Origin of the sequence: Desulfurococcus amylolyticus Z-533 (assembly GCF_000513855.1) — an archaeon.
GTDB lineage: Archaea > Thermoproteota > Thermoprotei_A > Sulfolobales > Desulfurococcaceae > Desulfurococcus > Desulfurococcus amylolyticus.
This window is the reverse complement of the sequence record NZ_KI911318.1, coordinates 687,827-803,169: the sequence shown is the minus strand read 5'-3', so window position 1 is coordinate 803,169 and position 115,343 is coordinate 687,827. Positions and strand designations below refer to the sequence as shown.

The following is a 115,343-nucleotide window of genomic DNA, read 5'->3' as shown; positions in this document are numbered from 1 at the left end:
ACACAGATAAAAACCGTATATTGACTATACCCAGCTCCTTCGCTACTGGAGAATTCAGGAACTCCTTTGTAGTCTCACTTAGGATGGATTGTTCATGCCTTGTTATCACTATTAGCTCTACATTCCTCTCTGTGGTCATCTGCTTTAATTGATCCAGCCATGGATACTCAGGATATGAAGGCTTACTTGTCGTAGTCGTTGTGGTAGTGGTCGTAGTTGTTGTAGTTGTGGTAGTTATAGCTGGTGGAATCAGAGTTCGTGTACCAAGGAATACCCCTATTACTGCTATTATGATAACTACTGAAATAAATAGTGCTTGAAGCTTAGTGAGAGCATGAGTCATGGATACACTCCCCCTGTTAAAATAGAATATATACACTACATTATAATATAAATTTTTATATGAACAGTTCTAAAAAGTGGAATAAGCCGGCCAGGGCTTTCAAGACGCCTAGAAAAAGCCCCGCCGAGAATGTATTTTACCGGGAAGTAAGACTATTTAATGAAGGTATTTAAAAAAAGTGATCCCATTTATTTCCTCTTTAATAACATTCCAATGGCTAGACCCACTATTAGAGCTACCACTGCAGCTATTCCTGTAATAGTCATATCTGGCTGGGTAACAGTCTCGGATACGTATTGCGTACTCGTACTTGTATCGGTCTTTGTGGTTGTTATGGTTGTAGAAACAGTTGATGTCACCGTATCAGTTACCGTAGTAGTGACAGTCGTGGTAACAGTTACTGTTACAGGAGGATAGTATATTACACCACCCTTTATACCGTAAACCACAGCAAGCTTTCCAGCGCTCGCATCATAACTCTTCAACATATTATATTGATCCTGATCCGTTGGAGCTAGTAAGTCTACTACTTTCGGCTGCACGCCAGCAAGTATGGCTGTTGCATCACCGCCTCCCAGTGCCCACTCGCCCGGGTCACCGGCTTGTATACTCCGAATCTTTAATTCACCGTATCCATCGTAACTAGTTAGAAAGACGTACCATATCCAGCTCCCGATGTTGTCTACATCACTTAAGAGGCTCTTTGCTATTTTAACCTCGATTATATTGATGTCAGTATAAGCATAGACATCGAATAATGTGGTATTGTTATATTCATCTACTATAAGCTTATTATCAGCCCCATATAGGGCTGATATTTCTCCATCCGGATATGGTGTATTACCCCAACCAGGCACTGCTATTATCGCGTAGTTCCAGCCTGGCGCGAGATCTACATGTAGGCCAAATGTAGAAGTATTGACTGGTAGTGATTTATTTGTTGTCCCAATGTAGATCTGGACGTGTTGTAGGCTGAAGCCGTTTGGCCCATTCCATGGATTGCCCCCAAGATCCCCGACCTTTACCTGTAGATATATGAAGTCTTCGTCCTGTAATACCTTGAAGTTAACTAGGTCAAATACACCGGGTTTAAACACAGTGTTGGTAGGATATAGAATGGTTCCCTGGCCCTTGTCATCACCAGTTGGATCACTTACCTCAAGAACATTCTCAGCCATGTAGCTCGGCTGTATAACGACTTTTATCCACCACTTCAACAAGTTTTCAACGAATCCAGGCCCATCCAATGGTACACCATAATATAAGGAAGCCCATGCAGGTTCGTAGTCACCGTAGAGAGATTCCGACGCCACGGTTATAACAACGTTTTTATCACTCCAGTACTCAGCTGCATAACCGATGAAATCGAACCACCCTGCCCCCTGGCCATAGAATATAGGATTGTATACGTATGGTGCTGGTGGATTATTATCACCTATGTAGGCTTTATGGAACCAGGCTATCCTGATAAGTCCTGGGAATGTCTCTTTAACGGGATCATGATAGTTCCCTTGATCATCAACCCATATTACTGCGCCCGGTCCATGCATTAATATGGGTTTTGTAATGTTTTGATCCAGCATCCAGGTGTAGAGGCCGGGTATGTTATCTGGCTCAACGAATGCAAGCATTCTATAGTATGCCTGTGCACAAGTTGGATATGTTGTCCCCTTATAAGTATAGTTCATTGAGGGATCGGAGTATGCTGAAGCCTGTTCGAGCCTTAATTTGGCTCCCATGTATTCGAGGACCTTGTTAACATTATCTATAGTAGTGGGGCCGGGCCCATAATCGCTATCTCCAGCTATATATAATACCTTGTGACCGGTGTTAATCCAGTTGTATATAGCATCTAATTCACTCGGGGCAAACGCGACTGTTGGCTGACCTATTAGCAGTATGTCGACATCATTTAATATATCGTTTGTTATAGTTGTTCCTTTAGGTATAGTCTTCCAGTTGACGAACGTCAGATTCCCCATTATATAATTCAAATACTTATCACTCTCGCCATGGGCTAGGTCAACAGCCACTGTGATCGTCCTCAGGGGCTGCTGGGGTTCAGCCCGTGCCACCTGTAGGATAGTTGGAACTATTAGTAGTGAGAGTATTAATAATGGGATAACAAGTAGTCTACGCATTCACTCCACCTCATAAATTATATTATAGTGAATAGTTAAAAAATGTTTAGTATTGGCCAGCTTCAAATATAGGGGAGACTATTTTCCACCACTCTTCATCAATGACACTAATAATATAATGACCACTACAACAACCACAGCTATTCCCAGCATGATAAGGTGAGATGCTTCTCCAGAAGGTATAGCAGTAGTTGTTGTAGCCGCAGTAGTAGTAGTCGTTGTGGTAGTGGTTGTTGTAGTTGTGGTAGTTGCCGCTGTAGTTGAAGTGGTCGTAGTTGTTGTAGCCGCAGTAGTTGTTGTAGTTGTGGTAGTGGTGGTTGTTGTAGTCGTAGGAGGTGTTGTGGTAGTGGTCGTAGTTGTTGTAGCCGCAGTAGTTGTTGTAGTTGTGGTAGTCAACATGGGACCCACGAATGTAATGTTGAATGATGCATTGGCTGGGTTTCCAGCATTATCCGCTACCTGGATTAACAGTGGCTGTGTCACCGTCGTATTAGAGGAGACATATACTGTTATAACAAGGGTTACAATGTTGAATTTCTCCGTGTAGGTGCTTGGACTCATTGTATAGGTATTTCTTTGAGGCATACTACTATAATTAATTACGTTGTTCCCCAGTCTAACCACTATACTACCCGGATCTATCCCCAACCCCTCATCAGATAACTCAATATATATTGTCACATCCCTATTAACGGAGGGTGTTTGCGGCACTGTTCTTCTCAGGGATATCATAGGCGGCTTGGAGTCAGGATTTGTGTACAGCCTTAATGTTAACCCGCCCTGGAAAGGCAGGTTTAACTCGAATAATAGGAAGAGCCTGCCCCCAATGATCTTGTAATCAATGATCTTTATGGATGCATTATTCAAGACGTTAACCACTTGATAGTTTACATTGTTACCAGCCCATGGCAGGCTCCATAGCATGGTGCCAGAGAAGTTAATCCATGATATATTATTATTCTCGAATCTAAACGTGTAACCTGCATCGGAGTAAACAGCATTCATATATGTAAACGTTAAATTACTCCATCCAAGGCTATTTTGAACCGGATATATTCCTATTGGTATACTGTTTAAAGCCAGGGCCCTCGTAGAGTTCTGGAAACCAATAAATGTAGGCGGCTTTAACGGGAAGTCTAATCGACCAGTATTCAAGTCGAACTCCATGAGGCTTAATCCATCATAAGATGCTGAGCCCTGCGACAACGTTGTAAATGTGAGGAATAGGGTTGTCGTATTAGTCCTAGTACTCACATACTTCGTGAAGAAGTCCCTGTGCGTGTGACCGGATAAAACCATTGTTACATTATAGTCCTCCACGAGTTTCAAGAAGTATCTGAACGCTGTCATGTTACTTGACCAATAACTACTCAACGGTGTGGAGGGACCGCCTTGAACATATGGTTTCAACACGTTTTCATCATCATACCTAGTGTATAGTTCGCCCTGATAATAGAATGGCGGATGATGGACTAATATCATCTTATAGGGTATACTACTATAATTCTGGAGCACCTGTTGGGCAAATACTAGGTCTTCCCATGATGGGTATCCTTGCTCGGGTGACCATATACCTATTATAAGTAGCTTACCAGCTATTACTCTAAACCACTTCGTGGGTCCAAGATAATTCATATAATAAGTACCCCCGGAGGCGTAATCGTGGTTCCCGGGTATGCCTAACACAGGTATGTTATATAGATAGGCATACCTGTACGCGAGAGTCATCACATATTCTGATGAAGCAGCAGTGTCAGCTTCATCGCCGAGCCATAGAATGAAGAAGGGTGATAACATGTTATCTATAGTAAATCCAGCTATACGATTAATATCACCTGTAAATGGATTTGGTTGGCCTGCTATGAAGTGTATATCAGTGTTCTCTACGAATCTGATCACTGAAGGCCAGGACTTCACCACCCATACTGATCTAGGCACATTGTATACTGTTGAGCCTGCTAGAAGAGATAAGTCATATAATCCATCCTCAACTTCTGATGATATAGTAGCCTGGTATATGCCTGGACCTACACTGCTTATACTTAAAGTGTAATTGTAGACTACAAGCCGGTTGCTAACTGGTTTAACAGTCCATATGTACGCTGAGGAGATACTGAGAGAAGAATACTCCGGCCTAAGCTCTATGATGAACGATTCCCCGGGTGACATTATAACTGGTACAACTGGTCCCATGTTAGCGGTGATTATCTCGGTTATATTACTTGTTATAGAGGGTATAGCCGGGGTTGTCTCAGCAGCCGCAATATACGTATTCAAGTATACTATTGAACCAAGTATTATGAGAAATAATAGTAGATAATGCAGGTAATATCGTGTCTTCAATACATATCACCCTCTGTTGAAATACTATTTTTAACTATCTCAGATAATAAATTTTAATCAGCTTGAGGGGGCTACATGAGTAATAGGTCTAGGGGTTTTTCTCATGAGAGGGATTTAGTTAGGAGGCTGTGGGATCATGGTTTCGCAGTTATTAGGGCTCCTGCAAGTGGTAGTAGAGCTAGGCACGTCAAATACCCTGATATAGTAGCTATCTACCATGGTAAAATAGTGGCCATGGAGGTTAAGACTATTAAGGAGGAGAGAACAATCTATGTTAGAAGGGAGCAGGTGGAGAAGCTACAAGAGTTCTCAAGGAGGGCTGGCGCAACACCATTCATAGCTGTTAAATTCGTTGGAAGCGGGGAATGGTTCCTTATACCCATCGAGAAACTCGCCGGATCGGAGGGAGGCGCCTTCAAGATCCCGGTTGAAACCGTGAAAAACAGCCTCAGGCTCAAAGCATTAATCTCAATGATTAAGGGGGATAAGAGTATACTGGATTATACTATGCGGTGAGTTTACTCCTCCACCTTAACTCTCACAGGTATATTATACTTTTCCTCAAGCTTCCTAAGCCTCTTAATCCTTCTATTATACTTCTTTAAGTCCTGTCTTGATAGAGTGATCACTATATCACCGTTTTCCATTCTCACATCTACCTCAGGCATGATCTTACCGATCTCCTCAATAATCTTCTCGTGGATGCCCTGCTTACCACGTAGTTTTTTAACTGGTACCACTATCGTCTGCTCGCCGAAAGTGTATATTTCATATTCTAGCTCACCGGTGAGGAAATCCTTCACCTCTATCACTGGCCTTGATAACTCTGCCTCACGTAACCCAGTTGGTAGTTTCACAGTCATCTTGACCTCGTATACCTTGTCTATCTGTCCATTCTTAATGAAGATCACAGTGTCTATTATCGAGGGGATCATTCCGAGTTCAACCCTTCCAATGAATCTCTGGATGGCGTCTATAGGTGTCGTGGCATGTACAACCCCAATCATTCCTATTCCGGCTAGTCTTAGATCAGCGAATAGCTTGAAGTCTTCATCATTCCTCATCTCATCGAAGACCGTGTAATCAGGCCTCGATAACAATAAGATGTCGTGTAATTCCCCTGTGTCAGCATAGTGTTTGCTATACTGGGTTATATCTGGTGGAAGTATCATATCCCTAGGCGACTCAATGGTCTTCACAACCCTATTCATCCTCATGTAGTACTCCGCTAGGGCTTGAGCAAAGGTCGTCTTACCCATCCCTGGTGCACCAGCTATGAGTATACCCTCAGCCCTTTCATTGAGCCTTTTAACCAGCTCCGGCGGGAGATTATAGTCCTCTAGTCTCAGTTTCTTCAATGGCCTCACAGCCGTGATCTCCCATCCATCGCTTAAAGGGGGCCTCGTTATAACTATCCTGTAGGCTCCCAGCTGGACTATGGTGGAGCCGGCTCGATCTATCTCTATGAAGGCATCGCTTCTACTCCTAGTAGCCTCTATTATCTCATTAGCCATCTGCTCGATCTCCTGCCTGGTTAACGGGGCATCACTTAGCTTCACGAACTTCCATTCGCCTGGCCTACCAATCTTGGCTACTGGTACCACCCCCTCCTTTAAGTGCACGCTCATGGTGTTCTCGGAAAAGTATTTCTCGAACCCTAGTCTTCCACGCTCCTTATCCTTGACCAGCACAACCTGTATGCCCATGGATTTAGCCACTTGGTACTGTAGCTCATTACCCGTTATTAATACACCGTTAACAGAGTAAGCATATTCCCTTATAAGGGAGTTCACCTCGCCGACTAATTGCTCCTCGTCCTCAATGAACCCCCTAAGCCTTTCACCAGCGAACTCGAGCTTGATTATCCCTGTATCATTGTATTGTCGTAGCCTGCGAAGTTCCTCGAGACCTGCGTAACCTATAACCCTGCCTTTCGAGGCATTGTACTCTAACAGCTGGAGCATAGCTCTATGGATAACTATTCTACCGCTAACGCTTCCCTCATCAATCAACCTGGATACGGCTCCCTGTGTAAGAGCCGTTAGATCTGGTACATATATGGTTTCACCAGCAATTCTCAGAGCCACTTTTTACACCGGTGTTAAACCCGCTTATCCACTTCCATCATATTCCTAAGAATAGATTTAATTAACTTATATACCTGCTCCTCCATAGATGGTTATAACCCTGTTGAGGAGCGTGATATATTGAATAAATGGGCTATGTACATCCTGATAATCCTGGCATCACTGCTTGTCCCGCCAATTGCAACACCTCTTTTAAATGCTGATGCATCAACCGTGGTGCCATTATACGTGAAAACCCGTATCGTGATCCCGGATAATCTACCATGGTATCCTTTAATAGTGATCGGTGACAATAGGCCCCCGGATGTGAACGCTGTGGATCCACCAGAGGTATTCTACCAGGCTATAAACGAAGCGGAGAATGCTCTTCCGCTAGCCGTGATAGGGCTTGGAGATAACGTGGGATTAGGCACACCTGAACAGTATGATAGATTATATGGAATCCTTAATAGGACCCGTCTAGAAAACATTTGGATGATACCTGGAAACCATGACGTGACCTATAGTGGATTAAATGCCACGGGCATCGATCTATGGAGACAGTATATAGGGTCAGACAATATCACTATTGACGATATACCTGGGTGGAGAATAGCCCTGATTAATTCCGAGGCAGATATAACTACGTGGGGTAACCAGGTTAAGGCTGTATATAATTACACCGGGGGTAAACACCTAATACTTGGATTCCATAGGCCCCTCTACCCAAATGTAAACCATAACCTGAAAATAGGATATGATACCGTGTTATTGAATTACATGAATAACTATGGATGGCCGGCCCTAGTGCTACAGGCACACTTCCATGCATGGGTTAAATATAGTTACAATAATACAGAGTTCCTCATAGTAGGTAGTGCTGGTTCTCCATTGTATTCCTGTAGTGATGTAATAACACCTGGCGCTGAGTGCAGTAGTGTATACCACTACCTAGTGTTAATCCTTTATCCTAATGGAACATACACGTATACCCCAATAGCACTGGGTGATGATAGTGGGACATTAAAAGTGATACCATTGAATACAACAGCTTATTCGGTGGTTAACTCGAAGAAAAACATATATAGGGAGCCAGTTGAATACCCTGTGAGGCTACGCTTTACAGCAGGGAAGACAGTGATAAACATTGTAGCCAAGATACCAGCGTCAGCCAGCGTGGTATTCTCAATAGATCCCGTTACACATAGGCTATATATCTCTCAAAACCTCGATTACTATGTGTATATCATGCAGGGAACTAGTGACCAGCCAATAGTTATCAATGGTATACCTGAAGGACTAGACTTATCACAGTTTATACAAGGTGAAGAAATCTCTGTAGAGACACCTAGCCAAGTAGTGAAAACTGAAACAGTTACATCAACCACTGTCGCATACATCACTAGAACAGTGACTAAGCCGACAACAATAACTGAGACAACTACTGTGACTCAGCCCACTACAATATATACAACGGTATCTATTGTAGAGACGCAAAAGATAACGTGGACAACCACAGTGACCAATACCACAACAATAACCGAGACGTTTACGGAGAGAATTAGTAGTGGAGAAGACTACATCTACTTAGTGATAGTGTTGACTATAGCGTTCCTGACTGGACTAGTCTATGTTTTAACCAGGAAAAAGACGTAGTAGCTACAAGACTTTTTTCCTCGCCTTCTCCATAAACATGTCAACATACTCCTTTATCGTGGGCCCCTCAACAATCTTCAGTTTAAACTCTACTCTCACAACCGGTTTATCCAGTTTTATAAGCCTGGTTATGTCTGAGGGTGTTCCAAGCACAACAGCATCTACCGGAGCCCTCCTTATGGTTTCCTCAAGCTCCTTCAATTGTTCTGGCCTATACCCTGTGCTCGGGAGAACCGGGCCCATATGTGGGTACTCCTCATATATTTTCTGGAAGAAGCCGGTTGCGAATGGCCGTGGATCAACTGGTTGAGCCCCATGCTTCAATGCTGCTACATAGCCAGCCGCGTATGGTGCTCCGCCATGCGTTACAGTGGGTGAGTCCTCGATAACTAATACCCTTCTACCCTCGATTAGCTTGGGGTTATCTACTGTGACAACGCTTTCTCCCAGGCTTACATATGCATTGGGATTCCTGCTCTTTATATTCTCCTTTATTTTCTCAACAGCCCCTGGTCTGGCTTGATCAACCTTGTTTATTATTACTGCATCACACATCCTGAGGTTTACCTCACCTGGGAACGATGAAACCTCTATGCCAGGCCTCATAGCGTCTGCAACAGTTATCATGAAGTCTGGCTTATAGAATGGCCAGTCATTATTGCCTCCATCCCATAGTATTATATCGTTCTCGGATTCAAGTACTCTAAGTATCCTACCATAGTCAACCCCGGCGTAAACCGAGAACCCTAGCCTCAAGTAGTGCTCATATTCCTCCCTCTCCTCTATTGTTGCATTATACCTATCCAGGTCCTCAAAGCTGTGGAAACTCTGAACAACTGATTTCTCTAGATCCCCATATGGCATCGGATGTCTAACCACCCCAACCCTCAGCCCCCGTCTCTTCAATTCAAGGGCTACTTCTCTTGAAACCATGCTTTTACCGGCTCCTGTTTTAACACCTGTAACAGCTATGAGAGGCTTTATACTCTCAAGCATGGTATCCATGGGACCCAGGATCTTGAAGGTTAACCCTAGGGATGTAACACGGGAGAGGACTGAGCCTAATTCACTATAAGTTAAATCACTGTAGGCTAGTACAGCCTCTTCCACCCCATACGTCTTAACTATTTTCTCCAGGTAATCCATGCTTAGAACCGGGATACCATCGGGATATAATGATCCAGCCAGCGATGGTGGATAACGCCTGCCCGAGATACCCGGTATCTGGGTCTGGAGAAATGCTACGACCCTATAGTTAGGGTTATCCCTATAGAACATGTTGAAGTTGTGGAAATCTCTTCCACTAGCCCCCAGTATAACTACCTTCCTGGCCATGGTTCCACCAAGAAATAATAGAGATAGTATATACTATATAAACGTTTATGGAAAACATATTTAGATTAATATTACCAGTGCTGATCGCTGGCTGAACGGGTTAAAGGATTAAAAATGATTTTTAGGGAAAAATTACTCGAAGTCCTTCAGCTTCTCAATTATCTTATTCAGCCTCTCTAACATGATCTTTCTCTCAACGCTTGCCACTAGCCTCCTTGTTGATATCACTGCGTCTGGGTTGACACTTATGCTGTCTATTCCTAGCCTTACCAGGAACTCCACTATCTCTGGGTATACGCTTGGAGCTTGCCCACAAATGCTTACAGTAGCTCCCTTACTATGAGCCTTCTCAATTATCATTCTAATCGCTTCTAGTACAGCTGGATCTCTCTCATCAAAGTAGCCCATTTCAGCGAGTATATTGCTGTCTCTGTCTGCACCAAGCACCAACTGCGTGAGGTCGTTGCTACCTATACTGAATCCATCAACGTACTCAGCGAACTTATCAGCCAGTAGTGCTATGCTTGGTACCTCAGCCATTGCCCATACCTTGAAGTCCTTACTCCTCTTTAATCCCTCCTCCTCCATTATCTTAATGGCTTTATCAAGCTCCCACGTTGTCCTGACAAATGGGAACATTACCCATACGTTGCTTAATCCCATTTCTTCTCTTACTTTCCTAATGGCTCTAACCTCTAACCTGAAGCCTGGCTCATACTTCGGGTGAATGTACCTGCTGACTCCACGCCATCCTATCATCGGGTTCCTCTCCTCAGGCTCATATTTCTCGCCGCCTTTCAATCCACGGTACTCATTTGTCTTGAAGTCGCTGAATCTCACTACAACTGGCCTTGGATATATTGCCTGTGCAACCTTAGCTATACCCTCAGCCAGCTTGTTGACGACTATTTCCGGCTTACCTATCTCAATTAGATATAATGGGTGATACTGTACCCAGTCAGTGAATATGAACTCTATCCTCATTAGGCCTATGCCATCGAAGGGTAGATCCTTGTATTTCTCAATAGCGTCTGGCTCACCGAGGTTCATGTATATCCTTGTAGCTGTGACAGGGTATAATGGCAGTAGTTGCTCAGGGCTGATACCTACTGCTGCAACTACTCCCTCGGTCTTCGCCTCAGCTTTTGGCTTTACTAGTTCCTCAACTATACCCTCATATATTACTCCCCTGCCACCATCAACAGTTACCTCCACACCAGATTTAATGACCTGTGTGGCATTGCCTGTTCCAACGACTGCTGGAATACCCAGCTCACGGCTAACTATTGCAGCGTGACTTGTCATACCTCCCTCATCGGTTACTATTGCTCTAGCTTTCTTCATTAATGGTACCCAATCAGGATCAGTCATCTTTGTTACCAGTATGTCACCTTCCTTGAACTCCATGGCCTCCTTGCTCTTCGGGTCGAATATGACTTTAGCAACACCAGCACCAATACCTGGTGAAGCTGGCAGCCCCCTAATTAGTACTTTTGCTTCACCTAGCTTCACGGTTTTACCCTTTACCTCCTCTGGTTTCTTTTCGGCTTCCTTAGCCTTCCTGGTACTCCAAACCGTCTCTGGTCTTGCCTGCACAATAAATACGTTGGCTGGGAACTGTAGGTCAGAGTCGATTGCCCACTCAATATCCATGTGTTTACCATAGTGCCTCTGGATCAATAATGCCAGCTCAGCAAGCTTCCTAACCTCTTCCTCTGTCAATGCCTGCTTATCTGGATTGGCTACCTGAGCTAGGGGCGGGCTAATGTTTTCGCCTTCCTCAGCAACCCACCTACCTTTCTGATCATCCCATTTCAAGTGGACGTTTTTACCTAGAGCTGGATCGAATGTTATCATGAATATCTTTCTATTGATGTGCTTTTCCACTATGCTAAGTGTCTTCTTATCCACAACGAACTCGTCGGGAGTAACCTTACCGCCTACGACTGACTCACCTAGACCCCAGCTACCCTCTATCACTACGACATTCTCATCTCCTGTTACAGGGTGAAGTGTGAACATTACGCCTGCACTTCTGCTGTTAACCATCTTCTGAACCGTTACACTCATGAATGTTTTCTCGTGTGGAATGCCCTGGGCAACACGGTAGAATGTTGCTCTTGCGGTGAAGAGGCTTGCCCAGCATCTCTTAACATGGTATACTACGCTGTCGGCTCCATACACGTTTAGGTAGGTGTCCTGTTGTCCAGCGAAACTAGCCTCTGGCAGGTCCTCTGCTGTAGCACTACTTCTAACAGCTACTCTAAGCTTGTTTGGATCCATACCTAGCTTCTTTGCCAGCTCGATATAGTACTTCTTTATCTCCTCCTCTACTTCTGGAGGCATAGGCTGGTTCATTATCATTTCTCTTATTTTCGCGGTTGTCTCCTCAAGTTCCTTAGTATTGTTTACATCGAGCTTCCTCAGCATGCCATATATTTTCTCGCCAAGCCCCGTCTTCTCAAGGAAGTACTTGAATGCGTATGCTGTAACAGCAAATCCAGGTGGTACTGGGATCCCAGCATTAATCATTTCTCCGAGGTTTGCATTCTTACCTCCAACCAATGGGACATCTTCTTTTCTAACTTCCTCAAGCCATAGAACGAACTTGTTCTCCTTATTCATTTAACCACCTTTTCGCTCGTCTTCAAAGAATACTTATGAGGGATAAAAAGCTTTCCTATATACATCTATTAATAGTATATAGTCAATGATGCATAGGAAACTATTGATATCTAAGACGTGTTGAAAACACGTGCATCGGCGGAAGGCCTCTCCAACCTTATTTTCTCCTAATCCTCTCCCTTAGCCTGGCGTAGTAGAACCATGCTGTCCTCTTTGTTCTTGAAGCATTCTCCATTATCTTCTCAGTACTCAACTTGCCTTCTCCAAGTATTTTCCTTGCCTCCTTACTACCGTACTCGATCAGGGAGATAGATGCGATAGCGTGGAGCAGCATTCTTTCTCTGAGCTTAGAGATAATTTCATCCCTCTTCTCCACGAGGAATCTGGTGTTGTAGATCCCGTTTTCAACATCCTTCGAGTCAAGGATCTCCCTTAGCACTGGTATATTGGTGTGCACTCCATTGATATATATATCGTTTAAGGCACGCTTCAGCCTATTTAAAGCTATAAGCCTACTGCTCCCCCAGGCAAGCACCTTAACCAAGAGGGTGTACTCGTCTCTTACCTTAACTCCTGGAGCTATCCCAGTGTCACATGCTACTCCTAAGCCGTTGGGCTCGTTATAAGTCTTAATTAAGCCGCTTGAAGGCTCATCCCTGAATATGTTTTTATTAAATACCTTGGCCTGGAAAGCCCACCCATTCAATGAGACGTTTTCTTGCTTCAATCCTATTGTAGAATATAGGGCCGCCTCAACCTGCTTCTCAACTAGGTCAATCCTAGTGACAGCCTCTGTGACAGCGTGCTCAGGGGATAGACCCATGTTTACTTCATTAAGGAAGACACTGCGACTTCTTGCATCATATAGAAACTCTATTGTTGCAAGATTTCTCAGCCTCATAGCTTCCCCGATTGACAAGGCGTAATTGAGTATTTTTTCCCGTAAACCATTAACTTGGAGTGTGGAGGGAGCCTCCACAAGGATTTTCATGTAGTTATCCTGGATACTGCATTCCCTATCATATAAATGAATTACTTTCTCCCCGTCACCAATTAATTGTATCTCTATGTGTTTAACGTTTGTTATATATGGCTCGACATATATCCTTGAATCCCTGTATATTTTCTCGGCTTCCTTGATAAGGGTCTTCAATTGGTCTCGATCCTTCTCGCTCCACAGTATCCTAAGCCCCCTACCCCAGTTACCTTTTACGGGTTTAAGTATTAATGGATAGCCATACGTTCTTACGAATTCCTCGAGATCCTCCTCGTTTTTCACAAGGCTCCATGGAAGGGTCGGTATTTCAAGCTTCTCCGCCAGTGTTTTGACAGCTAGTTTATCACGAGCAAATTCTATTTGACCAGGCGGTGGGCCAACGAATATTAATCCCCTGCGTGCAACCTCCTGGGAAAACCCCGGTTCGCTCTCGAGTAAGCCGTACCCTGGGTGTATGGCTTCTGCACCGAGCTCTAATGCAGCCTCAATAATCTCCTCTGTGTTTGTGTAGCTCGATATCTTCGCCTCTTCAACCATGTATCTTCTATGGGGGCTCAACTCATCGTTGCTGACATATACTCCTAAGGGGTGGTATCCTTTTTCAATAAGGGTACGGGCTATCCTTACAGCCACCTCTCCCTTATTAGCAATAAGTATCCTCCTAGACATCACTGACCTCCTTATCTTAACCTACATTATTCTCACATACTTAATAAAACCAACCATTTCCAGTCCTAGGTTGTTGTATGTTTGCCTAGGACTGATTGTGCCCCGGCCCCGTGCTTCACTGTGGTCACTGACCACTCTATATGGGGGTCATGGGCGTCCTTCAAGCCCAACGGCACAGGGCTCACATCTAGGGTTACCCCGCTCGGACTGGCAGGCTGAGAAACACGGTGTCCCAGTAGTAACTATTGACCCTAGAGGAACGTCAACTAAGTGCCCTGGGTGCGGGGCTAAGCTAAGGGAGAACGGTTATAGAAGACTTAAATGCCCTAGATGTGGTTTCGAAGGGGATAGAGACCACATAGCGATTCTAAACATTGAGAGAAGAACACTAGCTAAGCTCCAGATGGGGGATCTCTGGCCCCATCGACTGCCCTCCAGATAAAAGATGTAGCCCCGAATAGATGCGGGGAACCCCCCGCTCTAAAGGGAACCCCAACCCTTTAGAGCTGGGAGGAGGTCGGCTCGAATCTACTCCCGCTACTCAATTCTAGGTATCAACCTGGATTTTCTCAAATCTCTTAGCAAAGTCGACATATATCTTGCTAACCCTTACTACATCGCTTATCCTAATGTATTCATTGGGTTTATGAGCTAGCCCCACCTCACCTGGTCCGTATGATACGGCTGGTATTCCTTTAATTGTATAGTATCTCAAATCCAGCCCACCAATACATATGGTTTTCCTAGGTTCTCTACCAGTATTCTCCCTTATGATCTCACCGAGTATTTGAGTATACTTGTTATCAGGCGGGGTGAACGCTGACGGCGAGGACTCTACAAGTGTGAATGATGAATCTATATTGAGCTCCCTGCTGACCTGACCAAGTAATTCCTGGATTTCTCCAATCACATCCTCAACCCTCTCCTCAACTATCAACCTCCTATCTATGCTGAAACCCGCTGTTCCAGGCACTATATTTATCGATCCAGGTGCGATCAAGAGTCCACCCGGTGTAATCGTGGGATAGGCTGCTCTTTCATCCTCGTATAGGTAGTTACTCTTCCTGGAGGAAACCCGCTCCCTATATCTCTTAAGGAATTCCTGCGCGAACACAAGCATCTTCTCGAACGCGTTGTCTCCAAGCCACGGTGCTGAGCCGTGAGCCTGCTTACCATGTACCCTTATGATACCCCATACATTTCCTCTATGACCGATATAGATGTTATCTAAGCCGGAGGGTTCAGCTATGATAACATAGTCAGGCCTACTACCAAGCTCGTTAACCAGGTAGCCTGTGCCAGTCCTACCCCCTATCTCTTCATCCGGTACAAGAGCGGCCTCGATAATTACACTTGGCTCTCTTCTCTCCTGTGCAAGAGATATGAGGGCTGTAAGTATAGACGCTATCCCACCCTTCATATCCGTTGTGCCACGCCCATATACTAGATCATCCCTGACAACGGGCTCGAAGGGCGGCGTCTCCCAGCCCTCTCCCGGTGATACTACATCATAATGTCCATTGAATTGAAGTACCTTTTCACCGCTACCTATTCTAGCCAGCAATATGAACCTGGGTTTCTCAGGGTTGAACTCCCTGGGAAGAGTCTTCCTAAGGAATTCATCGGGAACCCTGTGTATTGTCACATGGATACCATATTCCGATAACTGCTCCCGGTAATAGTCAACCATATCCTCATAGGTTTCTCCAAGCACAGTGGGGAACTTGATACTATCAACAAGTATCTTTTTAGCTATCTCATGTATTTGAGAAATAGTCAAGGAGCATCCCCTAAAGATGGGGTTGGATGGTTAGTTTTAAAAAAACTAGGCTTTTTCAACATGTATTATTTGAACAGGACATGCATTAGCTGCATCCTGCGCGCACTGAGCTAGGTCATCTGGGATCAAGCCCACTGCTATATTACCTTTCTCCCTGTATTTCTCGACTATTTGTGACTTATTGTCTTCAGGATTCATCTCGAAGACGTCGGGACATATTGAGACACATACCATGTCAGATATACAGTTTTCCCTTGGTTCAATTCTCACTCTATACATAGCCTAGCACCATCGATATAATAACTCGTCATAGGTTATAAAAATATCGAGTCGTATGGGGTAAGGATTTAGTGCTAGACAGGGCTGGGGGGAACGCTTTTGAACAAGGTAATCGCGATCCTTAGCGCTGGAACCATTGGAAGCATACTGAAAATACTTGGAGGCATACTCTACGGTAGTAATACATTGTTCGTTGATGCCTTAACAAGCATTGCAAACATGATAGCACTACTCGTGGTGATATGGTCAAGAAGGGTGGTCACTATACCGCCCGACTCTGATCATCACTTCGGGCACGAACGCTTCGAGTACATTGGTATACTCGTAATGATTGTGACCTATGGTTTTGTAGCAGGCATCAGCATCACCCGTTTATATTATGTGAGAGAATACAGTGTAGAACTTAATGCATTCTACTTAGCAGTTACAGCCATCCTAGCATACTCTATTGCCATATTCTTATCGAGGAGTGCCCCTCCATCTATTAGGGCATACGGCGCATTCACTATAAGTGAGGTTCTAGAAGGCGTAGTGGGCATTATAGCCAGCCTAGGCGGCGCGCTATACAGCTATCTAATAGATTATGGAGGCGCCGTATTACTCACCTCCTATATTTTCTACGAGATATATGAGGAGGGGCGTAACCTAACATCATTCATGGCTGATGAGGCACCACCGCCAAGCATCTACGAGAAAATAGTGGGAATAGCTGAGTCTGAGGGTTTCTCAATTAAATCCATAAGGCTTAGAACAATAGTGCCCGGTAAGTATCACGGGGACATAGTACTAAGTCCTGGGAGCACCAGGTATGAAAACCTGAAGAATTTAAAGAAAAAACTCGGTGAGAACGGTGTGGATGTATGTATAGAGGTGTCTAGCCCTTAAATAACTCAACGTAATAGCTATACAACCCCTGGACAATCATCTCAACTGCTACACCGGAGATAATCAACGCCATGAATCTACCTATAGCGCGCACAGTAGACATGCTTAAGAGCCTTGTCAATATGTCACTTAGAGCTAGTATAAGGAATGTAACGCTACAAGCTATAACTCCAGCAATTAAAACCACTACCATACCAGTTGTCTCCTGGAGAGACGATGTCAACAAGAGTATGGTTGTTATGGTACCCGGCCCGATGATAAGGGGCGTTGCTATTGGTACGACCGCTATATCGCCTGGATGCATACGCTTAGTTCTAACCTCATCACCGAGCATGTCTAGCGCTATAGTCATCAATATTATGCCTCCTCCAACCCTGAGGCTGGCTATTGAGATGTTGAATGCTTCAAGGATGTAGCGACCTACCAGGGTAAAAAGTATTACCAGTATTAATCCCGCGAAATACGCTTTCTTAACTATCTCAAGCCTCCTACGGCGTTCTAATCCCTCGGTAAGAGACATAAATGTAGGTATAGCCGAGAAAGGATTCATTATAGCTATTAACTGTGTGAAGTAACTTAGCAGTATAATCAAGTAATCCATAATACACTACCTCTTCCTCGGCTTTAACTCGCCAATATATGTTCCAAAGCCTTTTTTACCTATGAGCTCATATTTTTCTATGATTACTTCCCCATTTACTATTAGGTAATATGGATAGCCATACAATTCCATGCCCTCCCATGGGGTCCAATCAACTTTATGATGATGGGTTGAAGCGGTTATTCTCTTAGACTTTCCTGTCTCAAGAATCACTAGGTCAGCATGACTGCCAATCGATAACTCACCCTTTAAGGGGTAGATGCCAAGTATTTTAGCCGGATTCCTTGATGTAACATCTATGAATCTAGCTAGCGAGATACGTCTTTGGAGAATACCATATGTAAATAAGAATGGAATCATTATCTCCAGATTAGGGATACCGGCCCATGCCTCCCATACATTAGCCTCCTTCATGCTTCTAGGTGCTGGAGCGTTATCACTTACATATGCGTCTATAATGCCTTCATCGAGAGCCCTCCATAATGCCTTCATCGAGAGCCCTCCATAATGCATCCCTATCCTCCCTTGTTTTAATCGTGGGGGCTACTTTAAGGTATGCTCCAAACCTCGATGTCTCATCCCTTGTGAAGAATAAGTGGTGAGGCGTTACCTCACTAGTTAAACCAATCTTCTTCCTAAGGACTGCAACAGCCTCAATCCCCTCTCTGCTGGAGAGATGGGCGATATGCACCCTTGCACCTACATCTATGCTTATATAGCCGACTCTATATATTGCTGAAGCCTCGGTGGCGCCTGTCCTACTTAAGTGAAACGCCGCGATGCTGTTCTGCGATAACAGCTTCTTCTCCCAGTATCCTATCAATGACTCGTCTTCAGCATGCACTATTGCGACTCCATTAGCAACAGCCACTTGTTCGAAGGCATCGGGTAACGCTTCATCGCTTATTTTGAATGGTCTACATGTGAAGAACTTGAATGTTTTAACACCATATCGTGCTAACTCGGGTATAGAATTATAGTTCTTCTCATTAATGAAGCCGCCTGTCACACCATAGTTTATATATGAGTTCTTCCTAGCCTCACTCAGCTTCTCCTCAAGGATTTTCCTGTTATCAACAATTGTTCTGAGAGGCATATCAACTATTGTTGTTAAACCACCGAATGCGGCTGCTAGACTACCTGTCTCCCAGTCTTCATTGCTAGTGTAAGCCGGATCATATATATGGGCATGTATGTCTATGCCTCCAGGTATAGTTAATCTCTCTTCAGCGTTGATGACTCTGTCAGCCTGTATCTCTTTCCTACCAATATAAGTGATAACACCGTCCTCAATATATATGTTGCCAACCACTATATCCCCTGATGGTAAAGGGATGCCGGCATTCTTAACGAGTAGCGTCAACAGTTAAACACCACCTAGCTTTCTAATTGTTTTATCCTAATTGTAAAACTATTTAAATACTGAGACCAAGTAGTCAACCACCCAGCTATAAAACACGGGCTTAAGCATTTACATCCTACTTTACGGTCGAGGACCTCCTTAAAGAAAATAGAAGACTGATTGATCAGCGTTGATGGATTAATTCAACATATATTGAGGGCTTAAGGGGCAGCGCCTTCTCTGATTTAGGTATTCTTTTAGCCCTTGCATCATCCTCCCATAGTACCTCTACATCCACATTGAACTTCCTGGAGTAGTATTGCGCCATATACATGTAAGTATTGAATTCAGTGGAGCTCGATATAAGCTTCACCTTCTCATTTGGCTGTTTCTTGAAGTAGTTGTAGACCTCGGCTATCTCGACTTCCCTGCCCTTCAACCCGTATCTACTTCTCATGTAATCCATTATCTCTCTTAGCTGGATGCCATCCAGGGTTTTAACAGCTATCTCTCTCTTCCACTCTGGCGCAACTATAATATATATCTTCCCTGGCACCCCCTTGACTAACCCAAGTATCTCCCTTATATCTTCCTGAAGGGCTAACGCGTTATCGATGGCCGTAGTTATCTCAGGATACCTTGCTTCACGAGAGGTTGGCCACGAGCCTTTGGACAAGAAGCCCTTGCCACCCATTAATTCATTTATCTCCTCTGTTACATGAGGTATCACAGGGTTCACTACTGTGATCCAGTCCCTTAATACTTGTTTAATACTACAGAGATAGCGATCACCCACTATATCACGGTACTTATCGATCAGAGATAATACGTTGAAGAACGCATTCTGCACATATTCCCGTATCTCCATGTGTTCGATATTACTGCTTGCATCACTGATCAACTGATGGAATTTATCCATAAACCATCTTGAGGCAGCATCATCACCCGCGTTATCCCTGCACTCAGCTCCAACAGCGTTTTCAGCGAGCTCTACAAACCTCTTCAATGAATCTATTACAATGGCCACCTCCTTCTCTCTCCAATCCAGCACGCTATCCAATCCGGCTGCCCATGATATGTAAAGGCGGAATAAATCGGCTGAGTATAGTCTAGCGATATCCCTTAAGGGTATTACATTACCCTTGCTCTTCGACATTTTGGCTCCTTCACGTATCACTGTCTCGTTCAGGGTTATCATCCTGGGCCAGTGCTCACGCGGGAATATCACTACGTGGTGAAATATGTAGAAAGAGAGATGATTGCTTATATGCGGTATAGATGTATGCCTATGATCAACCGGGTACCAATACATGAATTCAGACCGCATCTCCTCAAGTACCTTCAACGGCACACTTGTTTTACTAGAGACATCCACAGGGTCCCCTATTCCAAGGAACACGTAGTCGAATAACTCCGGCGTCAGCGACTCTGGTTTAATACCGTATTCACGGATCTTATGCACTATAGTATAGAACGCCATGTATATTGTTGAATCGCTTAGGCTCTCAATAATCCAGTCAGGCGACCATGGTAAAGGTGTGCCAATACCTCTCTTCCTAGCACAGGGTCTTTTATCCAGCCAGTCCACCGTGTCCAGGAAAGCCTTCCTGTATTTCTCAGGGATCACTACTAACTCTTCTTCTATATACTTCTTCACCCTCTCCTTAAAGGCCTTCACACCATAGTTGAGGAACCACTGCCCCCTTATCTTGGCTACTATGATCTCACCGCCCGACCTACACTTTGCCTTTCTATTCAACTCATAGAATATGAATGCCTGGTTAGAGTCGATCAGCCTCTTCCTAATGACCTCCCTGGCTTCTTTAACTGTGAGACCCTTCACCAATGGGTCATCGACGATCATCACTCCATTATAATACTGCTCCCTATATACCTCCTTGCTAACCTCCTCCAGGCGCTCATCTATCTGGCTCTTAATACCTATTTTCTCAACTATTATTTTTGCATGGTGATCACTTAGCCCTGGTACATCAATTATCTTGATAGGTGTGATCGAGTCAATTATCTCAGGGTTTAAGCCATATTCTCTAAGCATGTTTTTATTGGCTTTTAACTCCTGGAGAGCCACGTAGTCGTATGGTGCATCACTTGGCTCACTATAGACTACCCCCGTGGCGTTATCTGGATCAACGAATTCAGCTGGTAGAACAATTACTTCCTTACCAAGCGGTGAGACCACTCTTCTACCAACTAATCCCTTACCTGGTATCTCTCTGAGAACCCTTATCTCCTTCTCAGGATGCTGGTGAACCAGTTTTACATATGCTTTTTCCGATACTATTAACACCTCGTCTCCAAAGGATATCTCAAGGTATTTTGTATTAGGGTTAACCCATAGATTCGTAACACCGTAAATCGTCTCGGGTCTCAGCGTCGCTGCTGCCAGGTACACCTTCCATTCCGGGTCAAGGAATTTCACGGCTGTGTACTCGAGTATCTCAACCGGGTTCACATCAGCGTCCTGTATATCGTCCTCTCCTTCTGGTTGTTTATGGAGGAGGCAGTATGTTACAATGTGATCACCTATCGTAATCAATCCCTTCTCATTGAGTTTATGGTATTGCCACGTGACGAACTTGTTGTATATGGGTTCGCCGGTATGGAATTTCCTCCTCCAGTCGATACTGTATCCAAGGGCATCGAAGTCTGATTGTATCCTCTCAGCGAAGAACACGGCTAGATTCAATGGGTTCTTGAATGATTCAAGTATCTCGTTAACCTTTCCCTCATCGCTGACATAGTATCTTATATACGACTTATACATGTTGACAACGCGTTCATCGCCACGTGCTATCATCTCTGAAACAGCTAGCACTGGTGTACCCGTTATATGAAAGGCCATGGGATAGAGGACATTATATCCCTTCAGCCTCTTATACCTTGCGATAATATCTCCAATAGTATATGTTCTCCCATGTCCTATGTGTAAAGGTGCGTTGCTGTAGGGGTATGGTACGGTTATAAAGTACTTAGGCTTCCCTGGTTCCGGGTTCGCCTCGAAAACCCTGTTCTCCTTCCACCTAGCTTGCCACTTAGCCTCTATACTCCTCAACCACTCTAGAAACTCCCTTTCATTCAATCCTGGACACCGTTCCAAGCCTATTCTAGACTAGAAATAAAGCATATAGTTTGTTTAAAACTCTATGTATCATGTTAACTCTTCCTATCTATATCCTGTAGAATACTATGAGGCTGGAGAACTCTGTGATAACTATGTATGCTGCGAGCAATATTGCGTTCTCCGCTATTAGAATACTCTGAATCACACCTCCAACAAGCATTGCTAACCCCTCTACTAAGCCGTAGAACCCATAAGCAAAAGCCCTTTTTTCAGCCGGTACCAGGTCTGAGACAGCCACCCTGATATTCGTCTCGAAAACTCCCATGGTAAGACCCCATGTAAACGCCATTATTAATGGGTTTCTATCAATAAACACCGTGAACGCTATGCCTGCAGCCATGGATGCCAGTGGGGCTAGGATAGTGCTTTTCATCCCTATTCTATCGTAAAGGAGCCCCGAGGGCACGGCTAGCAAACCGTCTACCAGCATAGCTATACTATAGAGCAGGGCTATGTAGTCCCCCCTTAATCCTATATTTTTAGCGTGGTAGCTGATTATATCCCACGATATAAAGCCTAGGCTGAAGAGGAAGAATCCAGCTGTATACATGTAGTAGCTACGCGTTAAACCCTTGAAGCCTAGCATACTTTTTCTCGTTGAAAGCGAACTGGGCTGTGGATACATAGACCAGGCAATAATAGCTAGCACTACAGCTATGACCCCGGGAACACCAAGCATTAGAAATACTCTGGGATAATCCTGATTACTCGCCACGAGGATCAGTGATGCCAGTAACGGCCCTAATACGGCCCCTGCTTGATCCATGGTTTCATGAACCCCGAATCCAAGCCCCTTACCTATTCCCTCGCTTACCTCAGCTAGTATAACGTCTCTTGCAGGGGCCCTTAGGCCTTTCCCAAACCGCTCTAACACAATAAGTATCAGCACCAGTTCCCACCTATTGGTAAGCGCTAGAAGCGGTACAACGATAACGTTGATCAAATACCCTGTTACAGTAAGCACCCAGAGTATGATTGGCTTTCTAAGGTAATCGCTTAAAACACCACTCAGAAACCTTGATCCATAGCTGACAAGCCAGCCTATATTAATTAAGCCTGCCACTATAATGGGGGCACCAATGATCTCCAGGTAGCTTCCACGTATAGATAACGCCCCCTCATAGGTCATGTCAGCGAAAAGTGATATGAGTCCTAGGAGTACGAATACCACGATCGTCTTTCTCATCACTACCGCCCAATAACATTTTATAATCGTTACAATACACTAATAGAGCTGAAAATACATTAATAAGCCTTTGACACCACTATCCATTTATGGCATGGTGCATTTGAGATGGTTAGACACTGGATCGACGAGCTGGCCGACAACATCTACAACGCATTGACAAAGAGAGGTAAAGAGGTATATGTATTCAATGGTGGGCTCTCAGTCTCAGGACTACAGCATGTTGGAAGACTGCGCGGTGAAATAATAATAGCTGAGACGTTGAGGAAAATACTCAGTGAACGAGGACTCAAGATAAAACAATACCTCACACTCTACACGCAAGATGCTTGGAAGGGAAAGGAGCAACAATTGAAGCAGTTCCCCAATCCAGGTGAGGCAGCAAGGTACAAGGGTAATCCATTAATTAGAGTACCTGATCCAAAGGGGTGCCATGGTAACTGGGTTGAACACTATTGGAGTGATTTTGGGCCATTCATCAACGAGTTCACAGACGGCAATATCGAGGTAATTACAACAACAGACATGTATAAGGACAAGATGAAGCAATTCATAAAGCTAACGCTTGAGAAGCGAGAAGAGGTCAGGAAAACAATCAACAAGTACAGGGGCAGAAAACCATACTCTGAGGGATGGATACCAATCGAGCCAGTATGCGAGAAATGCGGGAGAATAGATACAACAGAGGTTGTAAGGCTAATCGATGAAGACCACGTCGAATATGTCTGCGAGCACTGTGGTTACAAAGGGGTTACAGAGATAAGTAATGGGAAACTAATGTGGAGAATAGAATGGGTTGGCGTATGGTGGACGCTTGGAGTAGACTTCGAACCCTACGGCAAGGATCATGCGATGCCTGGTGGAAGCAGAGATAGCTGTGTAGACCTAGCGGTAAACGTCTATGGGATAAAACCACCGGAGGGGCTACCATACGAGTGGGTGGAGTGGAGGACACCCACAGGGCAAATAGCAGACATGGGAAGCAGTGATTTTCTGGGATTCACACCAAGGGACTGGGTGGAGGTAGCGCATCCACATATATATAGGTTTATCGTGTTGAAGACGCCGCCAATGAAGAAATATGCTGTTGGATTACACGAAGTCCCCCAGTATTATAGCCAGTACTACAAGGCTGAGAGAATATATTACGGGCTAGAGAAAGCAAAGGATGAAGAGGAGGAAGTCATATTAAAGAGGAGCTATGAGCTAAGCTATCCAAAGGGAGCCCCACCAAGGGAACCTCCCGAGCAAATACCCTATACACACCTCGCTGTTCTAGCCCAGATAATACCAAGGGATAAATGGGTTGATGAGGGCTTAAAGAGATTGAAGAACATTGGGTTACTCCCAGCTGAACCAAGTCGCTACGGGGTCCAAAGAGTCCTTGAAACTATTCCAAGGGCTTATATATGGGCAGTTAAATATGGTGGCGAGGCAAACGTATTCACATTGAATACTATTGAAGAGGCCGGCAAGAAGGCTCGGGAAATACCAGGAGAGTATATAGGGCTATTCATACGGTTATATGAGGGGCTCTCAACATTAAGCGAGTGGAGTGAGGAAGCAATTAAGAATACAATGGTTAATATAACGAGCTCACTGGAGAAAAACAAGGTTAACGACTTCTATAAATACTTTTACATGCTGTATATTGGAAAACCAAGTGGACCTAGAGCCGCCCCATTACTCGCTCTAATGGGTAGGGAGCAGGCACTCAGGTACCTCGAAGTATTTAAATACACTAAGTGAGAACCAGACTTAAACCTGGTTTTCAAAATTTAAGTGAATACTAAGAGGAAGGAAAAGAAGAAAAAGCTTTTTGATAAAAGCTATATGCTATACTGTCTTTTCCTCCTTATAGTATACCTTACCCAGGCTCGAAGGCGATGCAAATATTCTCCTCAGCTCGGTGGCACCATATATCACCATTACGCTGAGGGCCCCTATAAACGGTATTAGCTTTGCGACGTCGGCTGATACTTTCAGTATAACCATTATTTCTATACTGTATTCTAGGAGTCCGCCGAAGGCGAATGAGAGAGGTATTAGGTATATGGGGTTTCTTCCACCAGCCAAGGCTATTGTAAACGCGAACCACCCATATCCAAGGATATATGACTTTATATCCCAGTATCTCTGCCATGCCAGTGGATTTAATGCGGCTCCTACACCGATAATGTAGAATCCTAGGATACCTGCCAACAGTCTTGTCTTTAATACGTTGACCCCGAGTGCTGAGGCTGCATGGGGGTTTTCACCACAAGCCTTTATCGATGCACCTAATGGTGTTTTCTCCAAGAAGACGTGTACGAGAACCCCGGCTATAATGGATGCGATGAGCAGTGTGGTATAGGTTATTGCGTCGTATGGCAATGCATAGGGTTCAATGCTTCCGATACTCTGGCGTATAGGATAACCCATCATTATACCTAATCCATATCCAACAAACTGTAGTGAGAGTCCTAGGGCGCCGTGACTGATTGGTAGAGATGTTAGAACCCACGCCATGAACGCGCCAAGCACAGCTGTGAATACACCGGTTAAAAGTATTGCGAGTATCGTTGTAACTGGATAAGTTATACCGAGAAACGTTAATCCATTATATAGTGTTACAGCGAGATAGACGCTGACACCAGTTGAGAAGAAGAAGGCTCCATCGATAGCCAGGTTAAGTATACCGGATTTCTCAACTATACTGTGACCCACCGCAACTAGATACATTGTTGAAAAGGCTGCTATTAAAGGAGCTAAAGCCTCTATAGCCGATCCATCCATCTAGACCACCCTCACCTCATAGTCGCGGAGGAATCTAACTATGGTATACACGGCGAGAATCAGGCCTATAAGTAACAGGGTTTGCTCTAGTCCGCCTAATCCACCAACCTGGAGATTTATGCCGGCTGTCCTGAGTGAGGCGACAATGTATGCTGAGACGGGTATTAATTTATAATCAAGCATGGATAACCACGCAACCAGTATTGCTAAATAACCATATCCAGCTGTTTGTCCCTCTATAGGGTACGATAGCCTCAGTAGATCGCTCAGTGTATAGAATGCCGAGGTGAAGCCAACTATAGCGCCTGATATAGTTAAAGCTAAGACTAGTGTGAGACGTGTATTCACCCCCACGCTTCTTAAGTAGTCCGGGTTTGAGCCAAGTATCCTTATTCTAAGCCCTATTTGAGTCTTGTTTAATAGGTACCATACAGTAAACATTATAATTATCATTGCTACCAGCCATGGAAGATAATATATTACCTCATAAATGAATCCCAGGAATGTATCCACTGCAGGATTACCCGTGAGCCTTCTCTCTAAACCGGTAACATATAGCCTATATATGCTGGGTATTTCATCAGTCCTATTATAACCATATACACGTGTACCTTTAAGGGGGCCTATCACCAGGATATTTACTACGTAGTATGCTATATAGTTCAATATCAGGGTCACCGGTACCTCGTCTATTTCAAGGTATGCCCTAATGAAGCCGGCTATTGATGCCCAGGCAGCACCAGTGATCGTTGAAACAATGATTATAAGCAGTATTATTGTGACAGCGTGTAGCTGTGAGGGGGGATTAGGCATTACATGCAGGGTCAGTACTATTACCGGTATTGTTGATATGAAGAGCTGCCCCTCAGCTCCAATATTCCATAATGCACCCTTAAATGACACGAGTAATGCGTATCCAAGCATTGTTAGGATAATGAAGTCTTTCACAATAGATGGGGACACGAACGAGATCAGTAATGTACCTAATACTTCAACAGGACTCCTTCCCTGTATAGCTAAAATAGTTGTGAATAACGCCACACCTATCGTTAGCGAGAGCAATATTATTAGTATGGTTCCATATTTCAGAGGCGTCTTCCGCCTCACTATAAGTATCCGCATGCTACATCACCATTAAGTGTTCTATTTCGCTTCTTTTAACTGTTTCAGCATTAAATGGACCGTAGACTTTCCCAGAGTTCATCACGTATATGGTGTCACTTAACTGGAAGATCTCATCGAGGTCTTCACTAGCGAGCAACACCCCTATTCTTCCATTCACAGCCTTATCCTTAATGATTCTACGCACCATTACAGCTGTAACCTCGTCGAGGGCTCTTGTAGGATTATAAGCTATCAACGCAGTCTTACTGTATTCTAGTTCCCGCCCCACAATCACCTTCATTATATTACCTCCAGAGAGTACCTTGACAGGTGTTTCCTCATTCCTCGCTAGAACCTGGTATTTCTTCATTACTCTAACCGATATCTCCCTTGCCTCATCCCATCTAATTATAGCTCTATCTTTCTGAAATAATACGGCAATGTTTTCAAGGATAGTGTTATCTGAGGAGACGCCATGACGTAGGGGTATATCTGGTATGTATCCGACCCCAAGCTGTCTAACTAGGCCTACGCCCTTATTAGTTACATCATTGCCGATGATAGTTATTCTTCCTTTATTGACCCTGATTAATCCTATGACCGCCTGTAGTAGTTCTTTTTGACCACTACCTGCTACGCCGGCAATGCCTACCACCTCTCCTTTCCTAACAAGTATTCTTGCATTATCCACGATTCTCCTACCATACTCGTCTACTACCACGAGGTCCTCTATGCTTATACAGTTCTCATTAAGCGGTGCAACCGATGCCAGTCTTTCATACGTTATTTTCCCAGCGTCCTCCCTGAACATTAGCTCGCGGATTTTCTCTATACTCGCCTCTTCACGTCTCAGGATGCCTGAGAGCTTGCCACGCCTCAGCACTATTATTCTATCAGCTATCTCCATGGCCTCCGTGATCTTATGCGTTATAATTAAGCTGGAACCCCCATTCTTCTTAAACGTGTCTAGAACCGTGTAGAATCTCCGTCTCTCTTCTAGGGGCAAGTATGTTAAGGCTTCATCCAGGATTACCAGTTTAGCGTTTAAAAGGAAGGCCCTCAGTATTTCAATCATTTGCTTCTGCGTATACGTCAGTTTCCACACCATGGTATCTGGGTCTATTTTCATCCCAAGTTTCCCACTTATCTCTCCGATTACTTTATCCACCCTGGAAGTCCTAGCTAGTTTACCGAAGCCGAGAATGCTTAATCCTATTACAAGGTTCTCCCTTATACTTAACCTATCTATGAGCTGCGGTATCTGTGAAACCATTACAATACCTTGTTTTATAGCGTCTACTGGATTGTAGAATACAGTCTTTCTACCATCAATAAAGATCTCGCCTTCATCAGGGAAGTATATTCCATATAGTATCTTCACCATTGTCGATTTCCCCGCACCGTTCTCCCCTAACAATGCTACTATTTCACCCCTGTAGATATCGAAACTCACATTATCCAATGCTATTATCCCACCAGGGAAGGACTTTGATATGTTTCTCACAGATACTAGTGGTTTATTTTCGCCCACTTTATAGGACACCCTATTATTTACTCGTCTTATTGGTATAAATGATAAGGAGGAGAGGGATTAAAAAACGTGTTGTGTTTAAATAATATTAGATATTAACCCGATTAGTGTTTAATGACCCATGATACTAGGTAATCCATGTTCCATAAATCATCGTGTCCAGCAATATATCCCTGTGGGAATGATATTTGTGCACCCTGTGACATACCTTTACAATACGTAGATGTGGCCTTATCGGGTGTGTATAGACAGTATGCTGTGAATGGCCCTGTGAACGGGTCGAATACCGGTGCTATCGGGTATGGTTTAGTACCTATCCTACCACCCCAGTCAATGGTTATAGAGGATAGGTTTTCATATACATGTGTTAAGGCTGTTTCCTCCAATGGTACTATTGTGAAGGCACCTTTCATCTGCCAGTATCTCCTCATAACTAGATCGTATACGCTGAGATTTTCACCAGTTAACTTATCTTTCACCTGTATGCTCTTTAAGATATCGATGTACTTTGGATTTATCATTACTATACTGCCATCAGGAGCGATATCGGCGCCTAGATCCACCGCGCCAGAGCTCAACAGATACCAGTAGTCAACCTTATCCAAGTTATCCGGCCTATATATCCCAGCCTTTATCTTGGCTAGTATGTCAGCATATATTATTTCCCACCTAACGATCTGACCACTCACAACATAGTTGGGCCCGTACTTCAACATGGGGCCGTAGTGACTGAAGACGTATACACCATTTGCCTCACCATACTCTACAATAGCCGTAGAGTCCTCTGTGAATGCAAGTACATCCACATTGTACTGCGTCTTCAACGTGTCCGCAGCCTGCCTAGCCTTTGTAGGATCATACCATGCACCTATCTCTATCACATGCACTTTGATATCCTTACCCAGTGCATCACCTACTTCCTTGGCACCTATAGCAAACGCGTTTAGGTGTCTCACAACCTCAGGTATTAAATACGCCGCGACATAACCTACCTGGCCTGTTCTAGTAAGGGCGCCTGCCATTAATCCATTTAAGTAGTAGACCTGATATAGGTCTGCGAAGTAGGTACCTACATTGGGGGCCCTCTTATACCCGGAGCAGTGGAAGAACATTACATTCGGATACTTCTTAGCGGCTTCGATGGTCTTATCCATGAATTCGAAGGATGTCGTGAAGATCACCGTGTACCCGTTGGCAACTAATCTATCTATTGTTCCAAGCAACTGATCCTCTGAAACGGATTCAACATATGTTGTCTCAAGCCAACCACTGTATAATGTCTCTACGTATTTCCTGCCTATGTCATGCATGTAGGACCATCCAGCATCTCCAACCGGTCCAACATAGATCCATGCAGCCTTTATCCTATCTGGTGGTGTATATTGTTTTTGAACCTGTGCTGGAGCCGTGGATTGCCCTATGAAGAATCCTGCTGCACCAGCTATTATTATTAGGATTACGAAGACCGCGATCAGGATATTTGTCTTCATAGTATCCCCTTACCTTATACATATATTACTCGTAGATACTAGTATATAAAAATTTCTGTTATATAAAATTTATGTAATAAATTCTCCCACTTGGAAGGGTTATTTATGTGAAAGTTGGTAGATAAGCTAATAAATGTTCAATTAATTAATTAATCATACCATAGTACGTGAGGCATGCTTCAATGAATCCAACCATAGTATTCTGGACAATAATACTAGGCTTAGCCCCTGTGAGCGAGGTACGTGGCGCCATACCGTTTTTCTTGGTGGCCTCCAAGGGAGATATCTACTCGCTAGTATATGGTTTTCTAATAGCTACTCTATCAAACATGTGTATTCCATTCATAGCATTCCCATTGTTCGACCTACTTGATAACCTGGTTAAAAAACCGTGGATACCCTTACTTGTTAAGAGGGCATACGGGTACTTGAGGAAACTTGGGGAAAGGAAAGCCCTCAGCATTAAGAGGAGCTCCTATATTGCACTAATGGTTTTCGTTGCTATACCGCTTCCAGTAACAGGTGCTTGGACAGGTAGTTTAGTGGCATATATACTTGGGCTTGATAGAAGAAGATCCATTATAGCCATTAACACCGGTGTCCTAGTGGCCTCAGTAATAGTCTTTGCAGCCGCCTATCTAGGGATTGAATTATTAAGGCGGATCTTCATGCTTTAAATAACTATATAAATCATATACGTAAATAGGGAGAACAATATTATTAACTCCTTTAAATAATTGTAGTTAGATAAGGAGGTGAACAATGATGAGTTATAGTATAGCTGGGAAGGAGCTCAGACTTAAGAGATTGCTACCTAGTGGAAGAGGAGTAGTATTCGCATTCGACCACGGTGTTGAACACGGGCCCAGCGACTTTCCCCGTGAATACATCAATCCAAGGACAATAATAGGTAAAATCATTGAGGCAGGTGTGGATGCTGTAATGATGCTCCCGGCAACAGCGTTCATGACTAGGGATCTATGGATTGGGAAAACCAGTCTAATAGTCAAGATAACCAGTAAAACCAATCTAAGGCCGGAGAATGAGAGACTACTTCAAAGTATTTTTGGATACGTGGAAGACGCTGTGGCACTAGGAGCTGAAGCAGTTGCCGCCACAGTGTACTGGGGCAGTCAATACGAGGACGCCATGCTGAGGCAATGGTTCGAAGTAAAGAGGCTTGCCGAGAAATACGGCTACCCCAGTCTCCAGCTGTCTTATCCAAGGGGGCCAGCGATAAAGAACATGTATGATGTTGAAATAGTCAAATACGGTGTGAGAGCTGCTATCGAGAGCGGGGCAGACTTAATCAAGACGTACTACACGGGTAGCCTGGAGTCATTTAGAGAAGTAGTTGAGGCTGCATCAGGTATACCAGTATTAATGAGCGGTGGAGCTGTCAGGGAGAGATTCATAGACTTCCTCAGAGATGTTGAAAACGTTATAAGAGCCGGTGGTAGAGGAGTAGTAGTTGGAAGAAACGTTTTCAGGCATAAGAACCCAGGCGGTGCCATAAGAGCGATAATGAAGGTCGTACACGAGGAAATGCCGCCCGAAGAAGCTATCAAATACGCTGAGTAAGGGAGTATAGAAACATGGTGGTTCATGGTGAATAAAAGTATTGATGTAGTGACAGTAGGACACGCACTAGTCGACATACGGATAGTTGTGAACGAGTTCCCAACGATAGACTTGGAGAGCAAGGTGTTAAATCAGTCATGGGGTTCCGGAGGCTCGGCGGTAAATGTGGCTATAGGTGTGAGAAGGCTGGGCATGAAGTCCTCCCTGATAGCTAGGGTAGGCTTCGACAGCTTCGGTAGGATAATCGTCGATGAATTACTCAGGGAGGGAGTCGACATAAGTGGGCTTAGAATAGGTTTCACGCAGACAGGCTTTACTATAGTCGCTATAAATAATAGAGGGGAAATCATGATGTACGGGTATAAGGGGGCAGCGGAAGAACTAGTGCCAGACGACATCAGTGAATATGCTATATCAAGAGCTAGATGGATGCATATAGCTAGCCTTAGGCTAGATACCACCATAAGGGCTATTGAGCTAGCTAGGAAACATGGTCTAACAATTTCATGGGATCCTGGCAGGGTACTCGCTTCACAGGGACTTAGCAACTTAAAGGATGTAGTGGCTAATGTAGACTACATCATGCTTAACGAGAAGGAGGCGAGATTAATGACGGGAATAGACGACTATAGAGAAGCTGCTAAGGTGATAGCTAATGAAACCAGTGCAGTAATATTATTGAAGAGGGGGAGTAAAGGAGTATATGTCCTCTCAAAAGAATACACTGGTGAAATACCTGCTTATCTCGTGGAAAACGTTATAGACACCACCGGTGCAGGTGATGCTTTTGCTTCTGGCTTCATAACAGGAATACTACGTGGATACATGTTAAGAAAAGCCGTTCAATATGGTAACGCTGTCGCCGCATTGAAGATAAAGAAACTGGGATCGCACCAAGTCCCTCAGCATGATGAAGCAGTAGAGTTCATATGGGAGAGAGAGCAGGGTTAACACTACTATTGATTCTAAGATACTGGTACCATATTAGTTTTCCTATTAACGTGTTCATCAAGTAATGCTTAATATGGAGAACACTTCAATATCTTAGTTCAAGAACCCGGGGTGTAAAGATATTGTATGTAAGAGAATTGAAGTGTAGTAGGTGTGGTAGAAGACTACTTCTAAGCGAGAAACCATTGACATGCCCCAGCAAGGATCTGGGTAGGCTAGATATAGTGTATGACTATGAAGCGATAGCTGAGAGCATTAATAGAGATATTCTCTCACAAAGATCATTCAACATGTGGAGATACATGGAATTCCTCCCAGTGCCAAGCAGAGACTATATTGTCTCACTTGGTGAAGGGGGTACCCCCCTACTAAAGGCGAGGAGACTTGGAGAGAAGTTGGGCCTGAGAAACCTGTATCTTAAGGATGAAACAAGGAACCCAACTGGGAGCTTTAAGGATAGAGCAATGAGCGTGTCTGTGTCCATGGCCGTGTACTTCGGCTTCAAGAAGGCAGTGATCGCTAGCAGTGGTAATGCAGCCGCATCTCTAGCAGCCTATGGGGCTAAAGCCGGTATAGAAGTCTATGCATTTGTCCCTGATTTCGCTGGCTATGGTAAAATAGCCCAGTTACTCTATTATGGAGCCAAAGTATTTAAGGTTAGATGGAGTGAAGCAGAGGATCCCACGGTTAAAATGATGCGTATCCTCTATGAGGAACACGGCTTCTATCCGAGTCCAAGCTTCGGCGTCTTCAACCCATACCAGGTGGAGGGACCTAAGACCATCTCTATGGAAATAGTAGAGCAATTGAAATGGATGGTTCCGGATCAAGTTTTTGTACCAACCGGTGCAGCCAGCCTATTAACCGGGGTCTTCAACGGGTTCAGGGACTTCAATATGGTTGGATGGATAAACCGGTATCCTAAGCTAGTAGCTGTACAGCCCGAGGGAAATCACCCCTTTGTAAGGGCTTGGAGAGAAAGGGTTGATCCGATGAATATACGTCCCTGGGAGAAGCCGCCGGATACAATAGCTACCGGGCTAGAAGACACTTATCCATGGGATGGCGATGCCGGATTAAAGGCCTTATACACCACCAATGGTTACGGTGTAGTTGTAAGCGATAAGGAAATACTGGATTCAATGAAGATGCTGGCTAGTCTTGAAGGCGTATTCGCTGAGCCAAGTGGTGCAGCCGGTTTAGCCGGCCTAATAAAGGCTATTGAGGAGAAACAGGTGGATAGGGATGAAGTAATCGTGGTACTAGTCACAGGACACGGCCTAAAGGATCCTGATATAATTAGGAAAACAGCCGGGGAACCCCCATTAATAAACCCAAATGTTGAGGAATTCAGGAAGGCTGCCCGCAAATTCTATGGTGTTTTAGCCTAGTCTTAATCAAATAAGGTTTTTCACTCCCTATCCTAAATATTATTGCCTTGAGTGTGTCATCCATGATGATTATTCATACAGGAGACCTGCACTTAGGGTGCTCACTTTCCAGGGAGAGCCCCCTCGCCAGATTCTACATAGATGTTCTAAAGGAGCTAGTGGAGAAAGCTATTCGTGAAAAAGCTGTTGTGCTCATCTCGGGTGACTTCTTCGACCATTATGATGTAAGCTACTCTTTAATGATAGAGGTAGCCAGGTATCTCAGGCAATTACGTGATAATAATATAGAGGTGGTTGTTGTACCGGGAAACCACGATAATGCTAGAAGCGGTAGAGGTGTGCTCGACCTGTTTAATGAAGCTGGGTTAATCAAGTTAGCCAGGTACGAGGAAATAGGGGGGCACCTATTGCTTTATCCTTTGAGAATAAATGACTATGACTTCTATGGTGTACCGGGTTTCAGGAATCAGGCTGAGTCAAAGTATATTAAGGAAAACCGGGTGAAATTCGTTAAGAAGAATAATGAGAATAATGTAATCATCTTAGCACACGTAAGCGTGGAGTTTGCTGGTTTCAGGCCACGTGATTACAACAGGCAATATGGTATGATAGATGTCGTTGAGAATGAACTGTGGAGGATAATGCCTTCTGGGATAAAATATGTTGCACTAGGCCACATACATATCCCGATACCCCAGGAGAGAAAATTCAAATCCAACATAGCTTACCCCGGGGCACCAATAGGCATGAATATTGAGGACTTAAGGGAAACAGCACTACTTGAGAGGAAAGGAGTTAGGAGAAGATTCCTCATGGTAGATTTAGAAGGAGATCTTCCCTTGGTAGAAGCCGTAGAGCTGGAATCATCCCCGAAGATAATGTATGAGAAGGCCTCGTATATTAGTATTGATGAATTAAGGAAGCACATATCAAGTATTGTTAAAGACGGAGCAGATTACCATGGATTCATATTCGAGGCTAAGGTTGAAGGATTAAAGGATGAACAGGTAAACGAGCTACGTTCCTTTATTCAGGAGATCCAGCGGAGCTATAATAAGCTGGTATACTTAAGACTCCCTGAAGTCAGCGGCGTTGAAAACGTTTTCGCAGGCTACGACATCCATCAAGTAGATACAGGTAGTTTATCAATAGAGGAGATTGAAGAGAAAATCCTCAACGAGTACGCTGGAAAACTAGGCTTAAGGATCCCCATTGAGAAAATCAAGGAGATCCTGAGGCTACTCTACGAAGAAAAAGGTGAAAGGGGTAGATACTATTATAAGGAACTCTATGAGAAAATCAAGAGTATTCTCCAGGAATCCTATAAGGGGGGCTGAGAACACTTGAATGTCTTCTCAGAGATCCTGGAGAAATATGCTAAGCTGATGCACAGCGATTACCTAAGATCACGTGAGAACATAATTGTCAGAGAGAGAAACAGGTTATATGAGAAATTCTATAAGGCGGCATATATACCATTAGTATCCCAGGAAAAACCCGTGGTATTCGTTGACTCGGGGAGATTGGATTTAGAGACCGATGTCTCCTCGCTTACGATAGTTAACGTTGGTGCATTAATACGTAATAAAGAAGGAGAGCTAATTCTTCCAGGTGAGTACCTAGGTAATCCCGAGGCTCCATTAGCGGAGACAATCATTGTTTACTCGAGCATTGGTGCCGAGAAAAGGGAAGACATGGATTTATCATTCAAGATCATCATGGAACCCGTAGGGTATTCTCTGTTTTTAGATGGAAGAGATTCCTATAAAATATCTAGTGAACTCTCGGAGAAAATAAACAGGGATCTAGCAAGCTCAAGGATGAATATCGCTAGGAAAACCCGTATACTGAAACGTATCCACAGTTATATCACACAACTAATCGAGATAGGATACCTCGCAAGGATAATCAGTAGGAAACCTGGTTGTATAGGCGTCGTAGACGGTACATTGATCAGGTGGTTGAGTGTTAAAGGTGCACGGATAAGTGGATATAGAATATTCTCAACACTCTCCGGGTTAGATGAAGCTGTTCTTGAAACACACTTAGATTCCATTATTGGGATTTCTAAGACGTCGAAATTTACAACTCTTGCAAGAGCCTTTAACTTATTCAACAAGTATGAGAAACGAGAGAATGGTGTATACGGCTACGTTGATTCCGAGTCAGCTAGGGCAGCGGCTAATGTATTAATGGATATTATCGCCAAGCTCGATGTCGATGTAGCTGAAGAGGCCAGTAGAATTTTTAATAGGATAGTATTCCAGGATGGAGGCATATGGAGCTTTAGAATACCGGTATCAGGCGATTTCAAGCAGATATTTCACGCAGAATACTATACTAGGGAGCCCGTGTTAAATATAGTTCATGAAGGTAGCAAGCCCACTGTAAAAGTCAATGAAAAACTAGCAGAGCACTTAGCTGAGAAAATACACTATACTCTTCCACAAGTATTCGCCATAAGGAGTAATATCCTGGGATTACCGCCCTATGGATTCATGGAGGTTGATAGGGAGGTCAGAATAGATAAGCATAAAGCCAAGATCATATATCAATCATTCCTGGTAAAGCTTCATGACATCACCGGTAGGGAAGACCATCCCTTAATACAGGTTTTCGAGTCTACCTTGAAAATGAGGTATGGTTACAGGTGATCTACATGCCCATTAAGATAGGATTTATATATGAATTGGAGGGTAATACTATCAGGGTGGCCCTTACATCTCAAGATTATAATCCAGGACTAGGCGACCTATTATATGTTAAAGAAGGAGACAGGACAATCATACTTCAAACAGTAAGCTACGAGGGAAGGATACCTATAACCCCTGCAAGTATACGGGCTCCAAGTCAAAACGTTTTAACCGATATATCCAAGGAGATGGGGGTTCTCGCATCACTGTTCCTTGAGATATCCAGTATCAACAATAAGCCGACTCTACTAAAGCCGAGAAGGCCACCTAGATTAATGCAACCCGTATTTCTCCTGGATCCCAGTGACACCGAAGCCCTTGAGATACTGAAGACCCTCAGCGAGCTTACAAGCGAGAAAAAAGACGATACATCAACCATAGCATACCTAAGAGCTGGCACTACCTGGTATGGCGGATCAAAGTATGTTAGGGAGGCCGGGTTCAAGGTAAGCCTGAAGAATATGCTAAGAAAACACGTTATTATAATTGGTCAAACCGGTTCAGGTAAAACCTCCGGCCTGAAAGGATTACTCATTAGATACGCGTTGGAGTCCCAGGAGAAAGTAGGATGGCTTATAATAGATAGGCATGGAGAATATACTGAGGGATATAGTAGTGGAAAAGGCTTCATATGGTATATGAATACGGCTTTGCGCAACAATAAATGGCTTTCCAACGTGGAAATTAAGGCGATTCGATTAACAACCAGCATAGACGCCAATAAAGATAAAAGCTATCACCATGAAACATTCAGCCTTGTTGAGTCACCATTAAACGCCAGCAGTATAGAGCTTAAAGAATTCATGGCTCTGCTTGAGAGACGTATGGGGATAGAAATGACTGGGATGCTCGAGGAGTTCGCCGACATAATATCTAATATCTTCTATGAATTAGGGAAAAGCGGTGATGAAATAGCGAGGAAAATAAGTAGTGTATTCATAAGTACGGATAACGAGCCGAATGGAAACTTAATTGCTCTCATACCACTACTCTACGCTAACATGGTGGTATATGAGAGGGGAGCCCAGGGAAAAGATAGGAAGGGTCTCTTTAAAATGCTTATCGATAGAGGCATATATACCCATCACATCAGGATCATTAGAAGAAACATCCTGAATATAATGGGATGGAAGATCAGGCGAGAGAAGATCACTGATACAAGCACTATGAGTAAGAAGAGCATCTATATAGATGTGATAGATGATTCAAATAGTATTGTAAAAGTTAACCAGTTATTGAAAGATCCTGTATCGCTTGCAGTGGTACTTGTGAAATTCCTTGGAAAACTTAGTGAACTCGGTGAACCAGGAGACTTTAATTATCCCTGGAAAAGCATTGTATCCATACATGGTGTTAAATCTGATAGTGTTGGTGAACCCGGGGCAGTGTTTACTAGTGAACCAGGGATGAACATAGATGAAATCATTAACACCATCGAAAACGGGAACATAGTCATCCTGGATGTCTCGCAACTTAGTAATGAACAAGCAGACTTAATTGCTCTAACCATCTCAAGGAAGATCTTCGAGAACAGGTTGATGGCTGGTGTTGAAGAGTCGGCAAGAAAACCCGTTGTGGTCATAGTCTCTGAGGAAGCCCCCCTCTATTTAAGCCCTGATAAGGTTGAAAACCCATTCAACCCCTTTGCCAGGATAGCCAGGGAAGGCCGTAAGTTCAACGTTGGCCTTATAGCTATAACGCAACTTGCCAGTATGATCGAGAAGCAGATACTAGGCAACTTCAACACCCTAATAGTATTAAGGACCAAGAGTAGAAGCGATATTGAATTACTAAAGGATATAGGAGTACCATCTGAAACCCTCCCATTCCTCAATGATAGAGAGGGATATCTCTATACGCCGGATCTCCCCATTAAAGAACCATTACCAGTATATATACCAGCGTGGTTTGAGCATGAAGATGATATAAGGAGAATAGAGGAGAAACCCGGTGAACCGGATAAGGGTAAATCCAGCAAGGAGGATCTAAAAAGTATTCTCCTGTGATTAAGGGGGCTCCCTGATGAGAATTTATGGATTAATGCTTGAAAATATACGGAGCTTTAAGAACGAGTACATAGTGTTCCCTAAGAAAGGGGTAACCGTTATACATGGCGAGACAGGAAGTGGTAAAACAAGCATACTCATGTCTATAAGTGCGGCATTATTTGGGCTCCAAAAAGAGGGCAAGGATCCATTTAGGGCATTTGCATATCCAACAGGTAAAGACCTATTGAGGGCTGATGCATTAAGGGGTAGGATACGACTCTTATTCGAGCATGAAGGCAGGGTATACCTTGTTGAAAGAGAATTCAAGAGAAGTAGTAACAGCGTGGTTAATGTTGACCGGAATAGGCTTGAAGAATACATCATAAAGGAGGATAAGTTGATCAAAGTAAACAGCCTGATTCTCGGAACAGAAGAATTGAACAAGAGAATCCGGGAGATCCTCGGGATAAAAGAGAGGGCTAGGGAGAAACCACTCCTATTCACAAGCGTGCTCTATGCCCCCCAATTCAACATACATGAAATTCTCAGTCTAGATAGCGAGGAGAGAGGCGAGATCATAGAGAGATCCCTGGGACTATACAAGTACAAGGAGTATAAGAATAATAGCAATGCAGTAAGAGACATGATTAAGGATAAAATAGATGAATTAACCGATAAAATCGATGGGCTGAAGAAAAAGCTTAAAGACAAAAACAAGGAGAAACTACTCGAAGAGAAGCAGAGATTAGAAAAGCAGTTAAAAGAGCTTGAAAAAATACTCGTGGAGAAGCAAAAAGAGCGTGATGAGCTAGATAAAAGAATAAAGGAGCACCAGAATCGCCTTAGGGATATGGAGCGAAGAATAGGCGAGTTACAGAGCAGGATAGGGCAAGCTAGGAAACAAGAGGCTAGGCTGAAAGATGTGAGAAACGAACTAGCTAAAATAGCGCTTAATCTAGGCAAGAATGCTTCGACTGGTTATACAGAGTTACTAGAAGAATTAAGGAGAAGAGAAAGAGAAATAGAGGGGAAAGTAAGGGAGCTACAAGACATAGAATCTGAGCTAGTAGATAAGCGTAAGGAAATTGAGGAAGAATTAAACGAGGCTAAGAGAAAAAGGGAAGATATAATGATGAGGCTTGGGAGACTTGAAGCCGACGAGGAAAACCTTACAAGACAAGAACAAGAGTTAAATAAGCAACTCGAAAAATACAGGGATCTCTTAAACAAGGGGATATGCCCCCTATGCCTCCAGCCGATACCACATGAACACGGCATTAAACTAATTGATGAAGTCCAAGGAAGATTAGAGGAAGTAGGGAAAAAGATAAGGGAGCTGAAGGAAGAAGAAACTAGTCGCTATAAGGAATTAGAGGATATCAATAAGAGGATCAATGCTCTCGAGGAAAACCGGGAGGAAGTAGAGGAAAAACTGGACAAAGTGAGAAGAGATTCAACAAGACTTTTACAGGAATTACTAAGTCTTAAGCACACTGCTGAAAAGATAAATAGCCTGGTAGATGAGGCTTCAAGAATAGAAAAGGAGATCTCCGAGGCTAGAAGCCTGGAAGAAGAATTAGCCAGAATCAATAGTGAGAAAGAAAACACTATAAGCATCATACATGAACTCGAAGACAAGTACCGTGAAGCCAAGGAAAAACTGGAGGGATTAATTGCTGAAAAAGCTGGGACTGAGAAATCAATTAAGTACATTGAATTAGAGATACAAGACATTGAGAAAGAAGAGGATGAACTGAGACAACTCGAGGATGAGAAGAAATTCCATGAATGGATGGACACGACGATGAATATACTAGATAAATTAGTCGACGAGGTTGAAAAAAGAGTCTCACTAGAGATGGTCTCGGAATTCCGAAGGATCTTCTATATGATACTAGATACATTATTACAGGGGCAACCAGTGGAAGTGGGCATAAGAGACGACTTCATAATAGAGCCGAAAATAAGGATAGGTGGTAGAATCTACACTATATCATCACTCAGCGGTGGGCAAAACATAGCCATCAGCCTAGCATACAGGCTCGCCTTAAACGCTACAGTAAGAACATACTCGCCATTCCTGAGGAAAACCGTCCTGATACTAGATGAGCCAACAACAGGCTTCAGCCAGGAGCTTGTTAAAAGGCTTAGTGAGGTACTACGTAAAATAGGGGATCTAGAAGGACAAGTAATAGTCGTAACACATGATGAATTATTGAAAGAAATAGGAGATTGCAAGATAATGCTAGAACGTGATCCCATAAACCATGTCTCTAAGGTACGGGAACAGGAGTGTGATATAGAGGAGTTCAATAAATTCAAGAATCTGGTCGAAGGCCTCTTACGTGGCTCACTACAGGTAGATACCGTGAAAATGGAGAAGATAGAGGTGGAGCCAGCAGGCTTCAAGCCGGAAGTAAGGTTAGGAGCTGGAACTGTTCAGCAAGCCAAGAGAAAAAGCTTGTTTGACTTCCATGATAAACCTAAGTAGTAGTGAAAAATATGGAACAGGAGTGTGGTGAAAAAACCCGTGAAATAATAGAGGAGACAGCGGGTTTCTTCAGGAATATAGGGAGATACAGGAGTACTGGATGGAGGAATAAGTGGATACTGAAGGCTGTAAGAGGCAGAGTACTGGATCTCGGTGCTGGCCCTGGTTTTTACCTATGGGATCTCAAAGCCTATGGAAGAGTGGATAATGTGGTTTTACTGGACCTAATATACGATGCCGAGTGGTTTAAACCAGAGCTGGATGAAGAGACAATAATTGTTAAAGGAGACATGCTCTCACCTCCCTTCAAGGCTTCATCCTTTGACACTGTTCTAATGCTTGCATCACTACATCATATACCTTATAGAGAATGCAGGCTTCTAGTGCTTAGGAATGTTGCTAAGTTGCTGAGATCGGGCGGAATCCTCGTGCTAACGGTTTGGTCCCCCCTCGAGTTCAAGATGCCTCTTGAGAAGCGTGGCGACGGGTTTATGCTTTCATCAAGGGATGGAAAGCGTTTCTACTACTTCTACACCCTTGACGAGCTGTTAAAAGATGTAGGTGAAGCAGGCTTTACGATATTGGAGCGCAGGTATTTCATAGAGAACCCGGGTAAGCCTAGTTTAACAAGGAATATCCTCGTGGTGGCTGAAAAACAAGCTACTTTTCAAGGATGAATGGTTGCGGGAAGAGTTCTTCAAGGTTTTTCACAATTGTCTTCCCTGATTTAACGCTATGCATTATGATTAATGCCTTTGGATTAAACTCTGCTATAACCTGCCTACATGCTCCGCATGGCGGTATTGGGTTATCCATGTCTGTTACAACAGCTACAGCAACAGGTCTCCTTTCGCCAGCTGCAACCATTGCTGAGATGGCTGAACGCTCAGCACATATTGTTAAACCATAGCTTGCGTTCTCAACGTTTACCCCGGTATATATGTTGCCTTTGTCTGTTAAGACGGCTGCAGCAACGTGGATATTACTATAGGGTGCATAGCTATTACTGAGAAATGACTTTGCCTTATCGATTAAACCCTCTATATTTATATTAACACTCATACTACCTCAATCCCTATAATGTATTCTTCATCATTTATATCCCATGACTGAGTGAAGCCCCTCAATGAGTCTCTTCCATTATAGCCTGGCATGATCTTCAACTCTATGCTCCTAGTTTCATTCATAATATAACTACTCATTTTCTCAACGAGTTGCATTTTGTCGGGTGGGGTCATTATGGTTGTCTTGATTCTTGCATCAAGTTGTAGGTTAAGCATTTTCCTCATCACCTGTATCCTCCTGACGAGATCTCTGGCTATTCCCTCCGCTATCTCCCCCTCACTTAACACTGTGTCGATCGCAACACTGCCCCACTCGGCATCCTCTACACTATACCCCTCGATGTAGTAGGGCGTTATCACTACATCATCCTTTGTTAAAATTATTCTCAACCCGTTTACATCTGCCTCATGCTTACCATTGTTAAGTATGTCAAAGGCTATTCTCTCTTGGTTCTCCTCAATGTATCTCAATACTTGTTTAGTGAGGGACTTATACCTTGGACCAATACTCTTGTATACTGGCTCAACCTTATACCTAACTATTTCACCCATGAGCCTGAGGGGTTCGACCAACACTTCCTTAGAATTCGTGATGGCTTTTACAAGCTCCATATTTCTAGATACGGCTTCAACTATTTCCTTCCGGTCTGTATACACTATGAGCCTCTTAACTGGCTGACGGAACTTTATACCCTGCTTCATCCTGGCTGCTCCAGCTGTCTCATATATTTTCCTCAATATATCCATCTCCTTCTCTAACCCTTCATCTATTAAGCTTGAATCTGTCTCTGGGAATTCAAGAAGATGTACTGATTGCTTTCCGTAAACAGGCTTCATTAACGCCTGATAAATATACTCGGATATGAATGGGGTGAATGGCGCTAATAGCCTTACAACCCTATCTAACACATAGTATAACACCGCGTAAGCTGCCAGTTTATCACCGGTGTTTTCCTCGACCCATACACGCGGCCTAATCAACCTTATATACCAGTGGCTAAGATCTTCTATAAAGAACTCTCTGATCAGCCTTACGGCTATATATAGCTCATATGAATCCATCAGCTCCGTGACTTTCTTAATAAGCGTGTTTATCCTGCTAAGTATCCACTTATCCTCTATTCTCAAGTACCCGGCAACTTTCTCTAGGCTGTATTCTCCTGGGTTAAACCTGTCCAAGCTCATGTAGGTGTATGCAAATACTGCTACATTCCACAGTATTGAGAGATCCTTTAAGGCGTCCTCCAAGCTCTTCCACGAGAACCTTGCATCCTCCCATATCGTGTTACTAGCCAGCCATAGTCTAAGCGGATCCCTCCCAACCTTGGCGATTGCCTCATCCGTGCCAACATAATTCCCTAGGCTCTTATGCATCTCCCTACCTTTCTCATCCAACATGAAGCCATGGACCAGCACTATCTTATATGGAGACTTGTTAAAGCCTAGAACACCGGCCCTTAACAGGGAGAAAAACCATCCCCTGGTCTGATCGTGTCCCTCTACTATAAAGTCTAGTATTATATCTTCAAGACTCAAGTTTCCTGGATGTCCTTTAGCAGCGTAAAATGCTACACCACTATCAAGCCACACGTCGATAACGTCTGGGACGCGATGCATCTCTAAGCCACAGTAGGGACACTTTAAAACTACTTTATCAATCCATGGTCTATGGAGCTCCTCTGGCTTCTCACCACCATACTCTAGCAGCTCCCTGATGCTCCCGATAACTATTCTATGCTTGTTCGGACATTCCCATATAGGTAGCGGGGTACCCCAATACCTCTGCCTTGAAACCAACCAGTCCTGCAGGTTATCAATCATGGATTCTATCCTGCTCCGAGCCCACTCAGGGATCCATTTAACACCATTCACTTCCTCTCTCAACTTCTCCTTCAGCTTGGATACTTTAATCACCCATTGCCTCGTAGCCCTCATGACAACTGGTGTCTTACACCTCCAGCACACAGGATACTTGTGCACTATGGTTGACGCGTTTACAAGCGCGTTTCTAGCCCTTAGATCCTCTATTATCACGTTATTAGCTTCCCTAGCATGAAGACCCGCATATTTACCCGCCTCACTAGTAAACCTGCCCTCATCATCGATCGGACTTGCAACAAACTCGATATTATTCCTCCTAGCTACAATGAAGTCCTCGAAACCATGACCTGGCGCAGCATGCACTAACCCTGTACCCTCATACATTGTCACGAACTCCGGGGCCGGCAATACTACATGGTATTCCCTCAGCTTCTCCTGTAGAGGCACAATATCGGTGAGTGGGTGGCTATATCTTAACCCGACCAACTGATACCCCTTCGCCTCCTCTACGACCTGGTATTCCTTTACACCGGCTTCACGCATCACTGCTTCAAGTCTCTTCTTGGCTAGGATCCATGTTTCTCCGCCAACCACGGCTTTTACATAGTCTTCATCAGGGTGAATCATTACGAAGGTATTGGCTGGGAGAGTCCATGGCGTAGTCGTCCAAATCACCAAGTACTCGTTCTCCTTGCCCTCAACTTTGAACTTCACATATATGCTTGGATCCTCTAGTTCATGGTATTCTAACTCGTACTCCGCCAGGGTTGTCGAACACCTAGGGCACCAATGCACTACCCTATATTCTTCTTCAAGAAGTCCGGCTTCATGAGCTTTCTTTATGAGCCACCACTCTGCCTCGATATACTTGTCTCTCAGAGTCAGGTATGGATTATCCCAGTCCATGAAGACACCGAGTTCTTTAAACCATTTAGTCATAGCCTTAGCATTGGAGAGGGCAAGCCTCTTACACTCCTCTATGAAGCGTTCGACACCTATCTTTTCCTCGATCTCCTTCTTAACACTTACACCGAGTTTCTGCTCTACTTTTACCTCTATTGGTAATCCATGGCAATCGTACCCGGGTATGTCATATACTCTAAAACCCTTCATCCTCTTGTATCTTAATACGGCATCCTTAAGCGTCTTATTCCATGCTGTGCCAATATGCGGTATTTCACCTGAGGGATAGGGTGGGCCATCAATGAAATTGAATCTCTTAGTATGAGACTCATTCTCCTTTTTAACGAGCCTGTAAATATTCATGGATTCCCAGAATCCAAGTACTTTTTCCTCGACATCCCGGGGCTTATAACCCCCCTGTAAAAGCCACTCTGTGTTTCCACTCATTAACTACATCCTCGTTAATGCTTGGTTAACTCAGTATCTTGAAAGATACAATCTAACCAAAATAAAAACATAGCTATATAGCTAGCAGTGTTATTGAGAGAAGCAACACTATAGTCAAAGTCAATAACACGTAGCCTAGGAATACGCGTGGATTCAGCCTGTAGATTGTCTTAATATATGAGAGAATAACCTTAACCGTAAGCTTCGAAGACCCCCTTTCACGTTTTTTAAATACTATGGGCTCCTCGCATACTTTTACATCCTGGAGCTCTCCAAGAATCTCAACAAGGACCTTGTAACCGTAGGGCTCCAGAAGCCTCCACCTAGATAAAACACTCCTCTTAGCAGCGAAGAACCCGCTTACGGCATCTCTCACCTTTCTGGTTCCCGGGACTATTAGATGGGCAAGTAGAATTGAGCCCCTTGAAATAATTCTTCTAACGAGTGGAAAACCCTCACTTCTCCCTCCAGGTATATATCTCGAAGCCACGACGATATCGCACTCACCTATCCTCTTGACAAGCATGGGGATGTATCCCGGGGGGTGTTGTAGATCCGCGTCCATGACTACAATTACTTCACCACTGGAATATCTAACCCCGTCATGAATGGCTGAGGATAACCCAAGTCTACCAGGTCTCTTAAGGACTTTAACGTTGAACCTGGATGAAAGCTTTAAAGCTTCCTCGGCTGTGCCATCGGGGCTGTTGTCGTCTATGACAATGATCTCGTATTCGATCCCCTCACCTCTTAGAACACTATCTATTAAAGGAATGAGTATACCTATATTTTTTCTCTCATTGTATGTTGGTAACAATATTGATACCTTCATTAAATAACCCACCATCATTAAGCCGGCATTTTATTCTCTGAATATAAGTGGAACAAAATAAAACTTGTCAAGGGCACTAGCTTGTTTCAGGGGCTTCGTTGAATGTACCCTTTACTGCGTCCTCGATTATCCTGGCAGCTATCTCACTGATCTTCCTTAATTCCTCACCAGATAATTCATTGTACTTTAACCTGCTCACATACACCGTGATCAATGCCTCGGGTATTAACCCGGACTCTCTTGCAAATTCCTCGAGGGACTTAGAGTAGGCTTCTATTACCCTTCCGTCTTTAAGCTCAACCACTTCTATAGTCTTTAATACCTCGGCTCCAGCTGATGGATACACATCTATCTTGTCAAATATTATCTTCAAGTCGTCAGGCCCTATATTCTTATCTCGTAGCCAACTAGATATCTCACCATATATATCCTCCTCTATGCGTCTCTGCAGTGCATCCCCGAATCTGCCGTATAAATGGCCGGCTTTCCTGAGATCTATCGATATTCGTTTAACCATTTTCCACAAGGGTTTCCTCTTAATGAATAAGCTCTCCAGCGCGTTTCTAGCTAGCTCCTTATTCTCACACTCCAGTTTACCAGGGCTCTCCACCAGGAGTTTCTTGAAGAGTGAATACATGTAGTGATCGGTTAAAGCGAGGTAGGCTATCGCATCACCCTTCTCTATAATCCTTGAAAGGATCTCTATTATATCGCTTTTAACACATTGAAGAAGAAGCCCAACAGTCTCGATGAAAGCCTGGTTGACTGGGTGAAGGTATACATTTTTATACATTATCTTCCTCGCGTCAAACAGTCTTGCTATTTCATCAAGCGCTTTCGTAGATATTGCTGGTATTAATGTATTATCTTTCTCAACAATATAGGAGTTCCTTATTATCCATTCATCATTGATCTCCCCAACAGGTACACCAGTGAAATAACTGTCTCTTCGGAGGTAATCCATTATATCACTGGTATACACATAATCCCTTACAACAAGTCTTACAATATTATTCAATCCTTCAACTGTACGAGGATCATAGAAGTCGCTGTCCTTGAGAAGTCCATTGACGTAGAGATCCGTGAATTCCCTCATCCCCTTGGGAGGCTTCAAGCCTTCATCCAGTATGCGTATAAGTAGCTCTGGATCAACCTGTATTCTTTCACGCTCCCTCATCAATGTTTTCTCAATAATGTCTCTTAAGGCATCACGGTAGAGCAGATACCCCATTACCTCATGATTCCCTACCCTATACTCCAGGAAGTCCTTCGATTTATACACGTATCTATCGAAAGCATGACTGAATGGTCCATGACCTATGTCATGTAAGAGGCCGAGTAGCCGCGACGCATATATTAACTCCTTTTGATGCGCGGCCAACTCCTTCTTATAGCTACCTGAAATATTTGAGGCTATCGTAGATCTTATGAGGAATGACGTATACTTATAGGATGAATACATGACCCCAAGCGAATGGGAGAACCTTGAATGCGTTGCACCAGGGTAGATCATGTGGGCCACTTGGAGTTGATAGATATATCTAAGTCTCTGCAGGACCCATGAGTCTATGACCTCATCCTCGAATCCCTTCACGTAGTCTATATAGCCATATATAGGGTCACGCACCTGGGCATTGAATGGCATGAACAAGGAGAATAATGACTCGCTCTGATGCGCCTCATATGGTGTTGTCAAAGGCGTGTACACCTCTGTCATTTCATACTGATACCCGATCATGTGATCATTTATATGCCCATATTAATGATTACATATTAATAAATTTTTCCATAGTCCCTTGTTTTTTCAAGTAGCTTAGAATATGGTGATTCAAGATAGAAGCCCTCTCTACACCGGGGGCATACCACCATCAATGGTCTCTCCCGCTCTTCCCTATCCACGCCTTTTCCAGTGTAATATAATGTGGCTTCCTGTATATACAGAAACTCCCCTGGCTCACCCATGAAGCCGCACCAGGGGCATTTTATAGTCTTCATGTTTACACCTGGATTATATTTTTTAAATAAGGGTGTATTATCTCTCTATGAAGTATTAGATGTTAAATAATTGATTAAATAAAGATTATATATGGAAAAATTTATAAACCATTATAGTATATTTTATGAATTCGGTGGTGTAAATGCCTGGGCAAATCCCATTAATAGGCGAACCATTCCCTCAGATGGAAGTAGTGACCACGCATGGCAAGAAGAAGCTCCCCGATGACTATAAGGGTAAGTACCTCGTATTATTCAGTCACCCAGCCGACTTCACACCGGTCTGTACCACTGAGTTCGTGGCATTCGCAAAGAGATACGAGGATTTTAAGAAACTGAATGCTGAGCTACTTGGGCTAAGCGTTGACAGCGTCTTCTCCCATATCAAGTGGATTGAGTGGATCCAGGAGAAACTAGGCGTTGAAATACCCTTCCCAATAATAGCTGATCCTAATGGTGAAGTATCGAGGAGGCTCGGGTTCCTTCACGCTCAAAGTGCTACACATACCGTTAGGGCAGTAATCATCATTGATGGAAACGGCATCATAAGGGCTGTAATTTACTATCCACAGGAGACCGGGCGCAACATAGATGAAATACTGAGACTGGTAAAAGCGTTACAGTTGAACGATAAGTATAAGAGGGCTGTGCCAGCTGGATGGCCTAACAATGAATTAATCGGGGATGGATTAATCGTTCCACCAGCCTCAACGATACAGGAAGCAAAGGAGAGGGTTAAGCAGTATAAGTGCTTCGACTGGTGGCTATGCTACGAGGAAGGAAAGGTACCGCCCGAAGAAGTAAAGGAAGCGCGCTCCTGGCTTGAAAGAGCCGCGAAACCCTAAACCTAAAAGTAATTATTTTTTTATTCTAAAATCATTCTAAAATCTTCCTGAGAGACATTGATAACTAACCCTGCTTATGGATGATAACATGACGGAATATAATGTATCTAAGTTAACAAGCAACCTATACCTGTTACGCTTCAAAGATACAAGCACCAAGTATTTTGAAGGGTTATGGGAGATACCTGAGGGGATAATGTATAACTCCTATGTTTACACGAGTAATGAAGGTGCAATAGTATTTGACACCTGGAAGATGGGGCTGGGAAACGAGTTTCTCGAAGCCCTTAGAAACATAGTTGACTTAAGGGATGTTAGGTATATAGTTGTACACCACATGGAGCCGGATCACTCTGGGATACTTAAAACACTAGTTGAAAAGGCGGATCCAATAGTGCTCGGTCACCCATTGGTTAAGAATATGGCTGAATCATTCTACAGCGTCTCGATGAAGTTCAGGCCTGTTAAAGACGGGGAGGAAATAGTGTTCGATGATGAAAAAATAATATTCTATCACACGCCATGGCTCCATTGGCCTGAGACGATAATGTCCTACATAACCAGCTGGAAGATGCTGCTCACCTGTGATGCATTCGGCTCCTACGGTGTATTTAAGGAAGTGTGGGCAGATGAACTCAGCGGGGAAGACTATGAGAGATACCTATGGTACGCAAAGAAATACTTCGCCAACGTTATAGGGATCCACTATGAGTGGGTTGTGAAAAACCTTGAGAAACTAGTATCACGGGGCGTGACTCCAAGCCTGGTACTTCCATCCCATGGGCTCCTCCTCAGAGGAGACTCCTTAGACTACATGTACAAGAAATATAAGTCATGGGGGCATGGAGAGCCAGAGCAAGGTAAAACCCTGCTCATATATACATCAATGTACGGATTCGTTGAGAGAACAGTCAAAATAATTAGAGAATACTTCTCGGGCTTGAACCAGGATATAGATATGATTGGATTCACCGACTCCAATAGACCTAGCATCAGTGATGTGATTGGTGAAGCATTTGATGCTGAAAACATAATACTGGCATCAGCAACTTATGATGCAGACCTATATCCATTGATGAAGCATATAGCATCACTGATAACCAGGAAGACCCCGAGAGGAAAGAAGGTAGCAATTATAGCACAGTATGGGTGGGGAGGTAAAGCAGGTAAAATACTAGAGGAAATGATGAGTACTCAAGGCTTCAAAGTCGTAGGGGTAGTCGAGTTTAAGGCTGGCGAAGAGGAAAGGTATAGGGATAAAATAATTGGCTTAATAGAGTCGTTGAAAAAATAGTGGTTGCCTGCGTCCACTATTTTAGTTTCTGTCAAGCCTCGCGAGACTGGCCAAGCGGTACCCATCATGAAGCCCTCGACGACCCCGCGAGCGGTGAGCGGGTGCTGAGAGGGATGCTCGTGCACAGAGAAGCCAAAAAGCATTTTTAAATGTCTATCCTCCGGGCGTACCATGCCACGGGGATTCCTTCCAAACCATATCCCATAATTTCTGCTCTGTTAATGTTTCTAGTGAGGCCAGCTTATCCCTTATTGAAGCTAGTAAGGCGTGATGCTTTACCTCGTCATCTCTTATAGCGGCCAGTAATAGCTTTACGCGTGAGTCCTCTGCTTCATTGAGTAATTCATCAACAACCTTGAGCATTTTGGCCTCTGTCTCTATATGGTTTGATATTACTTTTCTAATATTCTCGAACTCTTTCTCAGTTATAAATGGCTGTGGATTAGATACGAGTTCTGAGAGGGCCTTGTATATCATTCCATGCTTCTCCGAGTCTCTGGCTATAGATAGAAATATTGTTCTTAAAACCGGGTGGTTAAGCGACTCACCCAGCTCTACTAGCTTTCTAGCATGTTCCTCCTCTATTTTAGAGTAGGCCAATAGCCTAGTAACCAGTTCCTGGCTCATTTCATACCTACCTCTCAAGTACTATTATGCCTTCACCATGTTTTATTCTTAAAGCTATCAGCTCCCATGCCCTGAATACATGCATATCTTTCTCTGGCCCAATATAATCCACCGAGATATCTCCACCGGTCACCACATCAATAACATATGGCTTAGCAGATAACACTATGGCCTTATCCTCCCCTATTACCGGTGAGACAACGATATGATCCACTACCTGCCTCACCCTGTCAAGCTCAGTGAGTCCTGTTCTACCAGTTGATTTAACCATGTTAACATAGTTAGCTGGGTTGATCACTAGTACAAATGGCCTGGTAGCCCCGGCGGAGTAAAGCTTGTTAACAGCGTTTACCACATCAATAACTGGTGCATCCTCAGTCCGCCAATCACTAAGCTTACTCCTTAAAACATCATTGGAATCTAAAATGGATCCTATTATCAGTGAATCCTCCATGGTGGCTAGTTTAAGCGCAGCCTGATACATGTCTGGTGCATCGATACTGGTCTTGGTTCTATATGAGTACTCAAGACTTCTTTGAGTGATTCTGAAGTATACTGATAGCTCTCTCAAAGGTACTACTATACGCTGTAGGGTCTCCCCGGTTTTCTCGAGGACCACGCTTTCAATACCTTTCCCCAAATCTACTACGGGTATGTACTTGCGTAGAGACCTGGTCTCATTCACTATGTTGAGGAATATCTTGCCCACTAATTCTATGCCCTGAGGGTCTTCACTGGTGTTTGATCCATCACTATTCTTTGTGCCCACACCAGCTCCTCGCCCCTGCGGGCTACTTATACCAGTTAGCTCCCTGACCTCCTCAGCCCCCCTCTTCAACTCCTCTACCTGCTGGGGATCCAGTGACTCCAATACAGCCAGGAACTCGCCTATATGCGTTTTTTCCTCGTTAGCTATGTCCTCAAATACTCTTCTCACCTTTTCATCGTCTATAGATCTAGCTAGTTGAAGGTATAGGTTCACCGCATCTAACTCGGCTATTATGGATAGTCTTAATGCCTCCATGATTTCATCGAGTGTAAGCTTCCTGTTCAATGGTAGGTCAAGAGGATGCTTGGACATCATAGTTATCTACCATGGGATAATTACTGGTTGAATCATATTTATACTTTATTGTTAAATTATTTAACTCTACGAGCTATACCTCTCAATAATATCCATGACCCTCTGGGGTATTAGATCAGGGGTAACAGCTATTACCTTCAACCCTCTCCCACGCGCCCTGGAGATGACTGCCATGTCTTCTCGAAGGTTCTCTATTAGTTTCACCCTATATATATTCGCAACCCACTCAGGGACATCGCTATCTGACTCATAGGCTGTTATAAGGGGGTGGACAATGTAGAGGATATGGCCTTTATCCTTGTATAGGTTATTCCACGCAGCTATTTCATCTATAATGGTATCCCTGAGATGTGTAAAGAGAAATATTATACTTCTATCTCTTGGGAGAATCCTGGTATACGTGTATGAGAGTACTCCTGATAACGCCCTACGCCTATGTGATTCATCCCCCTCCTCAAACCTTACCTTGGAGAGTACTCTTAGAGCCTCCATGTATCCGTGATATCCATGCATGGGTTTCCCACTGGTGTGCACTAGTGACTCATTGAAGACGGTTGCTGAGACAGGGTAGCCTCTTTTAACTAGGTAGTATATTATGGAAGATATGATCCTCGCTGAATGCTCTATCATGGATTGACTCATTGGGCCGCTCCACATCTCTCTTGTCCCATCAAGTATGAATAACACTGGTTGAAACACCTCCTTCTCAGGCTCCCAGATGGCAAGCATTCTTCTTGAAGCATAGATACGCCAGACTATCCTCTTCGCTTCATCGCCCGGTGAATAATCCCGTATATCATAGAATTCGACTCCCTCCCCAGGGATCCTTGATTTAACGAGCCCAGTACTTCTCGCATATATGAGTAGTTTCCTGACAATGACCTCCTCAACGGTGGGAGGTATATTGACCACCAGTGCTTTTCCAAGATATTCGTCACTCGATCTATAGAATCCAAAGAGATCCCTTAGAACTATTTTAAGCGGGCCAACAAAGTGTTCACCTAATCTGCCGTGAAAGGAGAACCTTAGCTTAACCTTTGCTCTAGGTGGTATTATTAATAAGCCCCTCTTTGATCCCTTGACTAGCTTTATCAGCTCGCTATACTGTATGCTGAACTCAACTGGCAGAATAGGTATTCTAGTAGGGTTTATAATAGTATACTCGACGAAGAATCTTCCACCGGTTTCCATGGCGACTGAGCCTGAGACCTTTATGCTCTTAAGGATTTTATAGTTTGACTCTATAGCTATGTATGAGAACACTGGGAGAGAAAGGAGTAGTAGGGCTGGAGGCAGGAAAGTTGGGTCAACTATTATGGCTCCAGCTAGAAGCAGGGCAGTAGATAACATGTAGAGCCTCAGCCTTGTTGTAGCATGAATAGCCATTTAGATCCCCGCTAGAAGCCTTCTATAATCCCCTATCTGAAGCCTTGATGTAATGAGTGAAAGCATTTTTTCGGTTTCACTATAGGCTTTAAGTGCTTCACTATGCCACCTCACTATAAGCGGTCTCCAAGACTCCCCTACTGCTCTCCTATATAGCTTATTCATGTAGCTCCAGTACGAGCTAGCTAGATCACTTCCCACGTATTGTGATGTTCTCTCAATGAAGGCTGGACTGGATAGTTCAACCCCTAGTATCATGGTTAACACCTGGTTCGCTAGCCAATAGATGTTTAGGAAGTCATCCCTGCCCAGCTTCTCCTTCTTCTCAATTATCTTCCTCCTCACTGATTCAAACACTGTAATATCTCTTTCAACCTGCTCCCTTAACACTTCATCCCCCCTGAAAACAATGCCCCTTGTTAAGTACTTGTCTACAACTATGGTGACTGCTAGTAATACGAGGATAGCTAGGAACATGTTGGCTAGAAGCGTGGAGAATAATTCATCGAGAAATTTGAATACCAGGGGCATCCAGAATGATGGATGTATAATTGTTGCAAGTATAAGGGAGAATACGTAGAGTATATCACTTAAACCAGTTCCAGCCCCTGTAATTAAGCCTGGATTCACTAGTAGGTTGAATGCATTGATCGTTTCATAGTGCATGTTGTCAAATACCATAATACACCCGCTCTCCCCTCCACATAAATACTGGAATAACTCTAACACGAACACCTTGTACTCGCTCTGATTCCCCGAGTTAATCACCTGGTTAAGAAATATCGAGCCATCCCCTATCACGTAGACCGGTATACGTGAGTCGTGATCCTCTAATGCTACAACAGGGTCATGGATTCCTGCCTCTACGGTCTCGTTAGCTCCAACCGCGATACTACTGCATTCAAAGCCTCCTGCACCAGGCAATGTAACAACACATCCCCCGGTAATATACCCCCGTATAATTCCCCTACCAATGAGATTGGATGCCTTATCTAGAACTAGGTTGAACGACCTGTTTCCAAGGATTAGCCGGGCACGTGGATACGGCGAGTACCCGCATGCCATATCACTACACTGGCTCACGTATATTCTGCTACCGGTAACTCGGATACTTGTATTCAACGCTTCCAAGAGCCCGTTTGAATAAGTTGATTCGTCTCCGATGAAGACTATTGCTTCCCTGCATCTCTCGCTGAGTGATTTCACTATGTACTCGGCTTCACTGGCTACAAAAGGCTTCTCCGGCGATATCACTACATAAATACATTTACCACCGGTTAATCTATTGAGATCCTCCATGGAGCTAGCTATTCTAACAGTGTAGTAATGCTCGAGATCCTTAACTAACCCCAGTGTACCAAAAGATAACGGGTTAAATGGGGATGCACCCACTGGGAACCCTGGGACAACTGGCCCTCTTTCAACTAGGGCTATTAAACCTATGAAGACAAGTGCTAGCACCATGGATGTTGCTACTAGACTACCTCTCCCCTGTCTCCTCTTTTTCTCCACTCTCCCCCCTCCTCTCTGTTGCGTATACATATGCCGCCAGCCTCAATATATATAGTGAAGCCGAGAGGAGGGAGAAACCTATCAATGCAGTTAATAATGAAGCGCCTACCATGGCTCCCTCCATATATCCTATCGATTGGATCATTAGGATAAGTGATACGAGTAAAACTGAAACACCGAGTGCTATAAGTATTTGGAAACCCATCCTACCAGCCCTTGTCTTCCCCTGTCCACTACTCATGTAACAACCCCCACTATTCTTAATACATCACTCAGTAGTGAAACAAAGAAGGAACTCGAATCAATGTAGTTAGAACTGATTAAGCCGGCGAACTCGCTGAAACTCGGGCTAAGTAATGAATCAATGATGGGATAGCCCCTCCGTAATGCTAGCATCACCGAGGTCAGATAAATGAATAGAGTGAATATTAAGGGTTTAATAATTAGGCCTCTCCCTCCATCGATCTCCACACCTCTAAGAGCACCTGGATCGATGAAGTCTCTAACTAGAGCTGTTGAGATAGTGAATGCGAGTAAGCCGATTGCGAACTGGAGAAACAATGTGATACCCTGCGGCATAGAGCCCAGTGTGTCTCCAAGAATTAATGGCAAGTAGACATCGTAGATTACGGTGTAGAAAAATGGATATATAAGGAAGACTATGGGGAGCTCTAAAAACCATGAAAACGGTGGGGAAAAGACGATGTCTATATCCGATTCCCTGGCAAGCTCTTTAACGGCTTGCCTACTAGTCGCGAAAAGAAATAAAGCAACTACCTCAACCCCTGCTTTAAGCACTCGGTAGAAGTAGATCACTAGTATGATTGTTAAAGCTGTAATGAACACCTTGGATAACACTATAGGTGAAACCAGTGGGTTAGTCACAGCTGCACCCAGGAATACATTCTCCATGCTCTCAACCAGCATCCATGAGACATGGGCTAGTAGCATTGATACCAGGAGCATTGGTATATATAGTAGAAGCAATGATGCAAGACTTCTGGCAATATCCATGGAACTGACGCCGGACCAGGATAACTCGCCACCCTTGTAAATACTCGAGACAGTATCGAGTAGTAGAAGTACTGGTAGACATGTGATCGAGGCAACTGGAAGAGAGTGCACCATTGCGGAGAATAATGTAACCAATGATACAGCTAAAATATATACCGTGAGACTTCCTATTAAAGCCATTGAAGCCGCTAGTAATATGGTGACTATTAAAACAATCATGCCCAAAACATTAGGGAGCATATGGCTTACCAGTATAGTTGATGCATCGTAAAGTATGGCCAGTACAACCAGCCTTCTGCCAGCCTCGATTACAAGCCTAGCCATGTTCAATTTTATTCACCAATTCGCGATATTTTTCGATCGCCTCCCTATCAGCTTCTCTCTTCCTCGTGGATTCTCCGAATCTACAAACCTCATATAACCTAGTGATCTCTTCAACCAGCCTAACTATTTCGGGTGGAACCCTATGTATAATTCTCTCAAGATACTCCCTATGTGTTTCAGAAGGCATCTTTAAGACCCTGTATCTACTTGCCAGCATGGCTACAGTGAACCAGTATGCTGAGATACAGTCCCCTGGTTCACCATAACTATACCTCCTTGTTCTCCCTAGTGTAATACCTGAGTAGATTTTACCTATTACTCCGATGATTTTACCTCCCTTAGTAGCCGTGATCAACACTATTGTAAAGACAGCAATGAATACTCCAAGTAATCCAGGCCATAAAGGACCTCGAACCAGTAGATTTAGACTCTGTAGACCCTGCTTCACGCCAGACACTGCTACACCCGGTAAATTCACGCGTGGTATGCTTAACGATGTATTTCCCATGGTCTCCTCTAATGATATATGGCTTAATCCAAGTATATTCATCAGAGTTGACATTATTCTACCAGGTACCTCTGTATCGCCCAACCGGTTTCTACTTGAGAGCTCGGAGAGAATTTTATAGGCTATCAACTCATCCTCAAGGCTTAGACTATTAGTGGCCTTCAAGGTATCCACGTATTTAAGTATAGTGGACAACTCATCATATGATATATTCTCCTTACTAACTAGCTTGCTGAGTAGTAAGCGTAGCTCGGGGTTACTTATATTGGCAACGAGTGATTCAGGGGGATCAAATAATATTCTACTAAGTTTGTTCCTATATGTCTCATTCAATAACCCACTTCGTGTGAGATTATCCAGTAGACTCGAAATACTTGCTTCATCTAGGCTGGATCCCAAGGTTATTATCGATGTATTATATAGTTCACGTATTAACTCATCCATGCTTATAGGGGAATCTAGCTGATTCGGGAACCCAGCTGTATGTCTGTCCTCAGCAATAGGTGCTAGAGGAGTTGACGCTGTAATAATTACCAAGGCTATAGATATTATGAATAGGCTCTTCATGGAGAGGGCACCTTAACACTTGATAAGACATCATCGATTACTCTTTCAACGCTCAATCCCTGCACCTCATACTCGGGCTTGAGGATCAATCTATGCAGTAGCACTGGTTTACATGCCTCCTTGACATCATCGGGTATAACATAGTTTCTCCCCTCAATGTACGCCAGTGACCTAGCCAGCTTGATTAATGCTATCCCAGCCCTAGGCGAGCCACCGAGCCTCACTGCTGGATGCCTACGAGTCTCCTCGATTATTGAGGCAACGTAGTCATAGATTGACTCATCCACCTTAATACTTGTAACCCTATTAATTTCCTCTAGTATCTCCTGGCGGGAGACAACTGGTTTAAGCTCGTTGATAGCTTTCTCGATCTCATCGGATCTCTTAAGTATTTTAACCAAGCCTACGTGAGAAGTATAACTGGTTTCCACTTTAACGAGGAATCTATCCAGCTGTGCCTCTGGAAGCGGGAACACACCCTCCATCTCCACGGGGTTCATTGTTGCTATAACTATGAAGGGCTCCGGGAGCCTATATGTCTCGCCTTCAATAGTCACCTGCCTCTCCTGCATAGCCTCAAGTAATGCTGACTGTGTTCTAGGGGAGGCTCTGTTGATCTCGTCGGCTAAAAGAATATTGGTGAAAACAGGTCCTTTCTTAACGATAAACCCCCCGGTTTTCTGGTCGAATACATAATAGCCTATTATATCCGATGGTAGTAGATCCGGGGTCATTTGAACCCGTTTAAACTCTAAGTCAAGGAGTTTTGAAACAGCTTTAGCAGTATAGGTTTTAGCAATACCCGGGACACCCTCCATTATCATGTGTCCCTTAGCGAGTATTGATGCAATAATAATCCTGAGCTCTTTCTCTTTCTCAATAAGCAATTCATCATCGACCAGGATTTTCTTAATACTGCTATAAAAACCCATTAAAACCCCCAGATGCATTTGGGGCTGTATTACTCTATGAGCAATACTCCTTAATTAATATTAATTGCTGACTTTCTTCCGTCCTAAAGGATGAGGCTTTCAGCTGTAATTTCATAAATATGGAGCAATGAGAGATATACTTAATCTTAATAGAAATTAACATGAAGAAGGCCATATAGCATCTCAGGAATTTTTAATTAAAAAAGATAATGAAAAGAATATACATAATCGGTTAACACAATTATATATGGTGAAATATTTTTGAAGGGAGGTTATGCCGGTAAAATACTATTCATTAATCTAACAGATAAAACCATACATGAAGAATACGTTAATCCAAGTATAGCTGAAAAATACATTGGTGGGAAAGGGTACGCCCTCTACGTTCTATACAAGAAATACTTGAAGGAATACATGAACAAAGGTCTTTCACCAAGAGATATAGACCCACTTGGATCAGAAAATGTGCTGGCATTTGCAACTGGTCCTATTACTGGTATACCTGGTGTTCCCTCGCCAGGTAGATACCATGTAATGGCTTTAAAGAGCCCGCTTACAGGCTCTGTGGCAAGTGCGAATAGCGGTGGCGAGTTTGGTCCATTCTTAAAGTTTGCTGGATATGACCTGGTGTTCATTGAGGGCGAAGCCGAGAAACCTGTTTACATAGAAATAGTTAATGGGCACGTCGATATTCGCGATGCTAGTGATCTATGGGGATTAAATACCTTTACAACAACAAGCATACTCAAGAAGAGGGTTAACCATAAGAATACCAGCGTAGCATGTATTGGTCCAGCCGGCGAGAATAAAGTGTTATTTGCAGCAATAATCAACGATGAGCATAGGGCAGCCGGTAGAACAGGTGTTGGAGCTATAATGGGCTCAAAGAAGCTCAAAGCAATTGTTGTAGCAGGCGATAATCAGCCTCAAATAGCTAACACAGAGGAGTATAGAAAGCTTGTTACTGAAATGACCGAGAGAATAAGGAAAAACCCTGTAACCGGAGGCGGTTTACCACAGTATGGTACAGCAGTATTGGTGAACATAATAAATCAGATCGGTGGATTACCCTATAAGAACTGGCAGTATGGCTACAATCCTGAGGCAGATAAGATAAGCGGCGAAACCCTTGCATCGAAATACCTTATAAAGCGCAGACCATGCTGGGGATGTCAGATAGCGTGTGGCAGGGTGACGCGTGTACAGTTTGGGCCATACCAGGTACTATACAGTGAGGGCCCAGAATACGAATCAATATGGGCGCTCGGCAATGATACTGGTGTAATGGATCTTGAGGCAATAATAAAGGCGAACCATCTCTGTAATGAGCTAGGATTAGACACTATAAGCATGGGTGCAACCATTGCTACGGCCATGGAGCTCTATGAGAAAGGATTAATACCAAGTGAGGATCTAGAGGGCATAGATCTGAGATTCGGTAATCCAGCCGCATTAGTCGACGCTGTATGGAGGACAGCTTATAGAGCTGGGTTTGGAGCAAGACTTGCCCTTGGAAGCAAGAGGCTTGCAGAGATGTATGGTGCACCAGAGCTGAGCATGAGTGTTAAGGGGTTAGAGATGCCGGCATACGATCCAAGAGCTATAAAAGGAATAGGGTTAAACTATGCAACCGCCAATAGAGGAGGTTGTCATGTATCAGGATACACTGTGGCATCAGAAGTACTTGGTTTACCCGAGAAAACAGATCCATTAAGCCCACAGGGGAAGGCTAAACTTGTTAAGATCTTCCAGGATCTAACATCAGTCGTAAACTCCGCTGTCAACTGCCTCTTCACTACATTCGAGATAGGTGCTAGAGACTATGCTAGACTATTCAATGCGGTAGCAGGATTCAGCCTTACCGAGCAGGAGATCATGACTATTGGTGAGAGAATATACAACCTAGAGAGATATATAATGTTCCTCTACGGGTTCTCAGCCAAAGACGATACATTACCACCTAGACTGTTAAGAGAGCCTATGCCTAAAGGACCTGCTGAGGGGCAGGTAGTTGAACTAGACATGATGTTGAAGGAGTACTATGAGTTAAGAGGATGGATAAATGGAGTCCCCACTATTGAGAAACTCCGGGAGCTTGGGATAGAACTCTAAGATTTTTTTATCTATAAGGCTTTTTAGACTTGCTTGAACTGGAAAGGTGTTCTCTCTTGGCCAAGGTTAAAATACGCTTATTTGCTTCCCTTAGAGAGAAATATGGTGTAAGCGAGATAGAGGTTGAAGTAGAGAGTGATGAGTTTAGGGAAGCTATTGAGAAAGCTGGTGAAATCCTCGGCAGAGACTTCATTGATGAAGTCTCTGCCGAGTAAGGGATATAGGAGTGATAGGATAATCCTCGTAAATGGTAGACACATACAGTTTATCGAGGAGTTAAAGCTTAGGGATGGAGATGTAATAGCTATATTCCCTCCAATAGCAGGTGGATAGTACTAATGAGTAAGATGCCACGTAGTCTACAGGTGGAGGTCACCAATAATTGTAACTTCACCTGTATAATGTGTGTAAGGAGAACCTGGAAGGATGAAAAATATGGTTTACTGAGCCCTAGGCTATTCAGTAAAATAGTTAATGAAATCGATGATGCATTAGAGAGATTAGCACTTTACGGGTTCGGTGAACCATTGCTACATCCAGAGCTTCCAGCTTTTATCAAGGAATATAGGGAGAAGCATGGTAGTTCAACTCATATACTGGTAGTGACAAATGGCTCCCTAGCTACACCAGAGCTTGTTGATAAATTATTTAGAAATGGACTTAACGAATTAGTGTTCAGCATTGATAGCAACGATCTTGTCAAGTTAAACAAGATACGAGTAGGTGTTTCACAATACTCTCTTACTCTCTTCCAGCATCTAGCTGAATCAGTGAAGATAGCTAGTAAATACGATGGCAAGATAAGTATAGCAACCGTGTTAATGCGTGAAAATCTAGCGGAGTTACCCAGCCTAGTCGATAAGGCTGTGGAGCTAGGGATCAGCGAGTTAACTATAAGTCACCTGGTGACATACACGAGTACCCTGGCAGATCAAATCCTTTATAGCTTGTCCAGCGAATACCCTGTTAGACTTATAGAGGATATTGGTCTAGAGAAATGGGAGAAAATATCTCACTTAGCCTTTAGAGAGACCGTTGAGAGCCAGTACTCAAGCCAGGAGTTGAAGTGGCATACAATATATAATGAAATATATAATAAAGCAGTGGAGAAGGGATACAGCTTAAACATATTCAATATCAGACAGGCATTAGAGAGGAAAAACATACTTGAGGAAACCATAAGAATCCTGGATGAGGCTAAGGCGAAAGGAAAGGAGAGGGGATTGATCATTAATGCACCAGGCGTCTACGCTGATGCACTTAAGCGTACATGTCCCTATATCGATAAGGATTATGCATATATAAGGTATGATGGACTAGTATCTCCATGTATGGATCTAGCATATGAGCACCCGTTATTCATAAACAACCACTATAAGATTATCCGTAGGGTCATCTTCGGCAACCTATGGAGGGAACATTTAAGAGATATATGGTTAAAGCCCGAATACGTTAAGTTCAGGAATACTAGAAAAGAATTCTCTAAGAACATACCCTGGTGCTCAGACTGCAATCTATCAACGTTTAACTGCTGGTACGTTGATGAAAACATCTTCGACTGCTATGGTAATGAAGTAGGCTGTAGTGAATGTATTTACGCTGCTGGGCTTGCTAAATGTATAATATAGGCTTAACAATTCTAGAAAATCAAAAAGGGCATCATAATAACATTAGTAACATTATAGAGGGATCTGATGTGAAGGGCTTTATAGGTGTTGCTGAGAGATTAGTTGATAAATGCGGAAGCATATATCAATGCATATGGGTTGAAACAGCTATTGTTAAACCATATAACTCCGACACCTTTTACTGCATTGACTGCTTCTTTCACAATTACTCCAAGAGCGACAAGCCTGAATCTAGGCTCCTACTCTCATATAATTCAAAAACGAGCCCGGGAGAAATAATGCCCGGCACAGGTAAGAGCTTTAGAACCGTAAACGCTGATAGGGATACCTGTAGTAAGAAAGGAGTTGAGGAATACCTCCTAAACCTATATGAGTCTACAAGGCATAGTATGAAGGAGTTAATCAGTGAGAGGGAAAAGAGCCAGAAAAAAATATCGTTTAGAGGCATGCTTCTAGGATTAATTCTGCCTCGTCAGCGGGACGAACTCCAGGAAGAGGGCTCTTATTGGGGGAGTTTAACAAGGTATAAGATCGTTATGGAGTTGCTAAAGCTGCTCGGATTTGAAAACGGTGTTTTAAGAGCTGAAGTGGACTCGATGTATATTCTATATGGTTTCGATAAAAAGGGGCGAGTATCTGCGTTGATAGGCAGTAATGTAATCGAGTTACCAAACTATAATAAGCTACTTGATACAGAGAAAGTATTGAGCATTCTCTTCCACTGATCAAGGTATATTTTTATTCTACATGTAAATATATATCTACACTGGTGAACACCTTGGAATGGAGGGGCCAGTACATAGAGTTAATTAAGAAGCTAACCAGCCTTCATGCTCCTAGTGGGAGAGAAGACCCAGTGAAAGACCTCGTTGCCGAGTTGATGAAGTCTCATGTAGATAAACTATGGATAGACGTATGGGGGAACGTAGTTGGATATAGGAAGGGCTCTAAGGGCTCTGGTAAAATCATGATCGCAGCCCACATGGATGAAATAGGGTTATTCATCTCTCACATCGAGGATGACGGGTTTCTAAGGGTTATACCCATAGGTGGAGTACTCGAGAGGACTCTTCTCTACCAAAGAGTAGTTGTTAGGACGAGGGATGGGAGACTATACAGGGGTGTGATAGGGTTAAAGCCTCCTCATGTAATTAAGCCGGAGGAAGCCCAGAAAGTACCGGAGCTACGGGAACTCTTCATAGATGTTGGTGCGTCATCAAAGGAGGAAGTGGAGAAGATGGGTATAAGAGTCGGCGATATAGCTGTATTTGATAGAGAGGTAGCTGAGTTAGGCTGGAACAGGATAACCGGTAAGGCGTTCGATGACAGGGTTGGCGTCGTGGTTATGTTAAAGGCTCTTGAAATGCTTGAGAAACACGATGTAGACGTTTATTTCGTTGCAACAGTCCAGGAGGAAGTAGGGTTAAAGGGGGCTAAGACGTCGGCTTACGGTATCTCACCGGATGTGGCATTAGCGATAGATGTAACCATAGCAAGCGATGTACCCGGAGTAGCTAAAAGCGAGTGGTTCACTCGGCTAGGATATGGTCCAGCTATAAAGATAGTTGATGGGAGAAATGCAAGTGGGTTGATAGCGCATCCAAAGGTGGTTGAGTTCCTGGTGAACATTGCCGAGAAAAAGAGGATACCTTATCAATTAGATGTGATCTCAGGTGGTACAACCGATGCCTCAACAATAGCTTTAAACAAGGAGGGTGTTGCTGCTGGAACGATCTCTATTCCCTCAAGGTATATACATAGCCCTGTTGAAGTAGTGGATTTAAGAGACCTTTACAATGCATCATTACTAGCTAAGGCCTTCATAGAGGAGGCAACGCCTGAGTGGATTCAAAGCATAAAGGGAGTAGTAATAAAATAAGCTATGAGAAGCCTGTTATGGGTTCTAAATTATTTTTAAATTCTTAATATTTTTGAACACGTTTTATTCTCTCGACGCCTCTACTAGTTTTCCTTGATGACTATTACCTTTTACTTTTCTCCCGTGGAGCTTGTAAGCAAAGGATTCACAGCCCAACATATTTTTAATGCCCTCATCCATGATACTTCTCCAAAATACTTAATTCATGGACTTGATTTACCTGTATATCTAGGAGCCTTGATCCTGAGGTAAGTGAATCTCAGTGAAATATATTTAGGAGCGATTTTAAACGATTTAATAATCTAAATCATATCTACGCAACAAGTGTATTTAGGGCTGGTGGTTACTTCATGGATCCAATAGTTTTAGCAGGGTTTGTAGGAGCGTTCATGCTTGCATGGATTGATGGGGCAAACAATGCTGCAAACAGCATTGGGACAATCATAGGTGTGCGTGCATTGCCTGTAAGAAGGGCCTTGTTGATCGCATCGATCTTCGAGTTGATCGGGGGCCTGGCTTACGGGAGATTCATTTCTTCAACTCTTTCCTCCAAGATAATCAGCGTGGCAGAGATATCGTCGAGGATAATTACCGCTGGCTTCGTCATCGCCTTATTTGTCTCATTTATAATAGTGTTCCTGGCGACTAGAAAGCATATGCCGTTTAGTATAAGCATAGTTACAGTGGGAGCTATTTCAGGAATAGGTTTAGCTATGGGTGTGGAATATGTTAATACAGGCCTACTTCTCGAGTTATTTGTTCTATGGCTTTTAATACCTTTCATAGGCTTACTGGTCGGCTATATATATTATAGGCTATATAGCTACCTGCGCTCGAGAAGAAACATCTATGTAAAGATATTCCTCCCCCTCTTGCTCCTATACACCTCCTTCACTGTTTCAGCCGTATATATGGCTATACCGGAGCAGTTACTGGAGAACATATATATTCTCGCAGCCATGTCATCGATCATCGTTGTCCTTACAGCATCAATAATGATATACCTCTACATGAATATATGGGGAAGTAGACATGAAGTGATAGATGTAGATACTGTTGTAAATAGGTTCAATAATAGAATGCTCATCGCTTCATCAGCGATCCTTGCCTTTACACATGGAGGACATGATGTCGCAAACGCTGCCGCACCATTAATGCTTATACTGGGTTCAAGGGAGTTGAATCATGATATTGAATCACTACTGATACTCACCTATTCTTCACTAGGATTGAGCACAGGAATCCTCACATGGGGTGTTAGCGTAGCGAAAACTATTGGGGAAGAGATCACTGTATTAAATCCCGAGTCAGCTCTCATTGCTAACATAGCTGGCGCGCAGACAACACTCATTGTAACCAGGCTTGGGTTACCGAGCAGTATGGTCGGAATAATCATTGGTTCCATAATGGGGGTTGGACTGGGAAGAGGTATCTCAAGTGTTAATACCAGGTTATTTTCAAGGATGCTATCATACTGGTATATTGGTTTCCTAGTAGCCACTGTAGTTACATATATTGCTACTAGAATACTATTATATGTCAGTATATAGTCGGGGAAGCCAGTATATTAACTGGGAGAGAGTGATGGAGGTATATGTAGGCACTAGCGGCTGGCTCTATGACTGGAATGAGGAGGCTTCACTGGACTGGTATATTAGGGAAAGCGGGTTAAACGCTGTTGAATTAAACGCCAGCTTCTACAGGTTCCCCTACAGGAATCAAGTGGTGTCATGGGCTAGGAAGGGTAGGGGTATAAGATGGAGTATTAAGGTGCACAAGTCTATAACCCATTACAGGAAGCTTGGGAGAGACGCCTTAGAGATATGGAGGAGGTTCCATAACTTATTCACCCCGATGAATGATGTCATTGACTTCTATCTTTTCCAGATGCCTCCTCAATTCACATGCAGTAAGGAGAATCTGGAGAAGATTGAGAGATTCCATGAGGCATCCAACCTAGCCTCCAGGATGGCTGTTGAGTTCAGGCATGTATCATGCTTTAATGATAGTGTTGCCTCATGGGGGATTGATAAAGCTATAGTGATAGTGTCAATAGATGCGCCCATTGCTTCATGGATTACCAATATTATGGGGATAGTTTACTTAAGGATGCATGGAAGATCTTCATGGTACGGACATGAGTACACAATGGATGAGCTACGTGAGGTGGCGGGAAGAATAGTAAGGATGAAGCCCGAGAAAGTATATGTGTTCTTCAATAACGATCACTGGATGCTTGAAAATGCCCGCTCACTAATGGGGATGCTTAGGGGTTAAGAGGGGTCCTCTGCTTGAGGCTCTATGAGATATATCGCGACATATACTTGGAGCCATCTAAACAGGCAGTCGAGTTGGCATTAAGATACGGGTATCTCCCATACATGGTTCAAAGATACCTTGAGATGCTTGGCCCAGATGAAGCCCTGGAACTTCTTGAAGCATTCGAAAAACCTGTTAAACCAGTTGTCAGAGTTAACACGTTACTTATAAGGCCCGGTGAATTAATGGAGAGACTAGAATCCCTGGGATTCCAGTTAGAGGAAATACCATGGGCTCCCGCTTCATTCTGGGTAGTTAAAACCCCTAGAAGCCCCACTATAGGCTCGACACATGAATACTTAAAGGGCTACTACTATATCCACAGAGATGCCTCTAGCCTGATACCAGTGTTACTCCTACTACATAACTATGAAGGAGACGTCCTCGACGCCTGTGCCGCCCCAGGCGGTAAGGCAACGTTTATGGCTCAAATCCTTAAGGAGCGGGGAAAAGGTATTGTATACGCTAACGACTATGTCTTATACAGGTTAAAGACCCTGGTGGGGCATCTATTAAGGATGAAACTAGATAACGTAGTAGTAGCATGGAGTAATGCGTTAAACCTTCCGGGGAAACTAGGTAGAAGATTTAAGAGGATCCTCCTGGACGCACCATGTAGTGGGGAGGGAAGGATATCTGTGGATCCAGGGCGGAAAACACGAACAAGTATCTTAGACCTGGCCATGCTTGCCAAGAGAGAGATATTGTTGCTGGATAGATTAATAGATCTACTGGATGAAAATGGGGTACTAGCGTACTCAACGTGCAGTATTGCACCGGAGGAAAACGAGTACGTTCTTAGTAGGATACTGAATTCAAGGAGCGATATCGAGATAATTGAGCCGGAATTAAAACTGTTCAATTATAGCCCCTGGCTCACCCATTATAGGTCAATGGAGTTCCCCAGGGACCTTGAGAAATGCATCAGGGTATGGCCTCATAGACACGGCTTATTCGGGTTTACCACATGCCTGATCAGGAGGATTAAGTCATGAAGGGGAAGATAAAGTTTAAGACGGGAAGAATTGGGAAAACCCTGTACAACAGGCTCTATAATCTATTTAAGAACACATTCAACGTTAACCCTGAAGAATACATTGGTAAAGTTAATAGAGATGAATTAGAATACCTTTGTATTAATGATTTATGCATAATACATAGTATCATCGCCGGGGCCGGAGAATTCAGCACAAATACCATTTACCAGGGTCAATGGGTGGCAACCATAGTTAAAGGAGAAATAACACCCTCAATACCCCTGGTTAAAAAAATATACTCATCGAAAGGATTCAGGGCAGCAGTACTAGTAGGGGAAAAAGGCGTAAAGGCCTTCCTCTACGGAAACGACATATTATTGGAAAGCATTATAGAGAAGTATGAGCCCGTGGATGGATTAGTCAGTATAGTCGACTCCAGAGATAATGAAATAATAGGATTTGCCAAGTGGAATCCAAGAAAGAAAGTGTTCGAGAATATATATGATCTAGGCATATACCTGAGGTTACTTGGTTAGTGTATATACTTAGATGAATTACAATGAGCGCCTCCCCAAGAAGAGGAGCATATAGGTTCTTAATAGCTATATTGCTAGCGTTCTGTATAGGTACAGTGTTTGGTTACATTACAAGCATTACCGTTCCAAAAGACACAGCGTCCACTGTTGCATCATGGCTAAAGGCATTAGGAGACATATTCGTTAGGTTAATCAGGATAATTATCCCACCCCTTATATTATTCACTATTGCAGCCGCAACATCCTCTATAGCAAGTGCCAGACGGCTGGGCAGGATATTAGCGGTAATACTGTTCCTCTATATTATCACCTCAATCCTTACCGCCTTCTGGGGCGTCCTTGGTGGAGTATTATTCCAACCCGGTATCGGGGTGGGTCTCCAACCACCTAAGGGCTACCAGCCTCCAACCCCTCCAAGCGGGCCGGATCTACTGCTTTCATTCTTCATGCCCGACTTTGTAAACCTCTTAACTGTCTCCGGTTCTATGACAATGATAATTTTCGCTATAATACTGGGTGTCGCAGTAGTATTTATGGGGGAGCCAGGCAGGAAGATAGCTTCAATGCTCTCACTCTTATCAACCCTCATGGTTAAATTCGTATCAGTTATAATGTACTATGCACCGATAGCTGTGTTCAGCTATGCTGGCTGGCTGATGATATCCTACGGACCAGCCATGCTGGGTGCTTACGCGAAATTCCTTGGTGTACAATACGGGTTCACACTATTCCATTTCATTGTAATATATTCTATAATAGTCATGCTAGGAGGGCTCAACCCTATAGTATACTTTAAGGCTCAGCTAACACCTTTCCTAATAGCTTTCACAACCCGTTCATCAGCTGTAACACTCCCATTCAACATGGAGGCCGCTAGGAAAATGGGTGTGTCCGATGAAGTATTCAATATAACGCTCCCCATAGGCGCTACCGTTAACATGGATGTGACAGCCTTATACCAGGCGCTCAGTGCCTTATTCATCTCGCAGTTATTCGGCATAAATCTAACATCAACCCAGCTAGGCATGGTCGTAATGGCGGCCCTTATTGGATCAGTGGCCACAGCTGCTATACCTGGTGGCGGGACAATAATGCTTGCATATGTGTTATCCGTGATTGGCCTACCCTTAGAAGGTGTTGGTATAATGATGGTTATCGATCCATTAGCTGATACTATAAGGACGGCTGTAAACGTGTCGGATGATAATGCGTGCACCATACTGATAACGAAGTTAACCGGGTATAGGCTGAATCCAAAGACCGGCTCTTGACAGCACAGCAGCGATACAGTGTAGACAGCGTTTACCGGGTGACCCCAATTAATTAATGTTCCCAATTATTATTTTTAAAGTGAAACGTTGGTGGGTTAGAAATATTTATTCTATAATTCAGTTAATATTTTTATACTTAATACTATAAAAATGAGTATTATGTTAGGTGGGTCCAGTGAGTAGGGAAAGAGAAACATGGGCAACCAGGTTCGGATTGATATTATCAATGGCTGGGAATGCTATTGGACTAGGTAATTTCTGGCGATTCCCCAGGCTACTCGCTGCAAACGGTGGCGGCGCATTCATGATACCATACTTCATAGCATTGCTGTTACTGGGTATACCATTGATGTGGGTTGAATGGAGTACAGGGAGATATGGCGGTAAATACGGGCATGGAACGCTCGGTCCAATGTTCTACCTGATGGCCAGGGAGTCGGTTAAGCCTAGGACAGCATTAATATTCGGCATTATAGGGGGCATGTTAGCCTTTGCTGTGACCACACTGCTAAACTCTTATTACATCCATGTGATAGGTTGGACAGCAGCATACGTTATATATAGTGCAGCAGGGTCATACTATGGAGCAAACACTGTAGAATTCTTCAATAACCATATAGCTAACACTAGCATGGTGCTTGCCACATGGAGTATACCCATGATACTACTCTTTATAGCTGCCTATAGGGGGGTGGCCAAAGGCATTGAGTTATTTAACAAGGTCATGATGCCGTTGCTCTATGTCTTTGCCATTATTCTAGCAATAAGATCGATAACAACTGGAGCACCGGTGAGGCCTGACTGGAGCTCCTGGGCCGGGCTCCGGTACAGCTGGAATCCGGACTTTGAAACATTGAGAAGCAACTTCTGGGTTATCTCGCTAGCTGCGGCGGGCCAGATATTCTTTACATTAAGCCTTGGAATGGGTATAATACATAACTATGCGTCATACGTTAAGAAGGATGATGATATAGCACTAGCAGGCTTAACAACAGCATCCCTCAACGAGGTGGCAGAGGTAATACTAGGCGGTACAATAGCGGTACCATTAGCATACGCATATCTAGGTCCAGACGTGGTTAAACAAGGCTCGCTGGGATTAGCTTTCATGGCACTACCAAATATCTTCACGGCCCTAGGTGATGTAGGCAGGGTCTTCGGCATGTTATGGTTCCTCCTACTGTTCTTCGCAGGGTGGACATCCGCTATAGCAATGTATAATTATCTAGTGGCATTACTAGAGGAGGACTTAGGCATCAATAGGAGGCTTGGGTCACTTATAGTATTTATACTGTACTTCTTGCTGGGATTACCGGTGGCGCTAGACTCTTCTCTTACATACTTCGGTGAACTAGATAACTGGGTTGGCTCATACCTGCTGGTAGTTCTTGGGTTATTCGATGTAATAGTGGGAGTCTACCTGTTTAAACCAGATAACTTATGGAAGGAGCTCCATACTGGTGCATTGATACGTGTACCATCATTATTCAAGTATATATTAATGACGCTGACCCCGATATACATATTAATACTATTGGTTGGAACAACAATAGATTATTATAACCAAGGGGTCTTCGCGCAAGCAGATCCCTTGATAGTGGGCGCCAGGATAGCTATAATACTTGTATTGATCATCGGAGCGATTGAAACATACTATGGAATCAAGAAGAAATATGGTAAGGAATTGGCTGAAAACAGGAAGATCATAGTGGTCGAGTAGAGGTGGAAGACATGGAGCAGTTGTGGATAGTCTTCATGCTGGGATCATGGCTATTCATACTGGGCTTGTCGGCCTGGTGTATCTGGAAGAATCTTAAGGCGCAGAAGAAGTAAATACTTAAACCATTCTTTTTTATTCCACCTTAATCATAATCATCCTCACAAGGGGGTCACTATATATTGGAGTCCGTCAAGCTACTAAGAGATGCGTTGAACACGTTGGAGACATTGTTAAGTCTAAAACAGTTGAGCGATCCACGATTGAAGAGAAAAATCGAGGAAGCTATCGAGTCCCTTGAATTAACCCTTAGGGAGATCAGTGTCAACAACATAGAGTTAGCTAGGTTTATCAGTGATAAAACCAGGGAAACAGCATCTAAGATATCCGTCAGCAAGGAGTTAACCAGGGAAATCATTGAAGACTTGGAGAAACTAGTAAAATGGTGCAAAACAATTCCATATGATTTCACAGATAGAATAAAGTATGTGAGAAAGGGGTACAGGTATTATTTATACGGGATGATGCTATTCTTCGTACTGGCTGGAACCTATACGCAAATATATGCTGTTTCAGCATTACTTATAGCCCTCCCCTCATTAATGGCCATGTACTTCATGAGGAGGCGGCGTTCAATGGGCCTGATGCTGGCTTACGCGTCGACACCGCTGCCCCTAGCCATATTTTCATGGATGATCGGGTACGTTGCAAGGGCATTACTTGACCCAGGTGAAATAAATTATCTAGCTGGGGTATATGGTTTACCGGTTGAAACAGTATACATGATACTATTATTGTACCTAGTGGGAAGCCTTACTGGATTACTATTCTTATCCATCGCGATATATATTCTTTACAAAAACAGGGGTGCCTTTATTTAGAACACCTGTATTTAGAACACCTGGTTAAATTGACCTGAATTTAATGCGTTTCAGAGATACGAATCTTTAAACCAATATGCCTCTTTAAAAAATATGTGATATCCAATAATATTGAACCTTTATTAATTCATGTATGAATAAACTTATCATGTTAGAATAAATGGTGACCAGTAAATGATGATTGAGATCAGGTGGCATGGAAGAGGCGGCCAGGGAGCCTGGACCGCTAGTAATATTGTCGCCATGGCAGCCGCTCTGGAGGGACGTCATGCTCAAAGTTTTCCAGCATTTGGTCCTGAGAGATCAGGTGCACCAATGCTTTCCTTCACTAGGATCAGCGATGAACCTATAGAAATACACAGTATGATATATGAGCCGGATATAGCTGTAGTATTAGACTACACCCTTCTCTCTCCAGGCTTAGTGAGCGGCTTAAAGGGGAGTGGTACTATTATAACCAATTATGCTGGAAGTATTGACCAGGTTATTGGGAAACTAGGCATTAAAAAAGGTGATTACAGGCTGATACTTGTACCGGCATCCAAGCTAGCGCTTGAAATACTTAGGGCCAATATAACTAATACAGCCATGATAGGTGGACTACTCAAGCATGGTGGGGTCGTTGGATGGGATAGTGTTGAGAAAGCCGTGAAGGCAAGATTTAAGGGTCCTGTTGCTGAAAAGAATCTTGCCTTAATAAAGAAGGCTTATGAGGAATCTATAGAGGTGTAGATGCATGAGTGAGCCTAGAGGATGGAGAAACCTGCCAATAGGTGGGGTAGCGTATAGGTTATCCACAGATGTTAAAACTGGTGACTGGCGTGCGTTGAGGCCTGTGGTGGATCATAATAAATGCACGAAGTGCATGATCTGCTGGCTCTTCTGCCCTGATATGGCTATAGTATGGGATGGCGAGAAGATACAGGTAAACCTGGATTACTGTAAAGGTTGTGGGATATGTGCTCACGAATGCCCTGTCAAAGCTATATCAATGGTACCCGAGTTTGAGGAGGTGTAAGCGTGATGGAGAAAACCGTGTTCAAGCCGAAGATCCCTATTGAGAAACAGGTTTTAACAACCGCTAATGGTGATGAAGCAGTAGCCTACGCTGTAAAGCAGAGCTACGTAGATGTGGTGGCAGCATACCCTATAACACCCCAGACAATTATTGTTGAAAAATACTCGGAGTTCGTTAATGATGGATTAGTACACACGGAGTTCATACCGGTTGAATCAGAGCACTCAGCTATGAGTGCTTGCGTAGGTGCGGCAGCGGCTGGTGCCAGAGCTTTCACGGCCACATCATCCCAGGGATTGGCGTTAATGGTTGAAATAGTATATATAGCATCAGCCCTAAGACTACCAATAGTTATGGCGGTTGTCAACAGGGCTCTCTCAGCACCGATAAACATACATAATGATCACAGTGATGCATACCTGATGAGGGACTCTGGATGGATACAGTTATTCGTGGAAAACGTGCAAGAGACGTATGATACCACTATACAGGCATTCAAGATAGCGGAGGATCCACGTGTACAATTACCTGTCGCCGTAAACCTTGACGGGTTCTTCCTAAGCCACACCCTGGAGAACTTCTACATGTTACCGGATGACACGGTCTATGAGTTCCTAGGAGGTCCGAGGAAACTGGTAAACGTTAAAGTAGACTATTTCAGCGAGGAAGTACCACTAGTGTTAAACCCGGCCAGGCCTTTAACATTCGGCTCACTGGATCTATACGATTATTACTTTGAACATAAAGTCCAGCAGGTGGAAGCCATGAAGAATGTGCCTCCTGTTGTAAGGGAGATAAATGAAGAATGGTATAAGCTAACGGGCAGGAGATATGGTGATGGAGTAGTAGATGCATATGGCGTGGAGGACGCCGACATAGTGATTGTTGCGATGGGTAGTGGGGCAGGCACAATCAGGAGTGTTGTGAAGAAGCTAAGAGAAAAGGGGGAGAAGATAGGATTGCTAAAGATAAGGATGTTCAGGCCCTTCCCATACAGTGATATAGCAGAAATACTCTCAGGCGCTAAAATAGTGGCTGTAATGGATAAAGCTATAGGACCCGGCTCGTTTGGCGCGCTATACGAGGATATAGCGGTAAGTCTATATGATCTCGATGAGAGACCACTGCTACTCGACTACATCTACGGCCTAGGAGGGAGAGACCTGCCACCCTCACTAGTCTACAGGATGATTGAAGAAGTAAAGAAAGACCTAGAGTCCAAAAGTGTTGAAAGGAAGATAAGGTACTTAGGGGTGAGGGAGTAGCCATGACGGTTCAAACTCTGCCAGAATTCCCTGTTAAAAAGGGTGAGCCAGCATACAAGGTATGGATTTTCGAACCGGGTTGGAAGGGCGAGATACCGTTAAACTTCAACCTCAGGCAACTGGCTGAACAAAAGAGGCCGGTGCTATTACCTGGTCACAGGCTATGTGCTGGATGTACTGCACCATTGGTAGTAAAGCTAGCTAGCTTTGCTCTCAGAGGTCCAACGATATTCGTTAACGCCACCGGGTGTCTCGAGGTAGCATCCACGATATTTCCCTATACAAGCTGGGCTGCTCCATGGATCCACGTAGCATTCGAGAACGCTGCGGCTGTTGCCGGAGGCGTTGAATCAGCGATTAAGGCATTGAAGAAAACCGGGAGGTTACCTTATGATCACGTGGATGTTATAGTGTTTGCCGGTGATGGAGGAACCTTTGACATAGGATTCCAGGCTTTAAGCGGTATGGCTGAAAGGGGTCACGACGTATTATACATACTCTACGATAATGAGGCCTACATGAACACTGGTATACAGAGATCCGGTGGAACCCCGCAATTCGCGTCAACAACTACATCACCAGCCGGTGAAGTGATACCAGGTAAAACACAGGCTAAGAAGCCGATAGCCGATATAATGGTGGCCCATAGAATACCATATGTTGCTACAGCTACGCCAGCCCACTGGATGGATTTCATGAAGAAGGTTAGAAGGGGCTTAGAGGTTAATGGTCCGGCATTCATCCATGCATTAAGTGATTGTAACCGTGGATGGAGGCATGAAACAGATATATCAGTAGAGATAATGAGGAGAGCGGTTGATACATGCTACTTCCCATTATGGGAGTGGACACCTGAGCAGGGATATATGTTGACAGATAGGAGTCTAGCGATAGCTAGGAACCCGGCTTTAAAGCAACCCATTGAAAAATACATCGAGGTCCAAGGTAGGTTCAGACACCTATTAAAGCCGGAGAACAAGGAGCTATTAAAGCAATTCCAGGAATACGTTGACAAAGTATGGGAAGACCTCTTAAGAAGGGCTAGTAATGCACCAAAGTAGCCCACGACCCGAGACCACTGATCCACAGGGGTTTTTTACTCTACTTAAACATATTTTAAGCGGTAAAGTACTAGTAGCTGGTGTAGGATCTCCTCTTAGGATGGATGATCAAGCAGGCCTGGTGTTCTGCGATAAACTAGTTGGAAGAGGTATTGCATGCATTAAATGCGAGTATGGTTTAGAGAACTGTATAAGCGAAATACTAAATGCCGAAGTGGAGAAGCTGGTGATAGTTGATGCAGTGATATATAGGGGGGCCAGGCCAGGAGAGATAATCATAGCTAGTGAAGACTCCCTAGCAGAGAAATACAGACTAGCGACAACTCATACAATACCATTTGGGTTATTATCAAGGATGCTCCATGATGCCGGTATTAAAGAAGTATACGTGGTTGGTGTAGTACCGTTGAACCTAGATTATGGAGTAGAGATCTCTAGTGAAGTGGCTGAGAGTGTTGAGAAATTAGTTAACGCCTTCTCAATGATCCTCCTGGAACGTGGGAAACGGTGATCGAGTTTCGAGGGGTTTATACTGGGTTGATAGGTGACAATGGATATGGATCCCAGCCTAGGTGATGGAGTATTACTCCGAGCCTGGATTGACCTAGATGAGAGCCCCGTGCCGTTGGGCTCGGCAGCCGCACATGAACCCGTGGAGCGAGCTGGGAAACCTAGGCACATCAATGAAACCACTATGAAATGATCGGGCTTTCCCAAGAAGATTGGCTAAACATAATTGGAGTAGTAATCCCACTTGAAAACAATATCCCCTCCGAGGAGTTCTAATGCATGTTTCCTGCACTCCATTGCTTTATTAGTTATTGCACTGCAATCGTCATCACATAATAGCGTAACAACTGGTTTGTCAACGGTATCTATGTATAATGTAACCACTCTACCACTGTAATCGTAGTCTAGTGTTTCTGGGAGGCATAGTTCCTCGTCTATGTGGCTCAGTATATTCTTCCCAGACAAGTACGCGGTGATGAGCCGCCTTAATCCTTGCCTCATACAGGGAGTATTAATGTGAAGAGGGTCGTGTAGTTCTATGTGGAACTGGATGACCTTGGATAAATGCCTAGTTATCCTGGAGTCAGCTACTTTAATCCAGTCGGCTACACTACGGAGTAACCCCAGCTCACTTAGGCTATTCAGGAAGACCTCGTATGTCCTAACCATTTTAACCTGCCAAGGGTTTTCAATCGCCCCTGGTATAATACTCCTCAACTCCATAACTGCGTCATATGCGGTTAAACCATTGAAGACCAGGAATGACGCCGTAACCACACTGCTCCTCCCGAGCCCGCTGACACAGTGTACTAGAACAGCTCCACCGTTTTTTACATGGTACTCTATGAAGAAAGTAGCCTTTAAGAGATCGAGTAGTTCAACAGGATGTTGATCCCTAGTAGGTATGTATAGGACCTTCAGGCCGTGGCTGGCTAGTGATTCAACATAGTTTAACGGTGCATCATACTGATCCATTAATGCCACTACCCCGGTAAAGTATCGTGTTAGTGCAGGGATATCACTTAATCTAGGCATAGGTGATTGAGCTAGCTTACCGGGCATCACCCATTGGAAAACGTTTCCCCCACCCCCTGAATTGATCCCATCTTTCCACAGTGATCCTGGCTCCATTAATATATATTCCCGGGGATATGTTTCCCACCCTCCCTATGATACTATATGGTATCTCATAGTAATCTAGTTCCTCAGCCACTTTATCCAGGTACTCTCCAGCGACAATTAGCACGGCACCATACTCCTCTCCTCCAACTAGTACATGCCTCCACATGCATTCAATACTGTTCTTACAATACTCTCTAAGTCCTGCTGGGTGTACCGGGAGATTCTCAAGGAGTATACCATACCCGCTGAGCTCTGAGAGTTGTTCCAAGGTATATCCAAGTCCATCACTTACATCCATTGAAGCATGAATGAATCTATAAGTAGACATGATCACGTTGGCTACTTCGAGCTTCAAATACACCCTCTTAGTGTTATCAACGACCCAGCTTATTCCACCAGCCTCAACGACACCGTGGAGTGCTACAAAACCCATCGAGCCATAAGATCCCGTGGCGATAACGATGTCGCCTGGCCTAGCTCCACGCCTACTTGGGGGATGTTTACAGGTTGTAAACCCCATTACTGAGACAGCTATCCATGGATCAAGGCTTTCATTTGTATCTCCCCCTGTAATCCTCACATCATAGTAGTTACTCGCTTCACGGAGCCCCTTGACCAGCTCCTCTAAATCCAGGATATCTGTTTCACTGCTAAGTCCTAACCCAATCATTGCTACACTAGGCACTCCGCCTTTAACCACTACATCGCTAAGGGCACCGGTTAAAGCCATCCACCCAATATCGCTCCAGGTCCTCCATGGAAGCATAAGCGATTTTATTCTATAAGCATCCATGGAATATATTAACCTAGGGCCTCTTGGCAGTAAATCTCTAGCATCATCGGGATATGTGAGACTCTCGCCCGATTCAGGCTTGCTGATCAGTTTATCAGCTATAAGATTTATTACAGCTTCCTCACCCATTTCCCCAAGGGATCCCCTCAATGAAGCCACCTTGACTACATGTTTTCATCTCTCTTCATGAAATATTTAGTTAGAGCTCTATGTTAAAGGGGTTAGGTCTTATATAGGTATAGGCTTATTTAAATTGGTTTCATCCCCTCGTTTTTGTTCCCCCTGTATCCCCTTTGGGCTTGCATACGGCTTGAGGGCGTTCAGGGTGACATCACATCTTGAGTGCTTCAGGAATAGGTTTATGCATGCTACCCTATCCCTGTTTTCCGTGAACCCCGTGCTCCGGGTTCTTGATGATCCTGTAGCCTTCGATAGTTCGCCGTGTAAACATCATATACAGAAAGTATAGGAAAGGTGTGTATGCAATAATATATCAGAAGACTATCACCAATACTACAAACCATTATAAAACCAGAAACAGCTTGGCGAGGCTATAGCTGGGATGGGGCGAAAGCTAGCCCGCCGACCACCCGGCATACGAGAGATGTAAACCCGGAATAGATGCAGGAAACCAGTGAACCGTTTGCCCCCAGGTGTTCGCTCTAATTATACTATGTTCATGGTTTCACCTAGGGGGCTCCACCCCGCCCACCAACTCAGTATAACCCCTCCTTTAAACACCAAAAAGACTTTGACCTATCTACTTTTAAACTTCATGTATATTACATGGAGTGATTGGTGCTGCTTCATGGATCTCCCTGTGGCGGCTTTAAACATAGGATTGGCTTCGATAATGGATTTGCTGATAAACCTGATCGCTGTTAAACACTTTAATTTCAGTGTTGTGGAACTCGGATTACTGAACGCTTTGTGGACCATTGTTTTCATACCTGTAGTGAGGATCATGGATAGATTAGCCGATGCTGGGAGGGTGAGGCTCTTATGGTATATAGGTAGCTCCTCGATGGCTCTGCTGCAGGCCTTGATGTATTTCTCCTTGATATTTCACTCGAAGCAGTTGATCTATGTAACCTACATGATTCACACACTAGTATTTGCCTCAACAAGGCTTGCCGTGAACACATATATTTTCGAGACCAGGGATAGTGGCTCATGGAGCAAAGCATCGATAATGGTTTCACGGCTTAGACTGCTATCCGAGTCGGTGATCATACTATCTCTAGCCCTAGTTGGGTTCTCCACGATTGTTACATCCGGATACATATATCTAGCAGTATTATTCACACTCCTACACTTCTCAGGGTTGTTAGTGATACATGAACCCCGGTTGAAAATAGAGAGAGTGCTCTACAGGCTTGAATCAATGCTTGGAATGATCCTCATACCCGTCAAGGGGCTTCTCACGCTCTCCTACCTGGAGATAAATGGTTCTATACCGTTATCTACAAGAATATATGCATCAGCTCTTGTGCCCTCGGGTCTAATACTTCTCGCCCTAGTTGGCTTCAGGCTTAGTAATGAATACTTATGGACACCCCTCCCTTATTATTTAACACGGGTGTTGGAACTAGGCATTAATGATGTATTAATGGTTTATGGGCTGGGCAGGCTTATAGCTTTCAGCCTATACATCGCAGTCCGATCCAACCTAGTGTTTAAGAAGGGTTCCTTCGCAATAGGTATCCTAGTTAGGCTTCTTGTGCTGATGATCTTGAATAATATAAGGAACAGTGTCCTGATAGGGTTCCTTCTCGGATTAATATACCTGGCAAACGATATAATAGATTTAAACCTGTTCCTAGCATTCGCTAAGAATCGTGGCGGATATGGTGTTGGATTGTATAGTTTAATAGGTGAAATAATAAGCCTTGTAGGCTCAGCTTCTTCAGGCTACATATATGCTGTAGGGGGTTCATCATTAATCGCTGTTCTAACAACCGTGTTGTCGATGCTTGTTATCCCGGTGGTCCTGAAATCTAGGAGTGAATGATATGCTTTCCTCCGGGTAACCACGTTAAAAAATCCATATTGGTTTAGAGGCCTCACGCCCTCTTCCTTATAACTATCTTCTGCCCAATGATCATGCTACTCGGTATCAGTACTTCAACTCCATCACTCCTCTGTACAATGGTGAACATTGTTGATATATCTTTGACTTCAACACCGCTTTCACCGGCTATATCTACTATATCCCCGATCTTGAATGGCCTCGCTAATAATATGAACATCCCGGCAACAGCCTGTCCAAGCACCTGCTGTGTAGCGAAGCCTATGACTAAGCCTATGAAGCCTCCTAGGGCTACTCCAGCTGCCCCACCAGCTACTCCACCTGCAATGCCTGCTAGCAGGCCTCCTAGGCCGAGTATTTTAACCAAGCTCCTCACGGCTGCAGCTGATGATACACCGTATCTTGGCTTCAGCATCGTGTAGAATAGCTGTGCTACTGAGTTGACTATCATCCAGCCCAGTACTAGTAAGACTATTATGTAGATGTATGCAGCATAGTCTTTCAAGACCTGTAATCCTTCTAGCTTAGTGGTTTTAACCAGTAAATCCACCCCTTGTGTGAAGAACCATTGGAGTATACCCATTACTATGGCTACTATCACAGCATACAACACTACTCTGGCTAACGCACTGCCTATAGAGTCCTTACTTGGCTCACTCACATTTCCCACCAAATATATTATATAATTAATTATTCTAAACTTAAAAATATAAATCTTGTAATCCAGACCAGGGGAGCCGCGGTAAAGTTTATGATGCGTCTTAATGGTCGGAGCCCGCTTTAACTATCTTCATTCATCGAGAAGCCTCTCCATATCCCGGGTTCCTCGTCATCCCAACGAGAGATATATGGTTAACCCTAATTAAATATCCGCTAAAGAACTCAACATATTATCGAGCCAACAGCCCTCGATTCCTATTGATTCTTTAATCCCTGGTTAGGATTGTTCCCAGCGGATTAAGTCTAGGATTCTCTTGATCAAGGATGATATGCGTTCCGGGATCCTCTTCAGTGATAAAGCTATTTCCTTGAAGAGGAAATCAATTGCTTTAGTCGCCCCCTTCTCCCCAGCTATATTGCTTACGTTGACCCAGTTTATGGAGCCGGCTACATACATTACTATGATTGTTAAAAAGATGTAAAATATTATAGAGAGCCATGTAGGTAATCCAACCCGCTCTTCGAAGAGAAAGGAGAGGGTTCTTCCATAGATAGCGGCCATGACTGTTATTACTAGTTTACCGGCAAGTAGGGCAATGAAGAATAATGGGACACTATACCTAGCATACCCCACAGGTATATACACCACGTCGTCAGGTATGGGTAGAGCAGCCGCCAGGAACACTGTTAGGAATATAACTTTGGAGTGCTTATTCGTAAAATACGATATATTCTGCTTAAACCTCGACTCACTCCCCAGGGTACTTAACCCCCTACCTACTAAATACACTATTAGCTTACCAATGCTAGCCCCGAGGGCTGAGACGGCTACAGCTATTATGAGACCCCCTAAATCCCTGTACCGCGTGAAAAATGGTATCAGCCAGAATAAGTAGGGTATTGTGGAGTATGGTATGGCGTTTGAAATAAGGGAAACCGTGAAAACCCCTATGTATCCACCGGCTCCATGTAAAACCTCTCTAATCCACTCTATCAAGGTGCTATACCACCATTATTAACCTTAAAGTTATACTTAAAGCCGTACAGTATTAAATAAGCCCTTCAAGAAATAAAGTATTGTTAAGGCCAGTGGTGGTCTATAGGTTGAGGGAGAGCGTGCAGGATCTAATAGTTAAATGGTTGATGGAGGAGTCATTTACAACCAGGAAGCTTGAGGCACCTCCTGGAGCAGGTATTAAATGGGGAATCAATGTAACTACTCCAGGCAACCCTGGCGTGAACTTCACCGTCGTGAACCCCGTTGACAAGCCGGATAGGTATATACTCGCCCTCGCCATAGTTGTATCGCCTGAGCATGCACGGGAACTAGAGAAAATGAAGCCTGCTGAGAGGCTTAGAGTGATGAATAGCATTCTATCCAAGGCTCTAACCGTGTGCATAGACTGTAAGATAATGGTGCAGCCGAATATAGTTACCCCGCAGACAATAACTGTGAACATGGAGTTTTTCGAGGATGAGTTACGCAGCTACGGTAAGTCATTCTTTCTAAGGCTTGTATGGAGATTCCTCAACACTTACCTGGCGATAGTCTCAGGGTTTAACGAATGGATGCCTGTGCCGCCGCCCAGCACGGATAAGTTGTCGCCACAAACCTTTATATAGGAGTTAAATAATAGCGTATCAATGGTGACTCTTAGTGAGGCTTAGAGGACTCATTCCACTATTTCTCCTGGCACTAGTGCTCTCAACGATCTATAGTGTAGCCGAGGAGAATACTAATATAACCGGGGTCGATGTACTTAATGAGCTGCTGAGTAATCCAAGAGTATATATAGCAGTATTCATACAATTCGTACTGGGGCTAGCCATCGGGTATTTCTCATTAAAGGTCCTCAAGTACATTGTAGCATTAATACTCATCATAATACTTGGAGTAATACTCTCCATATGGAGCATAGGCGGGAGCATATATGACTTACTCGCCAAAATATATGGCTCATCCTCGCAGATACTTAAAATAGTTGAATCAATCGCCTCAACCCTCGGGTTGCTGACAATCGGACCCGTCGCAGTGGGCTTTATAGTGGGAGTGATAATCGCCTGGGTCAAGGGCTAGGTATCACGGTTCTTTAGGCTGACGTGAATTTAACTCATGGATTTAAATGCTTTTGAATTTTCCATTGGCGGTGAACCGTAGTACAGTGAGGTATCTATCCGCAGACGAGAGCCCCCACGGCGTTGGACTCAACAGGGCTCCATGAAGTATGGGTGAAGCGGGAAACCCGTAGCTAGAGCCTCGCCAAGCTGTTTCTGGTTTTATAGTGGTTTGTGAGTGTTGGTTGATTTGTTTGTGCGGGGTTGCTCGTGACATGGGTTGGCTTGAAGACTCGAGCGAGCAGGTAATCAAGAACGCCTGGGTGCCGGCCCATTTTCAACAATGAACCTGAGGCTTCTGTGATAGTGGGGGTTGCGGGTCAGGACTACCCTAAACTCATACTGAACTAAGAATACGCGATTAGGGGAATATTGACTCCTAAAGAGGGCTCCCTGTTTACTAGATATTAAAACATGACTGGACCTCATTACCCAGGGGTCTTCTAACCTCAAGCCGAGCTGTAAGGCTTCTCCACTATAAAGCCGTTATCAAGTAACAAGGCTTTCAATCTAGAGAGGAAGTTATTCAGCTGGGGTTCTTTTCAAGAAGTGAGATAACATCTATCGTTGAAACAACGAAGAGGAACTACAAGAACTATTTTAGGGTGTTAGGTACTTGTTTAGTTGGGTGTGGTTGTTGCCTAGGGGTGTTCCTTGTAGGTGGAGGTGTGGGGTCACCCCAGCGTTCTCCCGTAGTTTTGTTTGGGGTGGTGAGGTTGTTTACCTGCCTGTTAAGGGTGTTGTCGGTCTTGATGTTTCCGGCTTCGTCGAGGTGTATGATTATGAGGTTGAGGCTCTTAAGCTGGTTCACGTTGACGGCCTGACTACTGACGAAGCTGCTGCCAGGCTAGGCGTTTCTAAAGCTACTTTCTGGCGCATGCTTGAGTCATGCAGGTTTAAAATCTTTCAAGCCCTGTCTGAAGGGAAGCCAATTAAACTTGTTTCAGGCTCTTTGAGGAGGGGTGTTGAGGAGGGAGAGAGAAGTTTATAATGAAATGAACTGAAACATATTTCATATGGGTGAATAACGTGAGCTGGTGGTGGAAATACTGGGTAAAACCATATCCAGGTCACGGTCCGTGGAGTCACCTGCCTCCTTGGGAGAGGCCTGGGTGGTGGTTTGGTAGGGGTTGGTGCTGGTGGTACTGGGCAAGACCCTATCCACCCTGGGTAAGCAAGGAAGAAGAACTAAAGTATCTTGAAGAACTAAGAAAGTACTTGAGTGAGGAAATACTGAGAGAAATAGACAAGAGGATAGAAGAGTTGAGGGGAACTTAACAATGATTGTTGCGTTGCCGACTATCAGGACTAGCCGAGCAGACTACTTAAGCCCGCACTTCGGGAGAGCACCGTACTTCACGCTAGCTGAAGTCCAGAACAAAAACTACAGGATCATCGATGTGGTTGAGAACCTGCACGCAAAACACGAACACAGGGGGGAAGTGATAATTAATCTCCTAGCGTCACGTGGGGTAGGCGCGGTCATAACGCTAGGTATTGGGTACGGAGCCTTCACTAAGCTGAGGGAACTCGGGATAAGAATATATTACGTGGAACCAGCAACACACGAGAAATTAGTGAGTGTTGAGGAAGCACTAAACATGTTCGTCAATAACGAACTAGCGGAAGCGACGGAACCTCGCGAACACGACTAAAACTTATTAACTCGAGGCTCAAGTAGAGTAGTTCTGGTGGTTGAATGGACTTGAGCACTCAGCAGAAAACAAGTAGGTACCAGCTACTCCCGCACTGCGGGACACACGCTGAGAAACTAATCATCGTTGCTACGTGCGACGGAGCATCATCGGTAGGCCAGATAGGTAACGAGGTAGCGAGGAGACTCACTAAGACATTTCCGGACAAAGTGAGGATGTGCTGCCTCTCAGCAGTAGGTGCAGGGAGCAAGACGCACATAGAGATCTTCAAGAAGGCTGTCGCAGTAATAGCTATTAACGGTTGTCAACTAAGCTGTGCGTCAAACGTTCTCAGACAGAAAGGAATAGAACCAACATACGAGATCACAGTAGCTAAGGAGGGACCCAACAAACTCCCAACACTAGACTTCGACGATGAAGACGTGCAGAAGATAGCTGACAAAATCACGAAGGAATTCCTCACACAGTTTTTCGCGGGAAACAAGGCAAGCACTCAGTAAACTCAATGATGACATCCTATTTTTCTACGAAGTCTTCGCGAGTTTCGTTATCGTGGTTTTGAGCATCAACCACGTAAGGAGCAAACACCAGGAACACTGATAAAGCAGCCGGAACCCTCACCAAATACACCACACAAAATACTAGTTCTCATCAATTAAATAACGTTATTCTTGGTTCACACTCAAGACTGCTTACACCTAGAAGCAAGCTCAGTGTATGGAATTAACTGACTTGATTAGTGAGGCGTTGAGGGAGCCTAAAGTCTTGGTGGCCGTGCTTATTCAGTTCTTGATGGTTTGTTGTTCTTGGCTACTTCTCGATTAAGGCGCCAAAGTATATAGTTGCGTCAATCCTCATCTTAGTACTCGGTACGGCGCTCTCTATATGGTCTATAGGCTCGTCACCTGAGTCACTCCTGGGGTCTCTGTACGAGACGTTCAAGGAGTTCACGCCGCAACTAATCGCGCTACTCCAGCTACTAGGCAGAATGACTGTCGGCCCGAGGTTATGGATATCATTAACCACCATCGTACTCACAGAACACAACTCGAGGGCGGCCCCGAGACACACAAACATAAGACTCATCACTAAACAAAACATAGAAGAAGCTCACAAACCTTCATCCCCACCCTAAAGAGCGAGGCCTTCAGTTGTAAGGCTTTCTTAAAGAAATCACTGGAAGACAGCCCTCAACAAACTCGGAATTCGTGGAAAGAACTCACCCGAGAATAATTCGTTTTGCGCTCGTTCTCGAGCCCAAAGAATCTCGGGAGTGCGAGCTACGCTGTTTTCTTGGTTATGTCTTCCGGGTTCTTTCTATTCACACTCCCGGTGGGTTGGACTGGAAGTCTTGGTTTCCACGTTGTTCATTGTGTAGTTAAGTGGTTAATATGCACTTAACTTCACCAATGTGATGTATAGCTTAGATGGGCTAGGGGTGGTCGAGCCCGTTAGTTGAAGAGGTCCAACGGCAGGCCTGTCATATGGGCTCACCTATTTCAACGCAGATCTGCGTGTAAATTTACTGCAAAACACTTTTCTCCAGTCTCTAGACTCCTAGTGATCCTCTTCTCTATCTGGGATCCACTAGGCACCGCCCCTAGTCCTGCAGAGCTTGGCCTTGCCCACGCGCCTGCACTCGACCCTGCCCTCGGCCTTAAGCACGGCGATGTACTTAGCTGCTGTACTCCTCGAGATGCCCAGCCTCCTAGCGACCTCGTTTATGGGCAGGTCCGTTGGGTAAACTTCCTTAAGGAACTCTAAGATCCTCTCCTTGATCAATGCCATCACCAGAAAATTTAAATACCAGCACCTTCACAGAGATTGAGTGAGGTAGCTAAGCATGAATGCGAATTCCCTGAATGCGGCTCCTCAACGTATCGGCGGCTGCTTTATCGGCCTTGAACGCGATTGCATGGGGATTTGCGATAAGGGAGGTTAGGGATCCGAGCATGTCCCTAGGCTTCCTCCTTAGGCTGGCATTCAACAGGTGGTTCGTGCTAGCGATGGCATCGGCGTTCACAGCATCTCTGCTAAGCTACGCGGTTCTGAGGTGGATGGACGTTTTAGCTGGTAGGTTCTTCCTCTCGTTGGGCGCCGTGGCAACCATAATTACATGCACCTTGGTTCTTGGGGGAGAACCTCACGTTGAGGTAGTGGGTCGAGATAACATTAATAATTGTAGGTGTGCTCTTAATTGGGAGGTGGTAAAATGAAGCATCAAAGTGTGGGTGGGAGAAGAGCGCTGGTAACAGGTGTTACGGGATTCGTAGGCCCCTATCTAGCTAAAAAGCTTTTGCGCGCACGCATTTTAATTATCGCTTTTAGTGTATATGTGATGCTTTTCTCGGCTTTATCTTCATTGAGACATTATACTTTTAATTCTCAAGCTTTTGATTTAGGTATATTCATTCAACTTTTCTGGCAGACAATCCATGGTAACTTTTGGTATGTATGGCCACGTGCTAGTCCAGCATACTCTCCAGTATTCCCCCACATCTCTCCATTGGCATTGCTATTATGTGCTATTTATCATCTATTGCCCTTCCCCTATACGCTTTTGACACTACAATCAGTTATACTGGCCTTACCCACATTCTACATTTACAGAATAGCTAACACAGTACTTAAGGACGGGCGGAAATCTTTGGTTATCTCCTTAATTTACCTACTTCATCCAGCTATTATGTGGGTCAATCTTTACGATTTTCACTTGGAAGCATTTATTCCGCTTTTCTTCTCGATGGCTTTTTACTATTGGCTGACTAATGATATTAAGAAATTCGTTATTTCTTTTCTTTTACTGATTTCTGTTTTTGATTCCAGCGTCCCTATAGCTCTCATGCTTATATTATACGTACTAATAAGGGAGCTGGGAACTTTTAATGCATTAAACATGTTGTCTAAACCGCGGCAGATGATGTCAAAGAGAATCCTGACTTATATAGTGCTCTTCGTTTCTTCAGCGATTTACTTTTTCTTAGCAGAATCGATTAAAAACATCATTTGGCCTCAAAGACGAATTTACGAGCCCCCGATATGGGCGAAGTTTGCGTTAGAGAATTTGTGGATTGACGTATCGCTCAAGTTATCGTATCTCGTTACATTGCTTTTTCCCGTAGCTTTTTTACCGCTCCATTCACCATTAGAGCTTCTTCCGGCACTGCCATACTTCGCCGTCGCTTTCCTCTCAACTCACAGACCTTACTATGTAATAGTCTGGCAGTACAACGCAGTTGTGATAGCGCAAATATTTGTAGCCACGATATACGCTATGAAGAAGCTCGATGGAAGGAAGAGCCTCACGAAGAAGTTAATAGCCCTCACAGCAATCGCGATCGCGATATACGGACCAATCAACCCAGTGCTCCTAACAAGCTCGCCGGGAAACTTTCAATTACCCAATCCTCATGTTTATTACGGCCATAAAGTTTTGGGGTTGATAGAGCCTGATGCAAGCGTGTTAGCTCAAGAAAATATTTACCCACATCTAGCCAATAGACCCATCATCCACTCATTGTGGCCTTCAAACGCCCCTCCACCTGAATATATAGTTGTTGACGTTTCAAGGACTTATTTCTTCCTAGCACCGCTCGAAAGAGTGGAGTTGGGCGGGGGCAAGAGCATTTGTGATCAGGTGGTGGACTTCATGGAGAGGTATAAGTATGGTGTCATCGCGTCAGCAGACGGGTTTGTACTTCTTAGGTTAAACTATACAGGAGAGCCGAAGGTGTTCGTGCCGTATAAGCTGATCATATCGCCTGACCAGCTAATACCTGAAGGCGAAGCACGTATCGTAACTTATAAAGGTTCTAAGGTGCTGTACTTGCCAAAAGGATTTGAACATAAGGTAGGATATGTATGGCACGGACCTTGGAGTCCAATTCCTCCAGGGAACTATGCGGTCAAGCTGAGCGTGGAGATAGGTGATGTAGGCGATCTGTCGATGGGAGAGAAGCTCGTCAAGGTTCAAGTGATATGGTGGGAGAAGAACAAGATTTATGCTGAGAGATTGATTACGGCAGATGATTTTAAACAACGAGAGGCGTTTATAGTCCTCAACTTCAGGGTAGACGGATTTGTCTCCAAGCTTGAAGTGGTGGGGGTTGAGCTGCAAGGGAAAGCGGATCTCTTCATTAAGCAAATTGAAATTGAGCAGGTGAAGCCATGAGGATACTTGTGCTTATACCGAGCTACAATGACCTCCAATTAGTTGTTAAAAGAGTGAAGGAAATTGAGAGGAGGATTGGCGATGTTGTCGGTGAATACATGGTGGTTGATGAAAGTGATGAGGAGAGCTCATTGAAATACCTCCCGCTATTAAAGAAAATAGACAAGGTTCGCATCTTGCATAGGGAGAGAAGGCTTGGAAAGTGGTTTGCTTGGTCTGTGGCACTTGACTTTATGTTAAATAGCGACTTCGATGCATTAATTGAACTTAATGCCGATACCTTTATAGAATATCCTAGGAGAATTGTGCGCTCCTTGGAGGAGGGTTTTGATGTCGTTACATGCTACTCACATTATTTGGCTGAGGGCTCGCCATTTGCATCTTATGTAGCCAAGTTCTATGCTTCCATACATAGTATGTGGAAACGATTTCATCTATTTGCAATGGGTGGAGAATGTCTGGCACTGTCGCGAAGAGCTGTCGAAAAATTTAAGGAACATAATCTATTTTCCGATCCTTTTCCCCTCGACGACTATGTTATTTCATTGGCTGGACTGATTTTGGGTCTTAAATGTACGAGCATTGATTGTGGGCTAATTCTAAAGCTCCCCCAAACTCTTAATGAATGGATGATGTATAGACTTCGTCATAGAGAGAAAACCCTTGAAATGGCTCATTTATATTTAAAGAGGAAACTAGGTTCAAATTACTTCAGGAAAGCAGATTGGTTGATAGACAGATATTGGCAGATGTACAAATTTATAGTAGCTCGGCATCTCATAAGCTCATTCTTCGGTACAGCTCCATTAGTAATCTTACAATATCTATTAGCAAAAATTCCATTCCAGGTGGAATCGCCAATTACATGGCGTAGGCTTCAATCTGAGAAAAGACTTTCTAGTAACGATCTTTGGTCTGTTAGGACTGCTCTCCTCTTATTCAGAAAACCTAAGGGGGCAAGGCTTTGATGTTGCGTTGGTCTCTCCACGTATTAGCAAGGATGTTGAAAGATATGGTAGAGAATATGAATCTCTGTATACCGCAATTACCTACTTTGGAGGCTTGGGCAAGGGCGTTGCTTAAGCGGAAGCACTCATTACCCTCGATCGCACGCGGGGTGAGGTCTACGTGCTAACATTATATGAACCCCCTCTTACGGTGATAGATAAATTGTTGACCATAACCCCTCGAGAGCTCTATGGGGGGAGACTTCTTTGGACATCTAGGGGTGTGGTTATATTATCTGAGGGCTGGATCTATGGTCCTTACATAACCCTACCACCAGGCAATTACAGCATCAATATTCAGGGAAGTCAAGCTATCGGGGAGGCAACGAGCTTTACACTAGTGCTTGAGCTGAAGAATATCACTCCAAACCTTGAGTCCAGGATCATACCCAAGGATCGAAACTTAGTCTTAGAACTTGAACGTATAGAGGTTAAGTGCTATGACACATCGCGTGGAATAAGTGACGTAATACGCAATAATAGTTTAACGTGGTTTGGCGGTGGGAGTGTTGTCGTCGAGTCAGAGCTTCATACTCTACGGGCATGTGGGTGAGAGCGATGAGCAGCTTTAATGAGGAGTACTTTCGAAGGCTAACATACTTCGGATATCGCTTTAGGACGTGGCGTGCTATTGTAAGGCTCTATGAAGATGTCCTTAGGAGGGCTAGCTCCGTTGTTGGAGTAAACATGCTTGATGGTCGGGGGAAGAGGGCATTAGATGTAGGCTGTGCACTTGGAGTGACAACTAGGTGGCTTGCCTCGCTTGGCTATGAAGCAGTGGGACTGGACATATCTGAGGTTATAGGGGTGGCTAAGAGGGTGAACCCGAAGCTAGAATTTGTGCAGGCCGATGCCCTTTCGATGCCCTTTGCCCCCTGCTCGTTTGATTTGATAGTTGCCTTCAAGGTATTTGAGCACCTCCCAAATGCAGGCAGGTTTATTCTAAGTTTGTGGAGGACGCTAAGGGAGGGAGGGGTGGTTATAATCACTGCTGAATCAAGAACTTTAGTAAGGCTCGCTTACGATCTTCTTGGAGGGGAGAGAACACATATCAACTTGCGTAAGCCGCATGAAGCCGAGGAAGCCTTCAAACGAGCCTTTAATAACGTCTTCGTAATTAGAGAGCTTCTCCTTCCAATACCGCCCCATCTCCTCAACAGGTACTTCGTGATTTATGGCGTGCCAAACCACTTGGAGAGCGGCTATGTTCTCATAGCGTGGAACAAGGTGGGGGACATCCAGTGCGGATAATCTTTTTGACTGATCCATTAGAAAGCATATATAGTTCCTTGAGACCCCCATTTTTAATAGCTAGAGAGCTGGGCAGTAAAGGATATGACATAATTTTTACGTCGCCATATGTGAGCGAAGACGTCAACAAAGAGCTTAGGTCTTATAACTTTAATGTGATGAACTTAGGTAAGCACTACCTCCTCTCAGGCTCACTACTAACCTTCGAGGCCTGGCTCAGAAGATCGGAGCTCAGACTAGGAAATGCTGATGACGTGGTTGTGAACTTCTCTCAATGCTTCTTAGCTGATGCTCATATCTACTACGCCCAAGGCCCTATTACCAGGGCTATTGACGACATGCGTCCTGAGCTGAAGTGGATCTATAGATTCGCCTACAGGCTCGCTAGACCCCTCCTGGTTAAGCGCGATAAGGGCTTTAATCAAGAAATCAGGAAGCGGTCTAGACTCTTCATCGCAAATAGCAGGTTCTGCGCCAGCATGTATAGGGGCTGGGGCATTAGGGTTGACGGCATCATATACCCGCCCTTGGACTGCTCCCAATTTAAGCCCACCACCTCTACACCTTCCCAAGACTATGTGCTCACCTACCTCGGGAAGGAGACGAAGCACTCCATACTCAAATCCATTGCCAACGCTGGCGTTAGGATTAAGGCTTTTGGCTCCAAGACTCCCTACATCCCCAGCTACCTCCTCAATCACCCCAACGTAGAATTCCTAGGTCACGTAAGCGACGAGGAGCTCATAGATCTTTATTCGAATGCGCTATTTACGTTACTCACCTTCACCCATGAGCCCTTCGGCTATATACCTGTTGAGAGCATGGCATGCGGCACTCCGGTTCTGACATACAATAAGCAGGGCCCTAGCGAGACTGTTGTTAACGGTGTTACAGGTTGGCTCGCTAATGGCGATGATGAGCTCGTTGAGCTCGCTGTTAGGTTGTGGAGGGATGGCTACCCCTCTTGGATGAGGTCTAGGTGTAGGGAGAGGGCTTTAGAGTTCGACGTCAAGGCCGTGGCTGAAAGGTGGCTTGAAGTCATTAACACCTTGCTTACGGGTAAAGCAACATGGCATGTTGAATAGGTAGCTAAATTCATATGTTTTGATTAAGGCCTTCTGCATTGTAGAGATGCTTAGAACCTCCGCTTCCGCCCGGCGGTTGTTGCTGGAAACACAGCTTTCAGAAGTGCCTATGGCCTAGTGGTATGTTTTCCACATAAATTTATGTGGAAAATGAGCTGAAGATAGAACCTGAGGAGCAAAGTTCTACGTCTGCGTGGGGCATAAGGATGTGCGAAAACCTCAACTCCATTTAAAGCGTTATGCTATTAGGAAATGACGTGGATGCTGCACTCGATGTAGATGCGCGATCATCGATAGATGTAAGGATATGTGGTGGCCATTTGGCTACTGGCTTGCAGAATACTTCATGTTGCAGGGCTTTAAGCCCGTTTATGATGGCAAGATGATGGCGGTTTTAGTTAGATGGCTGGACAAGGTCTTGGCAAGAATGCCATTAATGGCGTTGCAAAGCAGCTTGAAGACGACCAAAGAGCAAACACCATGGAACAGGGTATGCAGCACTATAGCTGCAGAAGTGTTTGCCTCCACCCATTGCCACAACACTCTACAGGTGTTGAGCAGTAACGCAGATGCTTAGCATCTCTAATCAGCTTCTCCATTGAATCTACATTGCACCTGGTACACACAAGGACGTGAGTTAGTTACTCTTAGACAAGCTGCTTAGCATTGTCGGAAGCTTTTTGCCTATCGCATCTTCTACGCAAAAATGCGTAGAAAAGCTTATTAGCCCCTTTACGCAAATTTGTTGGGAATGCGGGATGGCAGGATCCCAGTCGGGTAGGGACGTGTGCCCAAGGTGCGGTAAGGAAGTTTCTTAGTACGAGGAGCACAGGCGTGGTAATAGAAAATACGTCTATGCAGTCCACTATCCTCATAGTCCTAATAGTAGTTATCGTATATTATTCGAGAAAGGTTTCTCAACTAAATAAGAAGCTGACGGAGGTTCAGCTTCAGCCTCAACAGCAGGCTCAGCAAATAGCTAGGCAGATGTTTGACAGCTGGGTCAATCAACATTCAAGCACCCCAACTAGGACGCAAGCCCCTAGTAGGCATTCCCCAGACCCACGAGATCCAGCCGAACAGCCTCGAGATCCTCCTGGCGGGCAGGCGCTCCCCTAGGGGACTGTTGCAATCGCCTTGAAGGCGTTCGAGAACACCTCATTCGAGAACCTGAGGGTCGATGAGACGCCGTTGAGCTTGACGTAGCCCCTCGGGGGCCTCCACTCGACCCTGCAACAGGGTCCGAAGCGGCCGAGGTCCTCAGGATTCGAGTAAATAACGACCTGGCCGTCTATCATAATCCCCTTGACGACGCACGTGGCCTCGAAGTAGGATACGCGATCAGCGTTGACAAAAACGCCCCAACCAGCTAATGAACCCCTGCCGAGCTGGCGGTAAGCCCCGTTTGCGTGGTACCTGGCGTTGTCGAAGAAGGGTCCCAGGACGGAGGGCCTAGGAGGGGGCCGCTGGGGCAGTTGCCCGCATAGCCTAAGGGGCGGTCGGGGGAAGCGCCTGGAACCCTAGTTCCATCGGCCTGTCCATCACTGAACTGCCTAGCAATCCTGGAGAGCCTCCTGACGGGCATCGATGCGAGCGCCCTCACGCCCAGATCGGTTATCCTGTACATACCCCTGGAGGCCTTGGCCAGGAGCCCCCTACGGACCAGCCTGCTCAGCGCCGTCCAGACGGGCCTCTTACCGCGCCCAACGCTCGAGACGATATCCGAGAACGACATCTGGGTGAGGCCCGATTCGGCGAATGCCCTAAGAACGCTGTGCTCCAGGTCCCCGAGGAACTGGCTCCGTCCATCACTGACACGGGTGGAATGCTTATTAACCTGGTTAACCCCACAACTAAATGATGGAACCTTCACGTTCCGTTCCCCCGCTTCTGATAAGAGGATGAAGAAACGCGCTAATAGGGTTTTGTGAGACAGCTCCGCAATACTAACCCATAAACGCCGTAAGACGTTCTCATGAAACGCGTAGGGTCTGCACGGAACCCCTCGGGGACGGGTGTAACACGTCGCTGGAGACCATGCACCACGTCCCGTACTACGAACTTATAAGCGCCTATGAGGGTGGAGGATTGGTGGGAGGGCTTGGTCACGATAAGCGTCAGGGTGTCTAGGGAGGAGAAGGAGCTGGTCGAGAAGCTGGCCCAGTACCTCTACGCGCTCGGCAAGATCAGGGAGCCGACCGTGAGTGAGGCCGTACGACTCTGCCTTCGCTTCACGGTGAATGAGATGGTGAAGGCGATAGAGAGGGGGAGGTACACGGGCTGATCTATGATGTGAGCACCTACTAGTCGGGTCGGCCCGACTAGTTCATGCGGTTTTAAGTAGTTTCTATATAGTTTACATATAGTGAGGTATTGGTGACCATGGTCGGACGGCGGAAAAGGCGCTATCCTCCAAGCTATGTAAGATATAACGAAAGATATCCTGCAGTTGGAGTTAGGGTGAACAAGGAGCTGAAGGAGTTCCTAGACAAGCTCAGAATGGGGGAGGGGTGCAGTCAAGAGCTATGTTGAAGTGATAAAGGAGGTGCTTCTCGACGCCTTCAAGTACTGGTGCCATGGAGAGTGCCTTAAGAAGAAAGAAGAGTCTCGGATCGAACCACCGTACTATCCACCCTACTACCCATACTATCCGTATTATAGACCTCCTTAACATGCTATGTCACCATCAATCGATATCCGACTCCTCAGCAACTAGGGGAATATGCACCCAAGGTTCGATACCACAGTTCTACAGGGCCATCACGGAGGAGGAGAAGGTCTCGGTGCCCAAAGATGATGGAGAGGGAGAGGTACCGCAAGTAGCGGCTTCATTTCCCTTTTTGTTTTTGAAATCTACAAGAATGAAAGAATAATATTCTTTCATCTCGCCTAATAACCTTTAACCGAAATATGGGCAAGGCCGAAGGGCGTGGACTAGCTGGACCGCCTCGATTAGGCGCCAGACCCTGGACGGCTAGGCGGGCACCTCCGATGGGGCTACCCCTTGAGCCGCTAGGCACGTATTTGATGGCATCGAGGCACTAGGTGGAGAGCCCCAGACCGCCGGACCCGCTAGCAGTGCTGGGTGAGGCGCTAGATGGCAAGCTCGGTGTGAGCTCGTTTCAACGTAGATCTGCGTAGAAGGACGTGTAGGGCATCAGCAGCGGGGAGTGGGTGATCCACTAGATGGAGACCTACTAGCCCCTAGCTTAGTAGGGGGTGTTCGGGTTTGCGATGGTGTAGCTAATACACTTAACTTTACTTTAGTGAAGTTAACTTCTCGGCTCATTACCTAAATAAAGAATCTCCAAAAGAAACAATAAACAGTCTCTTTCTAGCCTCCTAAGACCTAAGTCACTAACCCTAGAAACCGTTTGTCCCTACACCTTCATTTCGATTACTTTACATCCGTTCATGATCAGGTGTAGGGACTTCCGCCTCGCCCACAGGTCACGTGCTATCACCGTGGGTTCATGGGCGGCTGTCGAGCCCAACGGCACGGGGCTCCCATCTACGAGTAGCCCCGCGGGGCTTGGAGCAGCGCTCCCATCGCCCCGCAGGCTTCAACAACCTCTCCAACATTCGATCCCAACTGTCTATAAAATTTCCTCAATGACCTTAATAAACGTTTCTGCCCCCCTCATTAAGATACTTAAAAACACGAACCAATCAATACACCAGCTAGTCAACGAGCAAGTAAACTAACTCAGCAACAAGTTTTTCTTTTTCTTGATTTCTTCTTTTATGCCCCATTCTTTGTTTGTAGAATAAGGAATTCTCAGTATGGAGAACCATGACAGAAACACAAACTCCTGAAACTACTAGACCTAGGTCTTAAAGACTCTAGAAACATCATTAGAGAGGAAACGCTTAATGCTTTACCAGGTGAAGAAGCTTATTAACTTTTCTATACATACTGATCGTTCGGGAAATACCGGACAAAGGTGTACTCTGTGAAGGGACTGATAACTCTTTTGAACGCCATAGGGTTGAAACCCAACACGGCCAGGATAATTGCTATACTGGTAACCAGTAATAAAGCGCTTACACTGAGGGAGATATGTGAGGCAACAGGTTACACCAAGAGCCGGGCCTCGGAGCTCATGAAGCTGCTCGAGGCGAGTGGATTAATAGAGGTAAATATCGTTAAGAAGCGGGCTTATTACAAGGCTAAGATCGATGAGCTCGTGAAGCGTGTGGAGAGGCACCTAGAGAAACTAGTAGAAGCCCTGGAGGCAGCCCATCATGAAAGCGGTATCAGGGACTTCGTGGAGATCGCGAGCAATATTAAGGCGGCACGTAAAGGAGGCGGCTTCATTGATAAGTGAATGTGGTAAATCACTAACCGTGCTAGTTGACTCAGTCGACAGTAATGTGGAGGAGTTAAAGAACATTGTTCTCAAATATGCCATGAAAAGCGGGGGTAGAAGGATAACCCTGATACTCCACAAGGAGGCCCGCACTAGGCCACTTGAATTAATAAAGGATAGTATATTGAATAACCATGTCTACTCATTAATTATATACGAGCTTGAATCAAGAGGCGAGGCCCTAGAGCTACTAGAGAAACATGTCTGCAACGATAGCATCCTTGTTTTAACCACACGCGATAACCTCGAAGAGCTACTGAGAAGGCTAGATGGTAAAGTATTATTCGAGGTCGTGTGAAATGGGGTACGAGATAGTTCTCACATCTGATCGAACAATGATGAGTAATCATCACGGCAAGGAGTTCCTGGGATTCATAGCTACAGGACCTCCGATAGCTATGCCGGAATCCCTGTGGATGATGCTGGCAGCACCCAAGGTCAAGGTGGATGATGCGGGGAGACCCAGGGAGGCTCCTTATGGAATGAGAAAGATAGAGGCTGTGCTGATGGATGCAGGCTTCAATGCCGCTATAATCGATCCGGACCACATAGACAAACACTTGGACTCGATGAAGATACTGATGCTAAGCCACCACGATTACTTTGCATACGGTCCTCCAAGCAGTGAATGGTGGAGCATAACAGGGATGGAGCCGATTAATAGGAGGAGCTTTATCAGGTTCATGAATAGCCCCGTTGTGAGGAAGGCGAAGGAGAAAGGGGTAAAGATAATAGTGGGCGGACCGGCTGCATGGCAGTGGCTCTACGAGCTGGAACTAATGGATAAATGGGGAGTAGACACGATTGTTGATGGAGAGGGAGAGAAGGTTGTAGTAGAGCTTGTTGAGAAGGCGTTGAGGAATGAGCCGTTGCCACGCTATGTGTACGTGGGGGCAGGCGATGTACCCGGGGTTAACGAGATCCCTGTTATAAAGGGTGCTAGTGTTAATGGATTGGTTGAGATAATGCGTGGCTGTCCCAGAGGGTGTAGATTCTGCAGTGTTACACTGAGACCATTGAGGTTTATTCCTCTTGAGAAGATACTTGCCGAGATCGATGTAAATATAAGGAGCGGGTTGAAGGGCACCATCCTGCATAGCGAGGATGTACTACTATACCATGCAGACGGGGTGAAACCTAGACCTGATCCAATATTAAGGCTTCACCGCGAGGTATTAGAGAGGATAGGTGAGAAGAGGAGTCTTGCATGGTCCCATGCAAGCCTTGCAGCAGTTAAGTACGCTGAGGAAAACCATAAGCTCATCTCTAAATTAATGAATGAACTAGTGTTGAATGAGCACCGTAGGTTCCTCGGGGTGGAGGTGGGCATTGAGACTGGAAGCGTTAAGCTGGCACATGAGATAATGAGGGCTAAGTCAAGCCCCTACCCTGTCGAGGAGTGGCCTAATGTAGTGGAGGATGCCTTCAGGATCATGCATGAAAACAAGATTATCCCGGCTGCCACGGTAATCCTCGGTATCCCTGGTGAAACACCAGATGACGTCATGAAAACCATCGAGTTGATTGAGAGGCTTAAACCATATAGAAGTATAATAGTTCCAATGTTCTTCGTACCCATGGGTGCATTAAAGCATAATACATGGTTTCTACGCGACCACTTGAAGCATGAGCATATTGATGCATTGCTCGCAATGTATAATCACACTATTTACTGGGCTGAGGATATAATGAACAAGTTCTACTTCAGTGAACCATACCATGCTCCATTAAAGCTCCTCCTCAAATATTTTATGGGATATGTGAGGAAGCAGGTAAACAGGTATGCCGGCAGGCTTGAGGAAATAATTAAAAAGTGAGACAACATTAATCAACTCTCAATGAATAAGGATTCAGTGGCGGTCTAACATGAGTGTGTTTTATGTGACTACACCGATATATTACCCTAATGCACCACCGCATATAGGGCACGCGTATACAACAGTATTCGCTGACGTGCTTGCAAGATTCCACAGGTTGACTGGTGGCAAGGTCTTCTTCCTAACCGGTAATGATGAACATGGATTGAAGATCCAGAGGGTTGCAGAGAAGGCGGGAAAACACCCCAAGGAATATGTTGATGAAATGGCCAACCTGTACAGGGAGTACTGGAGAATATTGAATATCTCGTACGACTATTTTATAAGGACAACTGATCCCTACCATGAGAAAGCAGTTAAGGAAGCATTTAACTACATATACGGGAAGGGCTTGATATATAAGGCGAAGTATAGTGGGATGTATTGCGTGGACTGTGAGAAGTATTATTCACCGGGCGAATACACGGAGGTTGAGGGCAAGCCCTACTGTCCAATCCATAACAAGCCCTTGGAGTACCTGGAGGAGGAGACGTATTACTTCAAGTTATCGGAGTTCAAGGATTACTTACTGGATGTACTTGAGAACCAAGATATAGTATATCCGTCCCAGTATGCTAGAGAAGTAGCCTCCAAGATAAGGAATGAGGGACTAAGGGATGTCTCGGTGGCTAGGCCTGTTGAAAGAGTATGGTGGGGTATCCCGGTTCCATTCGATGACAAATACGTTATCTACGTGTGGTTCGATGCTTTAATGAACTATCTCAGCGGGATAGGGTATCCCGATGACAAGGAGAAGAACACGCTCTACTGGAGCAACGTGCATCATATAATAGGCAAGGACATACTATGGTTCCATACAGCCGTATGGTTCTCCATGCTGAAAGCACTAGATATGCCTCCTCCGAGGAGGGTAATAGTTCACTCATATCTGATCAGCAAGGGCCTAAAGATAAGTAAGAGCATCGGCAATGTGATATCTATAGAGGAACTAGTGGAGAGATATAATGGTAGCGACGGCGTGAGATACCTACTCTCAAGGATATTTAACACGGATAAGGACAGCGAGGTCTCCTTCGAGTTACTTGACAGCATCTATAACACGGAGCTCGCCGATACATTTGGAAACCTGGTTAGGAGAGTTGGGTCGCTAGCATTAAAAAAGATGGGTGGCAAGGTATATAAGAGGAGTATTGATGAGAATGTAGCCGATGTAATTAGCAGTGGTATCGGGGCATACCTCGATGCAATGAGGAGTTACGAGGTCTCTAAGGCTCTAGAGCACGTGATGAACATAGCTAGATACGCTAACCAATATATTAATGAAACCAAGCCCTGGGAAAGGTCTAATCCAAGCAAGGAGCTGTATACGTTACTGGAGCTGATCAAGGTTGCAACAATACTGCTTCACCCGTTCACGCCAATGGCATCTTCGAAACTAGCCTCTGCATTCGGGTTTGAAATAGAGAACCCAGTGAACATGGAGCCCGGGAAAACTGAGAGATACACCATCACTGATGCACCAATACTCTTTAGAAAAATCCAGGTTAAACAAGAGGGATAGATGGTAGGAATGGCCAGGTATCTGGCGGTGGATCTGGGTGCAACTAAAACCAGGATAGCTCTGTGCGGTCAGGACAGGATACTTGATAAAATAGTTTTTCCCACACCCAAAACCGGTAATAATACAACGATAGCTGAGTCAATAGTTGCTAAAGCTAGAGAGAAATGGAGTAGTGTACTAGACAGTGTAGAAGCAGTTGGCGTGGCATCAATAGGTCCACTAGATTTAAGGAGGGGAGTCATTGTTAAGCCGCCTAATCTATTATTCAATGAAGTAAAGCTACTAGAACCCCTGGAAAGAATGCTCGGTAAGAGAGTATACGTTGTAAACGATGCTGTAGCCGCTGCTTGGGGAGAGAAGCACTTTGGCTCTGGAAGAAGCTTCGAGAACCTGCTCTACGTGACGCTGAGTACTGGTGTGGGGGGCGGTGTAATAGTGAATAATCATCTCTTACTAGGCAAGCAGGGAAACGCACATGAAATAGGTCACATCGTGGTTGACTACAACTCGGAACTCAAGTGCGGTTGCGGCGGCTACGGGCACTGGGAGGCCTACGTTGGTGGAAGAAACTTACCAAGAGTAGCGAGGTGGCTACTTGAGAGGAACCCAGGGCTAGCCTCAGGTAGTCTCCTCGCCAAGAGGATCTCAATAGGGGAGCAGGTGACAAGTATAGATATATTTACACTATACAGGAGCAATGACCCCCTCGCCTTAGAGGTGGTGAAGCAATTTATTAAGGCAACGGGAGCTGGGCTCGCTTCAGCGATAAACTCATATGATCCAGAGGTAGTCATCATCGGTGGAGGAGTATTCATCAATAACATTGATATACTGCTTGAACCCATAAGGAGGGAAGCAGAAAGAAACATTGTGACAACTCCGCCTCTGATACAGCCAACAACGCTTGGGGACGATGTGGGATTATATGGGGCATTAGCGCTGGTTATCGAGCCCCCGGAGGAACTCTTGAAGCTACAGTCATCAATAACTACTCAGTAAACGCTTCCCGCTGGACAACCCTATATAGTTGACGCTCCACTCTAGAGGTGGCTTCTACTAGTAGTTGGACCACGTACCTGTATTATGGTGATCGCCTCTAGGACCGCTGCTAACAGTAATAGTAGTATACCTGCTAAAACTATTGTAAGATACTTTCTACTGGTTTCCAGCCTTGTAACAGAGGATGCTAGTATAGAGTACGCGAGTAACTCGGTGATCGCGTATGGATATAGTAGGATGGAGAGCGTTCTTAAAGCGGTGTCTAGTGGGAGGCCGTAAATCGTCAAGCCGATTATTATCCCAGCATTACCCACCCCTGATGCAAGGGCAAGCGAACCCATTGGAATAATCGATGGGATCGATATGGAGAGATTATTGAGGAAAACCATTATTATTAGGCTGTATAGCGACGTGGATGAAGCAATACTTCTCATATTTTCTGACACACCTTTAAACAACCCGCTGTAAACAGGGTAGCCGGCTATACCAGTCGCCACTCCTGCTATAAGCAATATATAGGTTAGCGCTATGTTCACCGCGAGTATGAATGGATAGCTTTTATCCCTCAGTATGTGGTTCAACGCGAACCATGTCAGGCCTAGTGATAGATTAGAGACAAAGCTGTATGGTACACCAATATAGGCGAGACCCCATGTAAGCCCCAATATAAATAACACGACTCCAATAACACGCGAAGTCAGCGAACCCCCCTCTCCCTCAGTTACCTCCTGTTGTAATGGGCCAGGTGGATTTGGATGGGTGCCGTGTACGCGTGTGATATGGTTGTTGAACTCCTCGATGACCCTGTATGATAAATATGATGCGTAGAGGCCGAGTGTGGCCACGGTTAATGCTAAATCTAAAGCAATATCGGCTATCGAGTAGTCCCTGAGGTAATTACGGCCCAATAACACCTTCTCCTCCTCTACCACATGTCTTCTAACAGCCTTCCTGGCAAGTACTAGTATAACTGGGTAAGCGCCTGTGAGAAGCACTAGGAGGATGCCTGTACTGGGTGATGGAAGAGTTGATGATGTGACAGCACTGCGTATGTATAGTAGGGCCCCGTTGAAGTCTCTCCCACGAGTGAAGTAGTATGTTACAACACTGCTTTCATAGAGGTGTTTCTTAATAGAGTATAGTAGATAGTATGATGAGAGCGCTGAGGAAATAAGATATGCGAGAATAAACACTGTAGATGGTGCCAGCGTCGCAGGGATACTCTGTATGTCTAACACTGTATTGATGTTGTATAATATAATTAACACTGCTGGAGCAATAAATATACCTGGCAATACATGGATGAAGGGGTTTTCCCTTTTAAATGTGACCGAGGAGACGACCTTGGATAACTCGTCGTTGATGTCACTTCCCATGGCTACACTGCTCATTCGCTCTCACCACGAATCTGGCATCTATCTTTATCTGGAAGCTAGTTAAATACATTATTAATATAAGGATCCTAATCCATGGGAATACGGTGGTTCACTCATAGCTGTCTTAGAGTTTTAAACTATAGTGGCAATCTATACTATGATGGTGAAAACATGGTTAAGGCCCTTATTCTCCATGGTGGAGCTGGAAGCTGGAGAGACGAATCTATTAGAGTTAAAGCCGAGAAGGTTGTCGAGGAGTGTACCAGGCGTGCTTGGCGGATACTCGGGGAATCCAATAACGCCCTCAACACAGTAGTTGAGGCCGTGAGATGCATGGAGGACTCGGGAATCCTTAACGCTGGCTACGGCTCTACCCTTGATCTACTCGGTGGGAGAAGCCTTGATGCCGGTTTAATGACTTCAACAGGCCTCCTCGGTGCTGTCGCAGCTGTGAAGGCTACACGTAACCCGATCCTACTGGCTAGAATAGTCGCGGAGGAGACACCCCATGTACTACTGGCTGGCGGGAGCGCTGATGAATTAGCCGTGTTAAAGGGTTTACCACCACTGCCGCCACCGCCTCCACACGTTGTTGAGAGATATGTTCAGGCAGGTAGGAAGCTACTGGGTGGAGACTTGAAGCAGGACTACTATATGAAGATACGTGAATTCGTGTATAGGCATGGTAGCTCATACTACACTATGCTCAAGGAACTTGTAAACGTCTACGATACAGTGGGGGCTGTGGCGCTGGATGAAAAAGGAGTCTTGGCAGCAGCAACAAGTACTGGGGGAGTCATATTGAAGCTCCCCGGCAGAGTGGGGGACACACCAATACCTGGGGCCGGGTTTTACGCGTCGAGCACTACAGCCTGCAGTGCTACAGGGATCGGTGAATACATTATAAGGGTGATGCCGTGTCTGAGGCTAGACATGGAGGTCTCAGGCGGCATGGATCTCGAGGAGGCGCTCGGAAAGATAATGTATTATACTGAGAAAACCGTTGGGCAGGATGCACTCGGATTCATCGGTGTAAGCAGGGATGGCAGGATATTCTATGCATACAATACTGATGGCATGCTAATAGGGTACATGAGGGATGATGGGGAAATATATGTTGCATCACAGCACCCAGTTAAGGTAAAGGTAGTTTAGGGATGAGCTGTATCGAGACAATAGTCATAGATGTAGATGGAACACTGATACCAAGCCTAGTAGACTTCGATAAACTCAGGAGGAGAATAAGGGAAGAACTAGGTGTGAGCCATGAATTGAAGCCGCTTGGACTATCGCTTTCCAGGCTAGATATACCCGTGGAGAAGAAGAAGCGGGCATGGGAAATGATTGAGGAGGAGGAGTTAAACTCCATAAGGCTCCTTGATCCCGGCTCAGTGAGCACCAATATCAGTGAAGTAATAAAAATGGTGGAGAATGGATTCAAAGTAGTGATAGCCACCCATAGAAGTAAGAGAACTCTTGAACCGCTGCTGGAGAAGCTGTGCCTAACAAACTATATTAGTGAGTACGTGACACGCGACTACTCTATTGACAGGGTTGAGCAGTTGAATTATTTAAAGGCCAAGTACAGCGAGATAGTTTTTATCGGGGACACCATATATGACGAAGAAGCCTCGATCAAGGCTGATATAAGGTTCTATAGGGTTAAATCATACACGGAACTAGCCAGCATATTGGAGTACTTGAGGCTGGAGTGCTCTAGGAGCCGGAAGCATTACAACACTGGGTTTGGCTCTTCTGTTAAATAGTCTTCGCCCCCAGCTAGAACCCTCTGTATCGCTGCGTAAAGAGAATCAAATCCCTCTCCCGCGGTGTTGGAGACCGGTACTATATCGAATACCAATAGTTTCTCGAGGAGCTGGGAGATCTCTGTTTCATCCCATATCATACTGGCCTCCCTATCATTAACTATCATGGAAGCCAGTGCCTCAGGGTCTTCAAACATGTTTAAAAGCTCCTCTAACACTCCGTCTCCAAGTAGATCAGTCTTCGTCAACACATTTACCTGGGGATATCCCAGCCTCACATATGTCGATGCCGCCAAGAGTAGTGATGAGAATATATTGGAGCTCCGGACCATATGCACAGAATCCATGAGATATAATGAGACGGCTTTTGCATTACCGATCAAGGATCTCAACACGATCGAGCCGGTGTCTCTGAAGGCGAAGAGCTCCATTTGGCCAGGGGTATCAATCAATATGTAATTCGCTTTCAAGCTATCTACGAGGTCCTGGAGCTCCTGTATATTGGATATCAGCATATCTATGGATGCTATCAACGCGCCGTTAGGACCTAAACCCGTCTTCCTCATGACTTCACGGGCATCCACGTAGTCCCTTACATCTATATCCGGGTCATATGGGATCTCCTCGACAGCTGGGTCGAGGTTTATTATTGCTGCATCAAGCTGGTGTGATGTTAGATACGTGTATAATGCACTAGTTAACGAGGTCTTACCGCTTCCGGCGGTTCCCAACACCACTACGAAGTACGGCATCTAGGGTCACCAATACATGTATCCCTTATTACCGCGGAATCTTCCTGCAAAGTTCAATCTATAACCGCATTTAGGGCATTTAAAATCCTCTCCGAGCCTCCAATCGATAATATAGAAGCCGTTTCTCTCCACAACAAGGGAGCCGCATCTAGGACAATAGGTATTCTCTAAGGGATGCCCCCACACATTACCTATGTAAACATGCTTTAATCCCGCCTCTCTAGCCGCTTCAGCATGCCTCTCTAACGTCTTAACAGGTGTTGGAGGGATATCCTGCGCCAGGTAGTCTGGGTGAAATCTCAGGAGGTGGAATGGCGTCTCCTCTCCGAGGTTCTCGGCAATCCATTTAGCAAGGCCCGCCGTATCCTCTATTCTATCGCCGACACCTGGAACAATGAGGCTCGTCACTTCGATCCACCAACCCTGTCTCTTCATCTCGATGAGGCTCTCGTATATTGGTGAGGGATCCAGTACACCCATGTACCTCCTATAGAACTCCTTATTACCTGAGGCCTTGAAGTCAACGGTTGCCGCATCCATGAGTTTACCGAGCTTCCTAATGGCCTCAGGTGTCATATAGCCGTTTGTGACCATCGTGTTGAACAAGTCCTTCTCCTTGGCAAGCCTTGCAACATCGTACATGAACTCGTAGAATATTGTTGGCTCATTATATGTGTAGCTTATTCCATCACAGCCGTTACCTAAGGCCTCTTCGACCACTTCCCGGGGTTCATATGGCTTCCCGAAGGCACCATCCCTCCTTGACTGGCTGAGCACCCAGTTCTGGCAGAATCTACAGTAGAAGTTGCATCCGACTGTTGAAATAGAGAATGTGCATGCACCGGGGTTGAAGTGCATTAAGGGCTTCTTCTCTATGGGGTCTGGGTTAGCCGCTGTAAGCAGCCCATACACCAGCGTGTAGAGCCTGCCTTCATGATTATATCTAACACCGCATGCCCCATAGGCTCCCGGCACTATGATGCATCTCCTATGGCAAAGGTTACAGCGTACCCTTCCGTCTCCAAGGGGCTCCCAGAAATCTGCTTCCCTAACCCATGGTAGGTCGGGGGAGAACTTCAAGCTTCTCATCCTCTTAAATAAAATTGTTTAGACCCGTATTATAATATACTGGTGACTCGTGTTGATTAAGGCTGTTGTAACCGGTAACTACCCTGATGGATTCAATATAGCTAGGGGAGTCAATGCCGAAGTAATCGGTATCACGGAGAAAGTGTTCCCCGACGGAGAGCAATACGTGAGGCTTGAGGAGCCGGATAAGGTAAGGGATTCCACGATCCTCGTTATTTCAACCATGTACCCTATGCAGGATCAATCCCTTCTGAAATTATTAATCCTAGCCGACGCCCTGGCAAGGAATCAGGCAAGAGAGTTCATCGGGGTAATACCATACCTGGCCTACTCAAGGCAGGACAAGGTATTTATGCCGGGAGAGCCTGTATCGGCCTCAACAGTGTTACGGATCCTTAAATCAGCCGGTTATAGCAGGCTCGTAGTTGTGGACTTCCATAGCAATAGCCTGCTAAGCGATTTCAAGCCGTACCTTGTAAACATCCTTGTCTCAGACCTCCTTGTTAAAGCAGTGGTGGATAAGCTGGATAAGCCGGTCATCCTCGCCCCTGATAAAGGTGCCTTGGAGAGAGCCAGGTTTGCAGCTGAAAGCATTGGCTTAGACTACGATTACCTGGTTAAATCAAGGGACAGGGTGACCGGGGCCGTGAGCTATGCCCCTAGAGAGGTGAGCGTCGAGGGAAGGGATGTCGTGATAGTCGATGACATAATAAGCACGGGTGGGACAATCGCCGAGGCATCAAGGATCCTCTTGAAGCAGGGAGCTAGAAGAATATTTGTCGCTGCATCCCATGGATTGATGATCGGTAATGCGTTATCGAGGATTATGGATGCGGGTGTCCAGAGAATAATATTAGCTAACACGCTTAGCGCAAGGCTGGAGCACCCGTTAGTAGAGTATGTTGATATATCGTCGAGGATAGCCAGCATGTTGAGAGAGTTAATCCAGGCCTAGGGTAACCGTGGTCCCGGGTATGAAGGCATTAGTTAACTACTTCCTGCTAAGAGGAGACAACGAGGCCCTTGGACGAGGAGAGCTTAAGGCATTACTCGAGGCATACGAGTGTAGAGATGTAGCTATAACATGCTACACAATGCTCTGTATAGTGAGACATAGATGCAGGGATATAGCTGAGAGGATAGTGAGGAGGGCTGGCTACATAAAGGAGGGTGGGCTACTCTTAGCCGTTGACAACCCCTATGATCCATCAGTGATCCTGGAGAAACACTTGCTCGGTAATAGTGAGGTACACGCGTCAATATTGAAAAACAGCGTTAGCAACACTACCGCCGAGAAGTATACTTTATACCTTGGGGAGAGGCATGGCGTAAGAATAGTGAACACTGGGAGATCTAATCTCAGGTTATTGTTTAGCGATGGATTAGTCTTCATAGGGTTGAAGACTGTTGAACAGGACTCTAAAGGCATGTACTATAGGAGTGGAAGGCATAGGCCGTATAAGAGAAGCATAGCGTTGACACCTGATGTGTCAAGGCTGCTGGTGAACCTTACGAGGATCAGGGAGGGGATGGTGTTACTCGACCCCTTCGCCGGCACGGGCAGCATATTACTGGAGGCTTGGTCCATGAATATCAGGGGAATCGGTGTTGAAGTAGACTGGAAGCTTGTTCATGGAATGGAGGAGAACCTTAGATTCTACAATACAAATGCCATACCTATTCTAGGCGACTCCACACTCTTGGATTTAATCAGCGTCGATGCCATAGCAACCGATCCCCCCTATGGAAGAGGAGCTAGCATGCATGGCCACAGCTATCTGGAGTTATACAGCATGTTCATTGATAAAGCATGGAGTATACTAAGGAATAATAGCTACATGAGTTTTATGACTCCAATAGAGCTTGAAGAAGTAGTGGGTGAGCTGCTATGCCGCAACGGTTTCACCGAGGTATCAAGGTATTATCAATACGTTCATGGAGGGCTTACAAGAGTAATCTACGTGGTGAGAAAGAATGAGCACTAAAGTATTCTTCCTAGGTACCGGGGCAGCGATACCGGTTACCAGGGGGCTCCCTTGTATCGCCCTAAGAGTGGATTCAAACATATACCTACTAGACGTAGGCGAGGGATGCCAGTCAAGGATGTTTAAAGCTGGTTTAAGCCCCATCAAGGTGAAGGCTGTCTTCGTAACCCATCCCCATGGAGACCACTATCTAGGGCTCTTCGGGCTTCTCCAGACAATGGGTTTAATGGATAGGAAAGAGGCTCTTAAACTAGTTGTCCCAAAAGAGGTGGAAGAGTATATCAAGGTCGTAGTCGAGAAGAAGTTGATGAGAACGGTCTTCCCCCTTGAGCTAACCGTGATAACCAGTGGCGAGGTCTATCGTGATGAGAAGATCAGCGTGGAAGCATACCCGGTTCAACACGGTGTGGAAGCCTATGGGTTCCGTGTTGGAATAGGTAAGAAATCACTGTGCTATACCGGGGACACTATGCCCTGTAATACTATTGTTGAGAACTGCAAAGGAGTAGATGTATTGATCCATGAGTCAACGTTTACGAGTGAGATGAGTAGTGAGGCACATGAGGAGTATCATTCAACATCTAAGGATGCAGCCCTGACAGCCATCGAAGCCGGGGTTGCATCCCTTGTGTTGACACATATAAGTGCGAGGCATAGTGATGAGGAAGTATTGAGGGATGCATTGAGATTCTTCTCAAACACTATTGTTGCCCGCGACTTCTCAATCCTCTACCTGTAATCTCCTCTCCGCTCTAAGGTGTGGGCTGAAGTCTTTTTGGTGTTTAGAGGAGGGGTTTATACTGGGTTGATAGGTGACAATGGATATGGATCCCAGCCTAGGTGATGGAGTATTACTCCGAGCCTGGATTGACCTAGATGAGAGCCCCGTGCCGTTGGGCTCGGCAGCCGCACATGAACCCGTGGAGCGAGCTGGGAAACCTAGGCACATCAATGAAACCACTATGAAATGATTGAAGTGAACACACGGAGAAACGGCTATTAGGTCAGCATCTATTCGAAGGTTTTCATGTTTTTATCCGTGTTAATGCTTATTCCTCAGCAATCAATTCTATATTATTTATGCAGGATAGAAATTATTTATATATTATAAGTACTTGTATATACTAGTATTAGGGTGGTTAACTTAATGGGGGCTACTTATTCTAGCCTGGGATTGATCACGAGGGAGAACCAGAGATACAGGGTCACAGTAATAGTTGACAGGTGCAAAGAATGCGGTATATGCATCAATGTATGCCCAACAAAAGTCCTCGTTAAATCCAGCGTATTAAACAAGTTCGGCTACCATCCCCCCGAGCCGGCACACATAGAGAAATGCATTGGTTGCAGGCTCTGCGAATACAACTGCCCCGATTTCGCTATATTTGTGGAGGTGGCTTCAAAGTGAGGAAAACCTTTGCCTCTGGTAACATGGCTATCGCTGAAGCCGCTATAGTTGCTGGTTTAAAATTCTATGCAGGATACCCTATCACGCCTAGCTCTGAGATAATGGAGTACCTTGCAGAGCATCTCCCAGGGCAAGGAGGCATCGTGATACAAATGGAGGATGAGATAGCCTCTATTAATGCTATAATAGGGGCATCATGGGCTGGAGCTAAGGCCATGACAGCTACCTCGGGCCCTGGATTATCGCTTATGGCCGAGGGAATAGGACTAGCTGTGATGAGTGAGACCCCAATAGTTATCGTGGACGTCATGAGGACTGGGCCAAGTACTGGTGTACCGACAAAAACTACTCAGGCGGATGTTTTTCAAGTCAGGTGGCTGACACACGGAGACTATATTATCCCTAGTTATATCCCCTGGAGTGTACAGGAGGCCTATGATTTAACAATTAAGGCTTTCAATACTGCTGAAAAACTTAGAACACCTGTAATACTCCTAAGCGATGCCGTGATAGCTCATCTATGGGAACCACTCGTTATCTATGAAAGAGGTGAGGTCGAGATCATTGAGAGGAGGAAACCTACTAGTAAAGATAATTATAAGCCATATATGCCCGGAGACGACCTGATTCCACCAATGGCGTGTTTCGGGGAGGGCTATAACGTGCTTGTCGAATCATTAACTCATGATGAGAGAGGATACTATGCTCCTACAAACACGTATCACAAGAACAGCGTCTTGAGACTAATGCTTAAAATAGTGAAGAACATTAGCTACGTGTATGAACAGGAAACATACAATGGTTGACGATGCCGAGGTACTTCTGGTTTCATATGGTTCAACAGCTAGAACAGTTTATGCAGCAATAAGGGAGCTGAGGCGTAGAGGGGTTAAAGCCGGCATGCTCAGGCCGAAAACCCTCTGGCCATTAGACGAGGAGAGGATCTATAATAGTGTATCAAGCAGGATAGATAGGGTGGTTGTCATAGAGAATAATATGGGTAAATTATTCCTCGATATGAAACGCATTTTTAGAGATAGAGAGGTGTATTCAGCCCCCGTTTTAAGCCTTGAACTACCCACTGTGAAAGAAGTAATCGAGGCGGTGGAGCAATGGCTGTAACCCCTAGATACATACATCAGCTTGACAAGCACCTTAGACTCGACAGGATACCCACATTATACTGTCCCGGATGCGGCCTTGGAATAGGATTAGGAGCCATGCTCAGGGCGCTTGATAAAAGAATCAGTGAGGGGGTAGTGGATAGGAATAAAGTGGTATGGGTTGGAGGTATAGGGTGTAGCGCTAGAATGGCCTTTTACGTTAGCTATGATTCAGCACACGTCCTCCACGGTAGGGCGATACCGTTCGCGACAGGCGTTAAACTCGCAAACCCGGAACTAACATTAATAGTTGTGGGGGGCGATGGAGATATCGCCGGCATTGGGGGCAACCACCTACTCCATGCCGCTAAGAGGAATATAGATATGATCACAGTCATGTTCACGAACTTCGTTTACGCGATGACGGGCGGCCAAGTAGCACCTACGACGCCCCTTGGGGTTAAAACTACGACGACTCCTCATGGTAATCCAGAGCCTCCATTGAATATCATAAAAGTCGTGGCATCGCTGAACGCGAACTATGTGGCTAGGGCTAGTGTAACGACACCGCATTACATAGAGCAGTTCTTCTACAGGGCTTTAGGTATGAAGGGGTTTAGATTCATAGAAGTGGTGAGCACGTGCCCCGAAGTATATGGAAGGCACATCGGGCTCAGAGACCCTGTTGAAATGTATAATGAGTTGAAGAAAAGAGTTAAGTACAAGCCTAATCCAACAATAGATGAAGCCTTAATAGACTGGGAGAAAGGCATAATTATAGGTGAATTCATGGTTCGAGACAACCCATCATACCTGGAGATCATAAGGGGGTTGAAATGAAGGTAGAGGTACTTATAATTGGACGTGGAGGGCAGGGTGTATTACTACTGGGTAGAATACTTGGGTTATCGATCAGCAAGTATGCTGGGAAATATGCTGTAGCCACGGAGACCTATGCTGCTGAAACCAGGGGAGGCGAAAGCAGGACTGATATAGTGATCGGGGATTCCATGTATGATGTAGATTACGTAAAAGTACAGTCACCCGATATAGCGGTATTCATGTATCCCTTTAACCTTGATAAATATTTAAAAATGCTTAGACCAACCACCATGGTTTTCATCGATGAAGAATATGTTGATCCAGGTTTATTCACAGGATTCAAACTATTCCATCACAGATACAGTGAGATAGCTGAATCCAGGCTTGGAACCAGGAGAGTTGCAAACGTGGTTATAGCCGGGCACATGGCCAGGGCAACAAGTATATGGAGCCTAGAACACTTGAAGAAGACAGTGGTGGATTTAACGCCTGAGAAATGGCATCAGTTAAACATTAAGGCTCTAGAACTCGGCTACTCGCTGTAATGTTCTTTTTAAATGGACCGGCCGGGACTTGAACCCGGGACCTCCGCCTTGCGAGGGCGGCGCTCTTCCAGCTGAGCTACCGGCCCACCCATTATTTACTGTGATTAATCATCTGGGTTTTAAATTCTTATATGGCTGAAGGATTTGACAAGTGTTTCTGGGTTGCAGTTTTTCAAGGTTTCCAACGCTTATAAACCGTAGTCTTAGGCAACTCATAATAGTGACCTCTGCCGGATGTTCAATACTCCTGGCAGAGAGAAAACACCTGACCTCCTCCCCGCCCTAAAGGGCGGGGCTTTCAGTTGTAAAGCGGGTTCTCAATAATTATTCCTGCATTACTTGTTTCAACGTATATTTTATCAAATACATTATGACCATTTATCCGAGATCAGTTTAGCAACCGATAGATCCCTGTATAATATCGTATTAGATGCTCATTCACAGGTGCTGAGTGTAGGAGTAGAGTGCCGAGTCAGCTGGGATTAAAAGTGGTCGTTTTGCAGCTTGATTCAAGTCTCTTGGAGCTCCGTAATAACTAGCGCAACATATATTTTCTCTAAATCCTTGGAAATAACCCTGAACCATGAATCTCTAATACCTATTATAGAGAATAATCCAACTGGTTGAGCTCCAGCAGCCTTGATCAACTGGATCATGGCCTTCGAGGTTTTCCCAGTGTTTATCAGGTCGTCCACTATTAAAACCCTATCCTTCTTAGTCAATATATCGGCTGGTGTAAAGAGCATTGTGTAGACTGGTGGATCCCTTGATACATAGGATGCCTGATGATATCCCTTCGCACCTATCTCGGGGCGGTGTTTAGCAACAATGAGCTTGGCGCTCATTACATCAGCTATTCTAGTGGCTAATGGTATACCATCCGACTCCACTGTCGCAACAGCGTTTATCCTGTATTCACGGAACTCCTTGAGCGCTATGTAGGAGAGTATCTTGATTAATGGGATGTTATATGCGATCCTGTATAAGCTGTAGATGCCGTTTTCTAATTCAACGAGCTTCCTCCTAATCAATCCCTCAACGATTTCCCTGCTAGTCAGCTTATTGAATAGGCTGGCCGCCTTCTTTGAGTTAGGTTTAACCCCTTTCCTAATATACCTCCAAAGAATCTGCGTGTCTAATCCCGTTATCTCCTCTAGTTCCTTGTAATCTACGAGCTCCTTGTACGCTCTTAATAAATCCACACTGATAAACCTATAGTCGAGTCTCACTTCAACTACCCCTACTTAACTAATTATATTGGGAGTGGAATTAAACATTATGTGACGATTTTTTCCAATAACCCCTTCTCCAGGGCTAGCCTCACCTCGATAGCTATTCTCCTACCCATGCTAACTGGTTGATCCCAGTACAAGTACGAATACGGGCTTCCATCAATATACAGGTTTGTCCCAGCCACAATTCTCCCAGAGAACTCAAACACCTTTACATTCAACTCTCTATCTATAACGGATTCAAGGCAGAATGGGCCTATAACGCCTGGCGAAACCATGCCACGTGAGGCATCCACAAATCTCCTCCCGTACTCGATTATCTTTGGGAGCAGGCTCTCTCTTAACACTAGTGGTAGGTTTCCCACTACAGTGAACGTGGGATCGATGCCTAGTTCCTCTAGGATTCCAACAGGTAGTCTACGTAGCCCATCAACATCGCTTTCATACCTTATGTCGGCTCCAAGCAACTCAAGTCTGTTTAATACCAGGCTGTAGAAGTAGTGGAAGTATGCTGTGACCCCTACTATGTACTCCTGTATGATTGCCTCCCTGGGGCTTCTTAGCAAGCCATCCTCAATATATTTCCTCAGCTTGGCCTCTATCTCACTATTACTTGAGGCAATGAAGTATCCTTTACCACCCTTAGCACCCGGTAACTTCACTATTACGGGCCCCCTTACATCATCGCTTAACTCGTAGACGCGTGGGGTAGGTATCCCAGCTTTCATGAGGAGTAGCATTTTTAGTTTTTGATCAGCCTCGATCCTCAGTAGGCTACGTGTACCGAATAGGGGTACGTTTATAGATTCACCACATTCAAGGCCAACATACTCCACGAAGCTTCCATACTGAGGAAATTCGGTGCTCAAGGAGAACTCGTGAATGTTGAAGACTCCTCAGAGCTAGAGAGGCTTGTGGCTAAAGCCGGGGGAAGATTTATTCCCACACCGCAGAGACGCGTAGGTAGTGATAAGATGCCAAATGTTATCTACTCAATGGAGAAGTACCTTGAAAACTCAGGCGTCAAGATACTCGTAGAGACAAGCGTCGATGACATAGATGTAGATGGAGGAAGCTATATCGTTAAAACCACCAGCGGCACCTTCACCACGCGGCACCTTATCCTAGCACCAGGTCGTGGAGGTGCAAGATGCTTTTCAACTATATCGAGGAAGCTTGGCATAGAGACTGAGCCAGGCCCCCTCGATATAGGGGTAAGGATAGAGGTACCGTCTTACATAGCGGAGCCAGTGACATCTATTGTTAAGGATCCGAAGATAATACTTTACACTAAATCCTACGATGACAAGGTGAGGACATTCTGTACTAATCCAAAAGGCTTCGTGGTTAGAGAACTATACGATGATGGGACGGTAGGGGTGAATGGTGAAAGCTACATTGAGGTGAAATCCAGGAACACGAACTTCGCGCTACTCGTGACAATCAACTTGACTGATCCAATGGAGGATACTGTAGAATACGGTAAGCACATAGCCAGCCTCACAACGAAGCTTGGAGGTGGAAAGCCATTAATACAGAGGTTTGGAGACCTGTTATCAGGGAGAAGGAGTACATGGGGCAGGATTGGGAGGAGCATCGTAGAGCCGACCCTGAGGGATGCCACGCCGGGAGATATAAGTATGGCATATCCTCATAGAGTAATAGAGAACATTATAGAAGCCATCGAAAGACTTGATGTAGTGATACCGGGCTTAGCATCATATAATACACTACTATACGCGCCCGAGATAAAGTTCTACAGTGTGAAGACACGTGTAAGTAGGAACTTCGAGACAAACCTGGAAAACATTTATGTGGCAGGGGATGGCGCTGGTTTATCGAGAGGTATAAACATCGCGGCTGCTACAGGTGTGCTGGCTGCACGTAGTATTATTGAGAAAGAGGGATTAAGAGAGGCATTTCAAGACCATTTGTTCCTGGATGTTTATTCTCGATAAATTGTGGTCGTCCATCCTTGCTTATCACATCGCAGGCCTATTCCTTATCTAAGTCTTCACTGGTGGCACAGCTGCCTCCAATAAATTAACCAAAGATGCTTCCATCAGGGACCCCCAGTCTTTTCTATCCTGGTTTTGATTAAATATATAGCGAGTGTTACTATCAGCAATGAGAAAACTGCTAACAGAATATCCATGCTCTTCCCTGTTATCGCATAAACAAGTATCTCCTTTACAGCGACTATGAAGGCTACGTCGGATAACTGAGATAGGAAGCCTTCTCCACGCATTTCCCAGATTATAAGTATGCTTCTAAGTATCTCAGCGTAAATAATTATCATCAATATATCGTTCACCAGTATCTGTATAGTAGCAGCTGTCATGCCATGGAGTTCCATCAATATATCCTTGAATGTTATATACACTGTCAGAATTATTAGTAGACCTATGAAGATTATTACAATAACTTCTGCCACATCTATTAAAATCCTGCCGAGTTTATATACTGATTCGCTTATTGCCTTATTATTCATAGAACATACCTCATCAAATAATTACCGAATCAATATTATCAATATTTTATCAGATTAAAGTAATAAGCGTTATAACGAGTTATCACTGTTGAAACAGTAAATTTATTAAATTTATTAATTAAAAGAGAGCAGATCCCTAGTTCTAAAGGATAAGCTTGCTACCTGCGTAACAGGATTGATGTTGAATTTGTTTCCATTATTTTTATCTATAGTAGCATAGAGCTTTACCCGGGATGTGATGTTGCTTCTGGTTCGTGTGTTTTAAGGTTTTCACAGGTACTTTATTATAGTGGCTTCTGCTGGGGTTAACCGGTCTCTGATAGAGAGAAACCGGGTGGGCCACTCTACAGAGACCACAATAACCTAGAGCAGGAAACAGTATAAGGCTCCCCCAGGATACCGTATCGTTAGGCCTGGATACCCTG

Annotated in this window: 112 protein-coding genes and 1 tRNA gene (1 of these 113 cut by a window edge); 67 read left to right on the top strand and 46 right to left on the bottom strand. The window is 44.6% G+C overall.

The window, feature by feature from the left end:
* The 3 genes from SPHMEL_RS04175 to SPHMEL_RS04165 all read right to left on the bottom strand — a co-directional run.
* Positions 1-343, bottom strand: partial view of an ABC transporter substrate-binding protein gene (locus SPHMEL_RS04175; RefSeq protein WP_042667474.1) — the beginning only. 1,238 nt of this gene lie to the left of the window's left edge; 343 of the gene's 1,581 nt are visible here — the first part of the coding sequence; the start codon lies at positions 341-343; the stop codon falls past the left edge of the window.
* Positions 344-531: 188 nt separating this feature from the next.
* On the bottom strand, positions 532-2,484 hold the full coding sequence (locus SPHMEL_RS04170; protein WP_042667473.1) for a glucodextranase DOMON-like domain-containing protein: 1,953 nt from the start codon (positions 2,482-2,484) through the stop codon (positions 532-534).
* Between the two features lie 78 nt (positions 2,485-2,562).
* Positions 2,563-4,827, bottom strand: coding sequence for a metallophosphoesterase family protein (locus tag SPHMEL_RS04165; RefSeq protein ID WP_042667472.1), 2,265 nt, complete (start codon positions 4,825-4,827; stop codon positions 2,563-2,565).
* Between the two features lie 75 nt (positions 4,828-4,902).
* Here SPHMEL_RS04165 and hjc point away from each other — a divergent pair, with 75 nt between their 5' ends.
* The gene (hjc, locus tag SPHMEL_RS04160) at positions 4,903-5,343 is read left to right on the top strand and encodes a Holliday junction resolvase Hjc (protein ID WP_042667471.1); all 441 of its coding nucleotides are present in this window, start codon (positions 4,903-4,905) and stop codon (positions 5,341-5,343) included.
* Between the two features lie 2 nt (positions 5,344-5,345).
* On the opposite strand, the gene SPHMEL_RS04155 is transcribed toward hjc, so the two are convergent.
* The gene (locus SPHMEL_RS04155; RefSeq protein ID WP_042667470.1) at positions 5,346-6,914 is read right to left on the bottom strand and encodes a PINc/VapC family ATPase; all 1,569 of its coding nucleotides are present in this window, start codon (positions 6,912-6,914) and stop codon (positions 5,346-5,348) included.
* Positions 6,915-7,034: 120 nt separating this feature from the next.
* On the opposite strand from SPHMEL_RS04155, the gene SPHMEL_RS04150 reads away from it, so the two are divergent.
* Positions 7,035-8,549 carry a metallophosphoesterase family protein gene (locus tag SPHMEL_RS04150; RefSeq protein WP_042667469.1) on the top strand — a complete coding sequence of 505 codons (1,515 nt, stop codon included), beginning with the start codon at positions 7,035-7,037 and terminating at the stop codon, positions 8,547-8,549.
* A 3-nt stretch (positions 8,550-8,552) separates the two neighbouring features.
* On the opposite strand, the gene SPHMEL_RS04145 is transcribed toward SPHMEL_RS04150, so the two are convergent.
* From SPHMEL_RS04145 to SPHMEL_RS04135, 3 genes are all read right to left on the bottom strand, one after another.
* A complete protein-coding gene (locus SPHMEL_RS04145) occupies positions 8,553-9,884 on the bottom strand; it encodes a cyclic 2,3-diphosphoglycerate synthase (RefSeq protein WP_042667468.1) in 1,332 nt (443 codons plus the stop codon).
* Between the two features lie 132 nt (positions 9,885-10,016).
* A complete protein-coding gene (gene ppsA, locus SPHMEL_RS04140) occupies positions 10,017-12,509 on the bottom strand; it encodes a phosphoenolpyruvate synthase (protein ID WP_012608298.1) in 2,493 nt (830 codons plus the stop codon).
* A gap of 157 nt (positions 12,510-12,666) precedes the next feature.
* Positions 12,667-14,175 carry an ATP-binding protein gene (locus SPHMEL_RS04135; RefSeq protein WP_042667467.1) on the bottom strand — a complete coding sequence of 503 codons (1,509 nt, stop codon included), beginning with the start codon at positions 14,173-14,175 and terminating at the stop codon, positions 12,667-12,669.
* A 97-nt stretch (positions 14,176-14,272) separates the two neighbouring features.
* On the opposite strand from SPHMEL_RS04135, the gene SPHMEL_RS07425 reads away from it, so the two are divergent.
* Positions 14,273-14,617 carry a zinc ribbon domain-containing protein gene (locus SPHMEL_RS07425; protein WP_198011718.1) on the top strand — a complete coding sequence of 115 codons (345 nt, stop codon included), beginning with the start codon at positions 14,273-14,275 and terminating at the stop codon, positions 14,615-14,617.
* Between the two features lie 105 nt (positions 14,618-14,722).
* On the opposite strand, the gene SPHMEL_RS04130 is transcribed toward SPHMEL_RS07425, so the two are convergent.
* Positions 14,723-15,955 (bottom strand): M20 family metallopeptidase, encoded by a 1,233-nt coding sequence (locus SPHMEL_RS04130; RefSeq protein ID WP_012608296.1) that lies wholly within the window; start codon positions 15,953-15,955, stop codon positions 14,723-14,725.
* Positions 15,956-16,000: 45 nt separating this feature from the next.
* A complete protein-coding gene (locus SPHMEL_RS04125) occupies positions 16,001-16,234 on the bottom strand; it encodes a ferredoxin (RefSeq protein ID WP_012608295.1) in 234 nt (77 codons plus the stop codon).
* A 99-nt stretch (positions 16,235-16,333) separates the two neighbouring features.
* Between SPHMEL_RS04125 and SPHMEL_RS04120 the strand changes: the two genes are divergently transcribed.
* Positions 16,334-17,119: a cation diffusion facilitator family transporter gene (locus SPHMEL_RS04120; protein ID WP_012608294.1), complete on the top strand. Its 786-nt coding sequence runs from the start codon at positions 16,334-16,336 to the stop codon at positions 17,117-17,119.
* On the opposite strand, the gene SPHMEL_RS04115 is transcribed toward SPHMEL_RS04120, so the two are convergent.
* From SPHMEL_RS04115 to SPHMEL_RS04100, 5 genes are all read right to left on the bottom strand, one after another.
* The gene (locus SPHMEL_RS04115; protein WP_012608293.1) at positions 17,109-17,720 is read right to left on the bottom strand and encodes a MarC family protein; all 612 of its coding nucleotides are present in this window, start codon (positions 17,718-17,720) and stop codon (positions 17,109-17,111) included. The two genes, SPHMEL_RS04120 and SPHMEL_RS04115, sit on opposite strands and share 11 nt — an antisense overlap.
* A 6-nt stretch (positions 17,721-17,726) precedes the next feature.
* Positions 17,727-18,212: a dihydroorotase gene (locus SPHMEL_RS07610; protein ID WP_269479114.1), complete on the bottom strand. Its 486-nt coding sequence runs from the start codon at positions 18,210-18,212 to the stop codon at positions 17,727-17,729.
* Positions 18,184-19,083, bottom strand: coding sequence for a dihydroorotase (locus SPHMEL_RS07605; RefSeq protein WP_269479113.1), 900 nt, complete (start codon positions 19,081-19,083; stop codon positions 18,184-18,186). The genes SPHMEL_RS07610 and SPHMEL_RS07605 overlap by 29 nt, the downstream gene beginning before the upstream one ends.
* Before the next feature lie 163 nt (positions 19,084-19,246).
* Positions 19,247-22,162: a leucine--tRNA ligase gene (gene leuS / locus SPHMEL_RS04105; RefSeq protein WP_042667466.1), complete on the bottom strand. Its 2,916-nt coding sequence runs from the start codon at positions 22,160-22,162 to the stop codon at positions 19,247-19,249.
* A gap of 88 nt (positions 22,163-22,250) precedes the next feature.
* Positions 22,251-23,390, bottom strand: coding sequence for an MFS transporter (locus SPHMEL_RS04100; RefSeq protein ID WP_042667465.1), 1,140 nt, complete (start codon positions 23,388-23,390; stop codon positions 22,251-22,253).
* Positions 23,391-23,498: 108 nt separating this feature from the next.
* On the opposite strand from SPHMEL_RS04100, the gene lysS reads away from it, so the two are divergent.
* On the top strand, positions 23,499-25,139 hold the full coding sequence (lysS, locus tag SPHMEL_RS04095) for a lysine--tRNA ligase (protein ID WP_042667464.1): 1,641 nt from the start codon (positions 23,499-23,501) through the stop codon (positions 25,137-25,139).
* Positions 25,140-25,226: 87 nt separating this feature from the next.
* Here lysS and SPHMEL_RS04090 read toward each other — a convergent pair whose 3' ends face one another.
* The 4 genes from SPHMEL_RS04090 to SPHMEL_RS04075 all read right to left on the bottom strand — a co-directional run bounded on the left by SPHMEL_RS04090 (position 25,227) and on the right by SPHMEL_RS04075 (position 30,290).
* Positions 25,227-26,165: an ABC transporter permease subunit gene (locus SPHMEL_RS04090; protein WP_042667463.1), complete on the bottom strand. Its 939-nt coding sequence runs from the start codon at positions 26,163-26,165 to the stop codon at positions 25,227-25,229.
* The gene (locus SPHMEL_RS04085) at positions 26,166-27,287 is read right to left on the bottom strand and encodes an ABC transporter permease (protein WP_051401003.1); all 1,122 of its coding nucleotides are present in this window, start codon (positions 27,285-27,287) and stop codon (positions 26,166-26,168) included.
* 1 nt (position 27,288) lies between these two features.
* The gene (locus tag SPHMEL_RS04080; RefSeq protein ID WP_042667462.1) at positions 27,289-28,800 is read right to left on the bottom strand and encodes an ABC transporter ATP-binding protein; all 1,512 of its coding nucleotides are present in this window, start codon (positions 28,798-28,800) and stop codon (positions 27,289-27,291) included.
* Between the two features lie 104 nt (positions 28,801-28,904).
* Positions 28,905-30,290: a BMP family ABC transporter substrate-binding protein gene (locus SPHMEL_RS04075; RefSeq protein WP_042667461.1), complete on the bottom strand. Its 1,386-nt coding sequence runs from the start codon at positions 30,288-30,290 to the stop codon at positions 28,905-28,907.
* 182 nt (positions 30,291-30,472) lie between these two features.
* Here SPHMEL_RS04075 and SPHMEL_RS04070 point away from each other — a divergent pair, with 182 nt between their 5' ends.
* The 9 genes from SPHMEL_RS04070 (at position 30,473) to SPHMEL_RS04030 (ending at position 42,062) form a co-directional block, all read left to right on the top strand.
* A complete protein-coding gene (locus tag SPHMEL_RS04070; RefSeq protein WP_042667460.1) occupies positions 30,473-30,967 on the top strand; it encodes a COG2426 family protein in 495 nt (164 codons plus the stop codon).
* 85 nt (positions 30,968-31,052) lie between these two features.
* Positions 31,053-31,871 carry a class I fructose-bisphosphate aldolase gene (fba, locus tag SPHMEL_RS04065; protein WP_042667459.1) on the top strand — a complete coding sequence of 273 codons (819 nt, stop codon included), beginning with the start codon at positions 31,053-31,055 and terminating at the stop codon, positions 31,869-31,871.
* Between the two features lie 24 nt (positions 31,872-31,895).
* On the top strand, positions 31,896-32,822 hold the full coding sequence (locus SPHMEL_RS04060) for a carbohydrate kinase family protein (protein WP_042667458.1): 927 nt from the start codon (positions 31,896-31,898) through the stop codon (positions 32,820-32,822).
* A gap of 122 nt (positions 32,823-32,944) precedes the next feature.
* Entirely contained in the window at positions 32,945-34,213 is a 1,269-nt protein-coding gene (locus SPHMEL_RS04055; RefSeq protein ID WP_042667457.1) for a threonine synthase, read from the top strand.
* A gap of 62 nt (positions 34,214-34,275) precedes the next feature.
* Positions 34,276-35,550 (top strand): DNA repair exonuclease, encoded by a 1,275-nt coding sequence (locus SPHMEL_RS04050; RefSeq protein ID WP_042667456.1) that lies wholly within the window; start codon positions 34,276-34,278, stop codon positions 35,548-35,550.
* A gap of 6 nt (positions 35,551-35,556) precedes the next feature.
* On the top strand, positions 35,557-36,867 hold the full coding sequence (locus SPHMEL_RS04045; protein WP_042667455.1) for a hypothetical protein: 1,311 nt from the start codon (positions 35,557-35,559) through the stop codon (positions 36,865-36,867).
* A 5-nt stretch (positions 36,868-36,872) separates the two neighbouring features.
* Positions 36,873-38,912, top strand: coding sequence for an ATP-binding protein (locus tag SPHMEL_RS04040; RefSeq protein ID WP_042667454.1), 2,040 nt, complete (start codon positions 36,873-36,875; stop codon positions 38,910-38,912).
* A gap of 16 nt (positions 38,913-38,928) precedes the next feature.
* Positions 38,929-41,385, top strand: coding sequence for an AAA family ATPase (locus SPHMEL_RS04035; protein WP_042667453.1), 2,457 nt, complete (start codon positions 38,929-38,931; stop codon positions 41,383-41,385).
* An 11-nt stretch (positions 41,386-41,396) separates the two neighbouring features.
* Positions 41,397-42,062, top strand: coding sequence for a class I SAM-dependent methyltransferase (locus SPHMEL_RS04030; RefSeq protein WP_042667452.1), 666 nt, complete (start codon positions 41,397-41,399; stop codon positions 42,060-42,062).
* On the opposite strand, the gene SPHMEL_RS04025 is transcribed toward SPHMEL_RS04030, so the two are convergent.
* The 5 genes from SPHMEL_RS04025 to SPHMEL_RS04005 form a co-directional block, all read right to left on the bottom strand.
* A complete protein-coding gene (locus SPHMEL_RS04025) occupies positions 42,046-42,447 on the bottom strand; it encodes a cytidine deaminase (protein WP_042667451.1) in 402 nt (133 codons plus the stop codon). The genes SPHMEL_RS04030 and SPHMEL_RS04025 overlap by 17 nt on opposite strands.
* Positions 42,444-45,620, bottom strand: a complete 3,177-nt coding sequence (ileS, locus tag SPHMEL_RS04020) for an isoleucine--tRNA ligase (protein WP_042667450.1) — start codon at positions 45,618-45,620, stop codon at positions 42,444-42,446. The genes SPHMEL_RS04025 and ileS overlap by 4 nt, the downstream gene beginning before the upstream one ends.
* A 73-nt stretch (positions 45,621-45,693) precedes the next feature.
* On the bottom strand, positions 45,694-46,452 hold the full coding sequence (locus tag SPHMEL_RS04015; RefSeq protein ID WP_042667449.1) for a polyprenol monophosphomannose synthase: 759 nt from the start codon (positions 46,450-46,452) through the stop codon (positions 45,694-45,696).
* Between the two features lie 76 nt (positions 46,453-46,528).
* Positions 46,529-48,169 (bottom strand): HD domain-containing protein, encoded by a 1,641-nt coding sequence (locus SPHMEL_RS04010; RefSeq protein WP_232216757.1) that lies wholly within the window; start codon positions 48,167-48,169, stop codon positions 46,529-46,531.
* A 56-nt stretch (positions 48,170-48,225) separates the two neighbouring features.
* Entirely contained in the window at positions 48,226-48,447 is a 222-nt protein-coding gene (locus SPHMEL_RS04005; RefSeq protein ID WP_156915429.1) for a hypothetical protein, read from the bottom strand.
* A 143-nt stretch (positions 48,448-48,590) separates the two neighbouring features.
* Between SPHMEL_RS04005 and SPHMEL_RS04000 the strand changes: the two genes are divergently transcribed.
* Together SPHMEL_RS04000 and SPHMEL_RS03995 are read left to right on the top strand one after the other, a co-directional pair.
* Positions 48,591-49,292, top strand: coding sequence for a peroxiredoxin (locus SPHMEL_RS04000; RefSeq protein ID WP_042667447.1), 702 nt, complete (start codon positions 48,591-48,593; stop codon positions 49,290-49,292).
* 88 nt (positions 49,293-49,380) lie between these two features.
* Complete coding sequence (locus tag SPHMEL_RS03995; protein ID WP_232216756.1) at positions 49,381-50,586, top strand: FprA family A-type flavoprotein; 1,206 nt, start codon at positions 49,381-49,383, stop codon at positions 50,584-50,586.
* Positions 50,587-50,739: 153 nt separating this feature from the next.
* Here SPHMEL_RS03995 and SPHMEL_RS03990 read toward each other — a convergent pair whose 3' ends face one another.
* The 8 genes from SPHMEL_RS03990 to SPHMEL_RS03955 form a co-directional block, all read right to left on the bottom strand.
* Entirely contained in the window at positions 50,740-51,213 is a 474-nt protein-coding gene (locus tag SPHMEL_RS03990) for a ferritin family protein (RefSeq protein WP_042667947.1), read from the bottom strand.
* Positions 51,214-51,220: 7 nt separating this feature from the next.
* A complete protein-coding gene (locus SPHMEL_RS03985) occupies positions 51,221-52,297 on the bottom strand; it encodes a family 1 encapsulin nanocompartment shell protein (protein ID WP_042667445.1) in 1,077 nt (358 codons plus the stop codon).
* A 66-nt stretch (positions 52,298-52,363) separates the two neighbouring features.
* A complete protein-coding gene (locus SPHMEL_RS03980; protein WP_042667444.1) occupies positions 52,364-53,683 on the bottom strand; it encodes a DUF58 domain-containing protein in 1,320 nt (439 codons plus the stop codon).
* On the bottom strand, positions 53,684-55,195 hold the full coding sequence (locus SPHMEL_RS03975) for a hypothetical protein (RefSeq protein WP_232216755.1): 1,512 nt from the start codon (positions 55,193-55,195) through the stop codon (positions 53,684-53,686).
* Complete coding sequence (locus SPHMEL_RS03970) at positions 55,164-55,436, bottom strand: hypothetical protein (RefSeq protein WP_012608264.1); 273 nt, start codon at positions 55,434-55,436, stop codon at positions 55,164-55,166. Before SPHMEL_RS03970 ends, SPHMEL_RS03975 begins: the two co-directional genes overlap by 32 nt.
* Positions 55,433-56,533, bottom strand: coding sequence for a hypothetical protein (locus tag SPHMEL_RS03965; RefSeq protein ID WP_042667946.1), 1,101 nt, complete (start codon positions 56,531-56,533; stop codon positions 55,433-55,435). Before SPHMEL_RS03965 ends, SPHMEL_RS03970 begins: the two co-directional genes overlap by 4 nt.
* Positions 56,526-57,608 (bottom strand): DUF4129 domain-containing protein, encoded by a 1,083-nt coding sequence (locus tag SPHMEL_RS03960; protein WP_042667443.1) that lies wholly within the window; start codon positions 57,606-57,608, stop codon positions 56,526-56,528. Before SPHMEL_RS03960 ends, SPHMEL_RS03965 begins: the two co-directional genes overlap by 8 nt.
* A complete protein-coding gene (locus SPHMEL_RS03955; protein ID WP_042667442.1) occupies positions 57,605-58,540 on the bottom strand; it encodes an AAA family ATPase in 936 nt (311 codons plus the stop codon). The genes SPHMEL_RS03960 and SPHMEL_RS03955 overlap by 4 nt, the downstream gene beginning before the upstream one ends.
* 261 nt (positions 58,541-58,801) lie before the next feature.
* On the opposite strand from SPHMEL_RS03955, the gene SPHMEL_RS03950 reads away from it, so the two are divergent.
* From SPHMEL_RS03950 to SPHMEL_RS07325, 19 genes are all read left to right on the top strand, one after another.
* Positions 58,802-60,652, top strand: coding sequence for an aldehyde ferredoxin oxidoreductase family protein (locus SPHMEL_RS03950; protein ID WP_042667441.1), 1,851 nt, complete (start codon positions 58,802-58,804; stop codon positions 60,650-60,652).
* 56 nt (positions 60,653-60,708) lie between these two features.
* Positions 60,709-60,867, top strand: coding sequence for a MoaD/ThiS family protein (locus tag SPHMEL_RS07530; RefSeq protein WP_232216754.1), 159 nt, complete (start codon positions 60,709-60,711; stop codon positions 60,865-60,867).
* Positions 60,848-60,985, top strand: coding sequence for a MoaD/ThiS family protein (locus SPHMEL_RS07525; protein ID WP_232216753.1), 138 nt, complete (start codon positions 60,848-60,850; stop codon positions 60,983-60,985). The genes SPHMEL_RS07530 and SPHMEL_RS07525 overlap by 20 nt, the downstream gene beginning before the upstream one ends.
* 5 nt (positions 60,986-60,990) lie before the next feature.
* A complete protein-coding gene (locus SPHMEL_RS03940) occupies positions 60,991-62,280 on the top strand; it encodes a radical SAM protein (protein WP_084322149.1) in 1,290 nt (429 codons plus the stop codon).
* Positions 62,281-62,348: 68 nt separating this feature from the next.
* Positions 62,349-63,005: a hypothetical protein gene (locus SPHMEL_RS03935; protein ID WP_042667944.1), complete on the top strand. Its 657-nt coding sequence runs from the start codon at positions 62,349-62,351 to the stop codon at positions 63,003-63,005.
* Positions 63,006-63,058: 53 nt separating this feature from the next.
* Positions 63,059-64,159, top strand: a complete 1,101-nt coding sequence (locus SPHMEL_RS03930; RefSeq protein WP_042667440.1) for a M42 family metallopeptidase — start codon at positions 63,059-63,061, stop codon at positions 64,157-64,159.
* A gap of 350 nt (positions 64,160-64,509) precedes the next feature.
* A complete protein-coding gene (locus SPHMEL_RS03925; RefSeq protein ID WP_042667439.1) occupies positions 64,510-65,709 on the top strand; it encodes an inorganic phosphate transporter in 1,200 nt (399 codons plus the stop codon).
* A 34-nt stretch (positions 65,710-65,743) separates the two neighbouring features.
* Positions 65,744-66,436: a DUF72 domain-containing protein gene (locus SPHMEL_RS03920; RefSeq protein WP_042667438.1), complete on the top strand. Its 693-nt coding sequence runs from the start codon at positions 65,744-65,746 to the stop codon at positions 66,434-66,436.
* 14 nt (positions 66,437-66,450) lie between these two features.
* Positions 66,451-67,473 carry an RsmB/NOP family class I SAM-dependent RNA methyltransferase gene (locus SPHMEL_RS03915; protein ID WP_012608253.1) on the top strand — a complete coding sequence of 341 codons (1,023 nt, stop codon included), beginning with the start codon at positions 66,451-66,453 and terminating at the stop codon, positions 67,471-67,473.
* Positions 67,470-67,991: a hypothetical protein gene (locus tag SPHMEL_RS03910; RefSeq protein WP_012608252.1), complete on the top strand. Its 522-nt coding sequence runs from the start codon at positions 67,470-67,472 to the stop codon at positions 67,989-67,991. Before SPHMEL_RS03915 ends, SPHMEL_RS03910 begins: the two co-directional genes overlap by 4 nt.
* Before the next feature lie 23 nt (positions 67,992-68,014).
* Positions 68,015-69,262, top strand: a complete 1,248-nt coding sequence (locus SPHMEL_RS03905; RefSeq protein WP_042667437.1) for a dicarboxylate/amino acid:cation symporter — start codon at positions 68,015-68,017, stop codon at positions 69,260-69,262.
* Positions 69,263-69,437: 175 nt separating this feature from the next.
* Positions 69,438-70,982 (top strand): sodium:neurotransmitter symporter family protein, encoded by a 1,545-nt coding sequence (locus SPHMEL_RS03900; RefSeq protein WP_042667436.1) that lies wholly within the window; start codon positions 69,438-69,440, stop codon positions 70,980-70,982.
* 179 nt (positions 70,983-71,161) lie between these two features.
* On the top strand, positions 71,162-71,860 hold the full coding sequence (locus SPHMEL_RS03895) for a hypothetical protein (protein ID WP_042667435.1): 699 nt from the start codon (positions 71,162-71,164) through the stop codon (positions 71,858-71,860).
* A 174-nt stretch (positions 71,861-72,034) separates the two neighbouring features.
* Positions 72,035-72,592, top strand: a complete 558-nt coding sequence (locus SPHMEL_RS03890) for a 2-oxoacid:acceptor oxidoreductase family protein (protein WP_042667434.1) — start codon at positions 72,035-72,037, stop codon at positions 72,590-72,592.
* Between the two features lie 4 nt (positions 72,593-72,596).
* Positions 72,597-72,878: a 4Fe-4S binding protein gene (locus SPHMEL_RS03885; protein WP_014767309.1), complete on the top strand. Its 282-nt coding sequence runs from the start codon at positions 72,597-72,599 to the stop codon at positions 72,876-72,878.
* 5 nt (positions 72,879-72,883) lie between these two features.
* Positions 72,884-74,143, top strand: coding sequence for a pyruvate ferredoxin oxidoreductase (gene porA, locus SPHMEL_RS03880; RefSeq protein ID WP_042667943.1), 1,260 nt, complete (start codon positions 72,884-72,886; stop codon positions 74,141-74,143).
* A 2-nt stretch (positions 74,144-74,145) separates the two neighbouring features.
* Positions 74,146-75,204, top strand: coding sequence for a thiamine pyrophosphate-dependent enzyme (locus tag SPHMEL_RS03875; RefSeq protein ID WP_042667433.1), 1,059 nt, complete (start codon positions 74,146-74,148; stop codon positions 75,202-75,204).
* Positions 75,191-75,715 (top strand): hydrogenase maturation protease, encoded by a 525-nt coding sequence (locus tag SPHMEL_RS03870; protein WP_042667432.1) that lies wholly within the window; start codon positions 75,191-75,193, stop codon positions 75,713-75,715. The genes SPHMEL_RS03875 and SPHMEL_RS03870 overlap by 14 nt, the downstream gene beginning before the upstream one ends.
* A gap of 45 nt (positions 75,716-75,760) precedes the next feature.
* A complete protein-coding gene (locus SPHMEL_RS07325; protein WP_198011714.1) occupies positions 75,761-75,907 on the top strand; it encodes a hypothetical protein in 147 nt (48 codons plus the stop codon).
* A 23-nt stretch (positions 75,908-75,930) separates the two neighbouring features.
* On the opposite strand, the gene SPHMEL_RS03865 is transcribed toward SPHMEL_RS07325, so the two are convergent.
* Complete coding sequence (locus SPHMEL_RS03865; RefSeq protein WP_042667431.1) at positions 75,931-76,776, bottom strand: protein-tyrosine phosphatase family protein; 846 nt, start codon at positions 76,774-76,776, stop codon at positions 75,931-75,933.
* Positions 76,766-77,788 carry a thiamine-phosphate kinase gene (locus SPHMEL_RS03860; RefSeq protein ID WP_084322147.1) on the bottom strand — a complete coding sequence of 341 codons (1,023 nt, stop codon included), beginning with the start codon at positions 77,786-77,788 and terminating at the stop codon, positions 76,766-76,768. The genes SPHMEL_RS03865 and SPHMEL_RS03860 overlap by 11 nt, the downstream gene beginning before the upstream one ends.
* A 649-nt stretch (positions 77,789-78,437) precedes the next feature.
* On the opposite strand from SPHMEL_RS03860, the gene SPHMEL_RS03855 reads away from it, so the two are divergent.
* Positions 78,438-79,640: a hypothetical protein gene (locus SPHMEL_RS03855; protein ID WP_042667430.1), complete on the top strand. Its 1,203-nt coding sequence runs from the start codon at positions 78,438-78,440 to the stop codon at positions 79,638-79,640.
* Between the two features lie 52 nt (positions 79,641-79,692).
* On the opposite strand, the gene SPHMEL_RS03850 is transcribed toward SPHMEL_RS03855, so the two are convergent.
* Entirely contained in the window at positions 79,693-80,319 is a 627-nt protein-coding gene (locus tag SPHMEL_RS03850; protein WP_042667429.1) for a mechanosensitive ion channel domain-containing protein, read from the bottom strand.
* A gap of 276 nt (positions 80,320-80,595) precedes the next feature.
* Positions 80,596-81,315: a VTT domain-containing protein gene (locus tag SPHMEL_RS03845; protein WP_042667428.1), complete on the bottom strand. Its 720-nt coding sequence runs from the start codon at positions 81,313-81,315 to the stop codon at positions 80,596-80,598.
* 107 nt (positions 81,316-81,422) lie between these two features.
* Between SPHMEL_RS03845 and SPHMEL_RS03840 the strand changes: the two genes are divergently transcribed.
* The 6 genes from SPHMEL_RS03840 (at position 81,423) to SPHMEL_RS03815 (ending at position 84,588) form a co-directional block, all read left to right on the top strand.
* A complete protein-coding gene (locus tag SPHMEL_RS03840) occupies positions 81,423-81,941 on the top strand; it encodes a DUF2299 domain-containing protein (RefSeq protein WP_042667427.1) in 519 nt (172 codons plus the stop codon).
* A gap of 34 nt (positions 81,942-81,975) precedes the next feature.
* Entirely contained in the window at positions 81,976-82,395 is a 420-nt protein-coding gene (locus SPHMEL_RS03835; RefSeq protein ID WP_042667426.1) for a hypothetical protein, read from the top strand.
* Positions 82,396-83,070: 675 nt separating this feature from the next.
* On the top strand, positions 83,071-83,424 hold the full coding sequence (locus tag SPHMEL_RS03830) for a DUF134 domain-containing protein (protein ID WP_051401002.1): 354 nt from the start codon (positions 83,071-83,073) through the stop codon (positions 83,422-83,424).
* A 38-nt stretch (positions 83,425-83,462) separates the two neighbouring features.
* The gene (locus SPHMEL_RS03825) at positions 83,463-83,711 is read left to right on the top strand and encodes a hypothetical protein (protein ID WP_042667425.1); all 249 of its coding nucleotides are present in this window, start codon (positions 83,463-83,465) and stop codon (positions 83,709-83,711) included.
* Between the two features lie 14 nt (positions 83,712-83,725).
* Entirely contained in the window at positions 83,726-84,088 is a 363-nt protein-coding gene (locus tag SPHMEL_RS03820; protein ID WP_198011717.1) for a NifB/NifX family molybdenum-iron cluster-binding protein, read from the top strand.
* Positions 84,089-84,138: 50 nt separating this feature from the next.
* Entirely contained in the window at positions 84,139-84,588 is a 450-nt protein-coding gene (locus SPHMEL_RS03815; protein WP_084322203.1) for a putative zinc-binding protein, read from the top strand.
* Positions 84,589-84,898: 310 nt separating this feature from the next.
* Here the strand turns inward: SPHMEL_RS03815 and SPHMEL_RS07320 are convergent, their stop codons facing one another.
* Positions 84,899-85,126, bottom strand: a complete 228-nt coding sequence (locus tag SPHMEL_RS07320) for a hypothetical protein (RefSeq protein ID WP_156915428.1) — start codon at positions 85,124-85,126, stop codon at positions 84,899-84,901.
* 549 nt (positions 85,127-85,675) lie between these two features.
* Positions 85,676-85,870: an ArsR/SmtB family transcription factor gene (locus tag SPHMEL_RS03810; RefSeq protein ID WP_042667422.1), complete on the bottom strand. Its 195-nt coding sequence runs from the start codon at positions 85,868-85,870 to the stop codon at positions 85,676-85,678.
* Between the two features lie 119 nt (positions 85,871-85,989).
* Here SPHMEL_RS03810 and SPHMEL_RS03805 point away from each other — a divergent pair, with 119 nt between their 5' ends.
* From SPHMEL_RS03805 to SPHMEL_RS03775, 7 genes are all read left to right on the top strand, one after another.
* Positions 85,990-86,304 (top strand): hypothetical protein, encoded by a 315-nt coding sequence (locus SPHMEL_RS03805; RefSeq protein WP_198011716.1) that lies wholly within the window; start codon positions 85,990-85,992, stop codon positions 86,302-86,304.
* Entirely contained in the window at positions 86,301-88,259 is a 1,959-nt protein-coding gene (locus SPHMEL_RS03800; RefSeq protein WP_042667421.1) for a DUF2079 domain-containing protein, read from the top strand. The genes SPHMEL_RS03805 and SPHMEL_RS03800 overlap by 4 nt, the downstream gene beginning before the upstream one ends.
* Positions 88,256-89,227: a glycosyltransferase family protein gene (locus SPHMEL_RS03795; RefSeq protein ID WP_042667420.1), complete on the top strand. Its 972-nt coding sequence runs from the start codon at positions 88,256-88,258 to the stop codon at positions 89,225-89,227. Before SPHMEL_RS03800 ends, SPHMEL_RS03795 begins: the two co-directional genes overlap by 4 nt.
* 202 nt (positions 89,228-89,429) lie before the next feature.
* Complete coding sequence (locus tag SPHMEL_RS03790; RefSeq protein ID WP_198011715.1) at positions 89,430-89,819, top strand: hypothetical protein; 390 nt, start codon at positions 89,430-89,432, stop codon at positions 89,817-89,819.
* Between the two features lie 5 nt (positions 89,820-89,824).
* Positions 89,825-90,517 carry a class I SAM-dependent methyltransferase gene (locus tag SPHMEL_RS03785; protein ID WP_042667418.1) on the top strand — a complete coding sequence of 231 codons (693 nt, stop codon included), beginning with the start codon at positions 89,825-89,827 and terminating at the stop codon, positions 90,515-90,517.
* The gene (locus SPHMEL_RS03780) at positions 90,508-91,602 is read left to right on the top strand and encodes a glycosyltransferase family 4 protein (RefSeq protein WP_156915425.1); all 1,095 of its coding nucleotides are present in this window, start codon (positions 90,508-90,510) and stop codon (positions 91,600-91,602) included. Before SPHMEL_RS03785 ends, SPHMEL_RS03780 begins: the two co-directional genes overlap by 10 nt.
* A 307-nt stretch (positions 91,603-91,909) precedes the next feature.
* Positions 91,910-92,179 carry a hypothetical protein gene (locus SPHMEL_RS03775; RefSeq protein ID WP_042667417.1) on the top strand — a complete coding sequence of 90 codons (270 nt, stop codon included), beginning with the start codon at positions 91,910-91,912 and terminating at the stop codon, positions 92,177-92,179.
* A gap of 538 nt (positions 92,180-92,717) precedes the next feature.
* On the opposite strand, the gene SPHMEL_RS03765 is transcribed toward SPHMEL_RS03775, so the two are convergent.
* A complete protein-coding gene (locus SPHMEL_RS03765) occupies positions 92,718-92,900 on the bottom strand; it encodes a hypothetical protein (RefSeq protein WP_042667415.1) in 183 nt (60 codons plus the stop codon).
* Positions 92,901-93,703: 803 nt separating this feature from the next.
* On the opposite strand from SPHMEL_RS03765, the gene SPHMEL_RS03755 reads away from it, so the two are divergent.
* Positions 93,704-93,886, top strand: coding sequence for a hypothetical protein (locus tag SPHMEL_RS03755; protein ID WP_042667413.1), 183 nt, complete (start codon positions 93,704-93,706; stop codon positions 93,884-93,886).
* Positions 93,887-94,096: 210 nt separating this feature from the next.
* Here the strand turns inward: SPHMEL_RS03755 and SPHMEL_RS03750 are convergent, their stop codons facing one another.
* Complete coding sequence (locus SPHMEL_RS03750) at positions 94,097-94,276, bottom strand: hypothetical protein (protein WP_042667412.1); 180 nt, start codon at positions 94,274-94,276, stop codon at positions 94,097-94,099.
* Between the two features lie 1,279 nt (positions 94,277-95,555).
* Between SPHMEL_RS03750 and SPHMEL_RS03745 the strand changes: the two genes are divergently transcribed.
* The 5 genes from SPHMEL_RS03745 to SPHMEL_RS03725 are packed head-to-tail and all read left to right on the top strand — an operon-like array spanning position 95,556 to position 100,349.
* Positions 95,556-95,930, top strand: a complete 375-nt coding sequence (locus tag SPHMEL_RS03745) for a MarR family transcriptional regulator (protein ID WP_042667411.1) — start codon at positions 95,556-95,558, stop codon at positions 95,928-95,930.
* Positions 95,920-96,270, top strand: coding sequence for a hypothetical protein (locus tag SPHMEL_RS03740; RefSeq protein WP_042667410.1), 351 nt, complete (start codon positions 95,920-95,922; stop codon positions 96,268-96,270). The genes SPHMEL_RS03745 and SPHMEL_RS03740 overlap by 11 nt, the downstream gene beginning before the upstream one ends.
* A 1-nt stretch (position 96,271) precedes the next feature.
* Positions 96,272-97,789, top strand: a complete 1,518-nt coding sequence (locus tag SPHMEL_RS03735) for a B12-binding domain-containing radical SAM protein (protein ID WP_042667409.1) — start codon at positions 96,272-96,274, stop codon at positions 97,787-97,789.
* A gap of 49 nt (positions 97,790-97,838) precedes the next feature.
* Positions 97,839-99,350, top strand: coding sequence for a methionine--tRNA ligase (gene metG / locus SPHMEL_RS03730; protein WP_042667408.1), 1,512 nt, complete (start codon positions 97,839-97,841; stop codon positions 99,348-99,350).
* 9 nt (positions 99,351-99,359) lie between these two features.
* On the top strand, positions 99,360-100,349 hold the full coding sequence (locus SPHMEL_RS03725; RefSeq protein WP_042667939.1) for an ROK family protein: 990 nt from the start codon (positions 99,360-99,362) through the stop codon (positions 100,347-100,349).
* A 41-nt stretch (positions 100,350-100,390) separates the two neighbouring features.
* Here the strand turns inward: SPHMEL_RS03725 and SPHMEL_RS03720 are convergent, their stop codons facing one another.
* Positions 100,391-101,740, bottom strand: coding sequence for a hypothetical protein (locus tag SPHMEL_RS03720; RefSeq protein WP_042667407.1), 1,350 nt, complete (start codon positions 101,738-101,740; stop codon positions 100,391-100,393).
* A 156-nt stretch (positions 101,741-101,896) separates the two neighbouring features.
* On the opposite strand from SPHMEL_RS03720, the gene SPHMEL_RS03715 reads away from it, so the two are divergent.
* On the top strand, positions 101,897-102,880 hold the full coding sequence (locus SPHMEL_RS03715) for an isoaspartyl peptidase/L-asparaginase (RefSeq protein WP_042667406.1): 984 nt from the start codon (positions 101,897-101,899) through the stop codon (positions 102,878-102,880).
* Positions 102,881-102,882: 2 nt separating this feature from the next.
* Positions 102,883-103,491 (top strand): HAD family hydrolase, encoded by a 609-nt coding sequence (locus SPHMEL_RS03710; protein ID WP_042667405.1) that lies wholly within the window; start codon positions 102,883-102,885, stop codon positions 103,489-103,491.
* Here SPHMEL_RS03710 and SPHMEL_RS03705 read toward each other — a convergent pair.
* Both SPHMEL_RS03705 and amrS read right to left on the bottom strand, forming a co-directional pair.
* Positions 103,458-104,243, bottom strand: coding sequence for an ATP/GTP-binding protein (locus SPHMEL_RS03705; protein WP_042667404.1), 786 nt, complete (start codon positions 104,241-104,243; stop codon positions 103,458-103,460). The genes SPHMEL_RS03710 and SPHMEL_RS03705 overlap by 34 nt on opposite strands.
* A 6-nt stretch (positions 104,244-104,249) precedes the next feature.
* Complete coding sequence (gene amrS, locus SPHMEL_RS03700; RefSeq protein ID WP_042667403.1) at positions 104,250-105,332, bottom strand: AmmeMemoRadiSam system radical SAM enzyme; 1,083 nt, start codon at positions 105,330-105,332, stop codon at positions 104,250-104,252.
* 52 nt (positions 105,333-105,384) lie between these two features.
* Between amrS and prs the strand changes: the two genes are divergently transcribed.
* From prs to SPHMEL_RS03665, 9 genes are all read left to right on the top strand, one after another.
* The gene (gene prs, locus SPHMEL_RS03695) at positions 105,385-106,287 is read left to right on the top strand and encodes a ribose-phosphate diphosphokinase (protein WP_042667402.1); all 903 of its coding nucleotides are present in this window, start codon (positions 105,385-105,387) and stop codon (positions 106,285-106,287) included.
* A 19-nt stretch (positions 106,288-106,306) separates the two neighbouring features.
* On the top strand, positions 106,307-107,317 hold the full coding sequence (locus tag SPHMEL_RS03690) for a TRM11 family SAM-dependent methyltransferase (protein ID WP_042667938.1): 1,011 nt from the start codon (positions 106,307-106,309) through the stop codon (positions 107,315-107,317).
* A complete protein-coding gene (locus tag SPHMEL_RS03685) occupies positions 107,307-108,056 on the top strand; it encodes a ribonuclease Z (RefSeq protein ID WP_042667401.1) in 750 nt (249 codons plus the stop codon). Before SPHMEL_RS03690 ends, SPHMEL_RS03685 begins: the two co-directional genes overlap by 11 nt.
* 85 nt (positions 108,057-108,141) lie before the next feature.
* Positions 108,142-108,288, top strand: coding sequence for a hypothetical protein (locus tag SPHMEL_RS07315; protein WP_198011714.1), 147 nt, complete (start codon positions 108,142-108,144; stop codon positions 108,286-108,288).
* A gap of 176 nt (positions 108,289-108,464) precedes the next feature.
* Positions 108,465-108,725, top strand: a complete 261-nt coding sequence (locus SPHMEL_RS03680; protein WP_048058805.1) for a 4Fe-4S dicluster domain-containing protein — start codon at positions 108,465-108,467, stop codon at positions 108,723-108,725.
* Positions 108,722-109,531 (top strand): 2-oxoacid:acceptor oxidoreductase subunit alpha, encoded by an 810-nt coding sequence (locus SPHMEL_RS03675; RefSeq protein ID WP_232216750.1) that lies wholly within the window; start codon positions 108,722-108,724, stop codon positions 109,529-109,531. Before SPHMEL_RS03680 ends, SPHMEL_RS03675 begins: the two co-directional genes overlap by 4 nt.
* Positions 109,506-109,847: a transketolase C-terminal domain-containing protein gene (locus SPHMEL_RS07520; protein ID WP_232216749.1), complete on the top strand. Its 342-nt coding sequence runs from the start codon at positions 109,506-109,508 to the stop codon at positions 109,845-109,847. The genes SPHMEL_RS03675 and SPHMEL_RS07520 overlap by 26 nt, the downstream gene beginning before the upstream one ends.
* Positions 109,838-110,668, top strand: coding sequence for a thiamine pyrophosphate-dependent enzyme (locus SPHMEL_RS03670; protein WP_042667400.1), 831 nt, complete (start codon positions 109,838-109,840; stop codon positions 110,666-110,668). The genes SPHMEL_RS07520 and SPHMEL_RS03670 overlap by 10 nt, the downstream gene beginning before the upstream one ends.
* Positions 110,665-111,195 carry a 2-oxoacid:acceptor oxidoreductase family protein gene (locus tag SPHMEL_RS03665; protein WP_042667399.1) on the top strand — a complete coding sequence of 177 codons (531 nt, stop codon included), beginning with the start codon at positions 110,665-110,667 and terminating at the stop codon, positions 111,193-111,195. Before SPHMEL_RS03670 ends, SPHMEL_RS03665 begins: the two co-directional genes overlap by 4 nt.
* 13 nt (positions 111,196-111,208) lie before the next feature.
* Here SPHMEL_RS03665 and SPHMEL_RS03660 read toward each other — a convergent pair.
* From SPHMEL_RS03660 to SPHMEL_RS03650, 3 genes are all read right to left on the bottom strand, one after another.
* A tRNA-Ala gene (locus SPHMEL_RS03660) sits at positions 111,209-111,281 on the bottom strand.
* Between the two features lie 423 nt (positions 111,282-111,704).
* Positions 111,705-112,424 (bottom strand): phosphoribosyltransferase family protein, encoded by a 720-nt coding sequence (locus SPHMEL_RS03655; RefSeq protein WP_012608200.1) that lies wholly within the window; start codon positions 112,422-112,424, stop codon positions 111,705-111,707.
* A 47-nt stretch (positions 112,425-112,471) separates the two neighbouring features.
* Complete coding sequence (locus SPHMEL_RS03650) at positions 112,472-113,296, bottom strand: formate--phosphoribosylaminoimidazolecarboxamide ligase (RefSeq protein ID WP_232216748.1); 825 nt, start codon at positions 113,294-113,296, stop codon at positions 112,472-112,474.
* 9 nt (positions 113,297-113,305) lie between these two features.
* On the opposite strand from SPHMEL_RS03650, the gene SPHMEL_RS03645 reads away from it, so the two are divergent.
* Complete coding sequence (locus tag SPHMEL_RS03645) at positions 113,306-114,385, top strand: NAD(P)/FAD-dependent oxidoreductase (RefSeq protein ID WP_232216747.1); 1,080 nt, start codon at positions 113,306-113,308, stop codon at positions 114,383-114,385.
* A 104-nt stretch (positions 114,386-114,489) separates the two neighbouring features.
* On the opposite strand, the gene SPHMEL_RS03640 is transcribed toward SPHMEL_RS03645, so the two are convergent.
* Positions 114,490-114,918 carry a hypothetical protein gene (locus SPHMEL_RS03640; RefSeq protein ID WP_042667398.1) on the bottom strand — a complete coding sequence of 143 codons (429 nt, stop codon included), beginning with the start codon at positions 114,916-114,918 and terminating at the stop codon, positions 114,490-114,492.
* Positions 114,919-115,343 lie beyond the last annotated feature (425 nt).

Bases quoted from the DNA above. Each gene is read 5' to 3' on its own strand.
- SPHMEL_RS04170 (WP_042667473.1), bottom strand. From the start codon at position 2,484: ATGCGTAGACTACTTGTTATCCCATTATTAATACTCTCACTACTAATA.
- hjc (WP_042667471.1), top strand. From the start codon at position 4,903: ATGAGTAATAGGTCTAGGGGTTTTTCTCATGAGAGGGATTTAGTTAGG.
- SPHMEL_RS04145 (WP_042667468.1), bottom strand. From the start codon at position 9,884: ATGGCCAGGAAGGTAGTTATACTGGGGGCTAGTGGAAGAGATTTCCAC.
- ppsA (WP_012608298.1), bottom strand. From the start codon at position 12,509: ATGAATAAGGAGAACAAGTTCGTTCTATGGCTTGAGGAAGTTAGAAAA.
- SPHMEL_RS04135 (WP_042667467.1), bottom strand. From the start codon at position 14,175: ATGTCTAGGAGGATACTTATTGCTAATAAGGGAGAGGTGGCTGTAAGG.
- SPHMEL_RS04125 (WP_012608295.1), bottom strand. From the start codon at position 16,234: ATGTATAGAGTGAGAATTGAACCAAGGGAAAACTGTATATCTGACATG.
- SPHMEL_RS04115 (WP_012608293.1), bottom strand. From the start codon at position 17,720: ATGGATTACTTGATTATACTGCTAAGTTACTTCACACAGTTAATAGCT.
- SPHMEL_RS07610 (WP_269479114.1), bottom strand. From the start codon at position 18,212: ATGAAGGCATTATGGAGGGCTCTCGATGAAGGCATTATAGACGCATAT.
- SPHMEL_RS04100 (WP_042667465.1), bottom strand. From the start codon at position 23,390: ATGAGAAAGACGATCGTGGTATTCGTACTCCTAGGACTCATATCACTT.
- lysS (WP_042667464.1), top strand. From the start codon at position 23,499: ATGGTTAGACACTGGATCGACGAGCTGGCCGACAACATCTACAACGCA.
- SPHMEL_RS04090 (WP_042667463.1), bottom strand. From the start codon at position 26,165: ATGGATGGATCGGCTATAGAGGCTTTAGCTCCTTTAATAGCAGCCTTT.
- SPHMEL_RS04085 (WP_051401003.1), bottom strand. From the start codon at position 27,287: ATGCGGATACTTATAGTGAGGCGGAAGACGCCTCTGAAATATGGAACC.
- SPHMEL_RS04075 (WP_042667461.1), bottom strand. From the start codon at position 30,290: ATGAAGACAAATATCCTGATCGCGGTCTTCGTAATCCTAATAATAATA.
- SPHMEL_RS04070 (WP_042667460.1), top strand. From the start codon at position 30,473: ATGAATCCAACCATAGTATTCTGGACAATAATACTAGGCTTAGCCCCT.
- fba (WP_042667459.1), top strand. From the start codon at position 31,053: ATGATGAGTTATAGTATAGCTGGGAAGGAGCTCAGACTTAAGAGATTG.
- SPHMEL_RS04060 (WP_042667458.1), top strand. From the start codon at position 31,896: ATGGTGAATAAAAGTATTGATGTAGTGACAGTAGGACACGCACTAGTC.
- SPHMEL_RS04050 (WP_042667456.1), top strand. From the start codon at position 34,276: ATGATGATTATTCATACAGGAGACCTGCACTTAGGGTGCTCACTTTCC.
- SPHMEL_RS04040 (WP_042667454.1), top strand. From the start codon at position 36,873: ATGCCCATTAAGATAGGATTTATATATGAATTGGAGGGTAATACTATC.
- SPHMEL_RS04035 (WP_042667453.1), top strand. From the start codon at position 38,929: ATGAGAATTTATGGATTAATGCTTGAAAATATACGGAGCTTTAAGAAC.
- SPHMEL_RS04030 (WP_042667452.1), top strand. From the start codon at position 41,397: ATGGAACAGGAGTGTGGTGAAAAAACCCGTGAAATAATAGAGGAGACA.
- SPHMEL_RS04025 (WP_042667451.1), bottom strand. From the start codon at position 42,447: ATGAGTGTTAATATAAATATAGAGGGTTTAATCGATAAGGCAAAGTCA.
- ileS (WP_042667450.1), bottom strand. From the start codon at position 45,620: ATGAGTGGAAACACAGAGTGGCTTTTACAGGGGGGTTATAAGCCCCGG.
- SPHMEL_RS04015 (WP_042667449.1), bottom strand. From the start codon at position 46,452: ATGAAGGTATCAATATTGTTACCAACATACAATGAGAGAAAAAATATA.
- SPHMEL_RS04010 (WP_232216757.1), bottom strand. From the start codon at position 48,169: ATGACAGAGGTGTACACGCCTTTGACAACACCATATGAGGCGCATCAG.
- SPHMEL_RS04005 (WP_156915429.1), bottom strand. From the start codon at position 48,447: ATGAAGACTATAAAATGCCCCTGGTGCGGCTTCATGGGTGAGCCAGGG.
- SPHMEL_RS04000 (WP_042667447.1), top strand. From the start codon at position 48,591: ATGCCTGGGCAAATCCCATTAATAGGCGAACCATTCCCTCAGATGGAA.
- SPHMEL_RS03995 (WP_232216756.1), top strand. From the start codon at position 49,381: ATGACGGAATATAATGTATCTAAGTTAACAAGCAACCTATACCTGTTA.
- SPHMEL_RS03990 (WP_042667947.1), bottom strand. From the start codon at position 51,213: ATGAGCCAGGAACTGGTTACTAGGCTATTGGCCTACTCTAAAATAGAG.
- SPHMEL_RS03985 (WP_042667445.1), bottom strand. From the start codon at position 52,297: ATGATGTCCAAGCATCCTCTTGACCTACCATTGAACAGGAAGCTTACA.
- SPHMEL_RS03980 (WP_042667444.1), bottom strand. From the start codon at position 53,683: ATGGCTATTCATGCTACAACAAGGCTGAGGCTCTACATGTTATCTACT.
- SPHMEL_RS03970 (WP_012608264.1), bottom strand. From the start codon at position 55,436: ATGAGTAGTGGACAGGGGAAGACAAGGGCTGGTAGGATGGGTTTCCAA.
- SPHMEL_RS03965 (WP_042667946.1), bottom strand. From the start codon at position 56,533: ATGGCTAGGCTTGTAATCGAGGCTGGCAGAAGGCTGGTTGTACTGGCC.
- SPHMEL_RS03960 (WP_042667443.1), bottom strand. From the start codon at position 57,608: ATGAAGAGCCTATTCATAATATCTATAGCCTTGGTAATTATTACAGCG.
- SPHMEL_RS03955 (WP_042667442.1), bottom strand. From the start codon at position 58,540: ATGGGTTTTTATAGCAGTATTAAGAAAATCCTGGTCGATGATGAATTG.
- SPHMEL_RS07525 (WP_232216753.1), top strand. From the start codon at position 60,848: ATGAAGTCTCTGCCGAGTAAGGGATATAGGAGTGATAGGATAATCCTC.
- SPHMEL_RS03940 (WP_084322149.1), top strand. From the start codon at position 60,991: ATGAGTAAGATGCCACGTAGTCTACAGGTGGAGGTCACCAATAATTGT.
- SPHMEL_RS03925 (WP_042667439.1), top strand. From the start codon at position 64,510: ATGGATCCAATAGTTTTAGCAGGGTTTGTAGGAGCGTTCATGCTTGCA.
- SPHMEL_RS03920 (WP_042667438.1), top strand. From the start codon at position 65,744: ATGGAGGTATATGTAGGCACTAGCGGCTGGCTCTATGACTGGAATGAG.
- SPHMEL_RS03910 (WP_012608252.1), top strand. From the start codon at position 67,470: ATGAAGGGGAAGATAAAGTTTAAGACGGGAAGAATTGGGAAAACCCTG.
- SPHMEL_RS03905 (WP_042667437.1), top strand. From the start codon at position 68,015: ATGAGCGCCTCCCCAAGAAGAGGAGCATATAGGTTCTTAATAGCTATA.
- SPHMEL_RS03890 (WP_042667434.1), top strand. From the start codon at position 72,035: ATGATGATTGAGATCAGGTGGCATGGAAGAGGCGGCCAGGGAGCCTGG.
- SPHMEL_RS03885 (WP_014767309.1), top strand. From the start codon at position 72,597: ATGAGTGAGCCTAGAGGATGGAGAAACCTGCCAATAGGTGGGGTAGCG.
- porA (WP_042667943.1), top strand. From the start codon at position 72,884: ATGGAGAAAACCGTGTTCAAGCCGAAGATCCCTATTGAGAAACAGGTT.
- SPHMEL_RS03875 (WP_042667433.1), top strand. From the start codon at position 74,146: ATGACGGTTCAAACTCTGCCAGAATTCCCTGTTAAAAAGGGTGAGCCA.
- SPHMEL_RS03870 (WP_042667432.1), top strand. From the start codon at position 75,191: ATGCACCAAAGTAGCCCACGACCCGAGACCACTGATCCACAGGGGTTT.
- SPHMEL_RS07325 (WP_198011714.1), top strand. From the start codon at position 75,761: ATGGATCCCAGCCTAGGTGATGGAGTATTACTCCGAGCCTGGATTGAC.
- SPHMEL_RS03865 (WP_042667431.1), bottom strand. From the start codon at position 76,776: ATGCCCGGTAAGCTAGCTCAATCACCTATGCCTAGATTAAGTGATATC.
- SPHMEL_RS03855 (WP_042667430.1), top strand. From the start codon at position 78,438: ATGGATCTCCCTGTGGCGGCTTTAAACATAGGATTGGCTTCGATAATG.
- SPHMEL_RS03800 (WP_042667421.1), top strand. From the start codon at position 86,301: ATGAAGCATCAAAGTGTGGGTGGGAGAAGAGCGCTGGTAACAGGTGTT.
- SPHMEL_RS03795 (WP_042667420.1), top strand. From the start codon at position 88,256: ATGAGGATACTTGTGCTTATACCGAGCTACAATGACCTCCAATTAGTT.
- SPHMEL_RS03785 (WP_042667418.1), top strand. From the start codon at position 89,825: ATGAGCAGCTTTAATGAGGAGTACTTTCGAAGGCTAACATACTTCGGA.
- SPHMEL_RS03775 (WP_042667417.1), top strand. From the start codon at position 91,910: ATGTGGTGGCCATTTGGCTACTGGCTTGCAGAATACTTCATGTTGCAG.
- SPHMEL_RS03765 (WP_042667415.1), bottom strand. From the start codon at position 92,900: ATGATAGACGGCCAGGTCGTTATTTACTCGAATCCTGAGGACCTCGGC.
- SPHMEL_RS03750 (WP_042667412.1), bottom strand. From the start codon at position 94,276: ATGTTAAGGAGGTCTATAATACGGATAGTATGGGTAGTAGGGTGGATA.
- SPHMEL_RS03735 (WP_042667409.1), top strand. From the start codon at position 96,272: ATGGGGTACGAGATAGTTCTCACATCTGATCGAACAATGATGAGTAAT.
- metG (WP_042667408.1), top strand. From the start codon at position 97,839: ATGAGTGTGTTTTATGTGACTACACCGATATATTACCCTAATGCACCA.
- SPHMEL_RS03725 (WP_042667939.1), top strand. From the start codon at position 99,360: ATGGCCAGGTATCTGGCGGTGGATCTGGGTGCAACTAAAACCAGGATA.
- SPHMEL_RS03720 (WP_042667407.1), bottom strand. From the start codon at position 101,740: ATGAGCAGTGTAGCCATGGGAAGTGACATCAACGACGAGTTATCCAAG.
- SPHMEL_RS03715 (WP_042667406.1), top strand. From the start codon at position 101,897: ATGGTTAAGGCCCTTATTCTCCATGGTGGAGCTGGAAGCTGGAGAGAC.
- SPHMEL_RS03710 (WP_042667405.1), top strand. From the start codon at position 102,883: ATGAGCTGTATCGAGACAATAGTCATAGATGTAGATGGAACACTGATA.
- SPHMEL_RS03705 (WP_042667404.1), bottom strand. From the start codon at position 104,243: ATGCCGTACTTCGTAGTGGTGTTGGGAACCGCCGGAAGCGGTAAGACC.
- amrS (WP_042667403.1), bottom strand. From the start codon at position 105,332: ATGAGAAGCTTGAAGTTCTCCCCCGACCTACCATGGGTTAGGGAAGCA.
- SPHMEL_RS03690 (WP_042667938.1), top strand. From the start codon at position 106,307: ATGAAGGCATTAGTTAACTACTTCCTGCTAAGAGGAGACAACGAGGCC.
- SPHMEL_RS03685 (WP_042667401.1), top strand. From the start codon at position 107,307: ATGAGCACTAAAGTATTCTTCCTAGGTACCGGGGCAGCGATACCGGTT.
- SPHMEL_RS07315 (WP_198011714.1), top strand. From the start codon at position 108,142: ATGGATCCCAGCCTAGGTGATGGAGTATTACTCCGAGCCTGGATTGAC.
- SPHMEL_RS03680 (WP_048058805.1), top strand. From the start codon at position 108,465: ATGGGGGCTACTTATTCTAGCCTGGGATTGATCACGAGGGAGAACCAG.
- SPHMEL_RS07520 (WP_232216749.1), top strand. From the start codon at position 109,506: ATGAACAGGAAACATACAATGGTTGACGATGCCGAGGTACTTCTGGTT.
- SPHMEL_RS03670 (WP_042667400.1), top strand. From the start codon at position 109,838: ATGGCTGTAACCCCTAGATACATACATCAGCTTGACAAGCACCTTAGA.
- SPHMEL_RS03665 (WP_042667399.1), top strand. From the start codon at position 110,665: ATGAAGGTAGAGGTACTTATAATTGGACGTGGAGGGCAGGGTGTATTA.
- SPHMEL_RS03640 (WP_042667398.1), bottom strand. From the start codon at position 114,918: ATGAATAATAAGGCAATAAGCGAATCAGTATATAAACTCGGCAGGATT.